Origin of the sequence: Paenibacillus sp. VCA1, assembly GCF_031583795.1 — a bacterium.
Classification (GTDB): Bacteria; Bacillota; Bacilli; order Paenibacillales; family Paenibacillaceae; genus Paenibacillus_AQ; species Paenibacillus_AQ albilobatus.
This window is the reverse complement of record NZ_JAVLSX010000010.1, coordinates 57,672-173,014: the sequence shown is the minus strand read 5'-3', so window position 1 is coordinate 173,014 and position 115,343 is coordinate 57,672. Positions and strand designations below refer to the sequence as shown.

Annotated in this window: 85 protein-coding genes, 2 riboswitches and 1 other annotated feature (1 of these 88 only partly in view); of the genes, 62 read left to right on the top strand and 23 right to left on the bottom strand. The window is 53.8% G+C overall.

Going from position 1 to position 115,343, the window contains the following annotated elements:
• Window positions 1-260 precede the first annotated feature (260 nt).
• On the bottom strand, window positions 261-2,534 hold the full coding sequence (locus RJP21_RS22385; protein WP_310861274.1) for a glycoside hydrolase family 127 protein: 2,274 nt from the start codon (window positions 2,532-2,534) through the stop codon (window positions 261-263).
• 227 nt (window positions 2,535-2,761) lie between these two features.
• Between RJP21_RS22385 and RJP21_RS22380 the strand changes: the two genes are divergently transcribed.
• Window positions 2,762-3,613: a helix-turn-helix transcriptional regulator gene (locus RJP21_RS22380; protein WP_310861273.1), complete on the top strand. Its 852-nt coding sequence runs from the start codon at window positions 2,762-2,764 to the stop codon at window positions 3,611-3,613.
• 7 nt (window positions 3,614-3,620) lie between these two features.
• Here the strand turns inward: RJP21_RS22380 and RJP21_RS22375 are convergent, their stop codons facing one another.
• The gene (locus RJP21_RS22375) at window positions 3,621-4,400 is read right to left on the bottom strand and encodes a helix-turn-helix domain-containing protein (protein WP_310861272.1); all 780 of its coding nucleotides are present in this window, start codon (window positions 4,398-4,400) and stop codon (window positions 3,621-3,623) included.
• Between the two features lie 126 nt (window positions 4,401-4,526).
• Between RJP21_RS22375 and RJP21_RS22370 the strand changes: the two genes are divergently transcribed.
• The 17 genes from RJP21_RS22370 (at window position 4,527) to RJP21_RS22290 (ending at window position 27,511) form a co-directional block, all read left to right on the top strand.
• Window positions 4,527-6,011: an alpha-N-arabinofuranosidase gene (locus tag RJP21_RS22370; protein ID WP_310861271.1), complete on the top strand. Its 1,485-nt coding sequence runs from the start codon at window positions 4,527-4,529 to the stop codon at window positions 6,009-6,011.
• Window positions 6,012-6,147: 136 nt separating this feature from the next.
• Window positions 6,148-6,906, top strand: coding sequence for an arylamine N-acetyltransferase family protein (locus tag RJP21_RS22365; protein ID WP_310861270.1), 759 nt, complete (start codon window positions 6,148-6,150; stop codon window positions 6,904-6,906).
• Window positions 6,907-7,035: 129 nt separating this feature from the next.
• Entirely contained in the window at window positions 7,036-8,346 is a 1,311-nt protein-coding gene (locus RJP21_RS22360) for a phytoene desaturase family protein (RefSeq protein WP_310861269.1), read from the top strand.
• Window positions 8,315-9,178, top strand: a complete 864-nt coding sequence (locus RJP21_RS22355; protein ID WP_310861268.1) for an RNA polymerase sigma-70 factor — start codon at window positions 8,315-8,317, stop codon at window positions 9,176-9,178. The genes RJP21_RS22360 and RJP21_RS22355 overlap by 32 nt, the downstream gene beginning before the upstream one ends.
• 201 nt (window positions 9,179-9,379) lie before the next feature.
• Window positions 9,380-11,110 (top strand): ABC transporter ATP-binding protein, encoded by a 1,731-nt coding sequence (locus RJP21_RS22350; RefSeq protein ID WP_310861267.1) that lies wholly within the window; start codon window positions 9,380-9,382, stop codon window positions 11,108-11,110.
• Between the two features lie 467 nt (window positions 11,111-11,577).
• Window positions 11,578-13,125 carry a response regulator transcription factor gene (locus RJP21_RS22345; RefSeq protein WP_310861266.1) on the top strand — a complete coding sequence of 516 codons (1,548 nt, stop codon included), beginning with the start codon at window positions 11,578-11,580 and terminating at the stop codon, window positions 13,123-13,125.
• 15 nt (window positions 13,126-13,140) lie between these two features.
• Window positions 13,141-14,958, top strand: a complete 1,818-nt coding sequence (locus RJP21_RS22340) for a sensor histidine kinase (RefSeq protein WP_310861265.1) — start codon at window positions 13,141-13,143, stop codon at window positions 14,956-14,958.
• Between the two features lie 2 nt (window positions 14,959-14,960).
• Window positions 14,961-16,502: a response regulator transcription factor gene (locus RJP21_RS22335; protein WP_310861264.1), complete on the top strand. Its 1,542-nt coding sequence runs from the start codon at window positions 14,961-14,963 to the stop codon at window positions 16,500-16,502.
• Window positions 16,503-16,627: 125 nt separating this feature from the next.
• The gene (locus RJP21_RS22330; RefSeq protein WP_310861263.1) at window positions 16,628-18,325 is read left to right on the top strand and encodes an ABC transporter substrate-binding protein; all 1,698 of its coding nucleotides are present in this window, start codon (window positions 16,628-16,630) and stop codon (window positions 18,323-18,325) included.
• 84 nt (window positions 18,326-18,409) lie between these two features.
• Window positions 18,410-19,375 (top strand): ABC transporter permease, encoded by a 966-nt coding sequence (locus RJP21_RS22325; RefSeq protein WP_310861356.1) that lies wholly within the window; start codon window positions 18,410-18,412, stop codon window positions 19,373-19,375.
• Window positions 19,376-19,377: 2 nt separating this feature from the next.
• Window positions 19,378-20,337 carry a carbohydrate ABC transporter permease gene (locus tag RJP21_RS22320; protein ID WP_310861262.1) on the top strand — a complete coding sequence of 320 codons (960 nt, stop codon included), beginning with the start codon at window positions 19,378-19,380 and terminating at the stop codon, window positions 20,335-20,337.
• Between the two features lie 19 nt (window positions 20,338-20,356).
• Window positions 20,357-21,370 (top strand): endo-1,4-beta-xylanase, encoded by a 1,014-nt coding sequence (locus tag RJP21_RS22315; RefSeq protein WP_310861261.1) that lies wholly within the window; start codon window positions 20,357-20,359, stop codon window positions 21,368-21,370.
• A 343-nt stretch (window positions 21,371-21,713) separates the two neighbouring features.
• Window positions 21,714-23,411 (top strand): cache domain-containing sensor histidine kinase, encoded by a 1,698-nt coding sequence (locus tag RJP21_RS22310; RefSeq protein ID WP_397386262.1) that lies wholly within the window; start codon window positions 21,714-21,716, stop codon window positions 23,409-23,411.
• A complete protein-coding gene (locus RJP21_RS22305) occupies window positions 23,408-24,196 on the top strand; it encodes a response regulator (protein ID WP_160040622.1) in 789 nt (262 codons plus the stop codon). Before RJP21_RS22310 ends, RJP21_RS22305 begins: the two co-directional genes overlap by 4 nt.
• 110 nt (window positions 24,197-24,306) lie before the next feature.
• Complete coding sequence (locus RJP21_RS22300; protein ID WP_310861260.1) at window positions 24,307-25,632, top strand: extracellular solute-binding protein; 1,326 nt, start codon at window positions 24,307-24,309, stop codon at window positions 25,630-25,632.
• Between the two features lie 102 nt (window positions 25,633-25,734).
• The gene (locus RJP21_RS22295) at window positions 25,735-26,616 is read left to right on the top strand and encodes a carbohydrate ABC transporter permease (RefSeq protein ID WP_310861259.1); all 882 of its coding nucleotides are present in this window, start codon (window positions 25,735-25,737) and stop codon (window positions 26,614-26,616) included.
• Between the two features lie 49 nt (window positions 26,617-26,665).
• Entirely contained in the window at window positions 26,666-27,511 is an 846-nt protein-coding gene (locus tag RJP21_RS22290) for a carbohydrate ABC transporter permease (protein ID WP_397386261.1), read from the top strand.
• Window positions 27,512-27,727: 216 nt separating this feature from the next.
• Here the strand turns inward: RJP21_RS22290 and RJP21_RS22285 are convergent, their stop codons facing one another.
• On the bottom strand, window positions 27,728-29,335 hold the full coding sequence (locus RJP21_RS22285) for a glycoside hydrolase family 43 protein (protein WP_310861257.1): 1,608 nt from the start codon (window positions 29,333-29,335) through the stop codon (window positions 27,728-27,730).
• Between the two features lie 187 nt (window positions 29,336-29,522).
• Between RJP21_RS22285 and RJP21_RS22280 the strand changes: the two genes are divergently transcribed.
• The 4 genes from RJP21_RS22280 to RJP21_RS22265 all read left to right on the top strand — a co-directional run bounded on the left by RJP21_RS22280 (window position 29,523) and on the right by RJP21_RS22265 (window position 33,220).
• Window positions 29,523-30,404, top strand: a complete 882-nt coding sequence (locus RJP21_RS22280) for a helix-turn-helix domain-containing protein (protein ID WP_310861256.1) — start codon at window positions 29,523-29,525, stop codon at window positions 30,402-30,404.
• Between the two features lie 74 nt (window positions 30,405-30,478).
• Window positions 30,479-30,711: a binding site (T-box leader), on the top strand.
• Window positions 30,712-30,803: 92 nt separating this feature from the next.
• Window positions 30,804-32,063 (top strand): tyrosine--tRNA ligase, encoded by a 1,260-nt coding sequence (gene tyrS / locus RJP21_RS22275; RefSeq protein WP_160040607.1) that lies wholly within the window; start codon window positions 30,804-30,806, stop codon window positions 32,061-32,063.
• Window positions 32,064-32,249: 186 nt separating this feature from the next.
• The gene (locus tag RJP21_RS22270; RefSeq protein WP_310861354.1) at window positions 32,250-32,912 is read left to right on the top strand and encodes a L,D-transpeptidase family protein; all 663 of its coding nucleotides are present in this window, start codon (window positions 32,250-32,252) and stop codon (window positions 32,910-32,912) included.
• A gap of 101 nt (window positions 32,913-33,013) precedes the next feature.
• On the top strand, window positions 33,014-33,220 hold the full coding sequence (locus RJP21_RS22265) for a hypothetical protein (protein WP_160040601.1): 207 nt from the start codon (window positions 33,014-33,016) through the stop codon (window positions 33,218-33,220).
• An 85-nt stretch (window positions 33,221-33,305) separates the two neighbouring features.
• Here the strand turns inward: RJP21_RS22265 and pdxR are convergent, their stop codons facing one another.
• Window positions 33,306-34,742 carry a MocR-like pyridoxine biosynthesis transcription factor PdxR gene (pdxR, locus tag RJP21_RS22260; protein WP_310861255.1) on the bottom strand — a complete coding sequence of 479 codons (1,437 nt, stop codon included), beginning with the start codon at window positions 34,740-34,742 and terminating at the stop codon, window positions 33,306-33,308.
• A gap of 663 nt (window positions 34,743-35,405) precedes the next feature.
• Between pdxR and RJP21_RS22255 the strand changes: the two genes are divergently transcribed.
• The 9 genes from RJP21_RS22255 (at window position 35,406) to RJP21_RS22215 (ending at window position 47,500) form a co-directional block, all read left to right on the top strand.
• A complete protein-coding gene (locus RJP21_RS22255; RefSeq protein ID WP_310861254.1) occupies window positions 35,406-38,540 on the top strand; it encodes a polysaccharide lyase family 8 super-sandwich domain-containing protein in 3,135 nt (1,044 codons plus the stop codon).
• Window positions 38,541-38,649: 109 nt separating this feature from the next.
• Window positions 38,650-39,129 carry a GlcG/HbpS family heme-binding protein gene (locus tag RJP21_RS22250; RefSeq protein WP_310861253.1) on the top strand — a complete coding sequence of 160 codons (480 nt, stop codon included), beginning with the start codon at window positions 38,650-38,652 and terminating at the stop codon, window positions 39,127-39,129.
• A gap of 200 nt (window positions 39,130-39,329) precedes the next feature.
• Window positions 39,330-40,550: an acyltransferase gene (locus RJP21_RS22245; RefSeq protein WP_310861252.1), complete on the top strand. Its 1,221-nt coding sequence runs from the start codon at window positions 39,330-39,332 to the stop codon at window positions 40,548-40,550.
• 569 nt (window positions 40,551-41,119) lie between these two features.
• Complete coding sequence (locus RJP21_RS22240) at window positions 41,120-42,457, top strand: ABC transporter substrate-binding protein (RefSeq protein ID WP_310861251.1); 1,338 nt, start codon at window positions 41,120-41,122, stop codon at window positions 42,455-42,457.
• Window positions 42,458-42,601: 144 nt separating this feature from the next.
• Window positions 42,602-43,459, top strand: a complete 858-nt coding sequence (locus RJP21_RS22235; protein ID WP_310861250.1) for a carbohydrate ABC transporter permease — start codon at window positions 42,602-42,604, stop codon at window positions 43,457-43,459.
• A gap of 24 nt (window positions 43,460-43,483) precedes the next feature.
• On the top strand, window positions 43,484-44,332 hold the full coding sequence (locus RJP21_RS22230) for a carbohydrate ABC transporter permease (protein ID WP_310861249.1): 849 nt from the start codon (window positions 43,484-43,486) through the stop codon (window positions 44,330-44,332).
• A 538-nt stretch (window positions 44,333-44,870) separates the two neighbouring features.
• Window positions 44,871-45,059 carry an aspartyl-phosphate phosphatase Spo0E family protein gene (locus RJP21_RS22225; RefSeq protein WP_160040578.1) on the top strand — a complete coding sequence of 63 codons (189 nt, stop codon included), beginning with the start codon at window positions 44,871-44,873 and terminating at the stop codon, window positions 45,057-45,059.
• 432 nt (window positions 45,060-45,491) lie between these two features.
• Window positions 45,492-46,562 carry a bifunctional 3-deoxy-7-phosphoheptulonate synthase/chorismate mutase gene (locus RJP21_RS22220; RefSeq protein WP_310861248.1) on the top strand — a complete coding sequence of 357 codons (1,071 nt, stop codon included), beginning with the start codon at window positions 45,492-45,494 and terminating at the stop codon, window positions 46,560-46,562.
• A gap of 143 nt (window positions 46,563-46,705) precedes the next feature.
• Entirely contained in the window at window positions 46,706-47,500 is a 795-nt protein-coding gene (locus RJP21_RS22215) for a DUF2935 domain-containing protein (RefSeq protein WP_310861247.1), read from the top strand.
• 122 nt (window positions 47,501-47,622) lie between these two features.
• Here the strand turns inward: RJP21_RS22215 and RJP21_RS22210 are convergent, their stop codons facing one another.
• From RJP21_RS22210 to RJP21_RS22180, 7 genes are all read right to left on the bottom strand, one after another.
• Entirely contained in the window at window positions 47,623-49,338 is a 1,716-nt protein-coding gene (locus tag RJP21_RS22210; protein WP_310861246.1) for an adenine deaminase C-terminal domain-containing protein, read from the bottom strand.
• An 18-nt stretch (window positions 49,339-49,356) separates the two neighbouring features.
• The gene (locus tag RJP21_RS22205; protein ID WP_310861245.1) at window positions 49,357-50,412 is read right to left on the bottom strand and encodes an ABC transporter ATP-binding protein; all 1,056 of its coding nucleotides are present in this window, start codon (window positions 50,410-50,412) and stop codon (window positions 49,357-49,359) included.
• A gap of 16 nt (window positions 50,413-50,428) precedes the next feature.
• The gene (locus RJP21_RS22200) at window positions 50,429-51,217 is read right to left on the bottom strand and encodes an ABC transporter permease (protein ID WP_310861244.1); all 789 of its coding nucleotides are present in this window, start codon (window positions 51,215-51,217) and stop codon (window positions 50,429-50,431) included.
• 6 nt (window positions 51,218-51,223) lie between these two features.
• Window positions 51,224-52,045, bottom strand: coding sequence for an ABC transporter permease (locus tag RJP21_RS22195; RefSeq protein ID WP_310861243.1), 822 nt, complete (start codon window positions 52,043-52,045; stop codon window positions 51,224-51,226).
• Window positions 52,046-52,070: 25 nt separating this feature from the next.
• Window positions 52,071-53,003 (bottom strand): nucleoside hydrolase, encoded by a 933-nt coding sequence (locus RJP21_RS22190; RefSeq protein ID WP_310861242.1) that lies wholly within the window; start codon window positions 53,001-53,003, stop codon window positions 52,071-52,073.
• Between the two features lie 109 nt (window positions 53,004-53,112).
• Entirely contained in the window at window positions 53,113-54,183 is a 1,071-nt protein-coding gene (locus RJP21_RS22185; RefSeq protein WP_310861241.1) for an ABC transporter substrate-binding protein, read from the bottom strand.
• Window positions 54,184-54,360: 177 nt separating this feature from the next.
• Entirely contained in the window at window positions 54,361-54,708 is a 348-nt protein-coding gene (locus tag RJP21_RS22180) for a DUF2294 domain-containing protein (RefSeq protein WP_160040551.1), read from the bottom strand.
• A 526-nt stretch (window positions 54,709-55,234) separates the two neighbouring features.
• On the opposite strand from RJP21_RS22180, the gene RJP21_RS22175 reads away from it, so the two are divergent.
• From RJP21_RS22175 to RJP21_RS22160, 4 genes are all read left to right on the top strand, one after another.
• Window positions 55,235-56,167 carry an ABC transporter permease gene (locus RJP21_RS22175; RefSeq protein WP_310861240.1) on the top strand — a complete coding sequence of 311 codons (933 nt, stop codon included), beginning with the start codon at window positions 55,235-55,237 and terminating at the stop codon, window positions 56,165-56,167.
• 11 nt (window positions 56,168-56,178) lie between these two features.
• Entirely contained in the window at window positions 56,179-57,090 is a 912-nt protein-coding gene (locus RJP21_RS22170; protein WP_310861239.1) for a carbohydrate ABC transporter permease, read from the top strand.
• A 29-nt stretch (window positions 57,091-57,119) separates the two neighbouring features.
• Window positions 57,120-58,775: an extracellular solute-binding protein gene (locus tag RJP21_RS22165; protein WP_310861238.1), complete on the top strand. Its 1,656-nt coding sequence runs from the start codon at window positions 57,120-57,122 to the stop codon at window positions 58,773-58,775.
• 120 nt (window positions 58,776-58,895) lie between these two features.
• Window positions 58,896-61,136 (top strand): helix-turn-helix transcriptional regulator, encoded by a 2,241-nt coding sequence (locus tag RJP21_RS22160; RefSeq protein WP_310861237.1) that lies wholly within the window; start codon window positions 58,896-58,898, stop codon window positions 61,134-61,136.
• A gap of 94 nt (window positions 61,137-61,230) precedes the next feature.
• Here the strand turns inward: RJP21_RS22160 and RJP21_RS22155 are convergent, their stop codons facing one another.
• The 4 genes from RJP21_RS22155 to RJP21_RS22140 form a co-directional block, all read right to left on the bottom strand.
• Window positions 61,231-63,438 carry an AraC family transcriptional regulator gene (locus RJP21_RS22155; RefSeq protein WP_310861236.1) on the bottom strand — a complete coding sequence of 736 codons (2,208 nt, stop codon included), beginning with the start codon at window positions 63,436-63,438 and terminating at the stop codon, window positions 61,231-61,233.
• 265 nt (window positions 63,439-63,703) lie between these two features.
• Window positions 63,704-65,257, bottom strand: coding sequence for an extracellular solute-binding protein (locus RJP21_RS22150; protein ID WP_310861235.1), 1,554 nt, complete (start codon window positions 65,255-65,257; stop codon window positions 63,704-63,706).
• A 31-nt stretch (window positions 65,258-65,288) separates the two neighbouring features.
• Window positions 65,289-66,155 (bottom strand): carbohydrate ABC transporter permease, encoded by an 867-nt coding sequence (locus RJP21_RS22145; protein WP_160040533.1) that lies wholly within the window; start codon window positions 66,153-66,155, stop codon window positions 65,289-65,291.
• Window positions 66,156-66,167: 12 nt separating this feature from the next.
• The gene (locus RJP21_RS22140; RefSeq protein WP_310861353.1) at window positions 66,168-67,019 is read right to left on the bottom strand and encodes an ABC transporter permease subunit; all 852 of its coding nucleotides are present in this window, start codon (window positions 67,017-67,019) and stop codon (window positions 66,168-66,170) included.
• A gap of 451 nt (window positions 67,020-67,470) precedes the next feature.
• Window positions 67,471-67,658: riboswitch (cyclic di-AMP (ydaO/yuaA leader) on the top strand.
• 73 nt (window positions 67,659-67,731) lie between these two features.
• Window positions 67,732-67,893: riboswitch (cyclic di-AMP (ydaO/yuaA leader) on the top strand.
• Window positions 67,894-68,053: 160 nt separating this feature from the next.
• Here RJP21_RS22140 and RJP21_RS22135 point away from each other — a divergent pair.
• The 6 genes from RJP21_RS22135 to RJP21_RS22110 all read left to right on the top strand — a co-directional run bounded on the left by RJP21_RS22135 (window position 68,054) and on the right by RJP21_RS22110 (window position 77,679).
• Window positions 68,054-68,878, top strand: a complete 825-nt coding sequence (locus tag RJP21_RS22135) for an alpha/beta fold hydrolase (RefSeq protein WP_310861234.1) — start codon at window positions 68,054-68,056, stop codon at window positions 68,876-68,878.
• Between the two features lie 70 nt (window positions 68,879-68,948).
• On the top strand, window positions 68,949-70,388 hold the full coding sequence (locus RJP21_RS22130; RefSeq protein ID WP_310861233.1) for an AcpB/EbpR/MafR family transcriptional regulator: 1,440 nt from the start codon (window positions 68,949-68,951) through the stop codon (window positions 70,386-70,388).
• A gap of 132 nt (window positions 70,389-70,520) precedes the next feature.
• A complete protein-coding gene (gene deoD, locus RJP21_RS22125) occupies window positions 70,521-71,231 on the top strand; it encodes a purine-nucleoside phosphorylase (protein WP_310861232.1) in 711 nt (236 codons plus the stop codon).
• Window positions 71,232-71,285: 54 nt separating this feature from the next.
• Window positions 71,286-72,467, top strand: coding sequence for a NupC/NupG family nucleoside CNT transporter (locus tag RJP21_RS22120; RefSeq protein ID WP_310861231.1), 1,182 nt, complete (start codon window positions 71,286-71,288; stop codon window positions 72,465-72,467).
• A gap of 502 nt (window positions 72,468-72,969) precedes the next feature.
• Window positions 72,970-75,036, top strand: coding sequence for a HelD family protein (locus RJP21_RS22115; RefSeq protein ID WP_310861230.1), 2,067 nt, complete (start codon window positions 72,970-72,972; stop codon window positions 75,034-75,036).
• Window positions 75,037-75,270: 234 nt separating this feature from the next.
• Window positions 75,271-77,679, top strand: a complete 2,409-nt coding sequence (locus RJP21_RS22110) for a penicillin acylase family protein (protein ID WP_310861229.1) — start codon at window positions 75,271-75,273, stop codon at window positions 77,677-77,679.
• Between the two features lie 414 nt (window positions 77,680-78,093).
• On the opposite strand, the gene RJP21_RS22105 is transcribed toward RJP21_RS22110, so the two are convergent.
• The 6 genes from RJP21_RS22105 to RJP21_RS22080 form a co-directional block, all read right to left on the bottom strand.
• Entirely contained in the window at window positions 78,094-78,810 is a 717-nt protein-coding gene (locus RJP21_RS22105) for a rhamnogalacturonan acetylesterase (protein ID WP_310861228.1), read from the bottom strand.
• Entirely contained in the window at window positions 78,800-79,576 is a 777-nt protein-coding gene (locus RJP21_RS22100) for an alpha/beta hydrolase (RefSeq protein ID WP_310861227.1), read from the bottom strand. Before RJP21_RS22100 ends, RJP21_RS22105 begins: the two co-directional genes overlap by 11 nt.
• Window positions 79,577-79,589: 13 nt before the next feature.
• Window positions 79,590-80,999, bottom strand: coding sequence for a glucuronate isomerase (gene uxaC / locus RJP21_RS22095; protein ID WP_310861226.1), 1,410 nt, complete (start codon window positions 80,997-80,999; stop codon window positions 79,590-79,592).
• A 370-nt stretch (window positions 81,000-81,369) separates the two neighbouring features.
• Window positions 81,370-82,857, bottom strand: coding sequence for a UxaA family hydrolase (locus RJP21_RS22090; RefSeq protein ID WP_310861225.1), 1,488 nt, complete (start codon window positions 82,855-82,857; stop codon window positions 81,370-81,372).
• Between the two features lie 10 nt (window positions 82,858-82,867).
• Window positions 82,868-84,277, bottom strand: a complete 1,410-nt coding sequence (locus RJP21_RS22085; protein WP_310861224.1) for a tagaturonate reductase — start codon at window positions 84,275-84,277, stop codon at window positions 82,868-82,870.
• An 82-nt stretch (window positions 84,278-84,359) separates the two neighbouring features.
• Window positions 84,360-85,355, bottom strand: a complete 996-nt coding sequence (locus RJP21_RS22080; protein WP_310861223.1) for a LacI family DNA-binding transcriptional regulator — start codon at window positions 85,353-85,355, stop codon at window positions 84,360-84,362.
• 162 nt (window positions 85,356-85,517) lie between these two features.
• On the opposite strand from RJP21_RS22080, the gene RJP21_RS22075 reads away from it, so the two are divergent.
• On the top strand, window positions 85,518-87,755 hold the full coding sequence (locus RJP21_RS22075; protein WP_310861222.1) for a helix-turn-helix transcriptional regulator: 2,238 nt from the start codon (window positions 85,518-85,520) through the stop codon (window positions 87,753-87,755).
• A gap of 80 nt (window positions 87,756-87,835) precedes the next feature.
• Here RJP21_RS22075 and RJP21_RS22070 read toward each other — a convergent pair whose 3' ends face one another.
• The gene (locus tag RJP21_RS22070; protein ID WP_310861221.1) at window positions 87,836-88,720 is read right to left on the bottom strand and encodes a carbohydrate ABC transporter permease; all 885 of its coding nucleotides are present in this window, start codon (window positions 88,718-88,720) and stop codon (window positions 87,836-87,838) included.
• A gap of 292 nt (window positions 88,721-89,012) precedes the next feature.
• Here RJP21_RS22070 and RJP21_RS22065 point away from each other — a divergent pair, with 292 nt between their 5' ends.
• From RJP21_RS22065 to RJP21_RS21995, 15 genes are all read left to right on the top strand, one after another.
• Window positions 89,013-89,981 (top strand): ABC transporter permease, encoded by a 969-nt coding sequence (locus RJP21_RS22065; protein WP_397386259.1) that lies wholly within the window; start codon window positions 89,013-89,015, stop codon window positions 89,979-89,981.
• Window positions 89,982-90,028: 47 nt separating this feature from the next.
• Window positions 90,029-91,546, top strand: coding sequence for an extracellular solute-binding protein (locus tag RJP21_RS22060; RefSeq protein ID WP_310861220.1), 1,518 nt, complete (start codon window positions 90,029-90,031; stop codon window positions 91,544-91,546).
• 79 nt (window positions 91,547-91,625) lie between these two features.
• Window positions 91,626-92,744, top strand: coding sequence for a glycoside hydrolase family 88/105 protein (locus tag RJP21_RS22055; protein WP_310861219.1), 1,119 nt, complete (start codon window positions 91,626-91,628; stop codon window positions 92,742-92,744).
• A 67-nt stretch (window positions 92,745-92,811) separates the two neighbouring features.
• Complete coding sequence (locus tag RJP21_RS22050; protein WP_310861351.1) at window positions 92,812-94,182, top strand: glycosyl hydrolase family 28 protein; 1,371 nt, start codon at window positions 92,812-92,814, stop codon at window positions 94,180-94,182.
• A gap of 80 nt (window positions 94,183-94,262) precedes the next feature.
• Window positions 94,263-95,261, top strand: a complete 999-nt coding sequence (locus tag RJP21_RS22045) for a pectinesterase family protein (protein WP_310861218.1) — start codon at window positions 94,263-94,265, stop codon at window positions 95,259-95,261.
• On the top strand, window positions 95,234-96,820 hold the full coding sequence (locus RJP21_RS22040; RefSeq protein ID WP_310861217.1) for a glycoside hydrolase family 43 protein: 1,587 nt from the start codon (window positions 95,234-95,236) through the stop codon (window positions 96,818-96,820). The genes RJP21_RS22045 and RJP21_RS22040 overlap by 28 nt, the downstream gene beginning before the upstream one ends.
• A 374-nt stretch (window positions 96,821-97,194) precedes the next feature.
• Entirely contained in the window at window positions 97,195-98,022 is an 828-nt protein-coding gene (locus RJP21_RS22035; protein WP_310861216.1) for a C40 family peptidase, read from the top strand.
• 415 nt (window positions 98,023-98,437) lie between these two features.
• The gene (locus RJP21_RS22030; protein WP_310861215.1) at window positions 98,438-99,400 is read left to right on the top strand and encodes an ABC transporter permease; all 963 of its coding nucleotides are present in this window, start codon (window positions 98,438-98,440) and stop codon (window positions 99,398-99,400) included.
• Between the two features lie 15 nt (window positions 99,401-99,415).
• Window positions 99,416-100,324 carry a carbohydrate ABC transporter permease gene (locus RJP21_RS22025; protein WP_310861214.1) on the top strand — a complete coding sequence of 303 codons (909 nt, stop codon included), beginning with the start codon at window positions 99,416-99,418 and terminating at the stop codon, window positions 100,322-100,324.
• 46 nt (window positions 100,325-100,370) lie between these two features.
• A complete protein-coding gene (locus RJP21_RS22020; protein ID WP_310861213.1) occupies window positions 100,371-101,984 on the top strand; it encodes an extracellular solute-binding protein in 1,614 nt (537 codons plus the stop codon).
• Window positions 101,985-102,111: 127 nt separating this feature from the next.
• The gene (locus tag RJP21_RS22015) at window positions 102,112-104,412 is read left to right on the top strand and encodes a glycoside hydrolase family 3 N-terminal domain-containing protein (protein ID WP_310861212.1); all 2,301 of its coding nucleotides are present in this window, start codon (window positions 102,112-102,114) and stop codon (window positions 104,410-104,412) included.
• An 88-nt stretch (window positions 104,413-104,500) separates the two neighbouring features.
• Window positions 104,501-105,874, top strand: a complete 1,374-nt coding sequence (locus RJP21_RS22010) for a sulfatase family protein (protein WP_310861211.1) — start codon at window positions 104,501-104,503, stop codon at window positions 105,872-105,874.
• Between the two features lie 197 nt (window positions 105,875-106,071).
• Window positions 106,072-106,626: a TetR/AcrR family transcriptional regulator gene (locus RJP21_RS22005; RefSeq protein WP_160040784.1), complete on the top strand. Its 555-nt coding sequence runs from the start codon at window positions 106,072-106,074 to the stop codon at window positions 106,624-106,626.
• A gap of 140 nt (window positions 106,627-106,766) precedes the next feature.
• Complete coding sequence (locus RJP21_RS22000) at window positions 106,767-108,173, top strand: MFS transporter (protein WP_310861210.1); 1,407 nt, start codon at window positions 106,767-106,769, stop codon at window positions 108,171-108,173.
• Window positions 108,174-108,243: 70 nt separating this feature from the next.
• Window positions 108,244-108,801, top strand: a complete 558-nt coding sequence (locus RJP21_RS21995; protein WP_310861209.1) for an NADPH-dependent FMN reductase — start codon at window positions 108,244-108,246, stop codon at window positions 108,799-108,801.
• 192 nt (window positions 108,802-108,993) lie between these two features.
• Here the strand turns inward: RJP21_RS21995 and RJP21_RS21990 are convergent, their stop codons facing one another.
• Entirely contained in the window at window positions 108,994-109,875 is an 882-nt protein-coding gene (locus tag RJP21_RS21990; RefSeq protein ID WP_310861208.1) for a LysR family transcriptional regulator, read from the bottom strand.
• A 175-nt stretch (window positions 109,876-110,050) separates the two neighbouring features.
• Between RJP21_RS21990 and RJP21_RS21985 the strand changes: the two genes are divergently transcribed.
• From RJP21_RS21985 to RJP21_RS21965, 5 genes are all read left to right on the top strand, one after another.
• Window positions 110,051-111,286: an amidohydrolase gene (locus RJP21_RS21985; protein ID WP_310861207.1), complete on the top strand. Its 1,236-nt coding sequence runs from the start codon at window positions 110,051-110,053 to the stop codon at window positions 111,284-111,286.
• A 49-nt stretch (window positions 111,287-111,335) separates the two neighbouring features.
• Window positions 111,336-112,568, top strand: a complete 1,233-nt coding sequence (locus RJP21_RS21980) for an amidohydrolase (protein ID WP_310861206.1) — start codon at window positions 111,336-111,338, stop codon at window positions 112,566-112,568.
• Window positions 112,569-112,857: 289 nt separating this feature from the next.
• On the top strand, window positions 112,858-114,051 hold the full coding sequence (locus RJP21_RS21975; RefSeq protein ID WP_310861205.1) for an acyl-CoA dehydrogenase family protein: 1,194 nt from the start codon (window positions 112,858-112,860) through the stop codon (window positions 114,049-114,051).
• Window positions 114,052-114,242: 191 nt separating this feature from the next.
• Window positions 114,243-114,860: a LysE/ArgO family amino acid transporter gene (locus RJP21_RS21970; RefSeq protein WP_310861204.1), complete on the top strand. Its 618-nt coding sequence runs from the start codon at window positions 114,243-114,245 to the stop codon at window positions 114,858-114,860.
• Window positions 114,861-115,044: 184 nt separating this feature from the next.
• On the top strand, window positions 115,045-115,343 hold the start of the coding sequence (locus RJP21_RS21965) for a nitroreductase family protein (RefSeq protein WP_310861203.1). The gene runs 331 nt beyond the window's last position; the window shows 299 of its 630 coding nt (coding positions 1-299); its start codon is at window positions 115,045-115,047; the stop codon falls past the right edge of the window.

The window sequence follows — 115,343 nt, the reverse complement described above, 5'->3', positions numbered from 1 at the left end:
TTCGGGTGGATGCTTTCGATCCGTTTCTTTCTTGAACCAAGCTTACCCGCCATCATTTAAAAAGATTGAAAATATTGTTTAAGCAAATCTAAAGATTTCTAAACGCGGCGATGGTTTTTAAGCCATGACGGCGGAGGACCAAGGACTGTCGCAAATTCGAAACGAATCGGGCAGGTTAAAAGAAAAACGGCTCCGCTCCTTGGGAGCAAGCCGTTTTTTGCGCTCGAAACCGATGGGTTTAAAAATGGAATATGCCGAACTTAGCCCTTTAGCGTCCGGAGCACGCCGTAAATCCCGTTCATTGCGCCTTGGGGGACAAATTTGACGGAAACGGAATCCCGCTCCGACGTCAGATCGGCCGGAAGATCGTAGCTTTTTTCGTAAAAGGCGCGCTGCGGCCGCTCCGCAAACGGCTCGGAGACCAGCAGACGCCCATTCACCCATATGTCCATGGCGCCGCTGTGATGGAGCTTGCAGAACGTCACATGCAGCGCATTTTTTTCGCCCGGCAGCACGTTCATTTCATAACTGAACCATCCGCCGGCGTCGGCCCTTCTTCCGTTCAGCCCTTCCCAGGTACCTGAGTGCGTCCGCTCTCCCTGAACATGATGCTTCAACTCATATTGGTCGTTCCCGGCCTGCACGCTGTCGACGGTCGCTTCTCTGATAAGCCGTTCCTGACGGCTTTTTTCCAGATGATCCCCGAGTTCCTGCGAATCGGCTTCAAGGATGCTCCAGTAGATGCCGTATCGTTCCCGATGCTGCTTGTAATGGGGCGTGAAAACCAAACGTTCATCCTCATCGGTGTTCTTGAGTGTGAAGGCGAGTTCATCCCCTTGGCGGACCAAATGATCGTTTAACCGCTCAAGCCAATCCTTGGCGCTCATGTCTTTCGGTATCAAGTAATCCTTGACCTGCATCCGTTTGGTCGGGACGCTGACGATGACGCCGGTCCGCGATTCCGTCATGTCTTCGGTGCCGAGGGCGGCGCTGAGCACGACGGGGCCGTATTGGAAGGCGACGACATGCGGCGCATCGGGCAGGGCGGAGTAAGCTATTTTCATCGGAATCCGCACCCGGATCGTATCGTTGTCGTTCCACTTGCGCGAAACAAGCGCATAACCGTCTTGAACCTGGGCACTTGCGATTTCGCCGTTAATGAATATGTCCATGCCGCCGGCGGCCCAATAAGGCACGCGCAGACCGATCTCCGCTAGGCTCTGCCTTCCTCCGGTTTCCACCCGCAGCTCGGCCCACTCGGACTTCGGAAATTCGGACGTCTGGACGATTCGGATGTTCCGGTCCGCCCAGTTCAGCTCGGAGCTGACATATTGATTGACGACAAGGCGGTCGCCGCGGTGAAAATAGATGCTGTCGTTCAATTTCGTGAAATTTTCCATGCCCGTGCCGGTGCAGCACCAAAAATGCTCAAACGGCGAGCTGTACACCTTGAAATAACCGGTTGCCATCGGCTGAAAATACATCGTCATGCCCGTCTCCGGGTGTTGGGAGGAAAGAATGGCATTGATATGGCTTCTTTCATAAAAGTCGGCGTATTTTACGTCGCCTGTAAGCTTGAACAGCTCGCGGGTCAGCTTCAGCATGTTGTAGCTGTTGCAGGTTTCGCACGTAATATCGGAGCGTTTGGCGTTCAGCACGTCCGGCTCCCCGAAATGCTCGGATTCGCTGTTGCCGCCCGTCACGTAGCTGTGGCGGTACACCACGAAATCCCAAAATTTAACGGCGGCTTCGAAATAGGCGGACTCGCCTTCACCCAGCGTCAAATACCGGTTCAGCGCCCCGATGAATTTCGGGATCGTCGTATTGGCGTGTTTGCCCTGCAGAACGTCTTTGCCTTCCCGGATGGCCTCGAACAGCCCGATTTCGTCAAAGCTGTGGGCCGCTTCCAAATGCCGCGGGTTTCCCGTTAATTTATACAGGTCATACAGGCAGTCGTTCATGCCGCCGTATTCGACCCGGAGTACGATGGCTTGGATTTCGGGCGTCCATTTGGAAGTTCGGCCCGCGACCCAATCCCCCAGCTTGTTCACGACGTCATAAGCCTTTTGCAGGCCGGTGGCTTCATACACCGCAATCAGCCCGGCGATGATTTTATGCATCGTATACCAAGGAACCCATGCCGGTTTTTTGTTTTCCACGTTGTCGAACAGCACGTCGGGAAATGCGGAGACATATCCGTCTTGGCGCTGGCATTCCGCAAGCTCCGCCACGATATATTCCAGACGGGCGTGGAGTTCCTTGTCTTTGCTGTAGGCAAAAGCTTGGGAGCATGCGGTCAAGTAGTGGCCCATCGTATGCCCGCGGATTTCCGTGTCCTCCCAACCCGGGTATTTGGCGGCCTTGGGCGCAAGCCCGGCGGTTTCGCGGAAACCGGCTAGCAGGCGGTCGGCTTCGAATCTTTTCAAATAATCGATTTCTTTTTCGAACGCGTTAACGTAATCGCCGTTTCGTAAGACGACTTGGTCGAGCGGAAAATCCTTCAGCGGTTTGTTTCCGAGCAGCGTGTTCATCATGTTTGCGCACCCATCCTTTCGTATAAGACGACTACGACAAGCTTAGTTCAAGCGCGATTTCGGCGTAAATGGCGGAAGGTTCGAATTGGTGGCAAAAGATCAGTTATTTTATGAGAAAGGAAAAAGACAGAAAAAACATGCTGAAAAAATCCATCGTTTAAAAGGGGTTATTTTGATATTCTATTTTTGTTAAGGTGTTAAAAAGTTTGAAAGGTACGGGGAGTTTGATGAAATATTATCAGTTTAGGGTGGATGCGCCGCTGACGCTGAACATGACCGGCAAATTCGTCGCTCCGTCTCCGGAATGGATGCATATGCAGCGGACGTTAATGGATTTCGAGCTGTTTATCCAAACCCGTGGAAGCCTGTATATCGCCGCCGATGGGGAGCGTTACGAACTGAAGGAAGGGGATTTCCTGCTGATGCCTCCCGGTGTGCGCCAATATGGATACGCGAAGTCCGACTGCAGCTTTTATTGGCTTCATTTTACGGCGCCGGGCGGATGGGAGCTTTTGCAGGATCTGGAGGAGTACCGCTATGAGCAGGGAAGGATCGTCGTTCCCGCAACCGGCGCGCTGCGCAGCCCCGATAAGCTTATCGTGCTGATGAAACAGCTGCAGGATTCGGTTCGGAGCTACAGGGAACTCACGCTGGGCAGCTATATGGCCACGACGATCCTGTGCGAGTTGTTCAACCAGCTGTTTTACGTCCGCAACCAAGCCGGCCGGAAGCTGAAGCAGCGGCAGCTTTACAACGACCTCGTCGATTATATTAAATGGCACCGCCACGAAAACCTGAAAGTCGCCCGGCTTGCGGAGGACTTCGGTTACAATGCGAAATATTTGTCCACGTTGTTTTCCGGCATCGCGGGCATTTCCTTGAAGCAGTACATGCTGCAGGAAAAAATGGAGGCGGCCAAATCGCTTTTGACCGACACGAACCATAACGTCAGCGAGATCGCGGCCCAGCTCGGATACCCGGACAGCCAGCAGTTTATGAAAAGCTTCAAAAAAATCACCGGCTTGACGCCGACGGATTACCGCAATGCGTACGCCAACCGGTTGCTGTTTTACGAATAAGGGAGCGTTACGGCCGTTTTTTGTAGCCGCTGGGCGTCTCCCCGACGAATTTTTTGAACTGCCGCATGAAATGGGTGTCGTTTTCGTAACCGCATATTTTGGCGATGGCGCCGACGGAAAGGGAGCTGTTGTCGAGCAAATATTTTGCTTGCTCCAGCCGTCCGTTGATCATGTCGGCCGAGACGGAACATCCGAACAGCTCCTTGTAGACATGCTGAAAATAGGATTTGCTGAGGTTGACTTTGGCGGCCAGCTGGTCTACCGAATACGCCGTTTGCGGGGAACTGTACAATTCGTTGCGGATTTCCAGGAGCTGCCGGTAATGCCTTTCGGTTTTTTCGGGCAAGGGAGGCAGCCGCTGCCAGTTGCTGAGCTTCAGGAGCAGGCTGCGGAGATCCAGATCCACGATGTCGTCGCGGAGCGGGCCGCCGAGCCGGTTCACGTGCTGCAGCTCCATGATGCTCCTTGTCAGGGAAGCGGGGAAAGCCGCTTTCACGGGTTCGTCGCAGGCGAAACCAAGCTGTTCTAAAAGCGCTTCCATTTCAGGGCCTTCACAGTGGAACCAGTCGTTGACAAACGGCTTCTCGACGTGGCGGTATGCATGCGGGGTGAAGGGGCGAAACAAAACATAGGAGTTTTTGGCCGCAGACAAGCGCCTGCCGTGAACGGTGATCTCCGCATGGCTCCGGAAAAAAACGAAAGCGTAATTGCCCGCTCCGGACGGGCGTTCGATCATAATGCCTTCCTGATGGACGTAATTGTGACCGCAACCGATGACGCGGATCATGTCCTTCCCTCCTTACGATAAAGCACGATAGGTCAGTTAATGGGCAGTTTAATTCATTGTTCCGGGGAAATCAAGCTCCTATACTTTGAGTGAATCCATTCAATGACGAAACGGGAGGAGAAAACGATGGTGCAAAACGGCGTATTAAACACGGACATCGTCAGAGGACAGATCAACAAAAATATTTACGGGCATTTTTCCGAGCATCTGGGCAGATGCATTTATGAAGGCATTTGGGTTGGCGAAGACTCGCCTATCGCGAACACGAACGGCATCCGGAACGACGTGGTTGAAGCGCTGAAACGGATCCGCATTCCCGTGCTCCGCTGGCCGGGGGGATGTTTTGCCGACGAATACCATTGGAAGGACGGCATCGGGAAGCGGGAAAACCGCAAGCGGATGATCAACACCCACTGGGGCGGCGTCGTGGAAAACAACCATTTCGGCACGCATGAATTCATGGAATTATGCGCCCAACTGGGCTGCGAGCCTTACATCAACGGCAATGTTGGAAGCGGTACCGTGCAGGAAATGTCGGAATGGGTGGAATACCTGACCTTCGGCGGGGAGTCCCCGATGTCGGCGCTGCGAGCGGAAAATGGCCGTAACGAGCCTTGGTCGGTCGCCTATTTCGGCGTCGGTAACGAAAACTGGGGCTGCGGCGGCAACATGCGGCCGGAATATTACGCAGATCTGTACCGCCGTTACCAGACGTATGTCCGCAATTATGGGGACAACCGGATCCACCGCATCGCCTGCGGCCCGAACGCCGGCGACTACAACTGGATGGACGTGGTGATGCGCGAGGCTGCCCGGTACATGGATTCCATCACGCTGCATTATTATACGGTTCCTTGGGATTGGGCGCATAAAGGGCCGGCTACCGGCTTCAACGAGCAGGACTGGTTCGTGACGATGGAAAAAGCGCTGCACATGGAGGAGCTGATTACGAGGCACAGCGCCATCATGGACAAATACGATCCCGAAAAACGCGTCGGTTTGATCGTGGACGAATGGGGAACCTGGTTCGACGTGGAGCCCGGAACGAACCCGGGATTTTTGTATCAGCAAAACTCGCTGCGGGATGCGCTTGTCGCGGGGCTTACGCTGAACATTTTCAACCGGCATTGCGACCGGGTGCGCATGGCCAACATCGCCCAGACCGTCAACGTGCTGCAAGCCGTCATTTTGACGGAAGGCGAAAAAATGGTGCTGACGCCTACCTATCACGTATTCGATATGTACAAGGTGCATCAGGATGCGGAGCTGCTGGACCTGAACCTGTCGTCCGGCACCTACAGCGCTTTTGGCCGGGAAATTCCGGAAGTATCGGCTTCCGCTTCCCGGGATGCGAACGGACGCATTCATATCAGTTTGTGCAACCTGAACCATGCGTCTTCGTCGTCCGTAAGCATAGACCTCCGCGGCTTAGGAACATCCGCGCCCGCAATGACGGGCTCGACGCTCACCTCCGACAACTTGGATGCGCATAACACGTTCGATCAGCCGGAGCGGATCGCGCCGCAGCCGTTCCATGCCTATAAGCTGGAGGATTCGCGCCTTGTGCTGGAGCTGCCGTCAAAATCCGTTACGGTCATCGAGCTGGCGTAGAGGAAGAGCGGCAAGAGACACGGGTCTTTCTCCGCTAAGGATGAATGCAAAATGCCCCACAAAAGCTGCAAAAATACTGATATACTTCCTCTATGGACCATTTCATTTCAGTTTTTGGTTGAGAGGGGGGAATATCATGGACGTACAAGCGTACTTGCGACGGATCGGGATCGAAGGCGTGTCGTCTCCTAACCTGGGTTTCCTGACCCGGCTGCAGCAACAGCATATGTTCACCGTTCCTTTTGAAAACCTGGACGTGATGAACAAAACGGAAATTACGCTTGATCCGGATTCGATGTTTGCCAAAATCGTCCATAACCGCCGGGGAGGCTTCTGTTATGAGCTGAACGGACTGTTTTATCGGCTCCTTCAGGAGCTTGGTTACGAAGCAGAGATGCTCTCCGGTCGGGTCGCTGCCGAAGACCATACATACGGGCCCGAATTTGATCATATGTTGATCCTTGTTCATTTGGATCAGGATTACGTCGTTGATGTCGGATTCGGCGATTCCGTCCGATCGCCCCTGCCGATGTCCGGGGAAGAAGTCAGCGATGTCAGCGGCACGTATCGGATCCGGAAGAATCCGGATGAATCGGACGGTTTTTTCTTTCAAAAATTTTTGGGGAATCAATGGGTAAGCGAGTTTGCGTTTACAAACCTTCCGCGCCGGCTGGACGATTTCCATGAGATGTGCAAATATCAGCAGCAGTCGCCGAAATCGCATTTTACGAAAAAAGCGATCGTTTCTTTGGCTGCGGAAGACGGAAGGATCACTTTATCCGGCGAAAAGCTGATCATTACCGAGAACGGCCGGAAAAATGAAACTCTCCTGACATCGCCGGATGAGATCAAACACGTGCTCAAAGATTGCTTCGGCATTACCATTTCAATTTAAGCGGTTGTGCAAGGGCCCTTGGTTATATAAGGGCTTTTTGCGTTATCCGAAAAAAGTTATTTTTTCTTGTCACGTTTCGGCCCCCCTCTCCGTCATACGGGTAACCAAACGGAAAGGGAGGATTTTCGGATGAAAAAAGCGGACGTGGCGATTGTAGGTGGAGGCATCGCGGGTTTGACGGCTGCAATCTATGCGGCCAAAGCCGGCAAACAAACGGTGCTCATCGAGAAGCAGGAGCGGATGGGGGGCCGGGCGATCACCAACCAAAAAAACGGAGTGTATTTCAATTTGGGCGGGCATGCCTTGTATTTCGGTGATGCGTGGGAAACGTTTCGGGAGTTTGGATTAAGTTTGCAGGGCAACAAACCGTCGATCGACGCTTACGGGATATGGAAAGGAACATTAAAGACACTGCCGACGAACGTCCGGTCGTTGTTGGCCACCCCGCTGGTGTCCTGGAAGGGGAAAATGGAGTTTGCCGCCTGGCTGGCGAAATTCGGAAATCTGGATACCCGTCTTTATGATCGGGTCAGCCTCCGCGAATGGATCGAAGGCCAGATTAAAGACCCGATGGTCCGGCATATTTTTTATTCCCTGCTGCGCACGGCAAGTTATGTGGCCGCCCCCGATCTGCAAGCTGCAGGTCCGGCGCTAAGGCAGCTCAAAAACGCTTTGAGAGGCGTGCTCTATTTGGATCGGGGCTGGGGCGAAACGGTGGAGGAATTAAGGCAATTGGCCTCCCGCTTGGGCGTTGCTTGCCTGACGGACAACAAAGCGGTTTCGATCGGCCATGACCAAGGCAAGGTGAACCATGTTTTATGCGATAACGGAATGAAAATCGAAGCGCGCAGCATCATTATCGCGGCTCCGCTTGAAGAGGCGTACCGCCTGGTTCCCCGGGCCGAGAGCACCGCGCTCCATACATGGAAGGAACAAGCGATTCCGGTTACGGCCGCCTGTCTGGACGTGGCTTTGCGGCGCCTGCCCAAACCGAAGCAGCAATTTGTGTACGGCATCGATCAAACCGTCTTTTTATCCAATCAATCGCGCGCGGCTTACTTAAGCGAAGACGGGTCCCAAGTGATTTCGCTGTTGAAGTACCAGGGAGAGGAAACGAATGCCAGACAGGATTTGCTTGAGCTTGAACAGACGCTCGACTTGGTGCAGCCGGGCTGGCGAAACGAACTGGTGGCCAAACAATATCTTCCGAAGATCACGGTGTTCCATGATTTTATGCATATCAAGCGCAAGGAAAACCCGGGTCCTGCCGTGCCCGAAATTGAGGGGTTGTACGTGGCAGGAGATTGGGCGTCGCACGGCGAACTGCTGGTGGACGCCGCGACGGCAAGCGCCAAACGGGCCGTGCAGCATATTTTGGCCCGCACAGAAACGGAGGGAATCCCTGAAGATGAGTACGGAGGCGCTGTATCGAATTTATAAAAGCGAGCTTTTTTCATTGGCTTACCGGATGCTGGGGAGCGTCATGGATGCGGAGGATATCGTGCAGGAAGCTTTTCTTGCGTACGATCAGCTGCCCGATCCCGGCTCCGTTCGCAATGAAAGGGCGTTTTTATACAAAATCGTAACCAATCGGTGTTTGGACCTGCTGCGTTCATCGGCCAAAAAACGGGAGCTTTACGTCGGCCAGTGGCTTCCGGAACCATTGATCGGCCGGGCGGGGGCGGAAGAGGAACCTTCCGCCGCCTATTTGCAGCGGGAGTCGATCTCGACGGCGTATCTTTTGCTGCTGCAGCAGCTGAACGCGGTGGAAAGGGCTGTTTTCCTGCTGCGGGAAATTTTCCATTATTCGTATGACGAAATCGCCGATATGGTCGGAAAAAGCGTCGCAAACTGCCGTCAAATTTACCGCCGGGCCAAAGCCGGCATTCATTTCGATCCCGAATCGGTTCCCGCGGTCCACGTGGCGGAGGAGCGGATCAAAGCGTTCGTAAACTCCTTGATGCAGGGGAATACCGGGAAATTGCTGGAGCTGCTCAGCGAAAACGTCGTTCTTTATTCCGACGGCGGAGGAAAAGTAACGGCCGCGCGCATTCCGGTCGTTGGATTCGAGCGGGTCACCGGGTTTTTCCGTAATCTGCTTGCCATGTATGAAGGGAAATACGATCTTTCCTTTCTGAACGTCAATGGATTGCCGGGGGTCCGGGTACGAATGGAAGACGGGGTGCAGTATATTTATTCTTTCGCTTTTAAACAAGGCCGGATCGAAACCATTTACAACATGTGCAATCCGGATAAATTGCGGCATGTGTAGGAAAGAACAAATTTAAATATCTTTTACCCGATCTGCGGTCATGGTTCGAATATAATAAAAACAATAACGAAAAGGGAGGAAGTAATCATGAAAAAAACGACGGTTGCAGTGATCCCGGCATACAAGGGCGGAACTGTCGCTTAACGCCTAAACGGCAACCCCCCTTGCATGCGCGTCCAAAACCGTATAAAGGGGTAAAATATGCGTTTTCCAATCAAAAAGTTTTTATCTTATTACAAGCCTTATAAAGGGCTGTTTATGTCCGTACTGGCCTGCGCGCTGCTCGTATCCGCCATCACCCTGATCTTTCCGCTGCTTGTTCGTTATATCACAAAGCAGGTGCTGGAAGGAGATTTATCCGCGGCTCTTGGAAAGGTGTATTGGGTCGGCGGACTGATGCTTGTGTTGGCGGCCCTTCAGAACCTCGGGAGCTATTTCGTCGATTACAAGGGACATGAGGTCGGGGCCCGCATGGAAAGCGACTTGCGCAGCGAGCTGTTCGCCCATATGCAAAAGCTGTCCTTCGATTTTTACGACAAGGAGAAAACGGGCAGGCTGATGTCCCGGATCACGAACGACCTGCTGCTGCTTTCCGAGCTTTATCATCACGGGCCCGAGGATTACGTCCGTTCGCTTTCCCGTTTTTTCGGAGCGCTTGCCATTTTGTTTTTTATCCATCCGCCATTAACGATTGCGGTGTTGTGCTTCTTTCCGGTGCTCGTCTTTTTTGCCCTCTACTTCAACAAAATGCTGAACAAGGCGTTAATGAAAAACAAAGAACGGATTTCGGACGTCAACGCCCAGGTAGAGGACAGTTTGTCGGGGATCCGCGTCGTTCAGTCGTTCACCGGCGAGCGGATGGAAATCGAAAAATTCGAACGCGAAAACGCCCGGTTTCTTGGCAGCCGGAAGGGGACGTATAAAGCGGAAGCGATTTTTTACAACAGCTTCGAGATGCTGCTCCAACTGATCACGATTACGGTCGTTATTTTGGGGAGCGCTCACATCGTCCGCCATACGCTTGATTTATCGGACTTGATCACGTTTTTGCTCTATATCGGTTACATGATCGAACCGATCCAGCGGATGACGCATATGAGCACGCAGCTGCAGGAAGGAGTCACGGGATTTCAGCGGTTCATGGAAATCATCAATTTGAAGCCGTCCATTGCGAGCAAACCGGATGCCGCCCTGCTCGCGAGCGTGGAAGGAGAGATCGAGTTCAGGCAGGTTTCGTTCCATTACGAAGGACATACCCGGCAGGTGTTGAAAAATTTGTCGCTGCGCATCCATCCCGGAGAATACGTTGCACTGGTGGGGCCTTCCGGCGCGGGAAAAACGACGTTTTGTTCGCTGATCCCCCGTTTTTACGATGTCACCGAAGGCGAAGTGAGGGTGGACGGAATCGACGTCCGCGATCTCGATCTGGAATCGCTCCGGAAAAACGTCGGCGTCGTTCAGCAGGACGTTTATCTGTTTGCCGGAACGGTCATGGACAACATCCGGTACGGAAATCCGGAGGCCGCGGATGAGGACGTCGTCGCGGCAGCGGTCAAAGCGAATGCGCACGGGTTTATCATGGGCTTGCCCCATGGATATCATTCCGAGATCGGGCAGCGCGGGGTCAAGCTTTCGGGCGGGCAAAAGCAGCGGCTGAGCATCGCCCGCGTGTTTTTGAAAAATCCGCCGATCGTCATTATGGACGAAGCGACAAGCGCGCTGGACAACGAAAGCGAAAGCGTCGTAAAACAATCGCTCGAATCGCTGGCTCAAGGACGTACGACGATCGTGATCGCCCACCGGCTTTCCACCATCCGCGAAGCGCAGCGAATCGTCGTCTTGACGGAGGACGGCATCGCGGAACAGGGGACCCATGACGAGCTGATGTCCTTTGACGGCATGTATGCGAAGTTGTACGCCAAGCAGTTCTAGAATATCGGGGGTTGTCCGGCAGCCGTTGGAAGCGGCATGCATGAAGGACAGCTCTCTTTTTTTGCAAAATCTAAAATTTTCGGGATAACACCTTTAGTTTGCGCAGTCGTTTCGGAGGGCTTTTTTTTTATAATTGGAAATGGAAGCGCTTTTTCTTCTGGTCCGGGTGGCGCGCCGATTTATCGCTTGCGCTGGCCGGAATCGATAGATCCACCATCAAGAGTACGGCCTGCAGTTGATCTGCGGCCTCGATTCATCCGGTCAAATCCCGGTCTATAAAGACAACGTCTAGTTGTGTAAATGAAAGGTTTGCGGCAGCTTCGGCAGAAACGGGGCTGCCTGCGCTGCATTCGCTTGGTATTTTCAGGACTGCGGCAAGTTTGGTAGCATAAAGATTAAGACGCTTTCATGCATGCGTAATTTTGAAAATCCACGAAAAAAGCACGTCCGGGGAGTGAATTGGTGAAATGATGAATGTGCTGTTGGTCGACGACGAACCGTGGGTTCTGGAAGGGCTGCGCACGATGGTCAATTGGGGAAACTTCGGGTTTCAAGTATGCGCGGAGGCGCACAGCGGCATCGAAGCGCTGAACATCATCCAGCGGCTTCAGCCCGAGCTGGTGGTCACGGATATTCACATGCCCGCGTTAAGCGGGTTGGAGCTTGTGGAGCAGTCCAGGAAGACGATGAAACGTCCTCCGAAATTCGTCATCTTGAGCGGTTACGATCATTTTGACTATGCTCTGACCGCGATGAAGCACAAGGTGGCGGAATATTTGCTGAAGCCGATCGACGAGGAAGAGTTCGAAACGATTCTGGAACGGGTCGGCGCATCGATCCGGGCCGAGTCCGCAGAGCGGCTGGCGGAACGCCGGATGCGCTCCTTTTTTTTGAACAATCTTGTCAACAGGCTGATCCAGGGCGAACGCGGCGAAGGGCTTGAGCGGCAGGCCGCGGAAGCGATGAACTTGAAAGGCGATGCCGAACTCCGATGCTTGCTGGTGGAGACGGACATCGGATCGGCAAATTTGCGGGAGCGGATCCAAGCTTATTTTCCGGACGTCACGGATCGGTCTTTTCAGGACAGTGCGGGACGAGTCGGCGTTTTCGTGCCGACGGATGAATGTTCTTCGGATCGTCTTGAGGAGATCGGGCTTGCGATGCACCGGGATTTGTCCGGAAGCCTGATCCGTCCCGTGATCATCGCGTTAAGCGATCCGCTTCGCGGCATGGGTTCCATCCGTCCCCTTTATCTGCAGTCGCTGGAGGTAAGCAAGTCCAAACGCTGCCAGGGCAAGGAGGGGCTGTTTTTTTACAGCTGGTGCAAAAAAACGCCGGATCACCGCGCGGACGCCGACCAAAAAATCAAGCGGCTTATCGACAGCGTTTGCGCCGGTCATTCGGGGACGATCGATTGTCAGGTCGAGGAACTGATGGCCTCATTGGCCTCGGGGCTGCCGGATATCGAGCTCGCCAAAGCCCGCATCGCGGACCTGGAGCTGACGTTTTGCCGGCGGGTTGCGGAGATGAACGGGGATCCCGGCGCATGGATGGCACGCATCCGGGAACGTCACGGGAGCCTTGGCGAAATCAAGCAATATTCGGCTTTGCAATCGTACGTTTGCGGCCTTTGCCTGAAGGCTTTGGCCGATCTTTCGCTTCTTGCCAAACAAAACGAAAATAATACGATTTTTCACGTCATCCAATTTGTGGACCGGGAATTTCACACGAAGCTGCAGCTGCGGGATTTGTCCAGGCAATTCCACATGAACGCGACGTATTTGGGACAATTGTTCAAGAAAACGACAGGCAAGCCGTTTAACGAATACGTGAACGAAAGACGGATCGAAGAAGCGAAAAAGCTGCTGAAGCGCACGCAGATCAAAATCTCCGAGGTGGCGCTGAAGGTCGGATACCCGAAAACGGATTATTTTATCAGCAAGTTCAAAAGCCATACGGGAATGCTGCCCTCGGTTTACAAGCATCAATGGGAAAACCGGCCGGCGGAAGAATAGCAGGATGGTGCACGCATGCGAACAAAAACATTCAGACTCCGAAAAATCGTCAACGACATTCCGATCAATTTCAAGTTCATTTTGATTTATTTGCTTGGCGTTCTTTTGCCCATCGCCGTGATTCATCTGATTTTCATGGACCGGATGTCCGAACTGATCAAGCAGCGGGAGGAGCAGAACTTGGAGGTGTCGCTGGAGCGGGCCCGAAAGGACATACACGATTTCGTGGACGGAGGCGTGGCGGTCAGCCATGCCCTGAAAACGGACAAAGCGCTTTACGAGATGCTGGACCGAACGTACGCCAATCCGCTTGATTTTTACGAAACGTTTGACGAGCAGCTCCGCAATCGGGTAAGCAGCTACATTCCGGTAAACAACCAAATTTTGCGGATCGGCATATATACGGATAATCCGACCATCGTGTCGGGAGGAAACTACCAAATCATCAATGGCCAGGTGAAAAACAGCGAATGGTACAAGCTGTGGGAACATTCGAACGAACCGGTCCTCGTTGCTGCCTACCGCGCGGCCGATGAGACAAATCCGTCCGTGATCGCCCCTTACTTGAGCGTGATCGAAAAAATGGATTATTACAATTATTACGACCGGTTCGAAAAGCTGCTGCGCATCGATATCGACCTTCGGAAAATTTATGACGTGATCATCCGGGAACGGGATTATTTGAACCTTTATCTGGTGAACGAAAAAAACGAAATCATCATGTCGGCGGACAGCGGCTATCAAAATCAGGTCAGCGGCGCTTACGCCGTGTTTAACCTTTCGGGCATCGAAAAAAACAAGGATGCTCATGTCGTTTCGATCGGCACGGCCAAGTACGTCAAAGGCTGGAAGCTGGTCGGCATGACCCGGGGAACGCGGGTGAGCCAGGCGATGCGCGACATGCAGTGGTCCGTCGGGCTTTTGGCGGCGGTGGTTACGTTATTTACGTCCGTCTTCATCTACATCATGCTTCGTTCTTACAATTATCGCGTGAAAAGGCTGTCCCGGCATATGCACAAAGTAACGAACGAAAAATTCGAGCTGATCCGCATGGATGAAGGCAAGGACGAAATCGGGGAATTGATCCGCAATTTCAACATGATGACATCACGCATCAATTCGCTCATCAACAATGTGTACAAGCTTGAAATCCAGAAAAAAAGCCTGGAGATGGAACAGGTGCGGGCCGAGCTTAATGTTCTCCAGAGCCAGATGAATCCCCATTTCCTGTTTAACACGCTGAACGCAATCCTCGTCGTCTGTACCAAATACGAATATTCCGAGGTGACGGACATTATCAAAAGCCTGTCCAAGCTGCTGCGCAGGCTGCTCGGCTGGAAGGAGGATCTGGTGACGCTGGAGGAGGAAATTCGGTTTACGGAGATGTATCTCAAAATCGAGAAGTTTAGATTCAGAGACAAATTCGAGTACGTTTTTGACGTCGATGAACAGGTTTTAGGTTACAAAATTCCGAAAATGAGCATCCAGCCGCTCGTTGAAAATGCCTGCAAACACGGGATTCAGGCCGTCGACGGGCAAGGGCTCGTGACGGTGAGCGCCCGGATCGAGGATGAGCGTCTGCGCGTGTCCGTTTCGGATAACGGCAAAGGGATCACGGCAGAAAAGCGCAATGAAATCATGAAGGCCGTGCAGATCGAAAACGTTTCAGGCAACAGCATCGGCATCCGCAACGTTTACCGGCGGCTGGAGCTCTACTACAACGACTTGGTCCGCTTCGATATCCAAAGCAAATGGCAGGAAGGAACGCTGGTTTTATTCGAAATTCCCATGAAACTGCTGAACAGACAAAACGAACACGCCGAGGGGGAATGAACATGCGCTACAAAGTGCTGCTGATCGATGACGAACCCGGCGCCTTGGAGGGCATGCAGCTGTGGATCGATTGGGCTCGGCTCGGCTTCGACGTTTGCGGCACCTCCGGCAACGGGGCCGACGGATTGAACAAAATCCGGGAGCTGAAGCCGGATCTGGTCGTAACGGACATTCACATGCCGCTGCTCGACGGACTTGAAATGATCGACGCATGGCAAAAAGAAGGGGATCGAAACGTGATGTTCGCCATCGTCAGCGGGTACAGCGAATTTGAATATGCCCGCCGGGCGATGCGGCACGGAATCACCCATTTTTTGCTGAAGCCGGTGGACCAGGAGGAGGCCGAAAAAGAGCTGGAAGCCGCCTACCGGGAGTTGTGCCGCGAACGCGAAAAACAGCGCATCACCCGAATCGCCGCGCGTGAAGAAACGGTGACCTTGGTCAAAAAGGCGGCGCTGAACGAGCCTTTGTCTTCAGACGAGCTGGACGTGCTCGGCCGCTTGTCCGCAGCAAAGGAGGCATGGAACTTTTGCCTGGTGCAGTGCGATCCGCCGGTCTATGCGCGGATGCGCGAGATCGCGGCAGCCGTGCTGCGGGACCGGGAAGCGATGTATCTCGTCGACATCGGCACGCACAGCTTCGGCATCGTGTACGGGGTCACGCCTTCGAAAGGGGCGGAAAATGAATCGCTGCAGGTCCTTGAGCAGCTGTCGGAAGCGTACTCTCCGTATCGGGTTTTTATGTCCACGGGTTTGGAAGCCCGTTCGCTGACTCAACTGGAGAGATGCCTTCAAACCGCCAAGGAAGCGATTCGCTACAATTTTTACGATTCCGGCTACGGCCGTATCCGTAAATATGAATCGGTGCAGGCCCGGTCCTGTCAGTACCATTACGACCAGGTTCGGCTGATCGATCGCATGACGGGGGCGTTAAACGTCTTGGATGCCGCAGGTTTTTGCGAAGCCGTGGCGTCTGCGGCCGAAAGCTTTCGCCAAGCGATGGTTGAGCCGGAAACCGTGAAAAATACCGTCATTCATCTGATGTATCAAATGATGGATCACTTGAGCGAACTGGGCGATGAACGGAGCAAACGGGTTTTGGATGAGTACTACCCGTTTTTGTTGGGGCTGTCGGAGGCCGTCATCCATCTCGGCGACCTGATGGACTGCCTGCTGGTTTGCGGCAACGACGCCATCGAGCTTTTATCCCGCGAGCAGGCGCTCAAATCGCAAGGCATTATTCAGGAGATCAACGAATACATCCGCGCCCATTTTCGCGAGCCGCTGACGATCCGCAAGCTGGCCGAATTGTTTTATTTGCATCCGGTCTATTTGGGCCAGCTGCTGATTCGAAAGAACGGGATCGGCTTTAACGAGCTTGTCCACAACTTTCGCATTGAAGAAGCCGCAGTCCTCCTGAAGGAGGGCAGGCTGAAGAACAGCGAGATCGCCGAAAGCGTCGGCTACGCCAATTACGGGCAATTTTTGAAGCATTTCGAAAAACGAATGGGCATGAGCCCCAACGAATTCAAAGCCAAAAACTAAACTTTTTGGGGGTAATGCTTTAATTGCGATATAGTTCGGCTTTGAAAGCGATTTTACAATAAGGATAAGTTACCTGTAAGGGCTTCCAATCCCTTAGGTGACAAATTTTAACGGAGGTGCTATACATGGGGGGCAAGTCAAAATCAGTGCTCCGGCTCGGCATGGTTATGCTGCTGTCGTTCAGCTTCATTCTGGCGGGATGCGGGGGAAGCGACAAGACGGCCACATCCGGAGACGCGAAGGCCGGAAGCGAGGCCGCATCGGGAGGCAATGCCGAAGGGAAAGTCGAACCGTTTGAAATTACGGCGTTCATCGGCGAAGCCGGCCAGCAGCCGACGCCGGACAACAAAATTTACAAAAAGATTAAAGACGAGCTCGGCGCGACCTTTAAATTCGAGTTTCTGGCCGGCGACCTCAATCAGAAGCTTGGCGTCATGATAGCTGGTTCCGATTACCCGGACATCATGACCGGAAATACGAAATTGACGGCGGCAGGCGCATACATTCCGCTGGAAGACCTCATCGAAAAATACGCTCCGAATTTGAAAAAACATTACGAGAAGTACTGGAACATGATGAAGGATCCGAATGACGGACATATTTACATTTTACCGAATTACGGGGCCTACAACGGGGAAGTGAGCTCCACATGGTATTCCGGGCCGGCGTTCTGGATTCAAAAGGCGGTGCTCGAGGAAGCCGGATATCCGAAGGTCAAGACGCTTGACGAATATTTCGACCTGATCGCCAAGTATAAAGAAAAACATCCGAACATCGACGGCAAGCCGACGATCGGATTCGAAATTTTGAACTACGACTGGAAAAACTGGGGGTTGTTCAACGCGCCGCAGCATTTGATCGGCCATCCGAACGACGGCAGCGTGGTCGTGAACGACGGCAAGGCGGAAATTTTCGCGGACAAGGACTATGCGAAACGTTACTATCAAAAGCTGAACGAGGTGAACACCCAAGGGCTGATCGACAAGGAGACGTTCACGCAAAACTTCGATCAGTACCTTGCCAAAATTTCCAGCGGAACGGTGCTGGGCATGTTCGACCAGCATTGGAATTTCCAAAATGCCGAAAACGCCCTGATTACGCAGAAAAAGCACGAAAGAACATATGTAGGACTGCCGCTCGTGTACGACGAGAGCACGAAGGATTATTATTTGGACCGCCCGGCGCTGAACCTGAACAACGGCTTCGGCATCAGCGTGAACGCCAAGGATCCGGTGAAAATACTCAAGCTGTGGGATCGCCTGATCCAGGAAGATTGGCAGAAGATCCTCTCCTGGGGGATCGAAGGCGAGGACTACATCGTGAACGAAAAAGGCCGTTTCATGAAAACGCAGGAGCAGCGCGACAAATTCACGGACGCCACTTGGAAGCTGGCGAACAAAGCGGACACGCTGTACAGCTTCAGCCCGAAAATGCAAGGTTTCTTCAGCGACGGCAACGCGACGGATGGCGCGGCGCAGCCGGAAGAGTACCAGGCAGGCCTCGAAGAATACGACAAAAAGTTCCTGAAGGCCTACGGCTTCAAGAGCTACGTCGATTTCTTCAGCCCGGCGCCGGAGAATCCGATCTATTATCCGGCATGGAGCGTCGATCTGGTGGAAGGTTCCGAAGCCAAAATCGTCAATACGAAGCAAAACGACTTGTCGACCAAATTTTTGCCGAAGGCGATCTTGGCGAACCCGTCCGATTTTGACAGCGTATGGACCGAATATACGAACGAGATCCACAAGCTGAACATTAAAGCTTACGAGGATCGGATCAACGAAGTTCTTCAATGGCGGATCGAGAACTGGTCGGTGAAGTAAGGCATCAGAAGCTAGCGGGAGGCGGGAGGCGCCAATGCGGCCTTCCGCTTTCTTAAATCCAAGGCTCGGTGGGGAGAAAAAATGATGGAAGAGACCTTAACGAAAAAGCCTTTCGTCCGCAAACCGAAAAAAGGGAGAAGGCAGCCGGTGACCTGGTCCTTGATCAAAAACCAGCGGCAGTTGATCTGGATGTCGGTCCCTTTGCTGGCGTATATCATCTTGTTTTCTTACGTGCCGATCTGGGGCTGGACGATGGCTTTCCAGGATTACAAGCCGGCCCTCGATTTTGCGGATCAAAAATGGGTGGGATTCAAGCATTTCAAGTTTTTGTTTCTTGACGACAATTTTTTGCGGGTACTGCGCAATACGCTCGCCATGAGCGTCATCAATCTGGTATTGGGGTTCGTGACGGCGATTGTTTTGGCGCTTTTGCTGAACGAAATCAAAAAAGTAGTTTGGAAACGGGCGGTACAGACCATTTCCTATTTGCCGCATTTTCTGTCCTGGGTCATCGTCACCGGCATCGTGGCGACAACCTTGGCTTCGGACGGCATCGTCAACGACATTTTGATGAAGCTTCATTTGATTAAGGAGCCGATCCTGTGGCTTAGCGAAGGCCATTATTTTTGGGGCGTCGTCGGCGCTTCCCACGTCTGGAAGGAAGTCGGCTGGAACACGATCATTTATTTGGCCGCCATGTCCTCCATCGATCCGGCGCTGTACGAAGCCGCCGAAATCGACGGGGCCAGCCGGTACAAGAAAATGTTCCACGTCACGCTTCCGGGTATCAAGCCGACCATCGTCATTTTATTGATCATGTCGATCGGCCACATCCTGGAAGCGGGTTTTGAGGTGCAGTATTTGCTGGGCAACGGGCTTGTCGTCGATTGGGCGGAAACGATCGACATCTTTGTGCTGAAATACGGGATTGCCCAAGGCAACTATTCGTTGGCGACGGCCGGCGGCATATTCAAAACCGTCGTCAGCGTCACGATGCTGCTGTTCGCCAACTGGATTGCCAAACGACTAGGGGAAGAGAGGCTGTTATAGACATGGGAAACCAAACCATCACCCCGGGGGCGGCGCCGGCTGCTGCAATCTATAAACGGAACGGAAAAAGCCGGACCGAGCCGATCCTTTTTCATACATTCAATACGCTGTTCATGATTGCGCTTGTCGTGGTGACGCTGTATCCTTTCCTGAACACGATCGTCGTTTCGTTTAATGCGGGAAACGATACGATTCGCGGCGGACTTTACTTGTGGCCGCGGCAGTTTACGCTGCAAAACTACAAGGCGGTTTTCGCCTCGGGAACGATTTACGACGCTTTCCTGATCTCGGTGGCGAGGACGGTGCTTTCCACCGTGCTGAACATCTTTTTGACGACGATGCTCGCCTATACGCTCAGCCGAAGGGAATATGTATTCCGCAAGCCGATCACGCTCATTTTTGTGCTGACGATGTATTTTAACGCCGGTTTGATTCCGGGATATTTCCTGATGAAGGACCTGCATCTGATCAACACGTTCTGGGTCTACGTCGTTCCGTCGATGATCAGCGCGTTTAATATGATCGTTATCCGGACGTATATCGGCACGATCCCGGAAAGCTTGGTGGAGTCGGCGAAAATCGACGGAGCGGGGGATTTCAAAGTTTTTTGGCGGATTATTTTTCCGCTGTGCAAACCGGTGCTCGCCACCATCGCCCTGTTTGTCGCCGTAGGCGCGTGGAACTCATGGTTTGACGCCTTCCTGTTCACCTCGTCGCGGCAAGAGCTCAGCACGCTGCAATACGAGCTGATGAAGCTGCTGTCTTCCAGCATGAACGCCAACAGCAACCCGGCGGTGGCCAACGGGGCGGGCATGACGCAGGACGCGGCCGTTTCGATGGTGACGCCGCTGTCGATCCGGGCGGCGGTTACGATCGTGGCTTCCGTGCCGATACTGCTCGTCTATCCGTTTATGCAAAAATATTTCGTTGTCGGACTGAATGTGGGAAGCGTAAAAGAATAAGGGCAAGGGGGAGAAGTTTATGAATCAACCGAAAACGGCCGAGGCGGCGCTAAAAGACTTGTTTACAGACGACTTCAAGATCGGCGCGGCGGTCAGTTCCGGCACGATTCGGACGCAAGAGAACGTGCTGACGCGGCATTTTAACAGCTTGACGGACGAAAACGAGATGAAATTCGAGAATATTCATCCGTCGGAGGACGTTTACGCCTTTGGCGAGTCCGACACAATCGTCGATTTTGCGCGCCGGCACGGCATGGCTGTGCGGGGACATACGCTGGTGTGGCACAACCAAACCAGCGACTGGCTGTTTCAGGAGGCGGACGGACGCCCCGTCGGCAAAGGATTGCTGCTGGAGCGGCTTCGCTCCCATATTGAAACCGTTGTCGGACGGTACAAGGAAGATATTTACGCCTGGGATGTCGTGAATGAAGCGGTCGCCGACGAAGGCGACGAACTGCTCCGGCCGTCGAAATGGCTGGAAATCGCAGGTCCCGACTTTATCGCCAAGGCGTTCGAATTTGCGCATGAAGCAGATCCAACCGCCCGGTTGTTCTACAACGACTATAATGAATCCCATCCGCATAAACGCGACAAAATCTACGCCTTGGTCAAGTCGCTGCTGGATCAGGGCGTTCCGATCCACGGCATCGGCCTGCAGGCGCACTGGAACATTTTCGACCCGTCGCTTGACGATATCCGCGCGGCGATCGAGAAGTATGCTTCCCTGGGGTTGGAGCTGCAGCTGACGGAGCTGGACGTCTCGGTTTTCCGTTTTGACGACCGGCGGACGGACCTGCTCGAACCCGAACCCGGCATGCTGGAAAGGCAGGCCGAGGTGTACGAAGCGGTGTTCCGGCTGCTCAAGGAATACCGCGGGACGGTCAGTTCCGTGACGTTCTGGGGCGCGGCGGACGACTATACGTGGCTGGACGATTTTCCGGTGCGCGGCAGGAAAAATTGGCCGTTCCTATTCGATGAACGGCATCTTCCGAAACCGGCCTATTACCGCGTGGCGCAACTTGCGGAAATGTAAATTCCAGCGCTTCGCCATTGAAATTGGCCGGTGGTCCCGGCGGCAGCAGGGGAGGGCCCGAAGGGATGATAAAAGCAGATGGGAGAAGCGCTCTTTCGTGGAGCGCTTTTTCCATTGGTTTGGGATGGCCGTTCGAAGCAGGTCGGCCTGCAGGCCAAATACCGGTTGTCCGGGAGCATATAGCAGTGCCGCTTCGCAGCGCGGCCCGGGATCACGGACTCGTCATCCGGCGCATTTTTGGTGTACAATGCAGGCAGACACGGGATCTTCAAGGGGGAGAAGTCAGTTGTTGATTCATTTGGGGAAAAGGAACACGCTGCGCAACCAAATCTTTCTTGGATTCATGCTGGTCATGTGCATCATTTTGGCGCTTGTCGGATTTTTTATGTTCGATCGGGTTTCGGTGCTGCTGCGCAACAACGCCCAGAAGCATATTCAGCAGACCGCGGTGCAGGCCGCCGGGCAGCTGGACGCGCTGCTGCAGCAGATCGACATGCTGACGACGCAGGTGGCGACCGATGCGACGATCCAGTCGCTGCTGGGCAGGGAGGTGCTCGGGGAGCGGGTCAGCTTCGCCATGCGCCAATCGCTGCAGCAGGAGGTGCGCAAATACGAGGCTTACACGACGGGCATCCGGTCCCTGGAACTCTATACGACGGACTATCGGAGCCTTGTGCCTTTGTACGATCTCGAACTGACCGACCGGGTATCGAGCACGTGGATTCAAAGGGTGGACCAAAACGGGGGCAAGCTGGTTTGGCTCGGCCTCGATCCGCTGGATCCCGATACGGTTGTCGCCATCCGGCAGGTCAGGCTGATGGATCAGTCTTTCGCCCATGGCGGATATGTGCTTGTCCGGATCGACAAAAGTTATTTTGCGCTTTCGGATATCCGCTCCGCCACGGAAACCCAGGAGACGATGGGGTTGTTCGATGAAGCCGGCAGAAAAATCTTTTCGAGCTTCGGACCGGCCATTCTATCCAAGCAGGTGCTCCATCATGACGGGGAGACGATTGAGCTGGGCGGCAAAGCTTACATCGCCGTCGAAAGGCAGTCCAAAAAGACCGGCTGGGACCTCGTCATTTTGACGCCCGTCAATTATACGACCGAAGGCATTTCGGTGCTGCGCACGGTCATTATCGTATCCGGCCTTGCCGGGGCGCTGCTTTTCCTGATTTTAAGCTTCACGCTGTCGACGATGATTACCCGGCCGATTCTGAATCTGATCAAGGCGATGCGGGGGTCGAGGTTCGGCAATTTGAAGCGCAATACGATCGCATCCTCCACGATGGAGCTGCAGGAGCTGAACAATACGTATAACCAGATGGTGGATTCCCTCAACGAGCTGATCGAGGTCGTATACCAGAAAGAAATTATTCAAAGCCGGACGGAATTGAAAGCGCTGCAGGCGCAAATCAATCCCCATTTTTTGTTCAATACGTTGGAAGCGTTCTATTGGGCGCTGGAGGAGCAAGGCGAGGAAGAGCTGGCCCAAATCGTCGTAGCTATGTCCGGCTTGTTCCGGTATGTCATTAACCGGTCCGATGACGAGGAATGGGTGACGATCGGGGACGAGCTCGATCATGCCGGCAGGTATTTGACGATCATGAAAATGCGTATGCTTGACCGGCTTTCTTGGCGTATTGAAGCCGATGAGGCCTGCCGCTACGTTCCGCTGCCGAAGCTGCTTATTCAGCCGCTCGTCGAAAACGCCATTTTGCACGGCGTCGAGCAGCGCACCGGTCCGGGCATGGTCGTGCTGCAGGTGCAGCCGTCGGAGCGGGCGGGGTACACGCGCATCACCGTAACGGATGACGGCCCGGGAATGTCTCCCGAGAAAATATCCTCGATTTACGAAGCGATGCGCGAAGGCTACATGAGTTCCTCCAAAGGGAAAGGCGTCGGCATCGTTAACGTGGAGCGGCGCCTCCGGCTGTATTATGCGGATATAGCGGAAGGACTTGTCATTCGCAGCCAGGAAGGGAAAGGCACGGTCGTTTCCTTGGAAATACCTGATGACGGAAAGGGGAGATCCCAATGAAAAACATTCTTGTTGTAGACGATGAGCCGCGGACAAGGGAAGGCATACGCAAAACGTTGGAGATGTGGTCTTCGGGTCGTTACCGGATCGAAATCGCCGCGAGCGGAGGGGAGGCGCTGTCTTGGCTGGAGAGCCATGAAGCGAGCCTGCTGGTGACCGACATCCGGATGCCGGAGATCAACGGGCTTGAACTGGTGGAACGGATCGGCCGCATGCCCCATCCTCCGGTCGTCATTATTATTTCGGGCCATTCCGACTTTGAATACGCGCGCACGGCGTTGAAATTCGGGGTCGTCGATTATTTGCTGAAGCCGCTGGACAAAACGAAGCTGGTACAGGCGGTGGAAACGGCGCTGCAGCGGGAGCAGTTGAACGATAAGATCGAACGGATGCAGAAGCTGGTGGATCCGAAGCTGCTGGAAACGGTTCGGGAAGAGAAGGTTTATAGCCCTCAGGTTCAAAAAGCGCTGCTCTATATCGACGAGCATTTGGCGGAGTCGGTATCCTTGCGCGAAACGGCCGAACATCTGCACATGAATGCCAGTTATTTCAGCGTTCATTTCAAGGAGCAGACGGGCCTTACGTTCAGCGACTACGTCACGAGAAGGAGAGTGCAGCGGGCAAAGGAGCTGCTGACCGGCACGCGGCTTTCCATCGCCGAAGTGGCGGAGCATGCCGGATATCAGACGCCCAAATATTTCGTGAAGGTATTCCGGGACCTGGAAGGCGTGAGCCCGGGGCAATATCGTCAGCAGTGGCTGGATCAGGACGCGAAAATCCAATAAAAGTGGTATGAGTCCCAATCTCTCTGACCTTACGGCTTAGCCGACACGCTGATACACTTTAGGTAAGCGGTTGCAACCGATGCAGATAATGAGAAAAGGGGCTGTGAAAGATGTTCGGTAAAAAATGGGGCGTTCTGCTGTTGACGCTGTGCGTGGCGTTGTTTGCGGCCGGCTGCGGCCAAAAGGATGGAGGTTCAAGCGCATCCTCGTCCGAAGGCGGCGACAAAGCCGGCGAAAAAGTAACGATCAAGTTTATGCATTTATGGCCTGAAGGCGTATCCGCCGGGCAAAACAAAATCGTGAACCAAATCATTGGCGACTATCAAAAAGAGCATCCGAACGTCACGATCAAGCAGGAGGTGCTCGACAACGAGCAGTACAAAAACAAGCTGAAGGTGCTGTCCGCTTCCAACGAGCTGCCGGACGTCGGCGTCACCTGGGCGGCCGGTTTCCTGAAGCCATACGTGGAAGGCAACCTGTTTGCTCCGCTGGACGACCTGCTGGGCGGCGAGCTGAAGGATAAATTCGTGGCCGGCACGACCGAAGCTTACGCCATCGACGGAAAAACGTACGCGCTTCCGCTCGAGTTCAACATTGCGCCGATTTATTACAACAAAGCGATTTTCAAGAAATACAACCTCGAAGTCCCGCAAACCTACGAACAATTTAAGGCGCTATCGAAAACGCTTTCCGACAACGGCATCGCTCCGATTGCCCTCGGCAACAAAGACCGCTGGACCGGTTCGCTCTGGTACATGTACCTGGCCGATCGCATCGCCGGACAAAAAACGCTTGCGGACGCGATCGCAGGTTCCGGCTCGTTCAAGGATCCCGGCCTGGTGCAAGCCGCGAAAGAAGTGCAGTCGCTGGTAGACAGCAATGCGTTTATCAAGGGCTTTAACGGATTGTCCAACGAGGAAGGCAAATCCGAATTTTTGAACGGCAAAGCGGCCATGTACTTGATGGGCACGTGGGAGCTGCCGAACTATACGACCAATGAAGACATTCCGAAAGAATTCCGCGACAACGTCGGCTTCTTCAAATTCCCGACGGTGGAAGGCGGCAAAGGCAATATCGACAGCTGGGTAGGCGGACCGGGCGTTGGTTTGTTCGTGTCCCAAAATTCCGAAGTGAAAGAGGAAGCAAAAGCGTTCGTCGAGTATTTCGTGAAAAAATGGGGCGAGCAATCGGTCACCGGCGCGGGCGTCATTCCGGCGACCAAGGTGGATACGTCTTCCCTCGATTTGCCGCAATTGTACATTGACCTCTTTAACGAAATGAACAAAGCGAGCAGCATCACCCTGTTTGCCGATGTACAGATGCCGGCCAACGCTGCCGAGACGCATCTGAACAATATTCAGGCGCTGTTCGGCAAAGCCGTCTCCCCTGAACAATTCTCGGAAGAGCATGACAAGGCGATTGCGAAGGGCAACTGACGAGATCTGAAAAGACGGGAAAACGCAGAAATGCACTTTATCCGGCCGCCAGGCCGGATAAGTTTTTCCCGGAAGCCTTGATCATGAAAGGAGTGGGAGACGATGGACAAAGTGATGTCCAACAAAAAAATGATTGCCCTGTACGTACTGCCTGCGCTGCTGCTTATTCTGGCTATCGTTTATATTCCGATCGTGCTGACCGCTTATTATGGATTAAACCAGTGGAACGGGATCGGCAAGATGAAGTTTATCGGGCTCGATAATTACGCGGCTTTGCTTTCGGACCGGACCTTCTGGAACAGCGCCTGGCATTCCCTGCTGCTTGCCGTTTTTTCCTGCGCAAGCTTGCTTATTTACCTGGCGATTGCGATTGTGCTTGCAACCCGGATCAAAGGCGCCAATCTGTTCCGGAAAATTTATTTGATTCCGATGCTGCTGTCCTCGGTCGCCATCGCCCAGCTGTGGCTGCGGATTTACCATCCGTCGAACGGCATCGTGAACAGCGTGCTGGAATCGCTTGGTTTCGCCAATCCCCCTGCATGGCTGTCGGAGCCGAAGCTGGTGTTGTTCGCCCTCTTCGTTCCGATTTTGTGGCAGTATGCGGGTTTCTATATTTTGATCTATTACGCCGCGCTCAAAAACATCCCGTCCTCGCTCGAGGAGGCGGCGAAAATCGACGGGGCGAACTCCTGGCAGATTGCCTGGAGAATCAAGCTGCCGCTTGCGATGGAAGTCATCAAGGTGACGATCGTGCTGGCGGCGGTCGGTTCCTTGAAATATTTCGACCTGATCTACGTCATGACCGACGGCGGGCCAAACGGCTCCAGCGAAGTGATGGCGTCCTACATGTACCATACGGCGTTCCGGGCTTACGATTTCGGATACGGCAGCGCGATCGGCTTTTTTCTGCTGGTGATCTGCCTCATCGTGACCTGGGTCATCCGCAAGCTCACCGCCACAAAAGATACGATCCAATATTCTTAAGGAGGGCCGCTATATGACGTCCGAAGCTTTGTTGCCGCCTGCCCGGCAGATGTCGCCGAAGTCCAAGACGGGCAAAAAAATCGGTTACGGCGTCCTGTACATCGTTTTGACGGCCGTTGCCGCCCTGCAGCTGCTGCCGCTCGTCTGGCTGTTCTTTTTCTCATTGAAAAACAACCAGGAAGTGTTCAACCTGCCGCCGCTTTCGCTCCCGACCCATTTCCGCTGGGAGAACTACGAAAAGGTATGGAGCGCGGGCAACATCAGCGTATATTTTCTGAACAGCGTCTGGATCACGATCGCCGCGTCGGCGTTGACGATCATGCTGGGCAGCCTGGCGACGTTTGCCATGACGCGGATGAAATGGAAGGGAAGCTCCCTTGTGCTCGGTCTGTTCATGGTGGCGATGATGATCCCCGTCCATTCGACGCTGATCCCGCTGTTCAGCATGTTCAACAAGGCCGGGCTGACGAACAATCCGCTGTCGCTGATTTTGTCCTATGTGGCGTTTAATATGCCGATCACGATCATGATTATGCTCGGCTTTTATTACGCGCTGCCGAGGGAGGTGGAGGAGGCGGGGGTGATGGACGGCTGCTCCGTCAACCGCTTGTTTTTCCGGATCGTGCTGCCGATGACCAGCTCGGTTATCGCCACAACGGGCATCATCAACATGATTTACAATTGGAATGAATTTATTTTCGTCAATACGTTTATCAGCTCGGATTCGTACAAGACGCTGACGGTCGGGGTGCAAAACTTTATCGGCCAGTACACGACCGACTGGGGTTCGATCGGGGCGACGCTGATGATCAGCATTTTGCCGATCCTGATCATGTTCCTGTTCCTGAGCGATCGGATCGTGGAAGGCATCGCCGCCGGTTCGGTGAAAGGTTAAACAGAAGCAAAAGCTTGCCGCGAAGATTGGTTATAGTCTTCGGGCAAGCTTTTATGCTGCCGGCAGACGGCTTGCATAAAAAGTCCCTTCCAATAACACGTGGAAGGGATTTAATTGTATATAACGGAGGACTGGCGGTAAAGGGGGACCGAGGATGTGCCAAGCAAAAACGATCTGCCTGGGCAGACCGTCTTCGATGAACCAGTTGGGGCTTCCTTACCGCGCGATATAGCTGAAATAATCGAAATCGGCGTGTTGGCGCCGTCCGGACGTGTCCTGGCATTGCATCCCGACGAACGCGCCCGTGAAGAACCCGCCGCCCTGGATGTAGTCATCCGACAGCTTGTAGGAGTCGAACGTTACCGGAATGACCGACCAGGTTTTACCGTCAAACGAATAGGAATAACGATAATCGTCGTAATCGACGTCGACGCGCAAGTTTACGTATTCCACCTCGTCCGGAACCGGTATTTCCCGGCCTTTCAAAGGTTGGTCGAAGACAAAATTATCGCAGGAAACGAGCTCCAAAATGCGGCCCTTTTCTTCGTTCCAGGTGATCTGGCAGGACGTCCAGTTTTGGGTGTTGTAATAATTGACGAGCCCTGCGGATTGCTGGAAGGTTTGCGGCTGAAAGGCCACCTTCGTTTCGGCCGTAAATTTGAAATGCTGCCAGCGCCGCGCCACGTAGGCCTGCGTGAATTTGGACGTCAGCGATTCCCGGCCGTACAGGCGCAGATGTCCGGGGCGGTCGGTGAGCGACAACGTATCCGGTCCTAACGGAATGCGCAGATTTTGAAAATGCAGGTTCAGCACGCCGTCGTTGAAGTCGTCTTTTTCCGGAATGTCCGGTTCCCACGGCGCTTCCGGAATGTTCGGGCCTTCGATTTCCAGCGCGGGGGAGTTTCCGCCTACGACGTAAGGCCAATCGCCCCGCCATTCCAGACGCTGGATCGCCGTCTCCCGGCCGAGCGGGCAAAACCCGCGCGGATCGAGCAGCGGCTGGCCTTCCCGCGGCAGCGGCCGGCCCGTCAGATGAACGAGGAACCATTCATCGGTATGGGTCTGCACAATCGAGGCATGTCCGGCTTTTTGCAGCGGATTGCGCGGCGTGGACCAGGAGGAGATCAACGGATTTTCCGGGTGCACCTCGTAAGGGCCGCGAAGTTGTTTGGAGCGCGCGATCGTCGCCTGATGGTCGTAACGGGTGCCGCCTTCGGCGGTAAGCAGGTAGTAGTAGCCATTGATTTTATACAGATGCGGTGCTTCGGTCAGCTTGATGTCGGTGCCTTTGAAAATGATTTCCGGTTTGCCGACGAGCTTTTGCGCCTCGGCGTCGTATTCCTGCAGCACGATGCCGTAAAACGGATGATGGCCGACGCGCTGGTCCCACATCATGTTGATGAAATATTTTTTGCCGTCCTCGTCATGGAACAGGGATGGGTCGAACCCGGAGCTGTTCATATGGACCGGCTCGGACCATTCTCCGTCGATCGTGTCGCAGGTGACGAGATAGTTATGGCAGTCCTTCCATTGTCCTTCCGTCACTTTGACGTCGGTGTAAATGAGCCAGAACCGTTCGTCAGCATAAGACAATTGGGGCGCCCAAATGCCGCCCGAATCCGGATTGCCCGTCATGTTGAGCTGGCTGAGCCGGTTGAGAGGCCTGGATACCAGGCGCCAATGCTTCAAGTCTTTCGAATGGTAGATCCCGACTCCGGGAAACCACTCGAACGTCGACACGGCAATATAATAATCTTCGCCGGCCCGGCAAATGCAAGGATCGGGGTTAAACCCCGTCAGGATCGGATTTTGAATGATGGCCATCGTAACACTCCTCGTGGTATGAAATTACCCATTCTTCTCAAAAGGAGAACGGATTGGAGTTTATGTTATAATGACTACATCTTATCAATGATTTTCGGGCGATCCCATGCCCAAGGCATGCATGTTTTTACCCATTTCAATCACGTTTTTGATCGCCTATGGAATCAAGCGAAGGAGCTGGTGGCAAGTGGAATTTGCGATGGACCGCATACGCAAGGAAGTGATGCTTCCCGACATCGATTCGACCTTTCGCGTGTTTGCCGCCCATTGGCGCACGGTCGCCGGGGATTGGAGTTATCCGATTCACAGGCATCCGCTGTTCGAAGTGAATCTCGTGCTGGAGGGAACGCAGGAGATGTGCGTGAACGGCAAACGTTATATCCAAAAGCCGGGCGACCTGATGCTGCTCAATCCTGGCGATCCGCATGAAAGCCGGGTGATCGGCGAGGAGGACATGACGTATTATTGCCTTCATTTCGACGTGGACGAACCGTCGTTTCGCGAGCTGCTTTGCCGGAACCACGCCTGTTTCCATAAAGCGGGCAGCCCGCTGTCGGAAGCGGTACGTCCCGCGCTGGACCGGCTGCTTGCGTTGACCTCGGACGAAACCGCCGCGCGCGTGGACTCGCGGATGAGAATTTTGTCCGCTTTGTTCGAGCTGTTCGCAGGCATTAGCGGGACGCTTTCCGGGCAGGAGACGGACGCTTCGCATTCGCGATACTCCCTTATCGCTTCCCGGGCGGCGTCGCTTCTGGAACGGGAGGTCGAGGAGACGCGGGAGGGCGGCGCCCGAGACTCCGGCGACACGATCGCGTCCGCCGCCGCGGCGGTCGGCTACAGCCCGTCGGCGCTCAACCGGATTTTCGCCCAAGTCTACGGGATGTCGCCCCGGCAATATTTATCTGCGCTGGTGCTGAAAAAATCGAAGCTGATGCTAATGGATCCGGAGCTGTCGGTCGAAGCGATTTCGGCCCGGCTCGGCTATAAAAACATCGCGCATTTCAGCAGGCAGTTCAAGCGTTGGACCGGAGAGTCCCCGAGCCGGTTTCGCAGCCGGTATTACAAATAGGCGCGAAGCCGGCAAGGTTAAGGAATAGTTGACATGAACATCCGATTTCACTATACTTTTGATAATCTTATATACGGCATGCGTTGAAAGAGCCCAGTAGCAAGCTTGGTCCCTGTTCCAGAAAGCCGGGGGTGGTGGAACCCGGTACAAACGAAGCTTAGCGAATTACACTCTGGAGCATCCCGGGTAATGCCGGGCGGAATCGCGAACGATATTTCGCGAAAAAGAGCGGCATGAATGGCGCGCGGCAGCGCGAAAGCCATTGATGCAATGTGGGTGGTAACACGGTTATTCAATCGTCCCTATGTCTAGAATTAGACAAGGGACGATTTTTGTTTTTCAACGCGAAATCAATGGTTCGTTATAAGGGCATTACGAAATTAAAGGGAGTGTTTTGCATTGAATATTATCGACGAACTTGAGTGGCGCGACGCCATCAATCAGCAGACGGACGCCGAAGGGCTCCGGGAATTGACAAATCAAAAATCGATCTCGTTATACTGCGGGGTGGACCCGACCGGGGACAGCATGCATATCGGCCACTTGATCCCTTTCATGGTGCTGAAGCGGTTCCAGCTTGCCGGCCATCGTCCGGTCATTTTGATCGGCGGAGCCACCGGAACGATCGGCGATCCGAGCGGGCGCACAACCGAGCGTTCGCTGCAGTCGCTGGAACAAGTCCAGGCCAACGTGGACGCGCTGACAGCGCAGCTGAAAAAATTGTTTATGACCGAAGGCGACAATCAAATCCGGTTCGTCAACAACTACGACTGGACGCATAAAATCAACGTCATCGAATTTTTGCGCGACTACGGCAAAAACTTCAGCATCAACGCGATGCTGGCCAAAGACGTCGTAGCGAGCCGACTCGAGAGCGGCATTTCCTTCACGGAATTTTCCTACCAAATCCTGCAGTCGCTGGATTTCCTCCATTTGTACCAGCATGAGGACGTGCAGCTGCAAATCGGCGGTTCCGACCAATGGGGCAACATTACGAGCGGCCTGGACCTGATCCGTAAAAAGGAAGGATCGGAAGCGAAAGCGTTCGGTCTGACGATTCCGCTCATGCTCAAAGCCGACGGAACGAAGTTCGGCAAAACCGCGGGAGGCGCTATCTGGCTGGACCCGAACAAAACGACGCCGTTCGAATTCTACCAGTTCTGGGCGAATACCGACGACCGCGACGTCGTCAAATACTTGAAATACTTTACGTTCCTGTCCCAAGAGGAAATCGGGGAACTTGCGCGCAAGGTGGAAACCGAGCCGCATAAACGCGAAGCGCAAAAAACGCTCGCCGAAGAAATGACCCGATTCGTGCACGGCGAAGAAATGCTGGAGCAAGCCAAACGCATCACGGCCGCTTTGTTCAGCGGCGACATCAAATCGCTGACGGCCGATGAGATCGAGCAGGGCTTCAAAGAAATGCCGACGTTCGAAGCGACGAAGGAATCGAAAAACATCGTCGACTGGCTGGTGGACCTGGGCATCGAACCTTCCAAACGCCAGGCCCGCGAAGATATTAACAACGGCGCGATTTCGATGAACGGCGAACGCGTGACGGATTTGGCGCTGGAAGTGACCGCGGAGCACGCGATCGGCGGCCGCTTCATCATTATCCGCAAAGGCAAGAAAAACTACAGCCTGGTCAAAATATCGTAAAAAAGCTTCCGCCGTTTCCCAAAGCCTTCCTTGATTTTTTCAAGGGAGGCTTTTTGCTTTTCTTAAATGGTAGCATCCTTTGGACGGATTTGCATAAAAAGCCGTTTTGGTCGCAAACTTTAAAAAAGACCTAACGGTAAAGTGGTGACCATGTTGCATCAGAACATACATAAATATGCCTTTTCCATGATGGCGTTATGTCTTGCGCTTTTCTGGACCGGCCATACGGCAGCCGCATTTGCCGAGCCGTCGCTGCCCATCGTCGCCGGCGAAGGGGAATATGCCATTGAGGTTTATCCGGTCAAACACCGGCTTGTCGTCAAGAAAAAAGGCCAAATCATCAAAAAATATGCCGTCGCGGTCGGAAACCCGTCCACCCCTACCCCGATCGGGGAATATAAAGTGGTGTACAAAGGGAAAAATTGGGGACCCGCTTTCGGCCCCAGATGGCTTGGCTTAAACGTTCCTTGGGGCATTTACGGCATTCATGGCACCAACAGGTCTTATTCCATCGGACAGCATGCAAGCCATGGCTGCATCCGCATGAACAACGCCAACGTTTTGGAATTGTACGATATGATTCCGCTCGGCACCAAGGTCACGATTTACGGGCACGTGTTGGGAGAACCCCAGCAAAATCCGAGGGATCTTGCCGAAGGGGATATCGGCGGAGACGTGCAGCTGATCCAGTCCCGCTTGAAAAGCGCCGGGTTTTTTGAAGGCCCATGCGACGGGAGATTCGGTCCGGGTACGTCCGCGGCCGTCAGAAAATTTCAACGCGATCGTCAGATGCGGCAGGACGGCGTCGTTTCGCGGAAAATCTATGAAGAGTTCGGATTGTGGGAGTAAACTGGATGGTCCGATCCGCCGAAGAAATGGATGGTGCCAATCGGCGGGCGTTTTATTATAATGAGACATGTTAAGGAAGGACCCATGGCAGGAGGGGAAACATGTTCTGGTTATTGGTAATCGCCGTGGCCGTGATGATCGGTGGATTTATCGCCACCATGATGATCGGGCAATCCAAAAGCAACAAAGACAGCGACCCGAATTATTTCAAGCAAACGGGCAAAAAGTGGGGGCGTCTCAGCGGGATTTACGTCGCCTGCATCGTCGTGCTGGCCGTCATTATGATCATGATCGGAACCGGCAAATAAAATAGAACGAAACGGACAACGGCCGCGCAGCTCGAACAGCGCGGCCGTTGTCCGTTTCGTGTTCATGTACCAAACATCCGGGGCATTAACGGGTCAACGCCCGCAGGGCTTCGGCGAATTTGGCGATGCCCGTCCCGATGTTCTCGGCTTTTGCCCGTCCGAACGTAAACCGCACGTACCCGGAATCGGAGCCGTACACACTCCCGGGCACAAACACGACGCCCTTTTTGATCGCTTCTTCCAGCAGCTTGGCATCGTTCACCTCGGGCACGAGTCGGCACCACAAATGGATTCCGCCATGCGGAACGTGAAAACGGATAAGCTTCGGAAGCTCTTGATGCAGCGCATCGATCAGCAGGTCCCGCTTCAGGCGCAGCTGCATGCGCAAGCGCTCCAAATGCGGCTCAAAATAAGGCGATTCCAAAAACCGGGCCGCCACCTGCTGCGGTATGACGCTCAGGCCGAAGTCCATCTGCTGTCTTGCATCCGCAAGCCGTTCCACGATCGAATGCGGGGCAACCATCCATCCGACCCGCAGGCCGGATGCCGCGATTTTGGACAAGGAGCCGATATACAGGACGGAACCGACGCGATCCATGGACTTTAGCGAAGGACGGTCCAAACCATCGTAATCCGTCAGGCTGTAAGGGTCATCCTCCACGATCGGCAGGCCGAGCTCGCTTGCGATTTCCAGCAATTTGCCGCGCCTGTCGTCGGGCAGAAGCGCTCCCGTCGGATTTTGAAAATTCGGGTTGACGAAGATCATTTTGATGCGGTGTTTTTTAACCAAGGAACGAATCTCCTCGGGCCGGATTCCGCCTTCGTCGGCAGGCAGGCCGAAAATCCGCAGCCCCGCGGACTGAAACATCGGCAGCGAATAATGATAAGACGGGTCTTCGATCGCCACCGCGTCTCCGGGGGACAACAGGCACTGCGTGATCAAATACAGCGACTGCTGGGATCCCGAAGTAATCAATACGGACGATTCCGTCGTCTGGACCCCGCGATACCGGTCCAGGTATGAGGCCACGGCTTGTCTTAAAGGCATGTACCCTTGCGGGTGGTCGTATCCCAAATAAGAAGGGGAAGGCTGCGCTCCCATCAGTTCGGTAATTTCCCCGAGCGGCGACAAGTCCGCGGACAGCTCTCCGCTGGCGAAATCGATGAGTTCCGGGTTTTGCTGCAGCGCCTCGCGAATCCGGCGCAGAAACGGCAGGTTCGGCAAAAAGCTCCCCCCTTCGGCATACCGCTTCCAATTCGGGGTATGCTTTGGCACGGCTCCCCATTTGTATTTGCTCACGTGCGTGCCGCTGCCGGGACGGCTCTCAATGATTCCCATCGACCGCAGCTCTCCGAAAGCCAAAATGACGGTGCTCCGGTTCACCCCGAGCTGCTCGGCCAGCTTTCTTTCGGACGGCAGCAGGCTGCCGGGCGGAAATTCGCCGTAGGATATCCGCTGCTCCAGATGATCGGCGATTTGTTCATAGAGCGGTTTTTTGCTGTGACGGTCGGGCTTCCACATTATGTATTCACTTCCCAGGACAAAATTCATCTGTCATTTTATCATACCATTCGTCGAACCCGATAAGAGAACCGTTTTTATCATTATGTTGACAATCGCTTTGCGTTCGATCCGAAAGCCGGCTGCGCGGCGGAAACGGATTCGTTCCCGGGATGGGGCGTTCCAAGCAACTTCCCGAAAAGATGGGAGCCGGCGCTTCAAAAAGGTAAACATTTTTCACGTTTTTCGTCTTTCGCAAATCGTTTTGGGAAATGTATAATGTACACGAAGATCGGTTCGGCATTTCGGGAGATTTTGCGGCAGAGGGGATGTCCCGCCAGAACCATGGCTTTAGGAGCGTACGGCGGTTCTTCCGCTCCCGGCCTCGGAAAGCGGAAATCGAAGCGAACCTGGGAATTCCCGATCCGGGCGGATTCCAGGTTGTCCACCAGATTATTTGATAGCGCTTACATATGGATGCGTGATCATTTTCTTTTCTGTACTGTCGCATTCGCTCCCGGATTTCGGCCGCCTCCGATCAACATGAAGCAACAGGCAGGGACCATGGTTTTGAAAGCAGTACGCGTCGGAACAGCATGAACATTTGTTTTCAAAAAACACGTGGACGGGGTGAACAGGGTGAAAAAGTTAAGTTTACTTGCAGCAACGAGCATGGTTTTATCCATGGTTTTACCGGTGGGATACGGTCCGCCGATTCCGGAGGCAAAGGCTGAAACGGCCAACCTGATGGACAACGGCGGCTTCGAGCAGACGGCGTCCGCACCGGACGCCAGCTGGACCGGCATCGCCAGTCCGGCCCCGGCGAATTGGGCTGTATGGATTCCGTCGGGCAGCGGAAAAGATCCCGGCAAGACCGTAAACGTATTTCTCGATGCGGCCGTACATCATGAAGGGAAACAGTCCATGGCGTTTGATGCTTTCCAAACGAGCAGGGTATCGGTCAACCAAAAGGCGACCCAAATTACCGCAGGCAAGTCTTATAAACTGAGCATGTGGGTGAAGACCGAAAACGTGGCCGGTACCGGGGCGTATTTCCGAACGCAATATTACAACTCCAGCAAGGTCGGGGACGGGCCGGCTTCGAACAAGCTGCTCGGGACGAACGACTGGACTTTGCAGCAGGTCTATATGACCATCCCCTCGGGGGTGACCAAGCTGGTCATTGAACCTTTTCTCGAAACGGGGACGGGGAAGGCGTGGTTTGACGACGTGAGACTGGAGGAATATGGAGGGATTACGGGCCTTGCGCTCGATCAAACGGCCGTCTCGCTGGGACTCGGGGAAACTTTGGCGCTGGGGCTAACGATCACGCCGGCCAATGCGGCGGATCAAACGGTCATTTGGAGCTCTAGCCGGCCCGACGTCGTCGCGGTGGATTCGAACGGGGTGCTGACGGCGGCCGGGGCCGGCACGGCAACGATTACGGCGGCAACGCCCGACGGAATCAAAGCCGAATGTCTGGTGAACGTGGAATCGGCCGAAACGGCCGAAGCGTACCGTAATCTCCGCCTGAAATGGACCGAGAAATTGACGGGGGGCAGCCGCTCCACGTCTGACGACCCGGATATCCGGGCGGCGGTTGACCGGACGGATAACAGCGTGTCCAACGATGCGGGCAGCGGATATTTGGACCTTTTGAACAAAACGGAAGGCCGGACGTACTTGTGGAACGATTTGCAAAGCGCGACCGATTCCGCCCAAATTTCAAGCGCTTACGGCAGAATCCGGACGATGGCCGTCGCCTATGCCACCGAAGGCTCCCGGTTTTACCATAACCCGGAGCTGCGCGGCGCCATTATCGGCGCATTGGACTGGATGTACGCGAACCGGTACAACGAGAAAAAAAGCGCCTACGGCAACTGGTGGGATTGGGAGATCGGCGCCCCGCAAATTTTGAACGATGCCGTCGTGCTGATGTACGATCAGCTGACGCCCGCGCAGATCGGCAACTACATGAAAGCCGTGGATGCGTTTGATCCCGACCCGGCCAAAGGAACGGTGCTTGGCGTCAAAGGCACCAAAATGACGGGGGCCAATCTGCTGGATAAAGCGCTGGTCGTTACCGTGCGCGGGGTGATCGGCAAAAACAGTGCCAAAATTACGCTCGGACGCGACGCGATCGGCCCCGAGTTCATTTATGCCACCCATGGGGATGGCGTATACGAAGACGGCTCGCTCGTACAGCATTCGAACATCGCCTATACGGCAGGCTACGGCGCCGTTTGGCTCAGCCGAGCCGCGGACATGACGTACCTATTGAACGGATCTCCATGGCCGGTGACCGATCCGAACGTAAACAATGTGTACCGCTGGGTCACGGACACGTTTGAACCCGTCATTTATAAAGGCTTGTATATGGATATGGTAAACGGGCGGGGGATTTCCCGGGAAGGGTCGGGAAGCGCCCGGGGGACGATCGTTACGCTGCTTCGCCTGGCCGAAGGGGCGCCGGCCGACGTCGCCGCCTCCATCCAAAGCATGTCCAAGGAATGGATCGGCAAAGACACCACCTATGACGACTATTACGCCGGTTTGTCCATTTACGATCTGATCCTTGTGAAGCGGTTAATGAACGACGCCTCGATCCAGCCCCGCGGCGAATGGGTTCATAGCCAGGTTTTTGCCGGCATGGACCGGGTCGTTCATTTGCGGGAGGGCTACGGATTCGGACTCAGCATGTTTTCGAACCGGATTTCCGCGTTTGAAAAAGGGAATAACGAAAATTTGAAGGGTTGGTACACGGGGATCGGCATGACCTATCTGTATAACCAGGACCTCCTCCAGTATCGGAACAGCTTTTGGCCGACCGTCAATGCGTTCCGGCTTCCCGGAACGACCACGGACGGTTCGGGGGAAGGCATGACGCCGGGCGAATGGAAAAGCTACATGAACACCAAAACATGGGTTGGCGGCACCTCCGTCGACGGGCTCTACAGCACGGCCGGCATGGATTTCTCTCTCTCGCAGGTCACGGGCAGCAGCCTGGCGGGGAAAAAATCGTGGTTTATGTTCGATGACGAAATCGTGGCGCTTGGCGCAGGGATCACCAAAACGGCTGCAGGGCCCAAACCGGTCGAAACGATCGTCGATAACCGCAAAATAAACGATGCGGGCGACAACGCCCTGACGGTCAACGGCATCAAGCAGCCCGGCGCGGTCGGCTGGTCGGAAACGTTGAAGGGCGTCAAATGGGCACATCTTGCCGGCAACGTGCCCGGCTCGGACATCGGTTATTATTTTCCGGAGGCGTCCGATCTCTATGCTTTGCGCGAATCCAGAACCGGTTCCTGGAGCGAAATCAACAGCGGCGAGTCGAAAACGCCATTGACCCGCAATTACGTAAGTTTGGCGTTCGAGCACGGTGCGACTCCGAACAATGCGGCGTATTCGTATGTTCTGCTGCCCGGCAAAGACGCGGCGGCAACGGCAAGTTACAGCAGCAATCCTCAAGTGGAGATTCTCAGCAATACGGCAGCGCTGCAGGCCGTCAAGCACAAACGCCTCGGCATCACGGCCGCGAACTTCTGGAGTTCAGGCACGATCGGCGCCATGACCGCCAAAAATCCGGCGGCGGTTATGCTGAAGGAAGCAAGCGGGGAACTTCTGCTGGCGGTATCGGATCCGACCCAACAACAGAGTGTGGTCACGGTCGAGCTTCGTCAGCCGGGGTTATCCGTTGCTCAGAAAGACGATTCGGTCCAGGTTTCGCAAAGCGGCGGCGTCACGACGATCCAGGTGAACGTCCAGGGTTCCATCGGTAGGACGCATACGGTGAAATTCAAAACGGTTTCGCCTTAAGCGGCATTGAAACCATCCTTTGCCGCCGTGCCTGTTTTTGCCGTAGTCGAATATCACGCTTCCCGGCTGCATGCATATCCTGTAGCAGCACAGGGTAAGGAGTGATCGCTTGACGAAGTTATCTTTGGAGACGGCAAAAAGGCTGATCGCCGTGGCGGAGCAAAAATCGCGGCAGATGGGGCTTGCAAGCAATATCGCCATCGTGGATGACGGCGGCCATTTGATTGCGTTTCAACGGATGGACCGTGCCCGGATCGCCGGGATTGAGATTTCGAAAGACAAAGCCTGGACGAGTGTCGCCATGCAGATGCCGACGGCCAATTTGACGCAGGCGGCGCAGCCGGGCGGGCCTTCTTTCGGGATCAACACGACCAATCGCGGCAGGATCGTCATTCTCGGGGGCGGCATTCCGCTACAAATCGGCGAGCAAATCGTCGGCGGAATCGGCGTCAGCGGGGGAACCAGCGTCCAGGATGCCGAAGTCGCCGCAGCGGCGGTGCAGGCATTCCAGTCGATGCAGGGCAACGCCAACCCGAACGTCAACGCCCGTATCGGCAGCGTCCAATTTCAGGAAAGTTCCGGTTGGTGATCCGGACTGCTCGAAACGGACAATTTTAACGTACGGTCCCCGTCATGGACGGGGCTGTACGTTTTTTTTGCATGACTTGGAAACAAGCTCCACGGCGGCGGTTCCCCGATTCAAAAGCCATTTCCTATCGCCCGCTTTAAGGTTCGTTTAATATTCAAACGGTATACTTGCGCGTAATTGCAAACGAAGGAGGAGTTTTCATGGGCAAACCGCGCATTGAGGAATGGACGCAGCTGAGGGGACTGGCTTTTTTCGCCATTGTCATGCAGCATTCGATCGCTGAGTACATTTACAGGGCCGATATTGAACCAGCGGACTCCACGATGCTGACGATGATGTACCATCTGACCCGTTTCGGAACGCCGACCTTTGTTTTTTTGTCCGCCGTTCTGATGTTTTACAACTACAGCGGGCGGCTTCATTATTTCGCGTTCATCCGCAAAAGGCTTGAAACCGTCTACGTTCCTTTTCTTTGCTGGACGTTTATTTATTGGCTGTATGTCCGCGTGTTCACGCCGTCGTTTTGGCAAAAAGGCGGACAAGATTGGGGGAGCCTGCTCCGCGAGCTGGTCGCGCCGCAGACCGGGTACCAATTATGGTTTATTATCATGATCATTCAGTTTTATCTGTTTTTTCCGCTGTTGGCTGCCCTTTACAGAAAAGCCCGCAGCGGTTTCGAGCTTCTGGAAGGACGGTCGCGGACAAGAGGCGTCTTTGCCCTGCTCGCCATTACCGGGGCATGTTACATCGCGCTGTTGTATGTTTCGTATTACCGGATGGGCTCATGGGCGGCGGAACTCGGCGAACCGTGGGCTGCTTTGCTGGAATACCGCAGTTATTCGTTTCTGATGTACGGGTTTTATTTCGTGCTTGGCGCGGTATGCGCCGCAAGCATCGCGAACTGGCGTTCATGGTGCACGAAGCTGCTTCCTTGGAGCGGGCTTGTTTTTCTCGGGATGTATATCCGGCTCGGTTATGACGTGCTCCGGGGATCGGGGGAAACCGTCAACCTGAACATTTCCACGTACCTTAAACCTTCGACGTTTATCATCATCGTGGCGCAAATGCTGTTGTTGTACGGGCTGCTGATCCTCCTGCGGGAGCGGAACAAAGCCTTTTTGCGTTTGCTTTCATGGATCGGCACCTATTCGTTCGGCGGATATCTCGTGCATGCTTTAGTCATTTATGTGATCGCCTATTTTACCCGTCCTTTGTACCTTGCGGGGAGCCATCTATCGGTTACGCTGCTGACGTTTGTGCTCACGGTTTTGGCTTCGCTTGGCATCAGTTACACGCTGTCGCATATGCCGGGAGCCCGCTGGATCGTAGGGGCCGGACGGAACAGGCTGCGGCAAAGAGGCGCCAAAAACGGCGATTTCGGCTCTGACTCCCGCGCTTATCTCAGCGCGAACAACAGATAATGCAATCTTGCAATGCGAAGCTGTCGCCGATGTTATCGGCGCTGCTGCCGCATTTTGAAACCATACATCGGGCTAGGCTTATTCAGCGCCTTCCGGTAACAGCCATCGGCACACTTATTCAGATTCCTGCCGTTGCTGTTCCGGGGGCGCTTTTTTTCGCGAAAAATAGGGAAAATCGGCGTCCCGATTTTGCGGATAAACCCCGGCGTGAAGCCCCCGCGTATGGGAAAACGCCTCTGGTTAGCGATATTTCCCCGTCGTTTAGAGGAATGTATCCCCTTACAAAATTTGCAACTAATGTATGATAAGAACAGGCAGCATAAGCCAAACAGCGCATAGGCTCAACATCGTAATTAGGACTTGAAGAGCAGCAGGAGGAAACGGAGGGGACAAGGTGTTCCGAAGCAACTGCTATCTCCGAATTTTCCGTGGGGGGAAAATCCAATCGAAATTTGGAGAGTGCATGTTCGAAAGACGACCTAACCAAAGCGTCCAACTTGCGTTGCATCAAGAACCGATTTATGGGGCCTGAGCGAAACATGAAACTATTTTTTAAGGGGGATTTGCAAGTGAAAAGGTCTTCATTGATTCTTTTGAGCATGATGGTCGTCTTCGCGATGTTCCTGGCCGCATGCGGGAAAGCCGAGGAAAAGAACACGGCGTCCGAACAGCCGAAAACGGAATCGGAAAAACCGAAGGAAGAAGCGCCGAAAAAAGACGTGAAGCTCCGCGTATTCTCGACGTTCGGCGGCACAGACGCGGCGCGCGAGGCTTTCCAGGCCGCAATCGACGATTTCGTATCGAAAAATCCGAACGTGAAAGTTGAAAACGATACCATGTCCGCCAACGACGACGGCTTCAGAACGAAAGTCAACACGGACATGAACTCCGGCAATGAACCGGACTTGCTCTTCTACTTCGTTGGTGCCGACGCGCAAGGCTTTGTGGATGCAGGCAAAGTGGTTTCGATGAACGACATTTTGGATGCGAATCCGGAATGGAAGGCGGGTTTCAACCCGACGGCTCTCGAAAACACAAGAATGCAGGACGGCAACATTTACGCCATTCCGTTAACGGGCTACTATGAAGGCTTATTCGTAAATAAAAAGATTTTTGCCGATAACAACCTGGAGCTTCCGACGGACTGGGATAAGCTGAAAACAGCCGTTTCGACCCTTTCCAAAAAAGGAATCATCCCGCTTGCGGCTCCGTTTGACCAATCGCACTATGTCATCGAACATTTTATACTCTCGGCCGCAGGAGCGAAGGGGCATGACAGCGGTCTGGCCAACGGCATCGATCCGAACTGGGAGAAAGGCTATGCTGCAATGAAAGAACTGTACGATCTGGGCGCTTTCCCTAAAGATGCGGCCACCATTGATCTCAGCATGGCTTCCAACTATTACGCTGAAGGCAAAGCCGCAATGATCATTGAAGGTTCGTGGGCGTCGGGAGCATGGAAAGAACCTGCCGTTATTGATAATACGACAATCCTTCCATTCCCGGCCATGCCAGGCGGAGTCGGCACGGGCAAAGAAATTATCGGCGGTTTCGGAAGCGGATTCTATCTTTCCAAAGCAACATACGATAATGCGGACAAGAAAGACGCAGCGATCGAATTGCTGAAACATATGACTTCTAAAGATGTTATCGAAAAAATCTCTCTTGCCAACGGCGGTCTCCCGGCTGCTGCAGGCGTAGAGACCAAGGGCGCAACCCCAGTAGCCAATGACGGTTTTGCTTTGGCTGCCGGCGCACCTTCGGTAAGCAGACCGATCGACAACGTAGTTGCACCTGAGACGTTCTCGACGTTGCGTGCCGGCGTTCAAGCCGTCGTAACGGGCAAAAAATCCCCGGCCGACGTGCTGAAGGAAGCGAAAGAAATTGAGGATGCGAATAAAAAGTAAGAGCTTAGCCTAACAAGCAGCTTGAACCCAAAGTTTGACCCAAATGCTTCATCCGGATACGCCGTCCTCCTCGGAGGCGGCGTCATCTTTTAGGTTTACAGCTGGACGGCTTCTTCGAAAATTAAAACTCAAGTGGTGATAAAGATGAAGGGCGATCGAAAGTATATCTGGATCTTTTTGTTCCCGATGGCTGCGTTTTTGACCGTATTTTTGTATTATCCGTTTTTCAAAAGCTTGTATTTCAGCTTTTACCGGACCAAAGGTTTTTTCGACAAAAAGTTTATCGGCTGGGATAACTACGAACGTTTATTCTCCGACAAGCTGCTGGGCGCTGCAACGCTGCACACGCTTGAAATTATGCTTTACGTCCTCGTTTTCCAGGTGGGGATCGCCTTGCTGCTGGCGGTTATGGTAGACAACATTACGAAGCTGAAAGGTTTTTTCCGGTCCGTCTTCTTCTTTCCCGTCGTCATTTCCGGCACGGCCATTTCGCTGTTGTTCGTTTTGTTCTATAACTACAATTTCGGGCTGCTCAACAATGTATTGGCCGGTTTGGGCCTCGAGAAAGTGCTGTGGCTCAGCGAGAACAACGCGCTGAAAGCGATCGCGATTCCGACCGTGTGGCATTACGTCGGCTTTTATTTCGTCCTGTTCGTGACGGCGATGTCCAAAATTCCCGAGGATTATTACGACGCCGGCAAAATCGAGGGCATTACCGGCTTCAAAAAAATGGTCAGGCTCACCATTCCGCTCATTTTGAGCGACATCAAGGTCGTCATTACGCTCGCGATCACCGGCACCTTGAAAGTATTCGATTTCGTGTGGGTCATTTCCAGGGCGCAAAACGGCACCGACGTGCTGGGGACCTACATGTACAAAAAGGCGATGGTCGACCAGAATTTCGGTTACGGCTCTACGGTCGCCATTTACATGGTCGTGCTTGGGGTCGTGATCGCCTTGGTAGCCAACCGTTTGTTAAAAAGCGAGGAAATCACATATTAAGCTGTTATTAGGGGTGTAATCGTTATGCAGCCAGCTATGAAGAGCAAAAATCGTTTCAAACTCGGCACGGCGCTGATGTACATCGTACTTTCGGCCTGGGCGATGACGACGATTTATCCGCTGTTCTGGATCGTCAACAACTCGTTTAAAGAATCCCGGGACGTGATGAACAAATCCTTTTCGCTCGCCCTGGAACCCGTGTTCATAAACTATACGACCGCATTTGACAGGATCAACATCGGCAGAAGCTACGTGAACAGCCTGATTATGTCCGGAGGCACGGTGCTGTTCGTGCTTTTGTTCGGGGGATTGGCCGCTTACGTGTTATCCAGATTTACGTTTCGGGGCAAGCGGTTCATCAATTCCATTTTGTATGCGACGTTGCTGGTGCCCGCCTTTGCGACGGTCGTGCCGGTATATGAACTTTTGATCAAGACCAGCCTGGTAAATACGTACTGGGGACTCATTTTGCCGCAAACGGCAGGCAATCTGACCTTTGCGACACTTGTCATTGCCGGGTATATGTCAACGATCGCCAAGGAACTCGAAGAAGCGGCATTTATGGACGGCTGCAACCGGTGGCAGATGTTCACGAAAATTTTCATGCCCGTTTCAAGGCCGGCGTTTGCGTCGGTTAGCATTTTCGTATTTTTATGGTCGTACAACGACTTGTTCTCCGCGCTCATTTTCGTAAGCAAGGAGAAGGTGCGTCCAATCGTCGCGCTGCTCAGCGAGATCAGTTCGCAATACGGAACCGACTTCGGCCTAATGGCAACCGCAGTTACGCTGACGGTCATGCCGATCCTGCTCATTTATTTGTTCATTTCCAAGTTTATCGAAAAAGGGTTGACCGAAGGCGCAGTCAAAGGTTAAACATGGCGTGTTAAAAACGAATATGCATCTGCAATGGATCGACTATAAAACGGCAGAAATGTCGTTTTTTTCTTCGCGTTTAATTGCATGTTGACCAAGTTTTACCTGAACGGGTCGGGGCTGCAGGCAACGGTTTTACGGGAGGATTTTGCATGGAATGACAATCCGCCATACACCGTTTGACAAGGTTTTCACCCGACATTTGAAAAAATAAAATTTATTTTCATAGATTCTCATTTTGTTATTGACCAGCGTATAAAATCCAACATAATATTATCTGTATACAGATAATATCCTAAAATATGTATTTTTCTTCCAACGGAGGAATCGCTGGCAAACGGCAGTTACTGACGAAAATTTACAGCCCGATGCAGAAGGACTGCTGCTTCATACATAGCTTTTTGCCGCCTGATGTCAGGGGGAGGGAAATACCGCCCGAATAAGAGTTGGACCAGTGAAGAGAATAGATGAGCCGAGAATGCTGAAGCATTGGTGAACAGATCAAGTTGAGCCGAATTTTAGGGAGGTAAACCAATTCATGAATAGCACGGAATCCACGCAAAATTCCATCGAGGAGGCCAGGCAGAGGTTATATCGGATGGTAAACCGGTACGGCGACGTATGGAACCCCAAAGTGATCAGGCAGTCCATGGTGCTCGACGAGCTGATCAACTGCTACAACAGGGCTATCAAGGATAAACGAGCGGAAAAACAGCCTATAGCGTAACGATCGTTTTTACGGTTCTTTTTCGGGCAGGATGGTTTTTCTTCGCTGCAATGAAGCAATTATGCGTTAAATAAAATGCTTGCCACCCGGTGCAGGTTGTAATACAATGCATGTAATTTAATCATTTGCGACTTACAGGCTATGAAGGAAAGAGTAAGCGGAGAACGTGTTGACAGGGACGGCGTGCCGGTAGACTGAAAGCACCCGAATCACCGCACCCGCCGAAGTTCATTCCGGAGCCGGTATCTGAACGTCTGTTTTCCCGCAGGCAAGTAGGCTTACCCGTACACCTTGCGTTAAAAGGCCAGAAGTGAGACGTGCCGCTAAGCTGAGGGTATGTCTAATAAGGGTGGTACCACGACTCCTCGTCCCTTGACGGACAGGGGTCTTTTTGTTTTTCAAGATAATAAGGGATAAAGGAGAGGACATGGGATGAGTCAAGGAAGATTGGAGCAATTGCGCACGAAACTGGATGAAGTCAACCTGCAGCTGCTTGCGCTTCTGTCGGAGCGCGCCACAATCGCCCAGGAGCTGGGCGTCGAAAAAGAGAAGCAGGGCGTTCCCAAATTCGATCCGGTGCGTGAAAAGGAAATGCTGGAGAAGCTGGTGGCACACAATGAAGGGCCGTTTGATCACGAGACGGTGCGGCATCTGTTCAAACAAATTTTTCAAGCCTCGTTGTCGCTGCAGCAGGTAGACCATAAAAAACATCTGCTCGTCAGCCGGAAAAAGAAGCAGGAGGATACGCTGATCCAGCTGGGCGATGTGACGATCGGCGGCGGCAAGCCGGTGATGATCGCGGGTCCATGTTCGGTCGAAAGTTACGAGCAGGTGCGCACGGTCGCCAAGGCGCTGAAAGAGGCGGGGATTACCGTAATGCGCGGAGGCGCGTTCAAGCCGAGAACCTCCCCGTACGATTTCCAGGGTTTAGGCGTGGAAGGCTTGAAGATTTTGAAAGAGGTCGCGGCCGAATTCGGCCTGAAAACGATCAGCGAAATCGTGGACCCGGCGCATATCGAGCTGGCATGCGGCTATATCGACGTGATCCAGATCGGGGCCAGAAACATGCAAAACTTTGAGCTGCTCAAGGCGGCCGGCGATGTTCAAAAGCCGATTCTCCTGAAACGGGGACTGGCGGCGACGCTTGATGAATTCGTCCATGCGGCCGAATATATCGTGTCCCGCGGCAACAGCCAGGTGATGCTGATCGAACGCGGCATCCGGACCTACGAAAAGGCGACCCGCAATACGCTCGATATTTCGGCGGTGCCTATTTTGAAGCAGGAAACCCATTTGCCGGTTTTGGTCGACGTGACGCATTCGACGGGGCGCAAAGACATTTTGGCGCCTTGCGCCAAAGCGGCGCTGGCCGCCGGAGCGGACGGCGTCATGGTCGAGGTGCATCCGGATCCGGCGACGGCATTGTCGGATGCGGCGCAGCAGCTCAACATTCCTCAGTTCGAGGCGTTTTACGCGGAAGTTCAAAAGTCGGGCCTGCTGTAATTTTTAACCGCATAAATGCGGCCCCTGACGGCATATATTTGTAGCTGGTTCAGCCTTTTGCGGCCATGCGTTCAGAGCACCGAACGCTAAAATGGATGCATGCAAAAGGCCCGGCTGAATATGAGGACGAAGGGGGCTTTCGCATGAGCGGCGAGGCGTTGTTTGAACACAGGTTTTGGCTGCAAATTTTAGGGGATCATGCACGGTTTATTTTTAACGGGCTGTCATCCAAGGAAGCGGAGGACGTTCAAAAGGCGAACCGGTTTATTCAATGGTTCGACGGGCTGCTTGCGCAGTCGCGGAGTTTGGGACCCGATCAGGATTTGAGGCAGCTGAACGAACAGGCTTACCAAGCTACGGTCGAGCTGCGCGCATTCAAGCTCAGCCTCCTGGACCGTGCGCTGCTCGGCCAAATCGTCATCGGGCTGTCTCCGACCTTCATCAACCATATGCTCAACGAGCTGGAAGAATACGAAAGGATTTTGAAGGAGCTGCTTGCCGGCAAACCGGTGCCGCGTTATCATCCGCTGCACCATGACCTGCTGTGGCTGCCGGATGCGGCCTTCCACTCCGCGTCGATCGCGTCCGACCTGGACGGGGTCGAAAGAAGATTGATCCGCAGGAGCAAGGAATTCGAACAGCATTTTAACGAATTTTATTTGAAGGCGTTGGAATTGGTCGGCTATCTGCGGACATTAAAAACGACGTATCCTTCGATCAAGAAGTTTCACGGTGACGTTGACGTGGAAATGTCCGCGTTTATGGCGTTTCTGCTGGAGGTGGAGGAGCTGGATATCAGCGCCGAGCTGTTAAGCCGCCTGAATAAGCTCGTGCCGGACCATATGTACCGGGAAGAATGTTATTATTTAGGAAAGCTTGCCCAGTCCGGGGAAGTGCCGCAGCCGAAGTGCGATCCGGCGAAGCCGAGGATCGAGTAGGCAGGGCCGCTGTTTGAAGCATAGGTTAAGTTGTAGCGAACATAAGAAAGCCCCGTGATGCAGAAGCTCATGCTGCTCTTCACGGGGCTGTTGTTTTATGGAATCCAAACGATTGAATACATTTATCTTTTTTCGATAATCAGCGGCACCACCTGGCCGGCGTTGACGTCGATGAGGCCGCGGTCGGTGATTTTCAAATACGGGCTGACGGGCAGCGAATGGGTGGCGATGGACATGATCGGGTTGTAGTGCTTGTAGCCGAGCGCCTGCATCGCCTCGCGCAGCCGCTTGACCGATTCGGCGGCCGATTCGAGCGGCTCCTCTGTCAGAATGCCTCCGACGGGCAGATGCATGTTGGCCGTCACTTCGCCGTCCGAAACGACGCAGAAGCCGCCCTGCTGCCGGATGACGGTGTTTGCGGCGAGAAGCATGTCCTTGACGTTATGCCCTACAACAAGCAGGTTGTGGTTGTCGTGGGAATACGTCGTGGCGACCGCACCCTTTTGGATCGTATCGCCGCCGATCAAGCCGAAGGCTTTGCCGCCATGCTTGCCGTAACGCTCGAACGTGGCGATCATGCCCAGGCCGCTGCCTTCCCACTGCAGGCATCCGTCCGCCGCCTGCAATTCGACGCGGCTTTCCTGGGTAAACGTCGAGCCGTCCTGAACGGTCATGACCCGGCAGAGATAGGTGCCGTCTTCCACGTCAACCTTAGCGGCGAAATCGGCTTCGCTTAGCTCGTTAAGCTGCACGCTCCGGTAAAAATGATCCGGAAACCGGTATCCGGCCGTCTTCGGTTGCGATGGAGCGGCCGCCGTATAGGCCTCCTTGCCGTTTTTGTACACCGCTTCGAGCTTCAGGTCAGAGAGGCTGGAAATCAGCTGGAAGTCTGCGGTTTTCCCCGGCGCGATCGTTCCCCGGTCATACAGCCGCATGCGGCGGGAAGGGGATGAGGTGGCTGCATAGATGGCTTTTTCCGGCGCCATGCCCATGCCGATCGCTTTGCGGACGATGTGGTTCAAATGCCCCCGTGCCTTGAAAGAATCGGCCATGACGTCATCGGTCACGAAGCAGAAGTGTTCGGACACGTCATGCTTGATGAGATAGTCCATAATTTCCGGCGTCATCGATTTCTCCTGGATTTCGATGAACATGCCTGCGCCGATCCTTGCCTTCAGTCCTTCGACGGTTTGATGCGTGTGGTCGGAATCGACGCCGGCGAAGATGACGCGCTGCAGATCGAGGTCAAGCAGCTTCGGCACATGCCCTTCGATGACGAGCTCCGGATGATGTTCTTTCATATGCTTCAAGATCCGGTTCGTTTTGCAGTCCGGATCGGTAATGATATCCACGTAGTTCATGATTTCGCCCAAGCAGATGACGTCGCCGGTCGCAAGCAATGCTTCCATGTCTTCGATTTCGATCGAGCCGCCCGAGGTTTCCAGCGAGGTCGCCGGCACGGAGCTTGGAATCGCGTAGAACATGTCCACTTCGCAATCCCGGCTGGCGTTGATCATTTCCAGAACCCCGTCGAGGCCAAAGACGTTGGCCATTTCATGGGGCTCCGGCACGATCGTCGTGACGCCGTTTCGAAGCAGCCCTTGCGAGAAGGAGCCGGGCGTCACCATCGTGCTCTCGATGTGAAGATGGATGTCGATAAAGCCTGGCACCATGTACAGGCCGCTTGCGTCGATCACACGTCCAGCCTGGAACGATTCTTCCCCACGCGGGCCGATATACATAAATTTTCCGTCTTTGACGGCGACGTTGGTTTCCGTCCATTGCTTGAAATAACTGTTGTACACTTTCGGTTTGAGCAGAAGCAGATCTGGCTGCATGATCAATTCCCCCTATTGTTATTCGACAAGAACAAGCTTCTCCGATGGAAACAACAGGCGGATTTCCTGCCCATTGGCATAGGGCTGCTGCATTTCCTTGTTTACCGTAAATTCGCCAAGCGGAGTGACGACGACATATTGGTAGCTGCGGCCGAGATAGGTGCTGACTTTCACCTTGCCCGTCAGCACGTTGTCGCCGGGCTGAATTTCCGCCAGCGTTCCCGCAATGAGGTCGTCCGGGCGGATCGCCCCTTTCATCGTCACGGGCATCCCGGGAGCCTTCGCGGCATGGAAATGGTATTCCCCGCTGCGCAGGCTGTAGAAGGAGCCTTCGTCTTCGCGTTCATCAAAGGCGATAAAATTGTTGAAGCCGATAAACCGGGCCACGAATTCCGTTTTGGGATATTGGAATATGACCGAAGGCTGATCGAGCTGCTCGATAATCCCTTTATTCATGACGGCCACCCGGTCGGAAATGGAGAAGCATTCCTCCTGGTCATGCGACACGTACACGGCGGTGATGCCAAGCTCCTGCTGGATGCGGCGGATTTCCACGCGCATGTTGATCCGGAGGTTGGCGTCCAGATTGGACAGCGGCTCGTCGAACAACAGCAGATCCGGTTCGATCACCAGCGCGCGGGCGATCGCGACCCGCTGTTTTTGCCCGCCGGAAAGCGCCTGCGGGAAACGGTTCTCGAAGCCGCCCAGGCTGACGATTTCGAGCATTCGCATGACCCGTTTTTTGATTTCGTCTTCTTTCACCTTGCGCAGCCGCAATCCGAACGCGACGTTATCGAAGACGGACATGTGCGGGAACAGCGCGTAGCTTTGGAACACGAACCCGAAATTCCGTTTGTTGATCGGGACGCGGGTATAATCCGCGCCCCCGAACGTAAACCGGCCGTCCGAAGCGTCGAGAAAACCGGCGATCAGCCGGAGCGTGGTCGTTTTACCGCAGCCGCTGGGACCCAGCAGCGAAATCAGGTGGCCTTTTTCGACGGAGAGGTTGAAGTCCTTCAAAATGTATTGCTGGTCATAAGCGACCGATACGTTATCCAATTGCAGTAAAGACATCGTCTTATGCCTCCATTTATTGTTTGGTGAAATAGGTGAGTCCAAGCAGCCTTTCGATCAGGAACATGAATCCCGCGGTAATCAGCATCAGCAGCACCGAAATCGCCGCGATGGTCGGGTCGAAATAGTTCTCCACGTAAGTCAGCATTTGAATCGGCAGCGTGCTGACGCCCGGTCCGGTCATGAACAGCGAAATATCGACGTTGTTGAACGATTCCAGAAACGCAAGCAGCACCGATGCGATGATGCCGGACTTGATGTTCGGCAGGACGACTTTGAAAAAGGTGGCCAGCCGGCTTGAACCGAGGCTCAGCGCGGCTTCCTCGACCGCAAAATCGAATCCCGCAAGGCTCGAGCCGATGACCCGGATAATAAACGGCAGCATGATGACCGTATGCCCGATCAGCAGCGCCGCATAAATCGGAATGTGAAAGGCGATGACGACATATTTCAGCAGCGTAAACCCGAGCACGATTCCGGGAATGAGGAGCGGGGACAGAAATACCGCGTTCAGCGTCTCCTTGCCCCGGAACGACGCCCGGTTCAGCGCATATGCGGCCGGGATCCCGAGAAGAATGGCAAGCACGTTGCCCAAAAGGGAGACCAGGATCGACGTCTTGAACGTGCTCATAAACATTTCGACATCAAAAATGTTCTGGTACCACTTCAGCGAAAATCCGGTCGGCGGAAACTTCAGGACCGTCCCCGGTTCAAAGGAGGTGACGGCGATGATGACGAGCGGCCCGAGCAGAAACAAATAGACGATAAAGGTAAAGAGGGCAAGCCCCGGGTTTTTGTTTTTCATCCGTATCTACTCCTTCGGTTTGAATTTAGCCGCCGCTTTGTTCATCAGCCCGATGACGATAAACGTGATGATCATCATGATGGTAGCGATGGCCGACGCGGCCTGCCAATCGTTCAGCGTGATCGCATTCTGATACAGAAACGTCGCGACGACGCGTTTTTTACCGCCCAGCAGGGCAGGCGTGGTATAAGCGGTCAGGCTGCCGACAAACACGAGAATGCTGCCGACGATCAGCCCCGGAATGCTGAGCGGGACGACGATTTTGCGGAAGGCCGTCAGCTTGGAAGCCCCGAGGCTTTGGGCTGCCCGCACCAAATCGTGGTCGATCGATTCCATGACGCCGACGAGCGTAATGAGAATAAGCGGCAGGAACAGGTGGACAAGCCCGATGATCATCGCGACCGGTGTGTACAGAATGCTAAGCGGTTCATGGATGATGCCGAGGGCCGTCAGCAGATTGTTTACCAGGCCGTTTTTGCCGAGGATGATCATCCAGCTGAAGGAGCGGACGACCGAACTTGTCAATAACGGAAAAATCGCCAGCGCCAGCATGATGCCTTTTTTGCGCGGCGGAAGCTTGGACAAATAGTAAGCGACCGGAAAACCGATCAAGACGCACAGCAAGGTGGTCATGACGCTAACAAGCAAAGTCGTGCCCAAAATATCAAGGAAATAAGCGTCTTTAAAAAATTGCGTGTAAATCCCGGCGGTAAAGCCGCCGTCTTGGAACAAGGTCGAGCCGACCGTCAGGACGAGCGGAACGATCATGAACAACGTCAAAAACACCAAGCCGGGTGCCAATAGCACGTACAAGTATCGCTTTTTCATGAATGCAATCTCCTGTTTTATAAAATCAGCCGCGGAGGACGTCGATAAAGCGGCTTATGAATTCATCCGAATCGGCCTCCAGGCAAACGTCCACATTGGGCTCCCGCTGCAGACGGTTTTGAAAATCGCATACCGTCTGGCCGTCGCACAGCTCGCTTTTCGTCTCCACGTCGACATAATGCCGGGCGGAACGAACCAGTTCGGGCCAGATGGCGGCCCCGACGGCCAGCGGGTCATGCATGGCGCATGCCTGGACGCCGTTTCGCTCACAATAGCGTTTCATGTAATCCGCTGTGCTGGCGCGGACATAATCGGCTATTGCGGAAGTTCCCATGGCGTCGATATGTTCGCGGGTCAGCAGGGCTGTCCGGGTCACGTCCAGACCGACCATGAGCAGGCGCGGAAACCCTGCCTGGAAGACGAGTTTGGCCGCCTCCGGATCGACATGCATGTTGTATTCCGCCACGGGCGTGATATTGCCGTACGTTTGAACCGCGCCGCCCATCACGACGATTTCCTTCAGTTCATGGACAAGCGGCGGATATTTGGCCAATGCCAGCGCGACGTTGGTCAGCGGCGCGGTAGCGATCAGCGTCACCTCACCCGGAAAACGCCGGACCTGCTCGATGATAAAATCGGGACCGAAAAGGCTCCGGTCGACGCGATCGGCAGGGCGCATTTCGGCCAAAGCGCCGCCCAGCCCGTCCTGCCCGTGAACCCGGTGTTCGAACAGACTGCCGCGCATGAGCGGACGGGGTGCCCCCGGGTATACGGAGATGGAGGGCGCGGCGTCGATCAGCTCCAAAATTTTGCATGTATTGTTTGTCGCCGTCTCCAGCGACACGTTGCCGTTCACCGTTGTAATGCCCAGCACGTCAAGCTCGCCGCTCCGGATCGCAAGCATGATGCCAAGCGCGTCGTCGATGCCGGTATCGACGTCCAATATCGTTTTTTTCACATGGATTCCCCTTTCTGGACCGGTAAACTTATGCTCCCTTATATCTTCAAAAAGGCAGGGGCAAGCAGCCCCTGCCGGTATATGCTGCCCGTATTCGAACCGCGTGCGCTTAGCGGGTAACCTCGCGGTTAAAACGGTCGGTCCAAGCTTTGAGATGGCTGTTGACGAACGCCATATCAAGCTTTTGCAGCTTCTCGACGACATCCGCCCCGTAGGTTACGCCTACGGCTTCTTCCGTCGACAGTTTGACGTTTTTGTTGGCAGGGGAGTCGACTTTGGCTTTTGCCGCTTTTTCCTGTACCTCTTGGCTGAGCTGCCAGTCGATGAATTCTTCCGCCAGTTCCTTGTTTTTGCTTCCTTTGACGACGTTCAGCGTATTGATGATGGCATAAGCGCCTTCTTTCGGCGTCACGAATTCGATGCCCGGCACGGCTTTTTGCAGGTCGCCCACATACATCTGCATGATCGGGCCGGCGGCTGCCTCGCCTTGCGTGAACATGTTGACGAATTCGGAAGTTTTGCTGTAGTACTTCACGACGCCCGGATTCAGTGCGGTCAACCGTTCGAACGCTTGATCTTCGTTAAATTCCGCGGCGCCCGCCACCTTCGATGCGGCGTCGACCATCATCGGACCGCTGGTGGACGTAATGCTCGGCATCGTCAGTTTTCCTTTCAGCTCGGGCTTCCACAGGTCGCTCCAGGACTCGATTTTCGTTCCGGCGGCTTTGGGATCGTAAGCGATTCCCAGCTGGCCGATCGTGTAGGCAGGGCCGTAGTCTTCGCCGTTTGGCGCTTTGGCGATGTCATACACATTGTCCAGGTTTTTTAAGCGGCTGCGGTCGATTTTTTCGAAGGCGCCTGCCTCGATGCCTTGCTGCGCATAATAATCCGAGAGGTAAATCACGTCGACGTCGGAGCTTCCCTGAAGGATTTTGCTCAGGCGGTCGGCGTTATTGCCTGTTTCCAGCACGATTTTCACGTTGTGCGCTTTTTCGAACGGCTCATAAACTTCCTTATTATAGAAGTCTTCCGCGAAACCCCAAGTCGAAATGACGAGTTTTTGCTGCTTGGCGCCGGACGAATCTCCTTCAGTCCCGTTTTTGCCGTTGCTTCCGCATCCGGCCAGCACGAGCGCGGACAGGCTGCAAGCGAGAAAACCTTTGATCCATGTTTTTTTCACAATGATTCACTCCCATGTGTTTTTAAAAAAGCGTTATGATAAAAAAGAAAAGCGCCCTAGGTAGAAAAAATCTCTAACTAGAGCGCTTTTTCATTGTAAACAAAGAAAGAGCGGCATCCGTTTCGTTTTCCAGGCAACGGGCAGTCCTTAAGATAAATCAAAAGGAAAGCGCCGCGGTTATGAATCGGTCTGTAAAAGTATGTTCGTGACTGCCCACTGCGTGGCGGGATCGTAATCCCGAAGTAAAACTTCGATACGCAATCCCAGCTCGTCTTCCAAGCGGGTTTTCAGCTTTTTCTTGTAAATCATCGACATGTAAAAGTCGACTTCGTATTTCAAAGCCGGAACCTCGCCCTCAAGCACAGTGGAACGGGGGGAGCGACGATGCCGGGCATATAACGTGATCGCCTCGGGTTGAACGCTTGTCTTCAATAAAGAAGTTCCGAAGCCAAACAATTCCTTTGAGACTTCATTATATACCTGGCTCAGCTTCTGTTTGAATTCATTGGAATCGGAATGAACCATTGGTCACCTTCAAACTTTGAATTATTTTTGGTGATAAGGAGTTCACGAGATTTATAATACAAAAAAAACGAGGATTTATCAAGTTATTGTTCGGATTTTATGTATTATGTCACTTGTTTTCGGCAAATAGAACCCGTTAAATGTTCCAATTACGAACTTTCCATGCGATGGAAGCTATTTATGCCGATATGAATGCCATCGGATAGATAGCGAGAATCTCAGGTTTATTTTGGCGAGCGGCTTCCTAAAACATGGGACATGCGCATCTATCAAAGGAATATCGAACCTGGACAACGAGCGAATAGAGCGGCATTCAAAAAAACACCTGGTTAAAATCTCCCTCAAACCTTGAAATAACGGGGAATTCCTGCAATTTTCAGACCCACCGCCCAAACCCGCGAAAATATTGCGAACCCGATCAAAAAATGTTGCTTGCCTTCGTTTGAAAAGGCCAATTATGATGAATCCAGCGGAAGGCGGGCCCGCTTTCATCCGCGAGACTTTGGGAAAGGGAAAGGGGAAGGTCATGAAAGCCGTCCGACAACCAGGCAACCGTATGTCGTTCCGATGGCGCGACAATATGCAGCTGTACTTGATAATGCTTCCCGTTCTGATCCATATTTTTATATTCAGCTACATTCCGATGTACGGAGTGATCATCGCTTTTCAAAATTATTACCCGGGAAAACCTTTTTTCTCGCTGCATGAAACCGATTGGGTGGGCCTTCAGCATTTCATCGATTTTTTTAACGGCCCGTATTTCGGCAGACTGATGCGGAACACGTTTTTGCTCAGCTTTTATTTTCTCGTGTTCGGTTTCTGGGTGCCGATTCTGTTCGCCCTGCTGCTGAACGAATTGAAGAGCGGCGTATTCAAAAAATACGTGCAGACGGCCAGTTATTTGCCCCACTTCATTTCGAACGTCGTCGTGGCGGGCATGGTGCTGTCCTTCATCAATACGGACGGGATCGTCAATGCCATCGTCAAGCTGTTTGGCGGGACGCCGGTGGCGCTGAATACGGAACCGGGATATTTTCCTGCCATTTATACGATCACAAGCATTTGGAAGTCGTTCGGATGGAGCAGCATTTTGTATTTGGCGGCCATGTCCTCCGTCGATCCTCATTTATACGAAGCGGCCAAAATGGACGGCGCAAACCGTTTCAAGCAAATGCTCCATATTACGCTGCCGTCCATCCGGCCGACGATATTTATTTTGCTTATCTTCGCGATCGGCAATCTGCTTTCGGCAAACAGCGAGTTCATCCTGCTTATCTACAACCCGATGGTATACGAGACGGCGGATGTCATCGGCACATATCTGTACCGCGACGGCCTGCTGGGCGGAAATTTCAGCTCGGGTACCGCAGTCGGTCTGTTTATTTCGCTCATTAACTTCACGCTGCTGTACATCGCCAATTCGCTCAGCCGCAAATATTCCGATTACGCCTTATGGTAAGGGGGAGTACGATGGCCGCCTCGGTCAGAAGAAATCCGAACAAGATCAAGCAGGGCTCTGTTGCCGTCGACATGATTTTGTATGCGCTTGCGCTCGTCATTTGCATCATTACGCTGTATCCTTTTTATCTCGTCATCATCATGTCCATCAGTTCGCCGACGGAAGTGGCGGCCATGAACGTGTTTTGGTATCCGAAAGGATTTTTTCTCGATTCCTATAAACTGATCGTCAGCGATACGAAAATGTGGTGGGCATACTCCAATACGCTCATCTACGTTGCCGCAGGGACGTTGTTGAACTGCCTTACGGCTGTATTAGGCGCATATCCGCTAACGGTGCGCACGCTGAAAGGGCGGAAATGGCTGGTCGCCTTTCTGCTCATCCCGATGTATTTCGGAGGCGGGTTGATTCCTTCCTATCTGCTTGTCAACAAACTTGGAATGTACAATACGATGTTTGCGGTGATCATCCCCGGCATGGTCAGCATTTGGAACATCATTCTCGTCAGAACCTTTTTTACGACCATTCCGGATGGACTCAAGGAATCGGCTTTTATCGACGGCGCTTCCCATTTGCAGCTGCTATTTCGCGTAATTCTGCCCATTTCCAAACCGATTTTGGCGGTGATCGCCATTTATTCGGTCGTCGGCATTTGGAACAGCTGGTTTGACGCGCTTGTGTATTTGCCGAACGAAAAGCTGCATCCGCTGCAAATGTATTTGTACCGCGTCGTCGTTCAGCAATCGGTGGATTTGAAAATGTTATCCTTGGAGGATACGAAACATGCGGTGGCCAACATGCTCTCCAACATCCAGCTGAAATACGCCATCATCGTGTTCACCACGCTGCCCGTCATTTTCACTTATCCGTTCTTCCAGAAGTATTTCATTAAAGGAGCGCTTCTTGGCTCGTTGAAAGAGTAGGCTGAGACCATTCAAAGGGGGAAAACGCATTGAAAAAGTGGAAAAAACCATTCGTATCCGCTCTGATGGCGGTTGTTTTAATCACATCTGTAACCGCTTGCAATAGTGGCGGCAGTAACGGCAGCGGTGCAGACGGCAAAAAGGAGGAAGCCGGCGGCAACGCCGAAACCGGGCAGAAGACCGGCAAGCTTCGACTGCTCGGGCCAGCCGGATCGAACAAATATATCAAATTCGAGGACAGGGAGAAGTATCCGGTATGGAAAGAAGTCGACAAGATGCTCGCCGATGCCGGTTTGCAATTGGATTACGAGCTGGTTCCGGCAGAGCAATACAAAGTGACCATCCAAACCCGGATGGCTTCCGGCTCTTCTCTTCCCGACATCGTGAATATCTCGGCTCTGGATAACACGACGGTGCTGAATTTGGCAAAGCAGGGCGTATTGCTTGATCTGAATCCGCTCATCGAGAAGTACAGCAACGGCAACATCAAAAAAATGTACAACGAGGAAATGCCGTTCGCCAAAAAATCGACGACATCGCCTGACGGCAAAATGTACTGGTTTAGCAATCTTCACAAAAAAACATACCAGGGAAATACGCCGGCTCCCGTTTCTTTGACCATGCTGCTCCGCAAAGACTGGCTGGATAAGCTGAATCTCCCGGTTCCTGCAACAGCCGCGGAATATTTGCAAACCTTAAAAGCATTCCGGGATAAGGATGCCAACGGAGACGGCAAGCCGGACGAAGTTCTCGTTTACGATCCAAGCGCGTTTAACGGCGCTATCGCTCAATGGTTCGGGCTTGGCACGGATATTACGGCGGTGGATGTCGAAAACAAAAAAGTGGTATCCCCATGGTATCAAGACGGCATTAAGGATTACTTCCGCTACCTGCAGCAGTTAGTAAAAGAAGGCGTTCTTGACACAAGTCTGATCGGGGCGACAGGGGAGCAAAAACAGCAAAAGATGACGGAAAACCAGGTCGCTTCCTTAACCGACTACAATTTGGAAACGTATCAGGAGCCGACGATCAATGGCGGCGGCGAATTCCTGCCGCTCATGCCGCTTCAAGCGGTTGACAACATCACTCCAGCGGCACAATTGGAACCGCCGTTCCTCGTATGGCAGAAATATGCGATTACGAAAGACTGCAAGGATGTGGAAGCCGCGATCAAGTTTTTCGACACGATCTACTCGGACAAATACGCAGATCTTCTGTATTGGGGAATTGAAGGTCAAACGTACAAAAAGGACGGCAACGGGGCAAAAGTATATATCAACAATGTATCGGAAGAAGAGCTGGCCAAAATGGGCCAGGCCACAGGCCGCCAGCTGTTTGGGGACACCGTTTTCCCCCGCGTCCAATTCGCCAACCTCGAGTTTGAGCTGATCGACAAACCTCAGTACAAAACGGAAAACGAGTTAAACATACTGAACTATAAGCCGTATTTCGTCAACATGAACGACATGTATTTGGCCATTCCGGACGATCAGCAGCTCGAAAAGAAAACGAAAATTTTGACCAACTTGACAACGTACTCGCAGGAGCTTGCGACCAAGCTTGCTCTTGGTCAAAAATCGCTCGACAATTGGGATCAATATATTTCCGAGCTGAAGAAGCTCGGGCTGGATGATTTGATCGAAATCAACCAGCAGCTGCTTGACAGATACAACAGCATCCAGTAACGTTTTCGGCAACATCCAACGGGGAAAATGGCGGTTTTTCGCAAAAAACGCGAAAAGCTCGGCCGTTTTCCTGCTTTTGCTTTTTGCGTTCGCGTCATACCAACCGGAGGAGGGGTTGTTTTGCGCTATAAAGGTTTCGGAAGCGGAACGTTCCGCAACATCTTTTTGTCGTATACCGCGATCCTGATCATTCCCATCATCGTGTTCAGCGTGCTCAACGTGCAGCGGAACATGATGGAGGAAAAGCAACAGCAGCACCAAAAACATGCGGCCGACGCCAAACGGATTGCGGATCTGGTCGACAGTAAGCTGAACGAGCTGAAAAACATGGGCAAGATGCTGGGCAACGAAGCCTGGGTCAAAAAGCTGATGCAAAATACGAACGTATACGATCAGGAATTCGACATGTTCAAGATGCTGGAGATTCGCAAAAGCTTGGATAACGGCTTCAATTCGCTTGGCATCCTCTCCTTCGGCATGGTCGTTTTCCCGGAGAAACGGCAGGTCTTGACGCAATGGGGCGTCTATCCGGAAGAAGACTTTTTTAAGGGCGTCGCCGTTTTCGACGGAGATACCAAGCAAAAACTTCAGCATGTTTTGTCTCAGCAGCAGTATTTCAAGATCATGCCGCCTGCGGACATGAAATTATGGGGCAACGGCAAGCGGGTCATTCCCGTACTGCAAAGCCTCGAGGTCGTCAACCATCCCCGCGCCGTTTTGGTCCTTTTTATTGATAGCGCTTACTTCTCGGACTATATGCATCGTTTCGGAGGGATCGAATCGAAGGCCATCGCCATTTCGTCGCAAGGCTCCCTGATTTACCGTCAGACGCGGAATGACTCCGCCGGCCATCCGGAACGTTCGCGCAGTTATGAGCTGGTTTTGCCTTCCAAGGCAAGCGATTTGCGGTATGCGATCACTTACGCGGATACCGGCGTGATTGGCATCAACAATCTATTCGGTTCGTTGCTTGCCATTGCCATTTCCGCCGGTCTTGGGGCTTTGGCGGCCTTTTTGCTGGCCAAGGTCAGTTACCGTCCGCTCGGCGCCCTGCTGAACAAGCTTTCCGCGGCGGTCCGGTTTGAAGAGGGCAAAAACGGCGGTTCAATTTCCGGATCGGAATACAGCTATATCGAAAAATCGTTTGACCGGCTGCTGCTCGAAAACAAAAATCTTCAGCAAACGATGCAGGACTACGAAAGCGCCGCGAGGTCGAACCTGTTTCTTCGCCTGCTGAAAGGGTATTTTGCGGACGATCAGCAGATGAACGGACTGAAAAAATTCGGCATCGGGTATACCGACGACATGCATTATTGCACGCTGCTGGTCAGCTTTTACGCCATCCGCGATGTTTCCGACATGGAAAAAATCCGTAAAATCGAAATGATCACGATCATGATCGTTGAACAGGCGATGAAGCGTCATCGTGTGGATTACGAGCTGTTTGAGGTGACCAATGCGGATAAAGCGCTGATTCTATCCTCCGTAAATCCGTTCGGGGACGATCGTCTGCCGGAACGGATCGCGTCCGAAATCTCGGGGGAGATCGAGCAGGCTTGCGGTTTTCGGCCGGATGTCTTCTGCGGAACGGTGGAGAAGGGGGTGGTCGGCATCAGCAAATCGTATTATGCGGCCAATGAAAGATTGCAGTATACGATTTTTTCGCGGGAGCACCTTCCGGTGCAGCAGGAGGAGGCGGTTCAAGCGGGTGTCGATTACTATTACCCGACGGATTGGGAAGTCCAGCTGGTCAATAACCTGAAGATCGGAAACCTGGATACCACGATGCAAATTTTGCATGAAATCGCTGCGGAAAACAAAAAACGGGAGCTGCCCGAATCAAGCGAGGTCAAACTGGTCTCGTTATTGATGGAAACGCTGCTGAGGGTCCTTCATGAGCTGAATCTGGATACGTGCATTTACGCCAAACAATTCGCAAGCAGGGCGGGAGCGGGAGAAATGGAGGAGATGTGGAGCTGCGTGTTGGAGGTCGGCACGTTGATCTGCGAGCGGAAGCGGTATGCCAATACGTCCCCGTCGCTTGCCGTCGGCAGCGAGCTTCTGCAATTCGTAAACCAAAACTACACGAGCGCCGATCTTTCGCTGAAGATGCTGGCGGAAATGTGCGGCATGTCGGTTTCGAACGTCTCCAAAATATTCAAGGAGGTGTCCGGCATCAACTTTTACGATTATGTGTGCCGGCTTCGGATGGAAACGGCCAAGGAGCTGCTGCGGGAGAAAAAATTCGGCATGGACGTCATCGCCCGCCGGGTAGGCTACGAAAACGTCTATTCGTTCAAACGCGCCTTCGCGCGGTATGAAGGGATCAAGCCGGACGAATATGTGGATTCGGCGATGTGAAAGGGCGATAGGGAAGGAAGGCTGGAGCTTGCAAAAAAACAACGCAAAGCCGCTCCCTTTTGGGGAGAACCTTGCGTTGTTTTTATTTTACCCCTTAACCGCTCACCTCGTCCATCTGCCGACAACGATATTGGGCCGGCGTCATGCCGGTCGCTTTTTTGAAGGCGGTAAAAAAATGGCTTTTCGTCTGAAATCCGGCTTGCTGCGCGATTTCGGCAACGCTCATGTCGGTCTCCGTGAGCAATTCCTTTACCTTTTCGATCCGCATATTCAAAATATAATTGGATAGCGACATCCCGTAATGGTCGAGAAACAATTGACGAGAATATTTGGCGGACAACTCGATATGATCGGCGATGCTTTCGACGGATAGTCTTGGATCGTGAATGTGGTATCGAATATATTCGATCATTTCCTCCACGACTTTTCCTTTGCGGTTCAAGCTTTTCTGGTCGCCGAGCAGGGAAATGATGCGGGAAATTTCGGTTTTCATCCATCGATGGATGTCTTCGAGCGTCGCGAATTTTTTGAGATGATTTTCAATCCCGTTGACGTTATGTACGGTCGTGAGTTTGCTAAAGGATTTGACGAAGGAAAAAAACATTAATTTCAATTGGAATTGACATTCGGAATATTTCATCGTCTGCAGCCGGGCAAACCACTGCTCCAGCAGTTGGAAGGATGGTTCCTCCTTGCCGGAGCGAATCGACTGAATGAGGAGGTCCAGCAAGGTGTCGTCCGGCTGATAAGGCAAATCCGCGTAGCGCTCATATTCTTGTTCGGTGTAGATTTTGTCGTCGCCGCTTAAGAATTTAAGCAATGTCAATTCGCATAAGTCGTCGTATACGGCGCGCAAGTCATCGCGGACATGCCTGACGGAACTGCATGCAATGGTAATTTTGAGTTGAATAAACCTGCTTACCATGCGGCTCAGTTGACCCAAATCATCTATCAGATCGGCTGCTTGATCGGCCATGCCGACAAGGAGAAGCAGATGATCGTCGCCGAAATCGACAACCTCGATCGCGCGGTCCTTAGCGCTTAACACTTCTTCCGCAATGTTGCCGATGGCGTATTTCAAAAGCCTCTGGGAGGCAAAATCGTAACGCTCCGTCGTTTCGTAAAAAGCATCGATTTTGACGACGGCCATCCGGATCCATTCGAATTCGAGGATGTCGGATTCGCGGGAAAGGGCCTCCCATGCACTGTTGCCCAGCCTGCCCTGCAGAATCCATCGCCGCAAATATTCGGTCTTGATGAGCGGGGAATGATCCCGCAATAAAACGACGCTTTGCCGGATCGCATCCATATCGCTTTTGGCCTGAACGCCGTGCTTGCCATGGATTTGAGCGGCTAGAGTCCGGAAAGGTTTGAAAAAAACATGCGAATTCCAAAGCACGGCGAGCAGCAGCACGATCAGGAGGAGGATCGAGCCAAGCACGATCGTCTCTTGAAAGCGGGTTACTTGCTGGCGGAATTGTTCCATCCCGGACAAGGAGTACAGCGTCCAATCTTGGGAATCCAAATCGGCATAGTTCACGTATAACGTCTGTCCGTCCGCTTTCAGCTCGTACGAGCCCTTTTTGGACCCCGTTCGCGCATCTCTAACTCTTTCCATTACGCTTTCATCCGTCTGCCCCAGAATGGCCTGCCCGGAACGGTCGATGAGCGTCACCCGATAATCCGTATCGCTTTCCTCCGAACCTTCCCCTGACAGGAGATAGTTCTGCAATACTTGAGCGTTCAACAGTACGACCAAATATCCGTAATGCTCCTTCTTGACGTATGATGGCGGGATCACCAATGATATATACGATTTTCCTCCCGATTCGTAATGAAAGTAGCGAAGCAGGAAAGGTTCCTGCCGTTTAACCCGCTCCAAAATGACCTGATCCGAAAACTCGCTGAACGGAAGAAGGCCGACTTTGAAATCCATCACTTTTTCCCGGCGCATGTTAAAAAGGTAAGCGCCTTCAAAAAAAGATTCCTTTGATAAATACTTCGACAAAGTTTGAAGGGCCGCGGCATCGAGCAATGGATCGTCGCCCTTGGAATAAATCCAGTTTTGGATGGTCTGATCTTCGTACATGTTCAAGCCGTACCATTTCAGTTTCGCCAGGATGAATTCCGTCCGGTCCAATGTTTCTTCGATTCTGTCCCGGTTGATATATCCGATCTGCGAGGAGGCATAATCCGAAAATCGCTGGACGAGGAATAACGAGAACGGGATGATAATGACGGTAATCAATATGCAGCTCCATAAAAAAATGCGCACATACGTCGATTTGAACATCGGTCTCATGTCGCGGTTGTCGCCTCCCTTCCACTTCGCCAAGAAAAGTTGCATTCGGTTTGAGTTTTATCATAGCTTAGTCCTTGGTTTCTGCCTAGTTCTCGTTTGCCTGTTTTAAGTTCTCGTTTGACCAATCGGCGGGAGCATGTAAGGGAGGGAATCCCATAAAAGCCGCGGCACCAGCGAAGAACACGCGGTTCTTCGGCTGGCGCCGGCGGCTTGGTTGGCGAAATATATTTTCTCTTTTATTTGTGCATGGTTGGAAAATCAGCAACTACTTTTTGGCCGTCAGGAAAGCGTCGATTTGTTTCTGCAATTCCTGTTGGATGCGTTTTAAGGAAGGGCCGGCTTCGGCTTCGAATTTCTTCATTGTTTCCTCCGGATCAAGAACGCCATTGACGAGTGCAGGATAATATTTGGCCTCGACCGTATTGTATTGGCTAAGATCGTTCTGAACCGCGGAAGAATCGAATTCGAATCCGGTCAAAATATCCTTTGTAAAGCTGTCGGCATCGCGGAGCACGGCGTCGAAGTCCGCATACGTCTTGTCTCCATCCGCATCCGAGCGCTCGTCGACGGGATTCCATACCCACACATAACCAAACTGCGAATATCCCTTCGTATCAAGTATTTTGTATTCGTTATCGCCAACCGGCTCCCAATGTTTGCCTGGAATTCCGTAGGACAGCAGGTCATAGTTCTCCTTCTCATTGGCCCAGTTCAGGAACATAACCGCACGTTCCTTATTTTTGCTGACTTTTGGCACCGCAAGGAAATTCCACTGCTTGAAGTTCGAAATATTGGCCCCTTTCGCCGGATTGAAGAACGTAACGGTTTCCAGATCGCCGTTTGGAACATTGCTCTTGAACTGTTGATCAAAGGAAAGCCCCGTGCCAAACGAACCTTTCGTAACGATGGCCGCTTTCCCGCTCATAAAAGGCTGGATGAAGTCTTTTGCGGCCAGGATGTCCTTATATACAAGTCCGTCCTTGTATAACTGTCTGGCATCCTTCATCCATGACAAAACCGGCTCTTGATCCTCGAACAGGTTGTAAACTTTGCCATCGTTATTTTTGTAGTATAAGGTCAGGCTGCTTCCCAGCGCATGCGTGAAGCGCACATGGGTATCGTAATCGTTCAGGCTTCGCAGACCCACGATGGAATACGTCTGTTGTCCCGTCGTTCCCGCTGCCATAATCGGTGCAATGCCAGGCTCCTTTTCCTTTACCTTGTAAGCAAAATCGATTAAATCCTTGTAGCTTTTGATCGGCGGTATGCCCAGCTTCTCGCGAAGGTCTTTGCGCACGATATAGGCGTTGCCTTCCATATAAGAGAGCCCGAGCGGCACCGCCATAATTTTACCGTTGTACTTGTTTGCATCCCACATTTGCTGCGGACGTTTATCCAGTACATTTTTTCCATATTGTTTGAGCAGATCATCGAGCGGTTCGTAGAAACCGTCGGCAATCATTTGATTAATGTGCAGCCACGGCGCATCAAAGATCAGATCGATGTTTTCACCGGAAGCCAGCGTTACCTGCGTCTTCTGTGCCAAGTCGGCCCACGGCACGAATACGAGATCCAACTTGACGTTGATCGTGTCTTTCATCCGTTTTTCGGCCTCTGCGATGACAAGATCCATATCAGGCGGGCGGTCGCCCGGAATCATGATTTTAAGCGTAACCGGTTCCAATTTTGTGCTTGCAGGTTCAGTTCCTTTTGTGTTGTCCGTGCCGGATGTTTCATTTGTCCCTTCCGAGCAGCCCATGATCAGAGAAAAGGACAACAGCAGCACGAATGAAAGCGAAAGCCAACGTTTCAACCGCATTTTTCGGGTCCCCCTACATGATTATTCTGGCCTAACCTTTAACCGATCCCAGCGTCATGCCTTTAATGAAATACTTCTGCACGAACGGGTAGACGAATACGATCGGACCAATCGTAATACATACAATGGCAAGCTGCATGCCGTATGTCGGAACGATAATGTTATATTCCGTCCGGCTGCCGCCGACGTAAGACATCGCGTTCAAATTGGACATCAGCTGCCTGATCATCATTTGCAACGGGTGCAACTTGTAGTTATCGATAAATAGAAGCGACAGGTACCAGTCATTCCAGTATTGCAGCGCATAAAACAATGCGACCGTAGCGATCACGGGCAGCGAGATCGGCCAGATCACGCGGAAGAAAATACGAATATCATTCGCTCCGTCCACGGTAGCCGCTTCATTCAGCTCATAGGGCAAGGAACGGAAATAAGATACGAGAATGAAGGCATAAAAAGGGTTCAGCAAGTACGGAAGGACAAGCGCCCACAACGAATCTTTCAGGCTTAACCAATTGGCGATGAGTATGTAGAAACCAACGATTCCTGCGCCAAACAACATCGTGAAAAAGGTTAAAAAGGAAAGGATATGCCGATATTTCACCTTCGGGTGGCTGAGAACATACGCATAGGACGCCGTAATAATAACGCCAAGCACCGTTCCCGTCAACGTAACGAACAAGGTAACGCCATAACTTCGGAATACCTGATCTCCCGACAAGAGCATCTTGTAGGCATTCAAGCTAAAAGAAGTCGGAAACAGCTGATATCCGGAGGTTTGAATGAACGTTTCATTGGCAAAGGAGTTCACCAATACGATCCAAAACGGGATGAAACAAATCAGGGCAAACCCGCTTAACAGCACATACACAAAACCTAGAAACAATCGTTCTCGCATTTCTATCACACCTTAAAACAATCTAGAGTCCGGGTCGATCTTACGCGCCAGCCAATTGAAGAACGTAACGGCGATGAGCCCCATAAACGACTGGTAAAGAACAATGGCGGAGGACATGCTGAAGTTGCCCATCTGCCGCAGTGCGCGGTATGCATACGTATCGATCACATCCGTAGTGGGGAACAAGACGCCAACATCGCCGATCAGGGCATAGATCATGCCGAAGTCTCCATAAAATATCCGTCCGATCCCGAGAAGCAGCATGATGATGATAATGGGACGCAATAGTGGAAGCGTAATGTAAAGGATTTGCTGAAAGCGGCTTGCCCCTTCCAGTTTGGCGCTTTCATAATACTCGGAAGAAATGCCCGTGATCGAAGCAAGGAAGATGATCGAATTGTAGCCGGCTATTTTCCACACGTAAACGAACGTCAAAATATAGGGCCATACGCCTGGCGTCAGATACCAATCCACCCCTTTCAATCCGAGAGCGTTCAATGCCTGATTCACCATCCCTTCGGATGAGCTGAACATCGTCTGCACCATCATGCTAACGACCAGCCAAGAGATGAAGTATGGCAAAAATACGAATGACTGTGCCGTTTTTTTGAACCATTTGACCGTGACTTCATTAAGCAGCACCGCGAGCACGACGGCCGTCCCCAAACCGAACACCAGAAACAGCCCGTTCAAAAATACGGTGTTCCATGTGACGCGCAGCCAGTCATTGGTCGAAAAGAAAAACTCGAAGTTTCTCCATCCCACCCATCGACTTCCAAATAGACCGTCTGAAAGCCGGTAATTCTGAAAGGCAAGCAAATGTCCCAGCATCGGCGTATACGCAAAGACAAGCAGGAACAGCATGCCGGGAAGCGCAAGCAGATACAGATAACGGTTTTTGACGACTTCATGGATAAATCCGCGATGTCCTCTTGAATTGTTTTTCAATCATTCACCTCCCTGCGATCCATTGGATGAACATGCCTGTTGACATCATTTATCGTAGCAGCGGTTCAAAGGCTTTGAATAGTTCTCATTGGTACGAAGGAGTTCTTAAATGGCTGATGGGGAGGTATTCATTTTCCACGCCAGGTTCTATATCCAATATCGGAAGGGCGCTTTGGTTATTACAAAGATGAACGAATTATAAATCAAGCAAACGGAAGCTATCGGTTGTAAATGAATGATTACGCAGGAATAGCGGTCGGAAACCAGCGAAACCTATAAAAAAGGCCATGAATTCTATTGTAACCAACCTTTACAGTTCGCCGGCTCAGGCGTATATTCAATTCATTATGTAATATCTTTGGTTCATGGATGAATCACGCTGAATTTTCAATCACGAAAAGCGGGGGAACCATATCGGCATCGGCATGCAATCCTTTATGAAGGGATGAAGCCGGATGCTTGGGGTGAATCGGATGGAAAGACTTCCAAATCCGTAGGGCAACTCTCACGGCCCGAATCCGACAGCTAACCTCGTAAGCGTCGCTATGAGAGAGGAGTGAAACTGTGAGTTGACAACAAACACAGGGTACCTGCTCTGTGTTTTTCTGTGCGTAAAATCGAATGAACGTCTATTGATTCGCTGAATTTCCGTTCCGGCGGAAAACGGGGGAACCGGCCGTGATGATCAGCCATTCGTCACATGGGGTGAATCTCGAAATCGCATTCGAGTAGGGCTACTCTTGGGTCCGAATCCGACAGCTAACCTCGTAAGCGTTAGAAGAGAGGCTGCTTTTATACATGCGCAGCAAGGTTTATTTGCCTTGCTTGAAGAAGCATGGAAAGAGGGTTCCTCTTTTCCATGCTTTTTTGTTTTGCCGATTTTTAACGAGATTTCGTTTGGAATAGAGAAGGATATCGTCAGACAACGGATCGCGGAGAGGAGAAGAAAGTTGCCTAACATACAAGTGAACGGAACATCGCTTTATTACGAGACGCATGGCAGCGGCGTGCCGATCGTTTTTATCCACGGACATCTTTCATCCCATCATATGTTCGAACCGCAGGTGGAATATTTCAGCAAAAGAGCGAAAGTGATCGTGCTTGATTTGAGGGGCTACGGCAATTCGGGCAAATTAAATGTTGAAGTCGAGGACATCGTCGCCACCCAATGCAGGGATTTGAAGGAGCTGCTGGATAAGCTGAATCTTCCGAAAGTGACGCTTGTCGGGTGCTCGAGCGGGAGCCTGCTTGTGCAAAAGTTTGCGGAAGCCTACCCGGACAGCGTCAACGCGCTGGTGCTTGTCGACAGTTATTTTTACGGCCCTTGCGGACCCTTCGGCACAAAAAACGGCATCTGGAAGCTGCTGGAGGCCTGCAGTTGGATTTCCTACTATCTACCAGCCGAATTTTTTCTCCGGTCGCTGCGCGTAACGTATCACCGGTGGATTCCGGCCTACAGCATATTGAGGAACGAGCTGTTTCATAAACGGCCGACCGAGTCGGTTAAACAGCGGATGGCTTTGCTTCGGACCGATTTCAACTCCGGGTTGTCCCGGCTGCGGATGCCGGTTTTATGCGTGGCCGGCAGGCAAAGCGAATGGTTCGTCAACCAGATGAACAAAGCGGTGGAATGGTTCGCGTGCGCCCAGAAAGCGGTCATTGAAGACGCGATTTATCCGAGCCATTTGTGCCAGCCGCTGGAGTTTAACCGCATTTTGCTTAATTTTTTGATCGATCAGCAGCTTTTCCGGTTGGAACAGCAGCATTCGGGCTGAAATCCGCCTTGGGCGGCAACAATGAAAAGGTACGCATGATCGGCGGTAAGCATCGGGTAAGGGTGATGATATGAATAAAGAATATATGCAGCTGAAATCGCTGCTGAAGCTGCTGGACCGGGAGGAGCGGTGGTTTACGTTCGCCGAGGTGGAAAGCGTGCTGGGCGTATCCGGCAAATCCGTCCGGAAAATCGTCGAGGAAGCCGTTTCCCTGCTGCCTCCGTCCATGCGGATCGAGGTGTCCAGAGGAAAAGGCATCATGTTCCGCCGGGACCGGCACGGCACGAGCATCCAGGAAGTTTTGGAACCGCTGCTTCGGGAAACGCCTTATTTTCGCTTGATGCAGCTGTTGTTCGAGCATGACGGCAAAACCTCCGCGGAGGAGGTCGCGGAAGCGCTTTTTATGAGCTTTTCTTCGTTCAAAAAGTGGATCGTCCATCTGAACCGGGAGGAGCTGCGCCCGTTCCAGCTTCGGATGACGTATTCCGCGCCGGCGCTGAAAGGGAACGAAATCCACGTGCGCTATTTTTTATGGAAACTGTTTATCGAGGCTTATCCTTACACCGGATGGCCTTTTTCAAATGCCGATTTCGAACGGCTCGACGGCTGGGTGTCGGAATTCGAGCGGGAAAACGGCATGATTTATTTTTTGAATTCCAGGCGCAGCCTGTCGTTTCTGATCGCAATCGTGCTCGAAAGGGTCAAGCAGGGGCATCGGGTCGAGCTTCGAATCGGCGGTTATGCGTGGGAGCGGCATCCGTTTTTTGATCCGGTCTTGAAGCTGTCGGAAAAACTTGAGGAGACGTATGGCATCGCCATGCCCCGCGAAGAGGTTTATTTTTTGCAATCCATGTTCAGTTTAAGCCAATATCATGACAAAGACGGCTCTGCTCATCTGAACGAAGAATCTGGTGGAACCGGAAGCGGAGACGATGAAGAGAGCCGCATGTCCGGCCTGCTTATTCCGATTTTGGCTGAAACTTTCCCGGCGCTGAACATCGGACCCCGTTTTTTGGCCGAAATCCGGGAATTCATGGAGAAGCTGCGCATCGACAACGCCATTCCCGAGCTGATGGCCGTCTCGCACAGCCACCTGACCGCGTATATCCGGGAGAACGAGCAGCCCATTTTCGCGGCGGTAACGGCATGCATGCGCGAGTGGCAGCTGTTTTTTCCCGAGCTTGCGTTCAATGACTACCATTTGACCAAGCTGACGTTTATGATCAGTTCAAGCCTCCGGTATAAAAGCAAAAAGGCATTTCTCATTATCGGCGAGGAATTTTCGGTCCGGCATTACGTCGCAAACTTGATCAAACGGGAAATCGGCGACGACCTGACGATCGAAACCTCGATTTTGCACGGGCTGACCGATGACATTATCAGGCAGCAGCAAATCGATTTCGTGATCAGCACGATGCCCGTCTCGTTGACGAGCGTGCCGGTGGTGCTCATTTCCACGATACCGACGAAAAGGGACCTGGAAAATATCCGCCAGGAGTTGATGGCGTAAAACGGCTGGTCCTTTTTCTTCCGTTTCCAACGGCAGCAATTGGACTAGTTTCGGCGCCTGAATCCCTTTATGATGACTACTGTAAGCGATAACAGAAATCGCTCGCCAGTTTAATCAAGGGGGAAATGCAGCATGAGTATTCATCTGGGAGCCAAAGCCGGAGACGTCGCGGAACGGGTTCTGCTGCCGGGCGATCCGCTCCGCGCCAAATTCGTGGCGGAACATTTTCTGGAGGACGTTCGGTGTTACAACGAGGTTAGGGGAATGTACGGCTTTACCGGGTTGTATAAAGGAGTGCCGGTTTCGGTGCAGGGGACGGGCATGGGAAATCCGTCGATAAGCATTTACGTCACGGAGCTGATTCAAGATTACGGGGCGAAAAAACTGATCCGGATCGGCACATGCGGCGCGATGCAGAAGGAGCTGCAAATCCGGGACATCGTGCTTGCGCAGGCAGTTTCTTCGGACAGCAACATGACCGAGAAAATTTTCCTCGGCTGCAATTATGCGCCGTCCGCCGATTTCGGCCTGCTGCTGAAGGCGTATCAGGAGTCCGTTCGCCGCAGCGCAAACGTGCATGTAGGGAACGTGTACAATTCCGACGAGTTTTACAGGGAGACGCTGGCAAGGCTTCATAAGTTTATGGAGTTCGGTGTTCTGGCGGTGGAGATGGAAAGCACGGCGCTGTATACGCTGGCCGCAAAATACGGAGTTCGGGCATTGTCCATCCTGACGGTGGGAAGCCAGCTGCTGACGAACGAGCGTTCCGCGCATAAAGACAGCGAGCAGTCGTTTAATCAAATGGCGGAAATCGCGCTCGAGACCATCATCGCGGATGAGTAAGGTTTTGAATCCGAAAATATTGTGAATCATTTCACGTAAAATGGGGGAGACATCATGAAATATGTGATCGCTCTGATTGGACTTGTCGTCGTCCTTGCGCTTGCCTGGCTCGTCAGCTCGGATAAAAAGAACATCAAATTCCGGCCGATCTTCATCATGATTGCGCTGCAGATCGTGCTGGGGCTTATTTTGCTGAAGACAAGCATCGGGGAGTTTCTGGTCAGAGGTTTTGCCGACGGCTTTGCGAAAATTTTGAACTTCGCCAATGAGGGCACCGATTTTGTCTTTGGCGGGATCGTCAACGAAGGCATCCATTCGTTTTTCTTCCACGTGCTGATGCCGATCGTGTTTATGTCGGTGCTTATCGGGATTTTGCAGCATTATAAAATACTGCCGTTCATCATTAAATATATCGGCCTTGCGCTCAGCAAGATCAATGGAATGGGCAAGCTGGAATCGTATAACGCGGTCGCTTCGGCCATTCTCGGACAAAACGAAGTGTTCATTTCCTTTAAAAAGCAAATCGGCCTGCTGCCGCGGCAGCGGCTGTATACGCTGTGCGCGTCCGCCATGTCGACCGTGTCGATGTCGATCGTCGGCTCGTACATGACGATGCTCAAGCCGGAATACGTCGTGGCTGCGCTCGTCTTGAACCTGTTCGGCGGATTCATCATTTCCTCGATTGTAAACCCTTACAAAGTGGAGCCTGAAGAGGATATTCTCGAAGTGCAGGAAGAAAGGAAACAAACGTTTTTCGAGATGCTTGGCGAATACATTATGGACGGCTTTAAGGTGGTCGTCATCGTCGGCGTGATGCTGGTCGGCTTCGTCGCCCTGATCTCCATGATCAACGGCATTTTCAGCGGCGTGTTCGGCATTTCGTTCCAAAACATTCTCGGCTACGCGCTCGCTCCGTTTGCGTTTCTTATGGGCGTGCCGTGGCATGAAGCAATTAAGGCCGGAAGCATTATGGCGACGAAAATCGTGGCCAACGAGTTTGTGGCGATGCTCGATTTCGTGAAAATCCAAGGGGATTTCAGCGAACGCACCAAAGCGATCGTGTCCGTCTTCCTGATTTCCTTTGCGAACTTCGGCTCGATCGGCACGATCGTCGGCGCCGTAAAAGGCCTGAACGAAAAGCAGGGCAATGTGGTGGCCGGCTTCGGCCTCAAGCTGTTGTATGGGGCGGCGTTGGTGAGCTTTTTGTCGGCGACGATTATTAGTATCGTGTTTTAAGGTTGTAAATATAGTGAGTGCGGCCGCAGCATATGCTTCCGAAGTAGCTTTTTTGCAAAAAGCTTTTAGCTTCGCAAGAATCGATTCCGTCCCCTCCGCTACTTTCGCATCTTATTCAAATACTAATTATGAAGGTGAGCCTTAGAAGATAATTATGGAGACGGTCCATGCTTCGAAGTTATTCCGTTCCCCTGGCCACCTCACTTCACTTCTTTGGAACTAAATATATATAAAGCCATTCATTTCAAAACCCTGGCAGCAACGCATCCCGTCGCCGCCGGGGTTTTGTGTGTATAGGGATGGGGAAGTCGCCCAGCAGCAAAAAAACCAGATCTGCCGGCAAAAGCAGTCTGGTTTTATATGTAATATCCGACATATTTCGTACGCCTATTTTTGGACCCACGATAAAAATATAATACTACAGCCGAAAGAATAAGTCTATATTTTTTTTCGTTTTTCCCTATACTTAAATTCATTCTTAAGATGAGGAGAGGCGATACCGATGTTATACGAAAGCGAAGCGGCGGAACGGGAACATTTGCAGGGCATTGTCAAAAAGCTGCGAACCGCGCTGCAGGCCATGGAGGACAAAGTGTCGGATTCGTACCGGGACATCATCGAAGCCAAAAAATATCTCTGGGTGAATATGGCCCAGCTGGACCCGGCGGAACGCGCGGCAAACCGCGTGGACATCTCGTTATCGATCGATGCGGGGGAAAAAGCCGCCGCCAAGCGGCAGCGGATCGGCAAGCTGGTCAGCTCGCCTTATTTCGGCCGGGTGGACTTCCAGGCTTGGGATCGGCCGGTAGCCGACGCCTGTTACATCGGCGTGCACGCGTTCAGCGAAGAGGAAAGCCAGCGCAACCTGATTTACGACTGGCGTTCGCCGATTGCGAGCCTGTTTTATGATTTTCAAGTCGGCGAAGCCCACTATGAAGCCCCGATGGGCAAAGTGAAAGGCGAAATGACGGCGAAAAGGCAGTATAAAATCAAAGACGGCGTCATGGACTACATGATCGAAAGCTCGATGAACATTAACGACGACGTGCTGCAAAAAGAGCTCAGCGGCAGCTCGGACGAAAAAATGAAAAACATCGTGGCAACGATCCAGCAGGAGCAGAACCGGATCATCCGCAACGAAACGGCAGGCGAGATGATTATTCAAGGGGTGGCGGGCTCCGGCAAAACGTCGGTCGCCTTGCACCGTGTCGCCTATCTTTTGTACCGGTTTAAAGATACGCTGACGTCCAGCAATGTGCTGATCATTTCGCCCAATAAGGCGTTTTCCGATTATATTTCGAACGTGCTGCCCGAACTCGGGGAAGAAATGATTCTCGAAGCGAGCATGGAGGAATTCGCTGCACAGGAGCTTGGGAACCTCTGCCGATTTCAGACGTTTTATGAACAGTCGGCGGCTTTGCTTGCGGAGGGGGACGAGGCATTTGCCGAGCGGATCCGGTTCAAAGCGCGTTTAGAGTTGATCGGGGAGCTGGAAACGTATGCAAAACATGCGGAGACGCATTTTTTCGAGGCGGAGGATATTGTTTTGGAGCGAACGGTTATCCCCAAAGAAGCTGCATTGGACAGCTACCAAGCCGCGGCGGGAATGCCTCTGCAGCAGCGTCTGGCCAAAGCGGGGGCAATCATCGGCGGGCAAAGCCGAACCGAGGACGGGGAACGGCTGGCACCGGCTGCGGTCAGACGAATCAAAGCGGCCGTCAAAAAAATGTTCAAAATCCCTAACCTGCTAAACCTGTACAAGGAATTTTACAATCATATCGGCAGACCGGAGATGTACAAGCCGCTGGGGAAAAAATGGATCGAGTTTGCGGATGTTTTTCCGCTCATTTATTTGAAGCTGCTGGTGGAGGGGGCGGAACCGGTGCAGCTCGTAAAGCATCTCTTGGTGGATGAAATGCAGGATTACACCCCTGTGCAGTACGCCGTGCTGGCCCAACGTTTTCCGTGCAAAAAGACGATTCTCGGCGACGCCACCCAATCGGTGAACCCGTATTCGTCGACATCGCTTGCCGACATCAAAGCGGTGTTTCCCCGGGCCGAAACGATGGAACTGTTAAAAAGCTACCGCTCCACGCTGGAAATCACGAATTTTGCGCTGCGGATCAAGCCGAATCGCCGGCTGATTCCCATCGAGCGGCATGGGGAACGGCCGGAGGTGTTAAGGTATGAAAACATGGAGGAAGAAATCGGCGGGATCCGCGAATTATGCCGGCAATTTTTGAACTCGAAGCTTCATTCCCTCGGGATCGTGTGCAAAGCCAAAGCGCAGGCGGAACAGATCGCTCAGGCGATCGCAGACCTGCAAACGGACGTGCATTTGCTGGACTTCAGCAGCGCCGCTTTTCATGAAGGCATCACGGTGACTTTTGCCCATATGGCCAAGGGACTCGAGTTCGACCAGGTCATCGTCCCGTTCGCGGATCGTGAAAACTACCGATCGGAAATGGACCGGAGTCTGCTGTACGTGGCCTGCACGAGGGCGATGCACCGGCTGCGCCTGACGTACACGCGGGAGATCACTCCTTTTTTGGAGCAAGCAGGCGAATAACGGCATAAAACAGAAAGATGCCGCATGTCCCCGGAATCTCCGGCGGGCATGCGGTTTTTTACATCCACGGAAAGGCATCATTACGGAGCCGATAAAGTAAAGGGTTCAGCGTTCGAATAATGACGGCAGGTTCGGAATGAAAAGCATGGAAGACCGTCTTGAATGAAAGCGCTTCACGCCCTATAATGGATTGGAATCCAAATATAACCAAATAATGTCTGGGGGGAGTCCTGCATGAAGCTTTTGGCCGCAGTGACCGTTCCGAGCGTGAAACGGCGCAAAAAACGCTGGCCGCGCGCGGTCGGAATCGTCGCTCTCGCGATCGTGCTTTTGATTGCCTGCGCAGGGGGATACGCCTATTGGCTCGTAAACAAAAGTCTGCCCGTCATCAAAGGAAAACTCCAAATTTCCGGATTGGAAAAGCCGGTGACCGTATGGAGGGACGAATCGGGCGTGCCGCATATCGAGGCGGACAACGAACAAGATCTTTACGTCGCCCAAGGGTTTGTGACCGCGCAGGATCGCATGTTTCAGATGGACTTGAGCCGAAGGCAGGCTTCCGGACAGTTAAGCGAAGTCATCGGGGAGAAAGCGCTGGACCGGGATAAATTTTTCCGGACCTTCGGGCTGCGGCGTGCGGCGGAGGTTTCGCTCGATGCCTATTCGGAAGAATCGAAAAAAGTGCTGGAATGGTACGCGGATGGCGTGAACCAATACATAAAACAAGCGAAACAATCCCATTCGCTGCCGGTCGAATTTACGATTTTGGGGTATGAACCCGCGGAATGGCAGCCCGTCGATTCCTTGACGATCGGAAAATATATGGCCTATGATCTTGCAGGCAGTTGGGAAGGGCAGGCGTTCCGGTACGCGATGGCGCAGCAGCTCTCTCCCGCAAAATTCGAGTCGTTGATGCCGACGTACCCTAAAGACGGGGCGACCATTATCCAGGCATTAAAGGATCATCCGGTGGATTTGACGGCACTCGCTGCGGCGGCGGTTACACCCGATCCGTTTAACGGCAGCAACAATTGGGTCGTCTCCGGCGACAAGTCGGCATCCGGCAAACCGATGCTGGCCAATGACCCGCATTTGGGCCTGGCAACGCCTGCGATTTGGTATGAAACTCACCTCAAAGCGCCGGATCTTAATGTGAGCGGGGTCATTTTTGCGGGCGTGCCGGGGATCATTCTCGGACATAACGAGCATATCGCATGGGGTGTGACCAATTTGGGTCCGGATGTGCAGGACCTGTACATCGAAAAGCGAAACCCTGACAACCCGCAGCAATTCGAATACCAAGGAAAATGGGAAGACGCCAAAATATATAAGGAAGAAATTAAAGTCAAAGGCGAAGCGGCGGTGCCTTATGAGGTCGTCGTCACCCGGCACGGCCCGGTCATTTCCGAGTTCGCCAAAGATCAGCAGCAGGACACGGCGCTGGCGATGCGATGGACCGCGCTGGAGGCGACGACGGAGCTCGAAGCCATTCAGATGTTCGCCAAAGCGGCGACTTGGGACGAATTCAAAAAAGCGTTGGAGCACTTCGACGCGCCTGCGCAAAATTTCGTGTTTGCGTCTGAAGACGGGACGATCGCGTACCGGGCCAACGGGCGGATTCCGATCCGCAAAAACGGAGACGGTTCCGTTCCGGTGCCGGGGTGGACGGACGAATACGAATGGGAAGGGTATATTCCATGGGATGAACTTCCGACAACGGTAAATCCCGCGGAAGGGTTTATTGCGACGGCAAACAATAAAGTCATCGGCAACGGTTATCCTTACCATATTACCGATACGTGGGCCCAACCTTACCGGGAAAAGCGCATCCAGCAGGTGCTGGCCGCCAAAGATAAGCTGACCGTGGAGGATTTGCAGAAGCTGCAGTTCGACCGCCACAATCTTCAAGCGGAAGAGTTTCTGGACGGACTGGCCGGGGTTGTAAAAAACGCCGCCGATTTGCGTCCGATGGACAAGGAAGCGTTGGCGCTGCTGGAGTCTTGGAACAAAGTGAACGACCCCGATCAAGCCGCGCCCCTCATTTACGAGCTGTGGATCCAGAAATTCGACGACGTGGTATTTAAGCCCGAGATCGGCGACGACCTGATAAAGCTTTTTAACAACAAATCCACCGTCAAGGATGAGATGCTGCGAAAAACGCTGCATGGCGAACAGGAACCGTGGATCGACGAAAAAGGAGGCATCGGCAAGACGGCGCTGCAGGCGTTCCAGCTGGCAGTGGATCAGGCGGCCTCCCTTCAGGGCAAAAATCCGGCGAAGTGGCGGTGGGGAAAATTCCATCAAGTCGATTTTGCCCATCCCCTTGGAGCGGTAAAGCCGCTGAATCTCATTTTTAACGCAAAACCCGTTGCCATGGGCGGGGGACGCGTTACCGTCGGGGCGGCCGGCTGGAATTCCGCAACCGGGGAAGTGGATCATGGCGCTGCCTGGCGGACGGTCATCGACCTTTCCGACCCGATGCAGTCGGTTAACGTGGTCGGACCGGGACAATCGGGGCATCTGCTAAGCAAGTGGTACCATAATCAGGTAGGCGATTGGACCACCGGGAATTATCATGTCACAAGCATCGATCCGGCGGTTTACCGTCAAACCGGAAACGAGCTGAAACTCATTCCGGAGTGAACTATATAGGTCATTGTAAGCAGCCCGGAAGGGCTGCTTTTTGGGCGTCTTAATAAAAGCGGGGATACGAAAAAAGAAAAACGAATCGTCGTAGTTTGCAACGATTCCATATCATCTTCAACGCTTCCGACAGGAAACAATGGAAAAACGACAATTTCCCCGGAAATAATTCGAAGCATTCGATTCTTTTTTGTTTAAACATAAGAAAACGTCCATCGACGGACATTGAAAGTAGGCAAAACGGGTTAGCAGATATTTTTCTTGAGTTATAAAGAATCGGAGGCTCCGAAACTTATAGTTTCTTATATCACAAAGAAAGAGGGTTCCTTTAGGCCGATTTACCTACGGAGAAACCCTCTTGTCCGTTAACCGCATGTCTAAATATCCTACTTCAAGCTTGTGAACACTTTCACGTTACCCCTCTAAATCGCCGACATGATCCAAACCGACGCAATACCGATGGAAGCTCGAGAGCGAGTCGGAACACGCAATCGCGTCAGCCACAAGTTTCGCGATTTGACGCGCCCCTTCCTCCGAAAAATGGGTATCGTCTGCGACTCCTTCGGGGTAGTTGGGATGCTGATTGGCGGGCAGGTGCAAAAACAAAGTTGTGGATGCTTCCGGTCCCAAATCGCGGTATAAAAGCTGGGACGCGGCAAAAATGTCAAGCAGCGGCGTCCCGGTTGCCGCCGCAACTTCCCTCATCGCAGCCGGATAGGGACCGACCGCGAGCGGATCGGGAAGGCCATCGGCGGTAAAACGCCGACGGCTGACGGATGTAAGCAAAACCGGCGTCGCTCCCCGGTTCCGGGTAGATACGATGAAATGTCGCAAATTGCTGCGGTATTCCGTATCGGGATCGGTATAGCGTAAAGGGTCTTCCTTTTTTTCGTCGTTATGGCCGAACTGGATCAGCACGGCATCGCCCGCCCGAAGATCCTGCTCGATGGCCGCCCACCGGCCTTCGTCTAGAAACGATTTGGTGCTGCGGCCGTTGACGGCGCGGTTGTCGATCACGAGTGGAGGCTTCAAGAAACGGCCAAGGTATTCCCCCCAGCCGGCCATCGGTTTTTGGGAGGGATCCTTGGCCGCCGCCGTTGAATCGCCGGCGATAAACAGTTTAGGCGCCATTCGGCTCATCTCCCTTAACAAAATGATGCCGTTGCAGCCACTTTTGACAGCATTCGACCCACTGGCGGCAAAGGGGATGATCCTCCGCCAGCCCGAGACCGTGGCGTCCGTCCTCGAACACATGCAGTTCAAAAGGAACGCCGGCTTTGGACAAAGCCGCGGCAAAACGCAGGCTGTTCTCCACCGGCACAGCCGCGTCATTCGCCGTCGTCCATAGGAAGGTTGGCGGCGTATCGGCGGTTACCCGGGTGTCGGAGGAGTTTCTTTGAACCGTTTCGGGGGCAGGATCGGCTCCCAAAAACCGCTGGCGGCTTCCCTGATGTGTGTACGGCTCCTCGAACGTGATGACCGGGTACGACAGGATCAGAAGATCCGGTTTGGACGAAGCGGTCGTAGCCGTGATCGAAGCCAAATGTCCTCCGGCGGAAAAACCGATCATGCCGATTTTATCCGGGGTTACACGAAATGGTTTGGCCGTGTTCCGGGCCCAGTCGATCGCCTCAGCGACGTCCCGTATTAATGAAGCCGGATTAATCGGCTCCAGCTGATAGTGAAGCACACCGGCATGCATGCCAAGAGCGTTGAACCATTTCGCGATCGCTTCGCCTTCGTGCTGGGCCAGATGCTGGTAGCCGCCGCCAGGGAGGACGAGCATAAAAGGAAGCTCAAGTCCGGATGCTTCTTCAACCGGATAGAGCAAAAGAGAGGAGCCCGGAGACGTTTGGGTCTCCGCTGCTCCTTCCAGGTGATGGCGAATGTGCAGCATGGTAGAATCCTCCTTATTCGGCGGCCACAACGGCCGGGAACCCGAAATACGCCGCGGCATTATGATAGGCGATATCTTCGACCATCTGCCCAAGCAGCGCCATGTCGTCCGGCGCCTCGCCGCGCTCCGCCCACTCGCCGATCAGCTCGCACAATACCCGGCGGAAATATTCGTGGCGCGTATACGACAGGAAGCTGCGGGAATCCGTCAGCATGCCGACGAAACGGGAAAGCAGGCTGTTGTCGGCAAACATCGTCAGCTGATGGCGCATGCCGCTGCGCGTATCGTTGTACCACCAACCGGAGCCGAGCTGCATTTTGCCCGGCGTATCTTTTTGGTAGCAGCCCATCAGCGCGAGCAGGGACGGATAATCGTTCGGATTGAGCGAATACAGGATCGTTTTCGGCAGCCCCTGCGCGCTTTCGGCCCGGTCGAGAAGGCGGGACAGCGATTCGGTGAGCGGCAGATCGTTTAAGCCGTCGTATCCCGTGTCCGGCCCGAGACGGTTGAACATGAGTGTGTTGTTGTTGCGATACGCGTGAATATGCAGCTGCATCGTCCAATTTTTTTCATGATACATGCCGATCAATGCCGATAGGAGCTCGGTCCGGTATACGGTTATTTCGGCATGGCTAAGCTCCGATCCGGCCAGCCGCTTGGCGAAAATGCTTTCCACGGCTGCAGCGTCGCCGGCTTCGTAGCGCAGCACGTCAAGCGCATGGTCGGAAAGGCGGCAGCCTTGCTCATGGAAAAAGTCCACGCGCTGCTTCAGCGCTTCCACAAGCGCAGCATAAGATCGAACCTGTACGCCCGCCGCCTGCTCCAAACGCTGAAGCCAGTCGATAAAGCCGGGCGCGTCGATGTTCAGCGCTTTATCCGGTCGGAACGCAGGCAGCACCTGGAAGTCCTGTTCCTCTTTTTTCAGCAGTTGGTGATATTCCAGGGAATCGGCCGGGTCGTCTGTCGTACATACGATTTTGACGTTCGAATTTTTGATGATGCTGCGGCGCTTAAACGCCGGGGTAGCCAGCTGACGGTTCACTTCCTCCCAAATCCGCGGCGCCGATTCCTCGTTCAGCAGCTCATCGATGCCGAAAAAGCGGCGAAGCTCCAAGTGGGTCCAGCTGTACAGCGGATTGCCCACCGTTTTGGGCACGGTGACGGCCCAGGCCATAAACTTGTCGTAATCCGGGGCATCCCCCGTAATATGCGATTCGGGAATGCCGTTGGCGCGCATCAGCCGCCATTTGTAGTGGTCGCCGGAAAGCCAGGCTTCGGTCAGGTTGCGGAACGGCTTGTTTTCGTAAATTTCCTTCGGGTCGAGGTGGCAGTGGTAATCGATGATCGGCATCGATTTGGCGTGTTGATGGAAAAGGGTGCGTGCGGTTTCGGTCGTCAGCAAAAAGTTATCGTTTAAAAACATGATAGCGGCATCTCCTTTATGTAGATGTGATGGAACATCGGAATTCCCCCCCCGAAGCATCGGCTTCACTTTGCGGGGTGCATTTGTTTTTTCGGGGTCCCCGCAAAGTAATCGGAATAAGCTTCGAAGCATTCACTTCACTTTACGGGGTGCATTTGTGTTTTTGGGGTCCCCGCAAAGTAATCGAAATGAACCCCGAAGCATCGGCTTTACTTTGTGGGGTGCATTTGTTTAGTTCGGGGTCCCCGCAAAGTAATCGGAATAAGGTTCGAAGCATTCACTTCACTTTGTGGGGTGCATTTGTTTGTTCGGGGCCCCCGCAAAGTAATCGGAATAACCCTCGAAGCATTAACGTCACTTTGTGGGGTTATTACAGCGTGACGCCGGTTTTGAAAATGGCCAGCTCGCGCACGTCGTTTTGCTCGTTTCGGGTTTTGCGGCCGCTGGCGACATCAATGACATATGCGATAAATTCCTCCAATATGTCGGCCATCGGGACGTTCAGCAGCGGCCCGGCGTTAAAGTCCATCCAATGGCCTTTTTTGGCGAACAGCTCGTTGTTGGTGGCGATTTTTACGGTCGGAACAAAGCTGCCGAACGGCGTGCCGCGCCCGGTCGTAAACAGCACGAGATGGCAGTCCGAAGCCGCCAGCGCCGAGGAGGCGACAAGGTCGTTGCCCGGCGCCTGCAGCAGGCTCAAGCCTTTCTTCCGGAGCTTTTCGCCGTATTGCAGCACGTCGGCGACGGGCGCCGTCCCGGCCTTTTGCGTGCAGCCCAGCGACTTGTCCTCGAGCGTGCTGATGCCTCCCGCTTTGTTGCCGGGGGAAGGGTTTTCGTATACGGGTTCTCCGTACGACAAAAAATACTGTTTGAAATTTTGGATGAGTTCGGCGATGGATCGATAAACCTCTTCGTTTTGCGCACGGGCCATCAGCATTTTTTCGGCGCCGAACATTTCGGGCACCTCGGTCAATACCGTCGATCCGCCTTGGGAGATCAGAAAATCGGAAAAAGCTCCGAGCAGCGGGTTGGCCGTAATGCCCGAAAAGCCGTCGGAGCCCCCGCATTTCAAGCCTACGTTCAATTCGCCGATCGGCACCGGCACGCGGCGGTCCGTTTTTGCGGCCTCGTACAGCTCTTCCAGCAGCTCAAGCCCGGCTTCGACCTCGTCGCCGACCTCCTGCGCCACCAGAAATTTGACGCGTTCCCCGTCATAATCGCCGAGCAGGCTGCGGAATTCGGCCACGACGTTGTTTTCGCATCCCAGTCCGAACACGAGGACGCCTCCGGCGTTCGGATGTTTGACCGCGTCCAGCAAAATGCTGCGGGTTTGCCGGTGGTCGTCGCCAAGCTGGGAGCAGCCGTAGGGATGCTTGAGGATGGTGACGTTGTCGAACGGACCCAAATCGGGATGCATCGCCTTGAACTCCTGCAGCATCTGCTCGGCGATGCCGTTTACGCAGCCGACCGTCGGAACGATAAACAGATCGTTACGGATGCCGACGCTGCCGTTTTTGCGGCGATATCCCTGAAAGGTCAGCCCGCGCTGCGGATAGGTCACCGGATGCAGATCCGGCACGTATTCGTATTCCTCCTCGGCGGTCAGGTTCGTCGCGATATTATGGGTATGAACCCATTCGCCGGGTTCGATGGCAGCGGTGGCATGGCCGATCGGATAACCGTATTTCGTAATCATCGCTCCCGGTTCGAAACGGTCCAGGGCGATTTTATGGCCTTGGGGAATGTCCGAAAAGGCGGTCAGCGGCCGGTTCAAGCCGATGATCGGTTCGCCGGCGGCAATCGGGCGGAGGGCGACGGCAACCGTGTCCCGCGGGTTCAATTTTAGCCATTGTTTCATAGGGATCCTCCTATACCAGTTGTTGTAACGCTGCACGGCTGCCGGCACGCTCCAATTCGCGGATATGCTCCGTTATGGCCGGAACGAGGTCCGGGATGCGCGTCAAATCTTCTCCCCATAAGCTTTTGTTCTTCAAGATGTTTTCGGCAAAGGCTTCAGGCCGGCTCCACGCCTCGTCAAAAGCGGCCGCGACCTCCGGCAGGTCCTGGCGCGGTATGCGGTCGCCCCGGTAACTCAGCAAGAGTGCGGCAAAAGAAAGCGTCAAAAGCGGAGGAAGCGTTCCGTTCTTATGCCGGTACTTGCTCAGGATCGGCAGCAGGCGCGTTTTGAACTTGGCGATGCTGTTGAGCGATATGGACGCCAGTTCATGCCGGATAAACGGATTGCGGAACCGCTCCCGGATATCTTCGCCGTAGGCTAACACTTCGGGGAGCGGAAGGTCGAGCATGGGGGAGATTTCGCGTTCCATCAGCTCCCGCACGAACCGGGAAAAACATTCGTCCCGCATGACTTCTTCAACCGTTTCCAGTCCGGCAAGCCGCCCCAGCGGCACCATCGCCGTATGCGGACCGTTCAGCAGATGGACCTTGCGCTCGCGGTAAGGCGTCATGTCGCCGGTAAAGACGACGTTCAGCCCCGCTCGGTCAAGCGGCAGCTTTTCGGCTAACCAATCCGGGCCTTCGATGACCCAGAGCAGATAAGGTTCGGAGGTAACCATAAGTTCGTCCTTGTAGCCGAGCTCATTCCCGAGTTCTTCCGCTTTGCTGCGCGGATAGCCGGGAACGATGCGGTCCACCAGGCTGCAGCAAAAGGTATTTTCCTCTTCCAGCCACTTCATGAAACCGTCGCCGAGCCGCCACTCCCGCGCATACCGCTGCACGATCCGCTTCAGCTGCTCGCCGTTGCGGTCGACAAGCTCGCAAGGGATGATGACGAATCCTGTTTTGCCAAGCGTATAACGCCTAAACAGCAAGGCCGCCAATTTCCCCGGAAAGCTGAGGGGCGGCGCGTCCCCGGCCCGGTCCGCGGCGTCATAGGCGATTCCGGCTTCGGTCGTATTCGAGGTGATGAATTCCAAGGCGTCGTTTTCGGCCAAAGCGAGGAAATCTTCAAATTGCGTATACGGATTGACGACGCGGCTGACGCTAGCGACGATCTCCCGGGAATCGACGGTTTGCCCTTGGTAAATGCCGTTTTGCAGCACGGTAAAAAGCCCGTCCTGCTTGTTGATTGCTTCGGCTTGCCCGTTTCGGGTCGGCTGCACGACGATTGCGCTGCCTTGAAAAAGGCCCTGGCGGTTCATCCGCTGCAGCTGCCAGTCGACAAAAGCGCGCATGAAATTGCCTGCGCCAAACTGAATGACGCGTTCGGGATATGCCGGCAGATCCGGAAAAAGCCTTCTGGAAAGCTGTTCCGCCATGAAAATCATCTCCTGGTTCATGATGTTTGTTTATGCACACGTTAACATTTTGGTTAAAAAAGAATGGCTTCTGATGAAGATGTTAAACAGAAGCCACGCTTTGACGCACCACCAGCGACGTTTTGACGAAAACCCGCTCGGGTTCGGCGCCGGGATGATCCATCAGTTCGATCAGTTTCGTCGTGCCGAGCTTGCTGATTTCGGCAACGGGCCGGTGGATCGTCGTCAGCGCCGGGTTCGTGTAGCGGGAGAAGACGATGTTGTCGAAGCCGATGAGCGACATTCGCTCCGGAACCGGAATTCCGTTGGCGTAACAAGCGTTCATCGCCCCGATCGCCATGTCGTCGTTGGCGCAAAAAACGATGGAAGGGGGATCCGGAAGGGAGAGCAGCGAAGCCATCGCCTCATATCCGCTTTCGATGCCGTAGTCGCCCGACGCGAAATACTCGGGGACTAATGGCAGCCGGTTGGCAATCAGGCTGTCGATGAATCCCTGTTTGCGTTCCGCCGCGGATTTGAAGCCCGCTTTTCCCTCGATGATCGCAAATTTCCGGTGCCCCTGCGCTGCGGCGTAATCGATCGCTTCCTTGACGCCTTCGCGGTCGCCCGCAACGACGTTCATAATGCCGGGGTCCTCCAGCTGCCGGTTCAGCACGACAAGCGGGATGCCCATTTTTTTGACGTGATAAATGAAGGCGTTGTCCGCATCGCTTTGGCTCATGACGAGGATGCCGTCGAAGCGCTGCGGCAAAATGGCGTCAAAATGTTTGATGCCGTCGATGCCGTGCACGGTCAGATTGTAGTTCTCGTCCAGGACATGGTGGATGCCTTTCATGGCGTCGACGAGAAAGCTGGCGGATGTTCCCTGTTCGATGCTCGAAAAAAACAATCCGATCGTGTACGACTTTTTCATCACGAGGCTTTTGGCGCTGTAGTTGGGTATGTAGTTCATTTCGGCGGCGATTTTTTCGATTTTGTCGCGGGTTTCCTTTTTAATGAGGGAACTTCCGTTCAGCGCCCTGGAAACGGTGGTGTGGGAAACGCCCGCGACACGCGCAATATCTTTTATCGTTATCATTGGAACCTCATGTCATTTCTATTGTTCACGCATTCAGTTTAAGTTCTCCAAATTGGGAAGTCAAGGGAAATCCAAGAAATTGCACACGTGAAAAATCGTTTGTCAATATCATGATGTAAACGCTATAATTGGAACTAAAGACGCAGGTAAAGGAGCATTTCGATGAAAAAAGGCCGCATGTTTTACAAAACCTTCATACCGATTCTGGTGCTTGGCGTCGGGCTTGTCGTCAGCTTCGGAGCCTATATATACGTAAATACGACGCATTCGGTCGTGGACAGGGTCTCGAGCAGCAAGCAAAGCTTCATCTCCCAAACGAAAAATTCCTTGGAGCAAAAAATCCAAACGATCGAATACGCCTTTAATACATACAGCACGACCAGCTCATTCGAATCCGTCGTCAAAAACCCGATCACGGAAAAGGATTTCGAGGCGTACCGGAACGTCAACACGCAGCTGAACTATATTGCCACGATGGGGCTGGACGGCACCGAATATTCGCTGATCAGCCTGGTGCAGAATTGGAAAATTTCCAACGGCAAACTGACCTCTTTAACGGAGAAGGACCGCAAGGCGCTCTACGACGATTACATCAACGGCAAGGACCGGGGACTCTTTTGGATGAAGACGGATAACGGCATCCGCTTCGTCAATACGCTGCCCGCCTTTTCGACCAAAAAGCAGGCGATCGCCTTGTCCGACATTTCGCTCGCCACCTTGGACAATACGCTGAAAACCGAAGAGAACACGCCGATCATCATTCTGAACAAGCAGGGCGAGCTGATGTATGAGACAGGTCCCGAAGACAAGCGGCTGACGAAGGAGCAGCTTGCGGACATCGTGGAATCCGTCGAGCACCGCACCGGAATCGTTACGGTACCGAACGCGAGCACCGGACCCGTCAAAGCGATATACGCCCGATCGACGTACAACAACTGGATTTACGTAACGTTGCTCGACCAGAAGGAAATTTCCACGGCGCTGAAGACGACCAAGTTCGGCCTGATCATGATGGGCCTGGTCATTACCGTATTTATCGTTATCATCGCATACATGATCGCCGTGTATTTCAACAAGCCGCTGCAGCAAATCCAGCGGAGCCTGCCCAAACCTCCGCATTCGTCCTTCAAAAACGAAGTCGAATGGATTTTGCATTCCATCAACCGGATCGTTACCGAAAAAGAAAATCTGGAAAACCTGATCGAAGCCGAAATGCCGCAGCTGGAGACGCAGCTGATCCTCAACCTGTTCCGCAACAGGGTTACGCCGGAAGAGCTGGAGCGGATCATGCCTCGTTTCGGATACGAACCGATCGAAGATCCGCGCTACGTCACGATGCTGATCCAACTGGACAGCTACGGAGGCCGGGAAGCGGCGGACAAAGATTTGCTGCTGCTGGCCATCAACAAAATGGTCGAAGAAATCGTGCCGAAGGAATCGAGGCTTTTGCCGATCATGTTGAACGACAAAACGCAAGCGACGATTCTGGCGTTTAACGGAACCGGCGAGCAGGAGATCCGGAAGCAGGTGCTGGATTACGCCAAAACGATCATGAAAGCGGTCCGCGAATATTTGAAGGTGTCGGTCAGCTTCGGCATCAGCCAAACGTACGGGCGGCTGTGGGAAAGCAAGGAAGCGTGCGAGATGAGCAAGCAGGCGCTGCATCACCGCCTCAACCTCGGCAAGGAATCGATCATTTTCTACGAAGACATGGCCATGCTTCTGTCGGGACCGGCGCTGCTTCATTATCCGTCGGAGCTGGAATCCCAATTGTTCGACGCGATCCGGCTGGGCGACGAAGAGCAGGTTCCCCGTTACCTGTATCCGCTGCTGGCGGAAATGATGAAAAAAAACAAACAATCGATGAACTTCGAAGTGGCGCTCGTGCGATTCGTGAACAACCTGATCCAGCTGGAGCAGCTGCTGGGCGTCGAGGTGCTGATGACGCAGGACAATCACGCGCTGTACCACCGCCTGCTCGACATTCGGAATCCGGAAGAAATCGAACGCATTTTGGTGCAGGAAGTCATTTTGCCGATGGTCAAAAGCATGAAGGAAAAAACGAACCGGCAGTTCCGTTCCTTGTCCGAAAAAATCGCCGCCATCGTCCGGGCCGAATACGACCAGGAATTGTCCCTCGAGTGGATCGCCGACCGGCTTCATTACAACCCGAACTATCTGAGCAGCATTTTCAAAAAGGAATTCGGCATGACGTTCAGCGAATATTTGATGAATTACCGGCTCGAAATGGCCAAAAAATGGCTGGTGGAGACCGACATGACGATCAAGGACATCGCCGAGCGGCTGCAGTACCACAATTCCCAAAACTTCATCCGTTCGTTCCGCAAAAAAGAACATGTCACCCCCGGGTCGTACCGCAAGCTGAAGCAGGCGCAATAATTCGGGCGTAAGCGAAGAAGTCTTGTTTTCACGCATCTCCAACGCTGCGGGGAAAGCAAGACTTCGTTTTTAAGAACGGGTTATCCTTTGACCGAGCCGAGCAGCGCGCCTTTGACGAAATGTTTTTGCACGAACGGATAAGCGATCAGCATCGGCACCGTCGCGATCACGATGACGGCCATTTTGATCGTCTGCGCGGGAGGGACGACGTCGACGGACGTGCTTTCGGCCTGCATGCCGCTGGAGACGATGACGATCTGCCGCAGCAGCACCTGGATCGGCCATTTGACGGAATCGGTAATGTACATGATGGCGTTCATGTACGTATTCCAGTAGGCCACGCCGTAAAAGAGCGAAATGGTGGCGATGGAGGGCAGCGCCAGCGGAAGCATGATTTTAAAGAACACCCCGAAGTCGTTGCAGCCGTCCATTTTGGCCGATTCCTCCAGGCTGTCCGGCAGCGCCTGAAAGAAGTTCCGCATGATGATCAGGTTAAAGGCGTTGATGGCGACCGGCAGGATGAGCGACCAGTAGGAATCGATCAGCCCGAGGCTTTTGACGACGAGGAACGTCGGAATCATGCCGCCGCTGAACAGCATCGAAAACACGACGATAAAGTTGATCGCATTTCTTCCATATAAATATTTGCGGGACAGGCCGTACGCCATCAGCGCGGTCAGGGCCATGCTCACCAGCGTGCCGACGAGGGTCACGCCGATCGATACGGCCAAGCTTTTAAAAATGGTCGGCGTCGACAGGATGTAACGGTAGGCATCCAAAGAGAACGTGGTCGGGAACAAAATGAACTTTTTGGCCACCACTTCCTGCGTCGATGCAAACGAACTGGCGATCACGTTCACGAAAGGCAGCAGGCAGGCAAGCGCGATCAAAATCAATAACGTGCTGTTTGCAACCGTAAAAGCGATGCTGCCTGCGGATTCTTTTTTTCTAATGGATCGTGCCATAAGTTTGTCCTCCTTGTAGTCGGTTTCATGGACACTGTACCAAGACGGAAGGGTTACGTATATAATCAAATGCTAAGGTGCTGAGGCGGGCGTCAAACCGCGGGCAAATTATGCCGGACAGGCCCTATAATCATTATGTTGCATCGTGATCCTCAGATGAGATGAAGCGGCGGGAAAAGGCGTCGTTACGCGGTTTTGCAACCGCTGTCACGAAATGATTATGTACGGAATGCCGAAAAGATCCTAAGCTGAACAACGTAGACGTCAACACGCTGACAAGGAGGTCGACTCGGTGAAGGATTCAAGTACCGCCGCAGTGAACATGAACATGACAACCGTTAAAAAGGAGCGGCCCGCGCGAATGCGCCTGGAAAGCCTGAAACGCAACAAACTGCTGTACCTTATGATTTTGCCCGGCGTGCTTTACTTCATTATTTTCAAATATTTGCCGATGGGCGGTCTGGTGATCGCGTTCCAGGACTATCAGCCCTACCAAGGCATCGCGGGCAGCCCGTGGGTCGGATTGAAGCATTTTACCCGTTTGTTTACGGAGCCGACGTTTTTTATGCTGCTGAGCAACACGCTGATTTTGTTTGTGCTGAACATCGTCATCTTTTTTCCGCTGCCGATCCTTTTGGCGCTCATGCTGAACGAAGTCCGGCACAAGCTGTTCAAAAACGCGGTTCAAACGATCATCTACATTCCGCATTTTATGTCGTGGGTCATCATCGTCTCCATTACGTATGTGTTCCTCACGGTGGACGGAGGGGTGTTCAACGAAATGCTCGCCACGCTAGGGCTGCCGAAAATCAGCTTCCTGACCTCTCCCGAATGGCTTCGGACCGTATACATCGGACAAGTCATTTGGAAGGAGCTCGGCTGGTCCACCATCATTTATTTGGCCGCAATCACCGTCGTGGACACCCAATTGTACGAGGCCGCCGAAATGGACGGCGCGGGCAGGCTGCGCAAAACATGGCATGTGACGCTGCCGGCCATCCGTCCGGTCATCATTACGCTTCTGATTTTAAAAATCGGCAGCACGCTCGATCTGGGCTTTGAACATATGTACTTGCTGCTTAATTCCCTCAACCGCGAGGTCGCCGAAATTTTCGACACCTACATTTACACCGCCGGTCTGAAAAACGGCCAGCTCAGCTTCAGCACCACCGTAGGCCTTTTCAAAGGGCTCGTAGGGCTGATCCTGGTGATGCTGTCCAACCGGCTCGCCAAAAAATTCGGGGAAGACGGCGTCTATTAAGCAAGCGGATGAGATCCACTCTATCTTTTTACAAAGGGGAAATGAAGATGAGAAAGATGGTCAAAACCATGGCTGCGCTTGCGATTTGCTCCACGCTGGTGCTGACGGCATGCGGCGAAAAGACGAAAACGGGGGGGACGACGACCGGCAGCGGCGCCGATCCGAACGCAAAAACCACCATTACCTGGCTCAACATTCTGCATACGGCGTCGCCTCCGACGGATACGATCATCAAGAAGATCGAAGAAAAAACGAACGCGGAGGTCAAGTTCTCCTGGATTCCGGACGCTTCCAAGGAAGAGCGCATCAATACGTCGCTTGCTTCGGACTCTTTGGCGGATATCGTTACCCTGACCATTCTAGACAACTCTTCCGTCCGCAATGCGCTGAAATCGGGCATGTTCTGGGAGGTGGAGCCGTATCTCAACGAGTTTCCGAACCTGGCCAAAATTTCGGAGGATACGCGCAGATCCGCTTCCATCGCCGGCAAATTGTACGGCATCCCGTTCCAGAAGGACTTGGCCCGCAACGGCGTCGTCATCCGCAAGGATTGGCTGGATAAGGTCGGCCTGCCCGTGCCGAAAACGATGGATGAGCTGATGGAGGTCGCCAAAGCGTTTACGGAAAAAGATCCGGACGGCAACGGCAAAAAAGACACGACCGGCTTTATGGACCGCAGCGATCTTGTTTACGGCGCCTTCAAAACGCTGGGCTCCTACATGGGCGTCCCGAACTATTGGAAAGTAAGCGAAGACGGCAAAATGACGCCGGAATTCGATACCGAGGAATACGTCAAAACGATGGATTACATGAAAAAGCTGTACGATAACGGCTACATCAACCAGGACTTTGCCGTGACGGCGAAAACCGACCAGCAGCAAAAATTCGCGCAGGGCAAAGCCGGCATTTACGTGGGAGCCCTCTTCGACAGCAAAAACCTGAAAAACATGGCGAAAGGCGTTCAGGACAACATGGAGCTCGTGCTGGTCAACAACATTACGCCGACCGGCAGCGAATCCGAGCGCCATATTTGGGCCGGAAACAACGGCATCGGCGGCCTGCTGGCCTTCCCGAAATCCGAAGTGAAGGATGAAGCGGAGCTGAAGCGGGTGCTGAAATTCGTCAACGATTTGATGGATGACGATACGTACGCGCTGATGACGTACGGCATCAAAGACGTTCACTACAAAGTGGACGAAAACGATGCGGCCACGATCATCAACCAGGATTTGTGGCAGCAGGAAGTGCAGCCATTCGCTTCTTCCCGTCCGAACGAAACCGGTTATAAAATCCACGATTCCGATCCGCTGAAGGCCGAGTCCGACAAGCTGATCAAGGAAAACGCGAACTACGCGGTGCTGAACCCTGCTTATTCGCTGGAATCGGAAACCTTCTCCACGCAGGGCTCCGAGCTGCAGAAAATCATAACCGATGCGACTTACAAATACATCCTTGGCAAAATCGACCTGAACGGCTTTAAGGACGCGGTCGAGAACTGGAAAAAATCCGGCGGCAGCAAAATCATTTCCGAATACGAAGCCGCTTACCAAGAAGCGAAAAAATAAAGAATTGATACCATATCAAAAATAAGGCCCTGTCCGCCTAACCCGGGGTTAGGGCCTGTTTATTCCGCAGGAGGTCATCATGGAACAGGCAAACTGGGCCGGGCGAACGGCCGAATCCATCATGGAACGCACCCCGAAACTGTATGAGGACAAAGGATATCACGGCAAATGGTCTTATGATTACGGCGTGGTGCTGAAAGGCTTCGAGCTGCTCTGGCGGCAAACCGAAGAACGCGCGTACTTTCAGTACATTCAGGACAACATGGACGCATTTATTCAGGAGGACGGCATGATCCGGGGGTACCGCCTCGACGAATATAACATCGATCATATCAATAACGGGAAGCTGCTGTTCGTGCTGTATGCCGAAACGAAGCTGGATAAATACAAAAAAGCGGCGGAGCTGCTCCGAACGCAGCTGCAGACGCATCCGCGCACATCCGAGGGAGCGTTCTGGCACAAGCAAATTTATCCTTATCAAATTTGGCTCGACGGCTTGTACATGGGCTCCCCGTTTTATCTCGAATATTTGCTCACGTTTGAGGACGGGAAAGGCATCGGCGACGTCACGAAGCAGTTTATCCTGTGCGAGCGGCATACGAAGGATGACAAGACGGGGCTTTTGTTCCATGCATGGGACGAAAAAAGGGAGCAGCCTTGGTGCGATCCCGAAACCGGGCTGTCCGCCAACTTCTGGGGCCGTTCCCTCGGCTGGTTTGTGATGGCGCTGGTTGATGTGCTGGCCATTTTGCCCAAGCAGCATGCCGATTACGACGAGCTTGTCCGCATCCTGAACGATACGTTGGCGGCCATCCGCAAATTCCAGGACGCCGAAAGCGGCGTCTGGTATCAGGTGGTGGATCAGGGAGCCCGGAAGGGCAATTACTTGGAGGCTTCCGCTTCCAGCATGTTCACCTATGCGATGGCCAAAGGAATCCGTCTGGGCGTGCTGGACGAAAGCTGGCGGGGAACGCTCGATCAAGCGTACCGCGGGCTGATTTCCGAATTCGTGCTGGAAACGAAGGCAGGCTGGGTCAATCTGAACAAGAACTGCCAGGTTGCCGGACTCGGCGGCGCCGACAAACGGGACGGCACGTACGCCTATTACATCAGCGAGCCGATCGTAACGAACGATCAAAAAGGGCTGGGCGCGTTTTTGCAGGCGTGCGCCGAATATGAAGCGCTGCCCCGCCCATAAGGAATTGCGGGCGTCGGCCCCGATGATTATGGTTGGCCGGAGTTCAACTTAACGGAGAGGAGCTGGCATCCCAGTGCATAACATTATCGATTACGGAGCGCGCCGCAACAGTCCCGAACCTTCCACGGAAGCGATCCATGCCGCCATCGCGGCGGCAAGCGAAGCCGGCGGCGGCACCGTATACGTCCCGGCGGGAATTTTTCGGACGGGCGCGATCTTTTTAAAGGACCATATCGAGCTGCGGCTGAGCCCGGGGGCGGTGCTTTCCTTTACGACGGATCCCGGCGATTATCCTGCCGTGGAATCCCGCTGGGAAGGCGTTCAGCGTCAGGTTCACGCCTCCTGCATTTTCGGCAAAGACCTCGTCAACGTGTCGATTACAGGCAGCGGGACGCTTGAGGGCAACGGCCAGGCGTGGTGGGATCTGTTTCGCAACCGGAGGCAAGAACTGAAGTACCCGCGGCCTAAGCTGATCAGCCTCGACGGCTGCTCCCGGGTCACCGTCAAGGACGTGACGCTGCGGAATTCCCCAAGCTGGACGATCAACCCGATCCGCTGCAACGACGTGACGATCGACAACGTCTCGATCTGGAACCCGGCCGATTCGCCGAACACCGACGGCATCGACCCGGAATCCTGCAGCAACGTGCGAATCAGCAACTGCCATATCGACGTCGGGGACGACTGCATCGCCATCAAGTCCGGAACCGAGGACACGAAAGAACGCGTTCCGTGCGAAAACATTGCGATCACCAATTGCACGATGATCCACGGCCATGGCGGCGTGGTGATGGGAAGCGAAATGAGCGGGGACATTCGGAACGTGACCATCGCGAACTGCATCTTCAAGCAAACCGACCGCGGCATCCGGCTCAAGTCGAGACGGGGCCGCGGAGGAACCGTGGAAGATATACGGGTCAGCAATATCGTGATGGAGGACGTGATTTGCCCGTTTATTATGAACCTGTATTATTTTTGCGGCCCGCGCGGCAAAGACAAATACGTATGGGATAAACGCCCGTACCCGGTAACGGAGGAGACGCCGACGTTCCGGCGGATTCATTTTGCCAACGTTACGGCCCGGAACGTCCATGCGGCGGCCGGTTTTTTGTACGGACTCGCCGAGCGGTACGTTGCCGAGGTGACGTTTACGGACATCGACATTTCGATGGCCGAACGGGCCGTTCCGGGTAAACCGGCGATGATGGCTGGGATCGAGGACATGAATAACCGGGGCTTTTACCTCGGCAACGTGCGGAACGTGCGGTTCCGCCGCGTCACGATCGAAAATCACGAGGGACCTGCGTTTTATATCGAAAACGGGGAGGACGTCGAGGTGGTGGACTGCCGCTCGCGAAACACGCGCAAGCCGGAAAAGCTGGTGGAGCAGGTTACTGCGGCTCCGCCGGAGGAAGAGCTTAGCGAGACGGAAGCGTAGAACCTAAAGGGCGGTTTGCCGAAGGATTGGATATCGACGGCTGAATTCGATTGAAGAGGGCGAAGAAAGGACGGCCATGCATGCTGGTTGGAAAGGAAAGCTTTTGCGACTATCATACGATCGGGGAAGCGGCGGACGCCCTGGAACGGCTGCCCAATGAGCAGCCGGAAACGCTGTACATCATGTCCGGCGTTTATGAAGAGGCCGTTCGCATTTACCGCTCGAATTTGCGCATCGTCGGCATCGGGCGCGTGGAGATCACGAGCAGCCGTTACGCGAAACAAAAGGACGAGAAGGGGGAGGAAATCGGAACCTTTGCGACGCCGACCTTGTTTTTGGGAGGCAGGCGGCTGATGCTGGAAAACCTCACCGTGACCAATGCGGCGGGGCAGGGGGACGACATCGGGCAGGCGGTTGCGGTATCCGCGTATTGCGACGAAGCGGTTTTTCGCTGCTGCACCTTCAAGGGTCATCAAGACACGCTTTTTACCGGTCCGCTGCCCCCGGCGACCAAGCAGGGAGGTTCGTTTGGCGGAATCCCGGTTCGGGAGCATCATGACCGCTGCCGCCAGCTGTACCGGTACTGCCGGATCGAAGGCACCGTCGATTTTATTTTCGGCGGAGCGACCGCTTATTTCGAGCAGTGCGAGATTCGCAGCTTGCGGCATGCGAAGCGGGGGAGCGGGTATGTGACGGCGGCTTCGACGCCGCCGGGAGCTGAACACGGTTACGTGTTCCGGGATTGCCTGTTGACGGCGGAGCAGGGCGTTTCGGACGTTTATTTGGGCCGTCCCTGGCGGGAACATGCCAAAACGGATTTCGTCGGCTGCAAGCTGGGCGGGCATATCGCTCCCGCAGGTTGGCATAACTGGGACAATCCCGCCAACGAAACGAAGGTCCGTTACCGGGAATTCGGTGTTTCCGGCGCCCTAGCGCTGCGGGAGCGGCGGGTTCCATGGGCGCTTTGCACCGATTCGCTTGATGCGGCTCCGGCTAAACAAGACGTGTTCCAAGGCACGGATTTCTGGATTCAGGGAGGAGAGAACGGAACATGGCAGCGACGACGGAAAGAGTCGTGATCAAAAACCCGATTTTGAAAGGATTTAATCCGGACCCGTGCATATTGCGCGTGGAGGACATGTATTACATCGTGGTGTCTTCGTTCGAATGGCTTCCGGGGCTAAGGGTGTACCGGTCCCGGGATTTGGCCTCCTGGGAGCATTTCACCGATCTGCTGACGGACCAGGTCGATTTGCGGGGCAACCCGAAAAACTGCAGCATATGGGCGCCGCAGCTCAGCTATTGCGACGGTCTTTTTTACCTGGTGTACACCGACGTCAAAAGCACGAAACGCCCGTTTAAGGATGCGCATAATTATTTGATCACCGCGAAGTCCCTTGAAGGGCCGTGGTCCGAACCGGTGTATCTGAACAGCAGCGGCTTCGACCCGTCTTTGTTCCATGACGAGGACGGGCGCAAATGGCTGCTGAACGCCTTGTGGGATTACCGCATTCCGGAGGGCAACAAATCGAGCGGCATCGTCATTCAGGAATACGATCCGGCAAAGGGAAGGCTCGTCGGCAAGCCGCATAAGCTGTTCGATTGCACGTGGCTGAAAAAGACGGAGGCTCCCCATATTTACAAACGGGGCGGATATTATTACCTGATAACGGCCGAAGGCGGAACGGGCTCCGGGCATGCGGTGACGGTGGCGCGCTCGAAGGAGTTGCTCGGCGCCTACGAAGTCGATCCGCGCAATCCGATGCTGACCTCGCGCGGGCGGCCGGAGCTTGCGCTCCAATGCGCGGGACATGGCAGCCTGGTGCAAACGCCGCAAGGCGAATGGTACATGGCCCATCTTTGCACGCGTCCGGTTGAGGGCCAATACGCCATTTTGGGGCGGGAAACGGCGCTGCAGAGCGTGTATTGGGATGACGAAGGCTGGCTGCGCCTGACAGGCGGCGGCAGCGATCCGCGCACGGAGGTGCCTGCGCCGCTCGGCATGGAGAGGGCAAAGCAGGCGAAACGGCATATTTTCGAAGACGCATTCGACGGCGAGCGGCTGGACAAAACGTGGAACACGCTGCGGATTATGGCGGATGAAAGCTGGTGCTCCCTGCGCGAGCGACCCGGTTTCCTGCGGATCCGCGCCGGCGAGTCGCCGCAAAGCCTGTTTCGCCAGCATATGGTGGCGATCCGGCAGACGGACGTCCGTTTCCGGGCCGAAACCGCGTTTGAGTTTGCGCCTGAAACTTATCTGCAAATGGCGGGGCTGCTGCTGTACCTGAACGAAGACAATTATTTGTACGCTTATGCCACCCACGAAGAAGGACAGGGCAAGGTGCTGCGGATGATGCGCTGCGCGGCCGACGAATTTTCGCTGCTTCCGGTCGCCGTTCCGGCAGGGGGCGGGGAACCGATCCATCTGTCCGTCGCTGTGGACGGTACAAAAGCGCGGTTTTATTACCGCGCCGGAAACGGGGAGGAGTGGCAGCGGCTGCATGAGACGATCGACATCGGCTTTTTGAGCGGAGGCTTTACCGGCAATTTTATAGCCGTCGCCGTTCACGACATGCAGCGGTTTGAGGGCATCCATGCCGATTTTGCCTACTTCCGCTACGAAGGAAAAGATGAATAAAACCGCGCTAACCGCCACTTGCGGCCATGCGCCAAGGAAACGGCGTTTACGATCACGGATCGTGCGCCGTTTTTTGTACTGCTCAAAGGTTCCCGCCACGATGCCCGAATAGATGCGTCGTTTTAGTAGTACGAACTCTGAGGGATTTTTAAGTCTCAGCAGATCCTTATTATTCCTATATAACCATTCTCCTATCTTTAGAGGGACAAAAGACCTATATTTAACCATAATTTGGAGAGATTTTTTGTGAAAAATTGACCATGTCTCATCATCCAAGCTCTGACATAATGGTGGACAGTACGAGAAATACGCTGCCTGAGGCAGAGTTATATCCTAAATGTTACAAAAATGTAATCTTTCAAGGAGGAAACAACATGATCAACATCAAGAAAAGCATGCTCGGCTGTCTTGCGGTATCGGCGGCGATATCGGCAGCCATCATTCTTCCGTCTCCGTCCCATGCGGCTGCGGCAACGGCTGCGGTTCAATCGGCAGCGAAGGCTCAGACAGGCTTGGTTCAAGCCTCGGTCCGTTTAAGGGACAAGCCCTCCCTGTCCAGCCAAGTGCTCGGTTACTTGAAGCGCGGGGAGCAAGTGACAATTTTGGACCAAAGCACGCCATATTACTACAAAGTAAAAACGTCGTCCGGCAAGGTCGGATACACAAGCTCCTCCAGCCAATACATCAAAGTGAGCGCGGGATCGGCCGGTTCGTCGAAGCCGGAAGAAAACACGTCAACGCCGAAACCTTCCCAAAACGCGTCCGCAGCCATCGAAAAGGTCATCCAAACAGGCATGAAGTACTTGGGCACACCGTATGAATTCGGCTCCGACCGGAATACGACCACGACCTTCGACTGCTCCGATTTCATCCGCCAAATTTTCAAGGAAGGGGCCGGACTGGTGCTTCCTGCCGATTCCCGCCAGCAAGGAGCCTGGATCAAAGAAAAAAGCACGCCGGTTTATGACGTAAGCGGACTGAAGCGAGGCGATATCCTCTTTTTCATGAGCTACAAGGGTTCCAGCAGCGCCGCGTACCAAGGCATCAACAAATCCAAAGAGCGGATCACGCATGTCGCGTTGTACCTGGGGGACGGCAAACTCCTTCATACCTATTCGCAAAAAGCGGGAGGCGTCGTGGTGACGGATTTTACAAATTCGTGGAAATACCGCTTTTTATACGGCGGCAGCGTATTGAAATAAAAAACAAGCCCGAACCGACACGCCGGAAACGGCGTGTTTTTTGCTTCGGGGCAAGCGATTGTTACTGCCGTGTCAATGAAACGCCTGACATCACGTTGTAAGCGTATACATGGCGTTTTTGATGTCAACTTCAAACAAGGCGCCGCAGGGATTGTCCGCCGATTGTCATTTTTGCGGTGCGGGCGTCAAACGGGCGATAATCGCAGCAAAAATGACATATTTACGATCGGCCGTATATGTTTTGGCATGGTTTTCATTCAGGATTGTAGCCGCTTTCAGGCGTCTGCAAAAATGGCATATTTACGGTTTCCACGCTGTCGGATATCTTTTGGGTTGTAAGCGCTGTCAGCGTGCCGGTGGCCAAACCCGGGCGCTGCGGCCGGCAAGAACGTTCAGTGGATGAGGGAGTGGTTCTATGCAGGATACGAAAACCGCCATTCCGCTAGGAGCGGCGCCGAAACCGAAAAAAAACGGCAAAGGCGCCTGGAAAAGGGTCGTTCAGAACTGGGAGCTTTACATCTTTATTGCGCCGGCGTTTCTGTACTTTCTCATTTTCTCCTACGGTCCGATGTATGGCATTCAAATCGCGTTCAAAAACTTCATTCCTACAAAAGGGATCACGGGCAGCCCGTGGGTCGGCTTCGACCATTTCACTCGCTTTTTTCATTCTTATTATTTCTGGGACTTGTTATGGAACACGCTGAGCATCAGCTTGTACGAACTCGCCGTCGGATTTCCGATCCCGATCATTCTGGCGCTGGCGTTTAACGAAGTCCGGAACGGCTTCTTTAAAAAGCTTGCCCAGACGGTCACGTATGCGCCTCACTTCATTTCCGTCGTGGTCATGGCCGGGATGATCATTTCCTTCCTGTCCCCGTCGACTGGGATCGTGACGCACATCATCGAAGGGTTCGGGTTCAAATCGCCGGACTTTTTGACGGATCCGAGATGGTTCAAAACGATGTACGTGCTATCCGGCGTATGGCAAAGCGCGGGCTGGGGGACGATCATTTACCTCGCGGCGCTTTCGGGGGTGGATCCGGGACTTCACGAAGCGGCGATCATCGACGGGGCCTCGCGGTTCCAGCGCATTCGCCACATTAATATTCCGACGCTGGTGCCGACGATGACGATCCTGCTGATTCTCAATATGGGAAGTTTGCTCGGGGTCGGCTTCGAAAAAATATTGCTGCTGCAAAACCCGTTAAATATGAGTTCTTCCGACGTCATTTCAACGTTCGTCTACCGTTCGGGGCTCGTGGATGCCCAGTACAGCTTTTCGACGGCAATCGGTTTGTTCAATTCCGTGATCAACTGCGTGCTGCTGATCGTCGTGAATCAAATCGTACGGCGGACGAGCGAAAACAGCTTGTGGTAAAAGGAGGCTGCGCGGATGCTTTCAGGCGTAAAAGAAACCAAACGCGACAAGGCGTTTCTCGTCTTCAACTATCTTTACGTTTTCCTGGCTTTTTTGATCGTGTTTTATCCGCTCGTCTACATGATCAGCGCATCGATCAGCGATCCGAAGTTCGTGGGCTCCGGGAAAATGTGGCTGTGGCCGAAAGGGTTCACCTTGGAGGGTTACAAGCGGGTGTTTGAAAATTCGAACATTTGGACCGGATACGCGAACACCATTTTATATACGGCGGTAGGGACTGCCATCAACCTCGTGGTAACGCTGCCCGCGGCATATGCGCTGAGCCGCAGGGATTTCGTCGGACGCAACTTCTTTATGGGCATGTTCATGGTGACGATGTTTTTTGGCGGCGGGCTGGTGCCGACCTACCTGCTGGTGAAACAGCTCGGCATGATCAATACGATGTGGGCGATCGTCATACCGTCGGCCGCTTCAATCTGGAACATCATCGTTTCCCGCACGTTTTTTCAAAGCTCGATTCCGAAGGAGCTCCAGGAAGCGGCCCAAATCGACGGTTGTACCAATATGCGGCTGTTCGTCAAAATCATCCTGCCCCTGTCGATGCCGATCATTGCGGTCATGGCCTTGTTTTACGGCGTGGGCAACTGGAACAGCTATTTCTCGGCGCTCATTTATTTGAATGATTCCGCCAAATATCCGCTGCAGCTGGTGCTGCGCCAAATTCTCGTTTTGCAGGAGATGGCGGCCCAGGGCGGCGGGGCGATCGACGCGTCGACGGCGGCGGCGATGAACAGCAAAGCGGAAATCGCGGCGCTGGTCAAATACGCGGTCATCATCGTGGCAACCGTGCCGGTCATCGTCATTTATCCTTTCCTTCAGCGTTACTTTGTGCAAGGTGTCATGATCGGTTCCGTCAAGGGCTGATCTTGCCATAAATTCAATAACTTACATTCAAAAGGGAGTTGTTGTCATGAACAAGATTCGCAAGGCTTCATCCATTTTGCTCTGCCTCGCGGTGTCCGCCAGCTTGTTGGCGGCATGCGGATCGTCCAAGGATGGGGAGGGCAGCAAAGGATCGTCAGCTTCTTCAACGACGGAAGGGGTAAAGAAAGATGGCTTTCCGATCGTCGACAAGCCGTTGACGCTGAAAGTGATGTCGCAGGATGCGGGGAAAGCGGACTGGAATACGATGCCTGTCCTCAAAGAGATGGAGAAACTGACCGGCATTCACCTGGAACCCCAGCTTTCGCCGATCGACAGCTTCGCCACGAAGAAAAACCTGATGTTCGCAAGCGGCGATTTGCCGGATATGCTTTACGCCGCCGACCTTAAGCCGTCGGAGCAGGTAACCTACGGTACGCAGGGCATCCTGCTGCCGCTTGAAAAATACATCGACGAAGGGTATGCGCCCAACATTAAAAAAATTCTCGACGAGCATCCGGACGTGCGCAAATCCTTCACGACGCCGGACGGACATATGTATGCGCTTCCGTTCATCGATACGGCCGCCGTTTGGTACCGCAGCCCGATGTGGTACAACGGCAAATTCCTGAAAGCCTTGAACGTCACCGAACTGCCGAAGACGACCGACGAGTTGTACGCGTTTCTGAAACGCGTCAAGGAAGAGGACCCGAACGGCAACGGCAAAAAGGATGAAATTCCGCTGACTTCCGTCAAGCTGGATGATCTGCGCATGTACTTCTTCGGCTTCTGGGGCATGTACGACGAAAAAATTTACGCCGACAAAGACGGCAAAGTGCACTATTCTCCTCAAGAAGAAGGCTACAAAGGATATTTGACGTTCATGAACAAGCTGTGGAAGGAAGACCTGCTGGATCACGAAACGTTCTCGCAAACGCCGGACCAGAAAAAGGCGAAAGGGCAGGACAACCGGATCGCATTGTTTAACGACTATTATCCGTACTTTACGCTCGGCGGCGAGCCAAGCGGGGACAACCCGCTCATGACGCCGGTGAAAAGCGAAATTCCGGGCACTCCGGTCTACGGCAAACATCCGGGCATGTCCGCCAACGGCACCTTTGCGATCACGAACAAAAACCCGAATCCGGAAGCGACCATGCGCTGGATCGACTACCTGTACGGCTATGAAGGTTCCACGCTCTTCAACCAGGGACCTGAAGGCACGCTGTGGAAATATAAAGACAAGGAAAACCACGTCAAGGAATGGCTGCCGGTTCCGGGCGGCGGCGACCGCGAGGAATACCGTGGAACGATTACGCCGAACTTCGGCATTTTGACGCCGGGCATCAACGATCCGGAAGTCACGAAAGGGCTGCGGACCGACTTTGACGCCTGGATCGATAAAGAAAACGCCGAAAAACTCGTGCCGATCGGCAAAACGCCGTTCCCTAACGTATACTTGACGAACGAGGAACAGTCGGAAGCTTCCGCATTGTTCTCCGACCTGGATACGTACGTGCAGCAGATGGAAGCCAAATTCGTGACCGGGCAAGTGCCGCTGTCCGATTGGGACAACTACATCGCCCAGCTCAAAAAAATGGGATCCGACCGCATCGTCGAGTTGTACCAAGGAGCATACGACCGCTGGAACACCGGAAAATAACCTGACGTTCCAAGCCGCAATAGCCAACATCTCCGGCGTTTTCGCCGGGGGTTGGCTATTGCCTTTATAATTTCATGGAAACATTGCATGACAGGAAAAAGCGGGGGATGGAGGAGGAACGCAGCCAATGAGTTACAAAGACGCATCATTAAGCATCGAAGCAAGAACGGAGCATCTGCTGCGGCTGATGACGCTGGAAGAAAAAGTGGGGCAGCTTGTGCAGCTGTTCGGCTGGAAGGTGTACGAGCGAAACGGAAGCGAAATCAGGTTAACCGAAGCGTTCAAGGAAGAAGCGGCCCGAGGAAGGATCGGTTCGCTTTACGGCGTTTTGCGCGCCGATCCGTGGACGGAGGTCACCCTTGAGACGGGACTCTCTCCGCGGGAGGGGGCCGAAACGATAAACGCCATCCAGCGTTACGCAATGGAGCATTCGCGGCTCGGCATTCCGATTTTGTTCGGGGAGGAATGCTCGCATGGCCATATGGCGATCGGGGCGACCGTCTTTCCGGTTCCGTTGTCGCTGGCCAGCGCGTGGAACCTGGAGCTGTACGAGCGGGTATGCCGGGCTATCGCGCTGGAGACGCGCAGCCAAGGCGGAGCCGCGACGTATTCCCCGGTGCTGGATGTCGTCCGCGATCCCCGCTGGGGACGCACCGAAGAAACGTACGGCGAGGATCCGTACCTCGCCTCGGCCATGGCGGAAGCGGCCGTCCGCGGCCTGCAGGGTAGCCGGCTGGACGCCGATGACAGCGTCATCGCCACGCTGAAGCATTTTGCGGGATACGGCAGCTCCGAAGGCGGGCGCAACAGCGCGCCGGTCCATATGGGGCTGCGCGAGCTGCACGAGGTGGATTTGAAGCCGTTCCGGGCGGCCGTCCGGGCCGGGGCGAAATCGGTGATGACCGCGTACAACGAAATCGACGGCGTTCCGTGCACTTCCGATCCTTATTTGCTGACGGATGTGCTTCGGAAGCAGTGGGGTTTCGACGGCTTTGTCATTACCGATTGCGGGGCGATCAACATGCTGGTGTGGGGGCATGATACGGCTTCAAATCCGGAGGAAGCGGCCGCGGCTTCGCTGAACGCCGGCGTGGATATGGAAATGTCCGGCGACATGTTCCGGGCCCATCTGGAGCATGCAGTGTTGAACGGGCGAGTAGACATGGAGACGCTGGATGAAGCGGTATCCCGCATTTTGCGCATCAAATTCGAGCTCGGATTGTTCGAGCGGCCTTACGCCGATCCCGAACGCGCTGCCCGGACCATCGGAAGCCGCGAGCATATCGCTTTGGCCCGGCAGGCCGCGCTTGAAGGCATCGTGCTGTTGAAAAATAAGGACCGTGCGCTGCCTTTAAGCAAACATGGCGCCGGTAAAATCGCCGTCATCGGCCCGAACGCGGACAACATTTACAACCAGCTGGGGGATTATACGTCGCCGCAGCCCCGCCGGAGCGTCGTGACCGTGCTCGACGGCATCCGAAACCGATTGTCGCATGCCCCGGAAAGGGTTCTTTACGCCCCGGGGTGCAGAATCAAGGATGACAGCCGGGAAGGCTTCGAAACGGCGGTCGAGACGGCGGGGAAAGCCGACGTCATCGTGCTGGTGCTGGGCGGTTCGAGCGCACGCGATTTCGGCGAAGGGACGATCGACCTCCGTACCGGCGCATCGGTCGTCACGGACAGCCCGCACAGCGACATGGACTGCGGGGAAGGAATCGACCGTTCCACGCTCGGACTGTCGGGCGTGCAGAGGGAGCTTGCCGAAGAGCTCGCGAAGCTTGGCAAGCCGTTGGTCGTCGTTTATATCAACGGGCGGCCGGTGGCGGAGCCGTGGATCGACGAGCATGCCGACGCCGTATTGGAAGCGTGGTATCCCGGACAGGAAGGAGGAAACGCCGTGGCCGACCTGTTGTTTGGCGACGCCAATCCGTCGGGACGGCTGACCGTATCGATTCCTAAATCCGTCGGTCAGCTGCCGGTTCGTTACAATGGCAAAAGAACGGTCGGCAAACGTTACCTCGAAACCGATATGCAGCCCGCTTATCCGTTCGGGTACGGCCTCAGCTATACCGAATTCGAATACGGGGCGCTTTCCCTTTCGGCTCCTGAAATGACGGCCGACGGGAGTGTCTCCGCAACGGTGAGCGTCACGAATAAGGGCGAACGGGCCGGCGCCGAAACCGTGCAGCTTTATATCTGGGACAAAGTCAGCTCCATCACCCGTCCGGCCAAGGAACTGAAGGGATTCTCGAAGATTTTCCTGGAGCCGGGAGAAACCCGGGAGGTGACGTTCGACATCGATGCGGAGCAGCTGTCCTTTGTCGGCAGGGACTTGGAAGAGACCGTTGAAGAAGGCGATTTCGACATCATGGTCGGCCCCCATTCGGCGGACGTTCAGAGCATAATATTACGTGTAAGAGGAGCATAAGTAGCTTCGAACTGCTATTCAAGGTTGGCCGGAATCGTCCGTTGCCGTTTGGATAAAGGAAATTCGTTATGAAAGGGAGGTGCCGACCATGAAAGGCAGCACAAAAAAACCTAATGTCGTCTTCATCATTGCGGATGACCATCGATATGAGGCGATCCGTTCCTCGGGCAACGCCGTCGTTCGCACGCCGACGCTGGACGCGCTCTCGGCGGAAGGCACGGCACTGGAAGGGATGCACATCTTCGGAGGGTTGACGGGGGCGGTCTGCGCCCCCAGCCGGGCATGCGTGAACACGGGCCGGCCCATCTTCGAGTCGATGATCGGCAGCGACGTCAGCGTTTGGGAGCATTCCGTGAACATTCGTCCCGACGTTCCGCTTATGCCGCAAACGTTCCGAGACGGCGGCTACCATACATACGCCGTAGGCAAGTGGCATAATGACAAGGGGAGTTTCGCCCGGAGCTTTGCAGGCGGCGACAAGCTGTTTTTCTACGGGATGAGCGACCATAACCGCGTTCCGGTGCAGCCGTTTGATCCCGAAGGCCGTTATCCCCAGGAACGCGAGCGGATCAGCGAAGCTTTCTCGACGGAGCTGTTCACCGACGCTGCCGTCGACTTTATCCGGAAGCATGATCGGGAGCGGCCGTTTTATTTGTATGTGGCTTATACCGCGCCGCATGATCCCCGCACCGCACCGGAGCCGTATGCCGGGATGTATGATCCGGAGGCGATTCCGTTACCTTCCAATTTCATGGAGGGCCATCCGTTCGACACCGGGGACATGGAGGTCCGGGACGAAAAGCTGGCGCGGCTTCCCCGGAGCGAAGCGGAAATCCGCCGTCATATGGCCGACTATTACGCGATGATTACCCACATGGACGCCCAAATCGGACGCGTGGTCTCCGCGCTGAAGGATCAAGGGATATACGAAGAAACCATCATCGTTTATACGGCGGATCACGGCATAGCGATCGGCCAGCACGGATTGATGGGCAAGCAGAACGTGTATGATCACAGCATACGGATTCCGTTTATCATGCGGGGACCGGGCGTTCCGCAAGGGCTCCGGATTTCGGCGCTCGCAAGCAACATCGACATGTTCCCGACGCTCGCCGAGTTGTGCGGACTCCGGATGCCTTCCGGCGCGGGAGGAATCAGCTTCGTTCCGCTCCTCGAAGGACGGGAGCGGCTTCGCCCTGTCGTATGCACCGCTTACCGGGACGTGCAGCGGATGGTTAAAGACGGCAGATGGAAGCTGATCCGTTATTACCATTCGCCCGTGACCGATACGGGAACGGATCGGATCCAGCTGTTCGATCTGGAAGCCGATCCATGGGAAACGCGCGACGTGTCGGACGATCCGGCAAACGAGCCTCACATCAGGCGTTTGGCGGGAGAACTGCAGCGCTGGATGGAGGAGGGCGGCGATATTATGAAGGAAGTGCCCGTTTTGCCGGCATAGACAGGGATACCGCTCGGAAGTTTTGTCCTCTGCATCCATCCTTGGGTACCGTACCCGGGAGGTGTAGGGGACATTTTTTATCAGCGGCATTGACATCTAGAATTTTCTGGCATAATATAATGACTGTCAGTACTCACTGACACACTTTCGCAAGGAGATGAGCCGTAGTGGAGCAATCATTATGCAACCGGGATAAAATGCTGCTGTCCGCGATCGATTTGATCTCCGAGAAGGGGTATAAAGGGGTCACCACCCAAGAAATCGCCGCGGCCGCCGGCGTCAGCGAAAAGACGCTGTTCCGCCATTTCGGCAGCAAGCGGAAGCTGATCGACGAGGCCTTCGAACGTTTCCATTACACCGGGGAAATGGCGAATCTTTTTCAAGAACAGATCACATGGGATTTGCATGCCGATCTGCTGCTCATCGCGCGGAAATACCACGAGACGATGAACCGCAACCGGAAAATGATTCTGATCAGCATCAAGGACGAGGCGCATCTTCCCGGCATTCGGCAGCAAACGCAGCAGCATCCGCTGCGGCTGATGGAGTTTTTGACGCAGTATTTCGTGGCGATGGCCGAGAAGGGGAAGATGGCCCGGACAAATCCGGAAATCCAGGCGTTGTCCTTTTTGATGATGCATTTCGGCGCGTTTTTGAACGAGCTGGAGAAAGACGAAAACTTCCCCGGCGTGACCTTGGACGCGTTTATCGAAGAAAGCGTCCGGATTTTTGCGAAAGCGCTGGCCCCTTGATTCCGGTCGGCAAGCATTCCGGTAATTTATGCAAGATTAATGTTAGGCAGCAAGGCAGTATAAGAATACGTCAATAAGACGTTTTTCTTTTGCATTAAATGTCAGTCAGTACTGACGTTCATTCGAGGAGGATGGTGGATATGCAAGATGAAGCTCAGCAAGCCCAGGCCATGAAACTGATTCGCCTATTGGCCTGCACCCTGATTATATCCGTCATGAGCGCAGGGATGTTCAACGTCGTGCTTCCGCAAATCCGGGAGCAGTTCCATTTGACCCTTTCGCAGGTTAGCTGGATGACGTCCGTATATACGCTCATTTATGCCATCGGGACGGTGATTTACGGCAAGCTGGCGGATAAATACAAGCTGAAGCAGCTGCTGACCGTCGGCCTGTTCATATTTGCCGCCGGTTCCGTGCTCGGGATCTGCTCCACGACATTCGGCATGGTTATCTTCGGCAGGGCGCTTCAGGCGGCTGGTGCTGCGGTTATACCGGCAACGGCGACGTTAATCCCCGTCCGTTACTTTCCGGTGGAGAAAAGGGGAACCGCCCTCGGGATGTCGGCCGTAGGGCTGGCCATCGGCAACGCGCTCAGTCCCGTCGTTTCGGCGCTCGTATCAAGCGTGGCGGATTGGCGCTGGTTGTTTTGCATCCCGCTGCTGACGCTGCTGTTGCTGCCCTGGTACCGCAAATTTTTGAACGACGAACCGGGAGCGGCGGGGCAGGTCGATTGGCCGGGAGCCGTTTTGCTGGGCGCGGGAGTAGGCATGCTGCTGTTCGGATTATCGGAAGATTCGTGGCTGCTTATGGCCGGAGGCGCTGCTGCGTTTATCCTGTTCGGCCTCCGGATCGGATTGGCCAAAGAACCTTTCATTCAGCCGAAGCTTTTGAAGAATAAAAGCTATATGGTTTACTTGGCGGCCACATTCCTGATCACGGGCATATCGTATTCGCTGATCTTTTTAAGCCCGCTGCTGCTGGCGGGAGAACAGCGGCTGTCGTCCGGCTGGATCGGGCTCGCCCTTGTTCCGGCAGCTTTATGTTCGGCGCTGCTTGGGAAAAAAGGAGGCACGCTCGCCGATACGAAAGGCGTTTCGTTTGTATTTCATATCGCCTCCGTCATGCTGCTGTCCTGCTTTGCCTTGATGTCGGTCTTCACGGGGGCATCGCCGGTCGCCATCGCCTTCATATTGGTGCTGGGAAACGTCGGTCAATCCTTCATGAACATCGTGCTCGCCAGCTCGGCGTCCAAAACGCTTCCCAAGTCGCAAACGGGCATCGGTATGGGCATGTTTTCCATGATGAATTTCATCTCGGGGAGCGTCGCCGTAGCCATTAACGGCAAAATCATCGACATGGGCGCGAGCGGCGCCTGGAACCCGCTGAACTTCAGCACCGGCGGCGCTTATGTTTATTCGAATATATTCCTGGTGCTTGGGGCCGTTCATGTCGTGCTGCTGATCGCGGGACATTGGTATTTGAAAAAAGGAAGCCTTCCCGGCATCAAGCCGGCCGGCGCGTCGGCGCAGCCGCAGGGAAAAGCCTGAAACGGTTTCGATAAGGCGATTCGCTATTTATTCATAAGCATCATCCAATACAAACGAGGAGGAGAAACATATGTTGAATATTGCCATTATCATTGGAAGCACGCGCCCGGGGCGCAACGGGAAGGCCGTGGCGGAATGGGTGTACGAGATCGCGAAGCGGCGGGAGGACGCCAGATTCGAAATCGTCGACATTGCGGATTACAACCTGCCGCTGCTGGATGAGCCGATGGGGGCCGCATCGGGCCAATACACGAAACCCCATACGATCGCTTGGTCGGAGAAAATCAAATCCTTTGACGGGTACGTGTTTCTGACGCCGGAATACAACCATGCAATCTCGGGCGCGCTCAAAAACGCGATCGATTACTTATATTACGAATGGAACAATAAGGCCGCGGGAATCGTAGGATACGGCGGAGGAGGCGGGGTGCGGGCCGCCGAAAACCTTCGCCTGATCGCCGGCGAGCTGATGCTGGCCGTCGTCCGCGCCCAGGTCGGCTTGACCTTTAACGGGGATTTTGAAAACTACACCGTCTTTAAACCTGCGCCTTATCAGGAAGGCGTCCTGAATACCATGCTGGACCAGGTGGTTGCCTGGAGCGGCGCACTCGGAACGCTTCGCCGATAAATGCAGAAAAAAGCGAAAACACGCCGGCAGCGGCGTGTTTTCGCTTTTTTAGGATACCGGGAGGCGGACAGTCTTCTTCAAAATGACATTGACGGTGTTTTGTCAATGATTGGCATCGGCTATTTTTCCGCTACAGAACTCCAAAGGAGATTGCGCTCCAGTAGGAAGGTTTCATTGCATGCCCCGTACATTTCAATGCGTATGCCGTTCCTTCATCATCTCGACAAAATGCTGGGCCGTCGCGGACAGATGATGCCCTTTAAGCCATATCAATCCCGACGCCGCGGACAGCCGGGGATCCGTTATTTTGCTTGCGCGTATATTCCGGCCTTCAAGCTGGCGGGCGACCGTTTCGGGCACGATCGCCGTGCCGAAACCCGAAGATACCAGCTTGAGCAGCAGCGGAATGTCGGAGCATTCGGCGACGATGTTCGGTTTGATTTGCCGGGCGGTAAACGCCATATGGATGGTGTAGTGGACGCCCAGCCCTTCCGTGCTCGGAAGCATCAGCGGCTCCTCCCGCAGGTCGGAGAGGTCGATTTCCGGGCCGATTCCCGGCTTCTCCATTGAAGCGAGAAAATAAAACGGCTCCGTATCCAGGTGGATGACCGAAAAAGCGTCCAGCTCCAGGGGCAGGCGGATGATCGCAAGCTCCAGCACCCGGCTTTTGACCAGTTCGCACAGGCGGGACGATTCGTTTTGCTGGATTTTATAGGTTACATGCGGGTGACGGGCCTGGAATCGGTGCAGCAGATCGGGCAATTCAACGGACGACAACGTGTTGATCCCGATGTTCAGGCTGCCTTTGGCGCCCCTGCCGACCTCCTTGACCTCCGACACGGCCTCGTCCATCAGCTGCGTCATTTGCAGGGCGTATTGGTAGAGCGCTTTTCCGGAGGCGGTCAACTCCAGCGTTTTTCCGCTTCTTTCTACGAGGCGCGTCCCCAGCTCGTCTTCCATCGCCTTCAGCTGCTGGCTCAACGGCGGTTGGGACATATGCAATCTTTGGGCGGCTGCGGATATTTTCCTCTCTTCCACAATGGCGATAAAATATTTTAACTGCCTGATGTCCATCCCTTTCCCCTCCATGCTTCGCATCCATTCTGCTAAAAATATATATGAAAAAAGTTAATTGTCGCAATTTAATAAATATTTTTCATATAGTTATCCCCATGTTAGCATAGTTTATACGCAATCCGATAGTTTTAACGGATCCAAACTTCCTTAGAAGAGAATGGAGGATACACCGATGCGAAGCGACCATTTTTGGCTGACCCACGTCCGTCTTGAAACCGGCTTTCAAATGGAAAACGGAGCGGTAACCGGGACGGAAACCGGCATCTACCACATCAGGGTCGAGAAGGGAACCATAGCGCAAATTGAACAAGAAACGTTCGTTTTCGAAGACAACCTGCCCAAAATGCATATGAACGGCAAGCTGATGCTTCCTTCGTTCCGGGACATGCACATCCATTTGGACAAAACCTACTACGGCGGGCCGTGGAAGGCCCCGGGCATCGCGAGGAACGGCATTTTTACGCGGTTCGAAGAGGAAAGGGCGCTGCTCCCAAGGCAGCTTCCGGTGGCCCGGGAACGCGCAGGCAAGCTGATCGAGCTGCTGCTGCAAGCCGGAACGACGCGGATCCGCAGCCACTGCAACGTCGACCCTTCCATCGGGCTGAAAAACCTGGAAGCTACGCTTCAGGCCGCGGAAGACTTCAGCGGAAAAGCCGAGATTGAAATCGTGGCGTTCCCGCAGCACGGGCTTCTCCTCAGCCAATCGGTTTCCCTCATGAGGGAAGCGCTCAGAAACGGGGCGTCGCTGGTTGGCGGCGTCGATCCGGCCACCGTGGACGGCGACATCGAAAAATCGCTGCAAACCACGATGGAGCTGGCGGTGGAAGCGAATGCGGACATCGATCTGCATATTCATGACGGCGGGCATCTGGGCCTCTTTACGTTCCAGCGCCTGGCCGATTTGACGGAAGAAGCCGGCTGGCAGGGGAGAGTGACCATCAGCCATGCGCTGGCGCTGGCCGATATACCCCGGGAAAAAGCCGCGGCCCACGCCGAACGGTTGGCCCGCTTGGGAATTTCGATCGCTTCTTCCGTACCGCTGGGGCGGACGATCCCGATTCCGCTGCTGCACGAGCAGGGCGTGAAGGTATGGCTTGGGGACGACAGCATCACGGACCATTGGTCCCCGTTCGGCAGGGGAGACATGCTGGAAAAGGCGGGAAATTTGGCGGAACGTTTTCATCTGGTGGACGAAGTCGAGCTCGGACAAACGCTGGGCTATATTACCGGGGGCATCACGCCGCTGAACCGGGGCGGAGAACAGACGTGGCCGCGCGTCGGGGATGAAGCAAGCGTCGTGTTCGTGGATGCAAGCTGCTCGGCGGAAGCGGTGGCCAGAAGGGCGCAGCGGGTAGCGGTCTTTTTTAAAGGCCGTCTGGCTGCCGGGGCGATCCCCGCTGCTCGTTAAACCCATTTTATTTGTGGAGCCCTGCGGCTCACGGAAAGGATGATCGACAATGGAACAACGTTATTGGCTTATCAATGTCCGCCTGGAGAGCGGTTATCGGGTTGAGGATAACGCCGTCGCAGGCACGGAGACGGAAGTGGGGCATCTTCTGATCGAAGACGGAAAAATAACGAAAATCGTTTCCGCGGACGACCCGATCGAGGATCGGCTGCCGCAGCTGGACGCAGGCTTCCGTCTGGCGCTGCCTTCTTTCATTGAAAAACACTGCCATTTGGACAAAACGCTGCTTGGCGGCCGATGGAGGGCGGTGACCCCGGTGAAGTCGATTATCGGGCGGCTGGACGAGGAGAAAAGCTTTGACCAATCGCGTACGATCGCGATCCGGGAAAGCGCGGCGAATTATTTGGAGGCTTCGCTCCGGTCGGGCGCAACGCATATCCGTACGCATGTGGACATTTTTCCGGAGGTCGGGCTTTCGCATTTGGAGGAGATTCAGCACGCATTGGGCTTGTACAAGGACAAGCTGTCCTGCGAGATCGTGGCTTTTCCTCAGCAGGGCCTGCTTCGTTCCGGCGCCGAGAAGCTGGTCAGGGAAGCGGTGCGGAACGGAGCCGCGTTTGTCGGCGGCGTCGACCCGGCGACGGTGGACGGGGACTTGGAAAAATCGCTCCAGGCAATGGTGACGATCGCCGCCGAGGAACATGCGGGCATCGACCTGCATCTCCATGACCCGGACCGCCTGGGCATCTTTACGATCAAACGTCTGGCGGAGCTTACCGTAGAAGCCGGACTTCAAGGAAAGGTCGCCGTCAGCCATGCATTCAGCTTGGGGGATATTCCCGCCTCACAGGCGGCCGAAATGGCCGATATGCTGGCGGAAGCGGGGATTTCGATCATCACGAGCGTACCGATGGGCCGAAAGTTTCCGCCCGTGCGCCTGCTGCATGACCACGGCGTTTCGGTTGCCGTCGGCTGCGATAACGTATTCGACATTTGGTCGCCCTTCGGAAACGGGGACATCATGGAACGGGCTGGCCGCTTGGCCGAAATCTCGGGCTGGTCGGACGAGCGTTCGCTCGGGCAGGCGTTGGGGTACATTACGGGAGGCTTGACGCCGCTGGACGAAACCGGGGTTCAGGCATGGCCGAAAGCAGGGGATGAAGCGAGCCTCGTCCTGGTGGAGGCCTCTTGCTCCGCCGAAGCCATTGCCAGAAGGTCCAAAAGGGCGGCAACGCTGTACAAAGGGACTATCGTGGCCGGTTCATTGGAACGGGATCGATAAAATTTTCATGTTTCTCATATAAAGGCAAAAGAAGTCAGAAGCCGCAAAACACGTCCTGTGTTTGCGGCTTTTTGGTCTTTTGTTTACTCTTCGCCGTCGGGGTCCAGGGTGATTTTGTTTAGTAGCATACGAGCCGGAATCTGCATCGCTGTCCTGATCGGATGGCGGACGACGGGCAGCTTTCGGCCTAGCGAAACGTTTTCGGAGAAAAATCCTTATCGGCTTTGGAAATTCCGACTAAAAGGGTATACAATAAAAGGAATGAAAGCAGCAGAGGGGAGAATGCCGCATGAATTCCTTGTCATCGGATCCGTTTGTAAGAAATGAGCGCGAAGAAAAAATCGCCGAAAGGTCTGACCGGCTCGCGGCGGTCTTTGCGGGACGGGCCGCAGTCCATGACCGCGACGGCTCGTTTCCCTTTGAAAACTTTGACGATTTGCGGGAAGCGGGATATTTGGCGCTGACGCTGCCGGAGGAGTTCGGCGGGGAAGAAGCGTCATTATATGAAATGCTGCTGGCGCAGGAGCGGCTGGCAAAAGGGGACGGGTCGACGGCGCTGGCCGTCGGCTGGCATGTCAGCCAAGTGCTGCAGATGAGAATCAAGCAGTCGTGGCCGCCGAAGCTGTACGAGGATTTTTGCCGAAGCGTCGCGGAAAAGGGCGCGATGATCAACCAGTTCGCAAGCGAACCAACCACGGGCAGCCCGAGCCGGGGCGGCCGCCCGCAAACGGCGGCGACCAAAACCGAAGGCGGTTACGTGTTAACCGGCCGCAAAACGTTCAGCTCGCTCATTCCGGTGCTGGACCAGTTTACGGTCACCGCTTTCGTCGAGGATGAGGAAAGGATCGGCACGTTTTTCGTCCGCAAAGGTCCCGGCGTCGGCATCGACGAAACGTGGGATACGCTTGGCATGAGGGGAACCGGAAGCCATGACCTCCTTCTGGACGGCGTGTTCGTGCCGGAGGAGGCACGGATCGACTCGTGCGAAGGAGTCCCGAACGGTGGGGCGGAAACGTCCGATCATGGCGGCGCGCTGCTGCACATCCCCGCCTGTTATTTGGGCATTGCTTGGGCGGCGCGCGACTTTGCGGTGAAATTTGCCGCGGACTACCGGCCGAGCAGCCTGCCCGGACCGATTGCGGAGCTGCCGCATATCCGGCAGAAAATCGGGGAGATGGAGCAGGAGCGGATCACCGCCCGTACGCTGCTGTACAGCGTCGCCGACCGTTGGGACCGCCTGCCCGGGGAGCGCGCTTCCATGAAGCCGGAGCTCGGCCTCGCGAAGACAGTGGCGACGAATGCAGCGATCCGCATCGTCGATTTGGCCATGCGAATCGTGGGCGGTTCGAGTTTATCGCGCAGCCTGCCGCTCGAGCGGATGTACCGCGACGTCCGGGCCGGCCTGCATAACCCGCCGATGGACGACTCCGTCATGGCCATGCTCGCCCAGCGCGCCATTCAGGATGCGGAAAATCGCTCCTAAGCGCGGAATCATTACATCTAAAGCCGCCGGCAAATTGCCGGGGCTTTTTTCTTTGTGCATGGTACAGTCTAGAGCGGATATCCGGATGATGCGGTTTGATCCGAATCGGCTATACACAGATCGGGAATTGCATGATAGGATATAGGTTACATGATTTTTGATACTATGACAGAAAGAGGATTGTTGCCCGCATGCTTACTGCAATCATTCATGGATTTCTGCTGGCTTTGGGGCTCATACTTCCGCTTGGGGCGCAAAATGTGTTTGTGTTTAATCAAGGCGCATCGCAGCCGAAACTAAGGGGAACCATACCGGTCATCGTTACGGCCGCCTGCTGCGACACGCTGCTTATCCTGCTTGCCGTCCTCGGCGTGTCCGTCGTCGTGTTTACGATTCCCGCGCTGCAAACGGCCATCTTCATCGTCGGGCTCGCTTTTTTGCTATACATGGGGTGGTCGATCTGGAAAAGCAAACCTGCCGGCCTGGACCGGCGTGAAGCGGCGATGTCGCCCAAAAAGCAAATGATGTTTGCGATGTCGGTATCCCTTCTGAACCCCCATGCCATCCTCGACACGATCGGCGTGATCGGGACGAGCTCGCTCGGTTATACAGGCTTGGACAAACTGCTGTTTACCATCTCCACGATAGCGGTATCCTGGATCTGGTTTTTCGCTTTGGCGATCGCGGGAAAAATGGTCGGAAAGGTGGATTCCGGCGGCCGGTTGTTAATCGTTATCAACAAGCTGTCGGCCCTGGTCATTTGGGGCGTCGCCGTTTACATTGCTTTGAAGCTGTTTAAGCTGATTTAACACTGAAAAGATTTTGTGCAACCATGCCCAAAAGCCATCCCGAATTCATTTGAATTTCGCGGGTGGCTTTTTTAGCCGATGGCTGGAAGATATGCCCTTGACTTAAATACTTACTTTTATTAAGCTAGTGACACAAAATAAGCAATATTTGGGCAGTGAAAATATACATAGAGGAGTCATTGACATGAGCCAATTTCAAGATTTAGTGCAGGCCAGAAGATCAGCCAATACGTTCCATCCGGATATCCGAATCAGCGAGCAGGAGCTTCAAGACATGTTTAATCTCGTCAAATTTGCACCTTCCGCTTTTAATTTGCAGCATACGCATTATTTTGCGGTTACCGATCCCGGGATCAAAAACAACGTCATTTACGAGGCTGCAAACAAGCAGCACAAGGTGCTGACAAGCTCCGCCGTCATCGTCGTGCTGGGGGATCTCGAAGCTTACCGCAATGTCGGGCAGATCAACGAAGGATTGTTGAA

Excerpts from the sequence above, each read along its gene's own strand:
- RJP21_RS22385 (WP_310861274.1), bottom strand. The coding sequence starts at position 2,534 with ATGATGAACACGCTGCTCGGAAACAAACCGCTGAAGGATTTTCCGCTC.
- RJP21_RS22380 (WP_310861273.1), top strand. The coding sequence starts at position 2,762 with ATGAAATATTATCAGTTTAGGGTGGATGCGCCGCTGACGCTGAACATG.
- RJP21_RS22375 (WP_310861272.1), bottom strand. The coding sequence starts at position 4,400 with ATGATCCGCGTCATCGGTTGCGGTCACAATTACGTCCATCAGGAAGGC.
- RJP21_RS22370 (WP_310861271.1), top strand. The coding sequence starts at position 4,527 with ATGGTGCAAAACGGCGTATTAAACACGGACATCGTCAGAGGACAGATC.
- RJP21_RS22365 (WP_310861270.1), top strand. The coding sequence starts at position 6,148 with ATGGACGTACAAGCGTACTTGCGACGGATCGGGATCGAAGGCGTGTCG.
- RJP21_RS22360 (WP_310861269.1), top strand. The coding sequence starts at position 7,036 with ATGAAAAAAGCGGACGTGGCGATTGTAGGTGGAGGCATCGCGGGTTTG.
- RJP21_RS22355 (WP_310861268.1), top strand. The coding sequence starts at position 8,315 with ATGAGTACGGAGGCGCTGTATCGAATTTATAAAAGCGAGCTTTTTTCA.
- RJP21_RS22350 (WP_310861267.1), top strand. The coding sequence starts at position 9,380 with ATGCGTTTTCCAATCAAAAAGTTTTTATCTTATTACAAGCCTTATAAA.
- RJP21_RS22345 (WP_310861266.1), top strand. The coding sequence starts at position 11,578 with ATGATGAATGTGCTGTTGGTCGACGACGAACCGTGGGTTCTGGAAGGG.
- RJP21_RS22340 (WP_310861265.1), top strand. The coding sequence starts at position 13,141 with ATGCGAACAAAAACATTCAGACTCCGAAAAATCGTCAACGACATTCCG.
- RJP21_RS22335 (WP_310861264.1), top strand. The coding sequence starts at position 14,961 with ATGCGCTACAAAGTGCTGCTGATCGATGACGAACCCGGCGCCTTGGAG.
- RJP21_RS22330 (WP_310861263.1), top strand. The coding sequence starts at position 16,628 with ATGGGGGGCAAGTCAAAATCAGTGCTCCGGCTCGGCATGGTTATGCTG.
- RJP21_RS22325 (WP_310861356.1), top strand. The coding sequence starts at position 18,410 with ATGGAAGAGACCTTAACGAAAAAGCCTTTCGTCCGCAAACCGAAAAAA.
- RJP21_RS22320 (WP_310861262.1), top strand. The coding sequence starts at position 19,378 with ATGGGAAACCAAACCATCACCCCGGGGGCGGCGCCGGCTGCTGCAATC.
- RJP21_RS22315 (WP_310861261.1), top strand. The coding sequence starts at position 20,357 with ATGAATCAACCGAAAACGGCCGAGGCGGCGCTAAAAGACTTGTTTACA.
- RJP21_RS22310 (WP_397386262.1), top strand. The coding sequence starts at position 21,714 with ATGCTGGTCATGTGCATCATTTTGGCGCTTGTCGGATTTTTTATGTTC.
- RJP21_RS22305 (WP_160040622.1), top strand. The coding sequence starts at position 23,408 with ATGAAAAACATTCTTGTTGTAGACGATGAGCCGCGGACAAGGGAAGGC.
- RJP21_RS22300 (WP_310861260.1), top strand. The coding sequence starts at position 24,307 with ATGTTCGGTAAAAAATGGGGCGTTCTGCTGTTGACGCTGTGCGTGGCG.
- RJP21_RS22295 (WP_310861259.1), top strand. The coding sequence starts at position 25,735 with ATGGACAAAGTGATGTCCAACAAAAAAATGATTGCCCTGTACGTACTG.
- RJP21_RS22290 (WP_397386261.1), top strand. The coding sequence starts at position 26,666 with ATGTCGCCGAAGTCCAAGACGGGCAAAAAAATCGGTTACGGCGTCCTG.
- RJP21_RS22285 (WP_310861257.1), bottom strand. The coding sequence starts at position 29,335 with ATGGCCATCATTCAAAATCCGATCCTGACGGGGTTTAACCCCGATCCT.
- RJP21_RS22270 (WP_310861354.1), top strand. The coding sequence starts at position 32,250 with ATGATGGCGTTATGTCTTGCGCTTTTCTGGACCGGCCATACGGCAGCC.
- RJP21_RS22265 (WP_160040601.1), top strand. The coding sequence starts at position 33,014 with ATGTTCTGGTTATTGGTAATCGCCGTGGCCGTGATGATCGGTGGATTT.
- pdxR (WP_310861255.1), bottom strand. The coding sequence starts at position 34,742 with ATGTGGAAGCCCGACCGTCACAGCAAAAAACCGCTCTATGAACAAATC.
- RJP21_RS22255 (WP_310861254.1), top strand. The coding sequence starts at position 35,406 with ATGGTTTTACCGGTGGGATACGGTCCGCCGATTCCGGAGGCAAAGGCT.
- RJP21_RS22245 (WP_310861252.1), top strand. The coding sequence starts at position 39,330 with ATGGGCAAACCGCGCATTGAGGAATGGACGCAGCTGAGGGGACTGGCT.
- RJP21_RS22235 (WP_310861250.1), top strand. The coding sequence starts at position 42,602 with ATGAAGGGCGATCGAAAGTATATCTGGATCTTTTTGTTCCCGATGGCT.
- RJP21_RS22230 (WP_310861249.1), top strand. The coding sequence starts at position 43,484 with ATGCAGCCAGCTATGAAGAGCAAAAATCGTTTCAAACTCGGCACGGCG.
- RJP21_RS22225 (WP_160040578.1), top strand. The coding sequence starts at position 44,871 with ATGAATAGCACGGAATCCACGCAAAATTCCATCGAGGAGGCCAGGCAG.
- RJP21_RS22220 (WP_310861248.1), top strand. The coding sequence starts at position 45,492 with ATGAGTCAAGGAAGATTGGAGCAATTGCGCACGAAACTGGATGAAGTC.
- RJP21_RS22215 (WP_310861247.1), top strand. The coding sequence starts at position 46,706 with ATGAGCGGCGAGGCGTTGTTTGAACACAGGTTTTGGCTGCAAATTTTA.
- RJP21_RS22210 (WP_310861246.1), bottom strand. The coding sequence starts at position 49,338 with ATGCAGCCAGATCTGCTTCTGCTCAAACCGAAAGTGTACAACAGTTAT.
- RJP21_RS22205 (WP_310861245.1), bottom strand. The coding sequence starts at position 50,412 with ATGTCTTTACTGCAATTGGATAACGTATCGGTCGCTTATGACCAGCAA.
- RJP21_RS22200 (WP_310861244.1), bottom strand. The coding sequence starts at position 51,217 with ATGAAAAACAAAAACCCGGGGCTTGCCCTCTTTACCTTTATCGTCTAT.
- RJP21_RS22195 (WP_310861243.1), bottom strand. The coding sequence starts at position 52,045 with ATGAAAAAGCGATACTTGTACGTGCTATTGGCACCCGGCTTGGTGTTT.
- RJP21_RS22180 (WP_160040551.1), bottom strand. The coding sequence starts at position 54,708 with ATGGTTCATTCCGATTCCAATGAATTCAAACAGAAGCTGAGCCAGGTA.
- RJP21_RS22175 (WP_310861240.1), top strand. The coding sequence starts at position 55,235 with ATGAAAGCCGTCCGACAACCAGGCAACCGTATGTCGTTCCGATGGCGC.
- RJP21_RS22170 (WP_310861239.1), top strand. The coding sequence starts at position 56,179 with ATGGCCGCCTCGGTCAGAAGAAATCCGAACAAGATCAAGCAGGGCTCT.
- RJP21_RS22155 (WP_310861236.1), bottom strand. The coding sequence starts at position 63,438 with ATGAGACCGATGTTCAAATCGACGTATGTGCGCATTTTTTTATGGAGC.
- RJP21_RS22150 (WP_310861235.1), bottom strand. The coding sequence starts at position 65,257 with ATGCGGTTGAAACGTTGGCTTTCGCTTTCATTCGTGCTGCTGTTGTCC.
- RJP21_RS22145 (WP_160040533.1), bottom strand. The coding sequence starts at position 66,155 with ATGCGAGAACGATTGTTTCTAGGTTTTGTGTATGTGCTGTTAAGCGGG.
- RJP21_RS22140 (WP_310861353.1), bottom strand. The coding sequence starts at position 67,019 with ATGCTGTTCCTGCTTGTCTTTGCGTATACGCCGATGCTGGGACATTTG.
- RJP21_RS22130 (WP_310861233.1), top strand. The coding sequence starts at position 68,949 with ATGAATAAAGAATATATGCAGCTGAAATCGCTGCTGAAGCTGCTGGAC.
- deoD (WP_310861232.1), top strand. The coding sequence starts at position 70,521 with ATGAGTATTCATCTGGGAGCCAAAGCCGGAGACGTCGCGGAACGGGTT.
- RJP21_RS22120 (WP_310861231.1), top strand. The coding sequence starts at position 71,286 with ATGAAATATGTGATCGCTCTGATTGGACTTGTCGTCGTCCTTGCGCTT.
- RJP21_RS22115 (WP_310861230.1), top strand. The coding sequence starts at position 72,970 with ATGTTATACGAAAGCGAAGCGGCGGAACGGGAACATTTGCAGGGCATT.
- RJP21_RS22110 (WP_310861229.1), top strand. The coding sequence starts at position 75,271 with ATGAAGCTTTTGGCCGCAGTGACCGTTCCGAGCGTGAAACGGCGCAAA.
- RJP21_RS22105 (WP_310861228.1), bottom strand. The coding sequence starts at position 78,810 with ATGGCGCCTAAACTGTTTATCGCCGGCGATTCAACGGCGGCGGCCAAG.
- RJP21_RS22100 (WP_310861227.1), bottom strand. The coding sequence starts at position 79,576 with ATGCTGCACATTCGCCATCACCTGGAAGGAGCAGCGGAGACCCAAACG.
- uxaC (WP_310861226.1), bottom strand. The coding sequence starts at position 80,999 with ATGTTTTTAAACGATAACTTTTTGCTGACGACCGAAACCGCACGCACC.
- RJP21_RS22090 (WP_310861225.1), bottom strand. The coding sequence starts at position 82,857 with ATGAAACAATGGCTAAAATTGAACCCGCGGGACACGGTTGCCGTCGCC.
- RJP21_RS22085 (WP_310861224.1), bottom strand. The coding sequence starts at position 84,277 with ATGGCGGAACAGCTTTCCAGAAGGCTTTTTCCGGATCTGCCGGCATAT.
- RJP21_RS22080 (WP_310861223.1), bottom strand. The coding sequence starts at position 85,355 with ATGATAACGATAAAAGATATTGCGCGTGTCGCGGGCGTTTCCCACACC.
- RJP21_RS22075 (WP_310861222.1), top strand. The coding sequence starts at position 85,518 with ATGAAAAAAGGCCGCATGTTTTACAAAACCTTCATACCGATTCTGGTG.
- RJP21_RS22070 (WP_310861221.1), bottom strand. The coding sequence starts at position 88,720 with ATGGCACGATCCATTAGAAAAAAAGAATCCGCAGGCAGCATCGCTTTT.
- RJP21_RS22060 (WP_310861220.1), top strand. The coding sequence starts at position 90,029 with ATGAGAAAGATGGTCAAAACCATGGCTGCGCTTGCGATTTGCTCCACG.
- RJP21_RS22055 (WP_310861219.1), top strand. The coding sequence starts at position 91,626 with ATGGAACAGGCAAACTGGGCCGGGCGAACGGCCGAATCCATCATGGAA.
- RJP21_RS22045 (WP_310861218.1), top strand. The coding sequence starts at position 94,263 with ATGCTGGTTGGAAAGGAAAGCTTTTGCGACTATCATACGATCGGGGAA.
- RJP21_RS22040 (WP_310861217.1), top strand. The coding sequence starts at position 95,234 with ATGGCAGCGACGACGGAAAGAGTCGTGATCAAAAACCCGATTTTGAAA.
- RJP21_RS22035 (WP_310861216.1), top strand. The coding sequence starts at position 97,195 with ATGATCAACATCAAGAAAAGCATGCTCGGCTGTCTTGCGGTATCGGCG.
- RJP21_RS22030 (WP_310861215.1), top strand. The coding sequence starts at position 98,438 with ATGCAGGATACGAAAACCGCCATTCCGCTAGGAGCGGCGCCGAAACCG.
- RJP21_RS22025 (WP_310861214.1), top strand. The coding sequence starts at position 99,416 with ATGCTTTCAGGCGTAAAAGAAACCAAACGCGACAAGGCGTTTCTCGTC.
- RJP21_RS22020 (WP_310861213.1), top strand. The coding sequence starts at position 100,371 with ATGAACAAGATTCGCAAGGCTTCATCCATTTTGCTCTGCCTCGCGGTG.
- RJP21_RS22015 (WP_310861212.1), top strand. The coding sequence starts at position 102,112 with ATGAGTTACAAAGACGCATCATTAAGCATCGAAGCAAGAACGGAGCAT.
- RJP21_RS22010 (WP_310861211.1), top strand. The coding sequence starts at position 104,501 with ATGAAAGGCAGCACAAAAAAACCTAATGTCGTCTTCATCATTGCGGAT.
- RJP21_RS22005 (WP_160040784.1), top strand. The coding sequence starts at position 106,072 with ATGCTGCTGTCCGCGATCGATTTGATCTCCGAGAAGGGGTATAAAGGG.
- RJP21_RS22000 (WP_310861210.1), top strand. The coding sequence starts at position 106,767 with ATGCAAGATGAAGCTCAGCAAGCCCAGGCCATGAAACTGATTCGCCTA.
- RJP21_RS21995 (WP_310861209.1), top strand. The coding sequence starts at position 108,244 with ATGTTGAATATTGCCATTATCATTGGAAGCACGCGCCCGGGGCGCAAC.
- RJP21_RS21990 (WP_310861208.1), bottom strand. The coding sequence starts at position 109,875 with ATGGACATCAGGCAGTTAAAATATTTTATCGCCATTGTGGAAGAGAGG.
- RJP21_RS21985 (WP_310861207.1), top strand. The coding sequence starts at position 110,051 with ATGCGAAGCGACCATTTTTGGCTGACCCACGTCCGTCTTGAAACCGGC.
- RJP21_RS21980 (WP_310861206.1), top strand. The coding sequence starts at position 111,336 with ATGGAACAACGTTATTGGCTTATCAATGTCCGCCTGGAGAGCGGTTAT.
- RJP21_RS21975 (WP_310861205.1), top strand. The coding sequence starts at position 112,858 with ATGAATTCCTTGTCATCGGATCCGTTTGTAAGAAATGAGCGCGAAGAA.
- RJP21_RS21970 (WP_310861204.1), top strand. The coding sequence starts at position 114,243 with ATGCTTACTGCAATCATTCATGGATTTCTGCTGGCTTTGGGGCTCATA.